General features: G+C 64.9%; 86 protein-coding genes and 5 pseudogenes (1 of these 91 running past the window's edge). 51 read left to right on the top strand and 40 right to left on the bottom strand.

The window, feature by feature from the left end:
* The 7 genes from fliE to HT136_RS19360 form a co-directional block, all read left to right on the top strand.
* Window positions 1-12 carry the end of a flagellar hook-basal body complex protein FliE gene (fliE, locus tag HT136_RS19390; RefSeq protein ID WP_214201480.1) on the top strand. It extends 318 nt beyond the left edge of the window, so only the last 12 of its 330 coding nucleotides appear in the window; its start codon lies beyond the left edge, outside the window; its stop codon occupies window positions 10-12.
* 33 nt (window positions 13-45) lie between these two features.
* Window positions 46-309: a flagellar biosynthetic protein FliQ gene (locus HT136_RS19385; protein WP_214201479.1), complete on the top strand. Its 264-nt coding sequence runs from the start codon at window positions 46-48 to the stop codon at window positions 307-309.
* Between the two features lie 5 nt (window positions 310-314).
* Window positions 315-1,085 carry a flagellar biosynthetic protein FliR gene (fliR, locus tag HT136_RS19380; RefSeq protein ID WP_343222248.1) on the top strand — a complete coding sequence of 257 codons (771 nt, stop codon included), beginning with the start codon at window positions 315-317 and terminating at the stop codon, window positions 1,083-1,085.
* 4 nt (window positions 1,086-1,089) lie between these two features.
* Window positions 1,090-2,160 carry a flagellar biosynthesis protein FlhB gene (gene flhB, locus HT136_RS19375; protein ID WP_214201478.1) on the top strand — a complete coding sequence of 357 codons (1,071 nt, stop codon included), beginning with the start codon at window positions 1,090-1,092 and terminating at the stop codon, window positions 2,158-2,160.
* A gap of 66 nt (window positions 2,161-2,226) precedes the next feature.
* Window positions 2,227-3,381, top strand: a complete 1,155-nt coding sequence (locus HT136_RS19370; protein ID WP_214201477.1) for a flagellar basal body P-ring protein FlgI — start codon at window positions 2,227-2,229, stop codon at window positions 3,379-3,381.
* 2 nt (window positions 3,382-3,383) lie between these two features.
* On the top strand, window positions 3,384-3,680 hold the full coding sequence (locus HT136_RS19365; protein ID WP_214201476.1) for a rod-binding protein: 297 nt from the start codon (window positions 3,384-3,386) through the stop codon (window positions 3,678-3,680).
* The gene (locus tag HT136_RS19360; protein WP_214201475.1) at window positions 3,673-4,095 is read left to right on the top strand and encodes a flagellar biosynthesis protein FlgN; all 423 of its coding nucleotides are present in this window, start codon (window positions 3,673-3,675) and stop codon (window positions 4,093-4,095) included. The genes HT136_RS19365 and HT136_RS19360 overlap by 8 nt, the downstream gene beginning before the upstream one ends.
* Window positions 4,096-4,218: 123 nt before the next feature.
* On the opposite strand, the gene HT136_RS19355 is transcribed toward HT136_RS19360, so the two are convergent.
* The 4 genes from HT136_RS19355 to HT136_RS19340 form a co-directional block, all read right to left on the bottom strand.
* A complete protein-coding gene (locus tag HT136_RS19355; protein WP_214201474.1) occupies window positions 4,219-5,523 on the bottom strand; it encodes a putative bifunctional diguanylate cyclase/phosphodiesterase in 1,305 nt (434 codons plus the stop codon).
* A 127-nt stretch (window positions 5,524-5,650) separates the two neighbouring features.
* Window positions 5,651-6,694 carry a helix-turn-helix domain-containing protein gene (locus HT136_RS19350; protein WP_246543925.1) on the bottom strand — a complete coding sequence of 348 codons (1,044 nt, stop codon included), beginning with the start codon at window positions 6,692-6,694 and terminating at the stop codon, window positions 5,651-5,653.
* Window positions 6,695-7,427: 733 nt separating this feature from the next.
* Window positions 7,428-7,802: a flagellar basal body rod protein FlgB gene (locus HT136_RS19345; RefSeq protein ID WP_343222246.1), complete on the bottom strand. Its 375-nt coding sequence runs from the start codon at window positions 7,800-7,802 to the stop codon at window positions 7,428-7,430.
* 85 nt (window positions 7,803-7,887) lie between these two features.
* Window positions 7,888-10,599: an NHL repeat-containing protein gene (locus tag HT136_RS19340; RefSeq protein ID WP_214201471.1), complete on the bottom strand. Its 2,712-nt coding sequence runs from the start codon at window positions 10,597-10,599 to the stop codon at window positions 7,888-7,890.
* A gap of 99 nt (window positions 10,600-10,698) precedes the next feature.
* Between HT136_RS19340 and fliG the strand changes: the two genes are divergently transcribed.
* The 8 genes from fliG to HT136_RS19300 all read left to right on the top strand — a co-directional run bounded on the left by fliG (window position 10,699) and on the right by HT136_RS19300 (window position 19,937).
* Window positions 10,699-11,733, top strand: coding sequence for a flagellar motor switch protein FliG (fliG, locus tag HT136_RS19335; protein WP_214201470.1), 1,035 nt, complete (start codon window positions 10,699-10,701; stop codon window positions 11,731-11,733).
* Between the two features lie 112 nt (window positions 11,734-11,845).
* Complete coding sequence (locus HT136_RS19330; protein WP_214201469.1) at window positions 11,846-12,508, top strand: FliH/SctL family protein; 663 nt, start codon at window positions 11,846-11,848, stop codon at window positions 12,506-12,508.
* Window positions 12,509-12,864: 356 nt separating this feature from the next.
* A complete protein-coding gene (fliF, locus tag HT136_RS19325) occupies window positions 12,865-14,427 on the top strand; it encodes a flagellar basal-body MS-ring/collar protein FliF (protein ID WP_214201516.1) in 1,563 nt (520 codons plus the stop codon).
* Window positions 14,428-14,486: 59 nt separating this feature from the next.
* On the top strand, window positions 14,487-14,849 hold the full coding sequence (gene fliN, locus HT136_RS19320) for a flagellar motor switch protein FliN (RefSeq protein WP_214201468.1): 363 nt from the start codon (window positions 14,487-14,489) through the stop codon (window positions 14,847-14,849).
* Window positions 14,846-15,310, top strand: a complete 465-nt coding sequence (locus tag HT136_RS26540; RefSeq protein WP_214201467.1) for a helix-turn-helix domain-containing protein — start codon at window positions 14,846-14,848, stop codon at window positions 15,308-15,310. The genes fliN and HT136_RS26540 overlap by 4 nt, the downstream gene beginning before the upstream one ends.
* Window positions 15,311-15,435: 125 nt before the next feature.
* The gene (gene flhA / locus HT136_RS19310; RefSeq protein ID WP_214201466.1) at window positions 15,436-17,529 is read left to right on the top strand and encodes a flagellar biosynthesis protein FlhA; all 2,094 of its coding nucleotides are present in this window, start codon (window positions 15,436-15,438) and stop codon (window positions 17,527-17,529) included.
* Between the two features lie 88 nt (window positions 17,530-17,617).
* Window positions 17,618-19,264 (top strand): flagellar hook-length control protein FliK, encoded by a 1,647-nt coding sequence (locus tag HT136_RS19305; protein WP_214201465.1) that lies wholly within the window; start codon window positions 17,618-17,620, stop codon window positions 19,262-19,264.
* A gap of 13 nt (window positions 19,265-19,277) precedes the next feature.
* The gene (locus HT136_RS19300) at window positions 19,278-19,937 is read left to right on the top strand and encodes a flagellar hook assembly protein FlgD (RefSeq protein ID WP_214201464.1); all 660 of its coding nucleotides are present in this window, start codon (window positions 19,278-19,280) and stop codon (window positions 19,935-19,937) included.
* A 132-nt stretch (window positions 19,938-20,069) separates the two neighbouring features.
* On the opposite strand, the gene HT136_RS19295 is transcribed toward HT136_RS19300, so the two are convergent.
* Entirely contained in the window at window positions 20,070-20,369 is a 300-nt protein-coding gene (locus HT136_RS19295) for a hypothetical protein (RefSeq protein WP_214201463.1), read from the bottom strand.
* A gap of 344 nt (window positions 20,370-20,713) precedes the next feature.
* Window positions 20,714-21,181 (bottom strand): YbaN family protein, encoded by a 468-nt coding sequence (locus HT136_RS19290; RefSeq protein ID WP_214201462.1) that lies wholly within the window; start codon window positions 21,179-21,181, stop codon window positions 20,714-20,716.
* 434 nt (window positions 21,182-21,615) lie between these two features.
* On the opposite strand from HT136_RS19290, the gene HT136_RS19285 reads away from it, so the two are divergent.
* From HT136_RS19285 to HT136_RS26635, 3 genes are read left to right on the top strand one after another with little or no spacing between them, the layout of a single operon-like run.
* Window positions 21,616-23,073: a Wadjet anti-phage system protein JetA family protein gene (locus tag HT136_RS19285; protein ID WP_214201461.1), complete on the top strand. Its 1,458-nt coding sequence runs from the start codon at window positions 21,616-21,618 to the stop codon at window positions 23,071-23,073.
* Complete coding sequence (locus tag HT136_RS19280) at window positions 23,070-23,801, top strand: DUF4194 domain-containing protein (RefSeq protein WP_214201460.1); 732 nt, start codon at window positions 23,070-23,072, stop codon at window positions 23,799-23,801. Before HT136_RS19285 ends, HT136_RS19280 begins: the two co-directional genes overlap by 4 nt.
* Window positions 23,798-27,208, top strand: a complete 3,411-nt coding sequence (locus tag HT136_RS26635; protein WP_214201459.1) for an SbcC/MukB-like Walker B domain-containing protein — start codon at window positions 23,798-23,800, stop codon at window positions 27,206-27,208. The genes HT136_RS19280 and HT136_RS26635 overlap by 4 nt, the downstream gene beginning before the upstream one ends.
* 130 nt (window positions 27,209-27,338) lie before the next feature.
* Here HT136_RS26635 and HT136_RS19270 read toward each other — a convergent pair whose 3' ends face one another.
* From HT136_RS19270 to HT136_RS19250, 5 genes are all read right to left on the bottom strand, one after another.
* Window positions 27,339-28,754 (bottom strand): L,D-transpeptidase family protein, encoded by a 1,416-nt coding sequence (locus HT136_RS19270; RefSeq protein ID WP_343222244.1) that lies wholly within the window; start codon window positions 28,752-28,754, stop codon window positions 27,339-27,341.
* A gap of 145 nt (window positions 28,755-28,899) precedes the next feature.
* Window positions 28,900-29,571: a murein L,D-transpeptidase catalytic domain family protein gene (locus HT136_RS19265; protein ID WP_214201458.1), complete on the bottom strand. Its 672-nt coding sequence runs from the start codon at window positions 29,569-29,571 to the stop codon at window positions 28,900-28,902.
* A gap of 302 nt (window positions 29,572-29,873) precedes the next feature.
* Window positions 29,874-31,280 (bottom strand): alpha,alpha-trehalose-phosphate synthase (UDP-forming), encoded by a 1,407-nt coding sequence (locus HT136_RS19260; RefSeq protein WP_214201457.1) that lies wholly within the window; start codon window positions 31,278-31,280, stop codon window positions 29,874-29,876.
* A gap of 121 nt (window positions 31,281-31,401) precedes the next feature.
* The gene (locus HT136_RS19255; protein ID WP_214201456.1) at window positions 31,402-33,531 is read right to left on the bottom strand and encodes a beta-galactosidase; all 2,130 of its coding nucleotides are present in this window, start codon (window positions 33,529-33,531) and stop codon (window positions 31,402-31,404) included.
* Window positions 33,532-33,587: 56 nt separating this feature from the next.
* On the bottom strand, window positions 33,588-34,637 hold the full coding sequence (locus HT136_RS19250) for a LacI family DNA-binding transcriptional regulator (RefSeq protein WP_214201455.1): 1,050 nt from the start codon (window positions 34,635-34,637) through the stop codon (window positions 33,588-33,590).
* Between the two features lie 217 nt (window positions 34,638-34,854).
* On the opposite strand from HT136_RS19250, the gene HT136_RS19245 reads away from it, so the two are divergent.
* On the top strand, window positions 34,855-37,098 hold the full coding sequence (locus HT136_RS19245; protein WP_246543923.1) for a TonB-dependent receptor: 2,244 nt from the start codon (window positions 34,855-34,857) through the stop codon (window positions 37,096-37,098).
* A 170-nt stretch (window positions 37,099-37,268) separates the two neighbouring features.
* The gene (locus tag HT136_RS19240; RefSeq protein ID WP_214201454.1) at window positions 37,269-39,485 is read left to right on the top strand and encodes a glycoside hydrolase family 3 C-terminal domain-containing protein; all 2,217 of its coding nucleotides are present in this window, start codon (window positions 37,269-37,271) and stop codon (window positions 39,483-39,485) included.
* Window positions 39,486-39,564: 79 nt separating this feature from the next.
* On the opposite strand, the gene hutU is transcribed toward HT136_RS19240, so the two are convergent.
* Genes hutU through hutI form a run of 4 tightly spaced genes read right to left on the bottom strand, consistent with a single transcriptional unit; the run spans window position 39,565 to window position 44,793 of the window.
* Complete coding sequence (gene hutU, locus HT136_RS19235) at window positions 39,565-41,232, bottom strand: urocanate hydratase (RefSeq protein ID WP_214201453.1); 1,668 nt, start codon at window positions 41,230-41,232, stop codon at window positions 39,565-39,567.
* A 17-nt stretch (window positions 41,233-41,249) separates the two neighbouring features.
* Window positions 41,250-42,056, bottom strand: a complete 807-nt coding sequence (gene hutG, locus HT136_RS19230) for an N-formylglutamate deformylase (protein WP_214201452.1) — start codon at window positions 42,054-42,056, stop codon at window positions 41,250-41,252.
* Window positions 42,053-43,582: a histidine ammonia-lyase gene (gene hutH, locus HT136_RS19225; protein WP_214201451.1), complete on the bottom strand. Its 1,530-nt coding sequence runs from the start codon at window positions 43,580-43,582 to the stop codon at window positions 42,053-42,055. The genes hutG and hutH overlap by 4 nt, the downstream gene beginning before the upstream one ends.
* Window positions 43,579-44,793 (bottom strand): imidazolonepropionase, encoded by a 1,215-nt coding sequence (gene hutI / locus HT136_RS19220; RefSeq protein ID WP_214201450.1) that lies wholly within the window; start codon window positions 44,791-44,793, stop codon window positions 43,579-43,581. Before hutI ends, hutH begins: the two co-directional genes overlap by 4 nt.
* Before the next feature lie 102 nt (window positions 44,794-44,895).
* Between hutI and HT136_RS19215 the strand changes: the two genes are divergently transcribed.
* From HT136_RS19215 to HT136_RS19205, 3 genes are all read left to right on the top strand, one after another.
* A complete protein-coding gene (locus HT136_RS19215; protein ID WP_214201449.1) occupies window positions 44,896-46,275 on the top strand; it encodes a formimidoylglutamate deiminase in 1,380 nt (459 codons plus the stop codon).
* Window positions 46,272-46,985: a histidine utilization transcriptional repressor HutC gene (gene hutC / locus HT136_RS19210; protein WP_214201448.1), complete on the top strand. Its 714-nt coding sequence runs from the start codon at window positions 46,272-46,274 to the stop codon at window positions 46,983-46,985. The genes HT136_RS19215 and hutC overlap by 4 nt, the downstream gene beginning before the upstream one ends.
* A 229-nt stretch (window positions 46,986-47,214) precedes the next feature.
* Window positions 47,215-49,425: a TonB-dependent siderophore receptor gene (locus HT136_RS19205; protein WP_214201447.1), complete on the top strand. Its 2,211-nt coding sequence runs from the start codon at window positions 47,215-47,217 to the stop codon at window positions 49,423-49,425.
* A 206-nt stretch (window positions 49,426-49,631) separates the two neighbouring features.
* Here HT136_RS19205 and HT136_RS19200 read toward each other — a convergent pair whose 3' ends face one another.
* A complete protein-coding gene (locus HT136_RS19200) occupies window positions 49,632-51,638 on the bottom strand; it encodes a tetratricopeptide repeat-containing sulfotransferase family protein (protein ID WP_214201446.1) in 2,007 nt (668 codons plus the stop codon).
* Window positions 51,639-51,726: 88 nt separating this feature from the next.
* Window positions 51,727-54,384, bottom strand: a complete 2,658-nt coding sequence (locus HT136_RS19195) for a TonB-dependent receptor (RefSeq protein ID WP_214201445.1) — start codon at window positions 54,382-54,384, stop codon at window positions 51,727-51,729.
* Window positions 54,385-54,768: 384 nt separating this feature from the next.
* Between HT136_RS19195 and HT136_RS19190 the strand changes: the two genes are divergently transcribed.
* On the top strand, window positions 54,769-56,322 hold the full coding sequence (locus HT136_RS19190; RefSeq protein ID WP_214201444.1) for a BCCT family transporter: 1,554 nt from the start codon (window positions 54,769-54,771) through the stop codon (window positions 56,320-56,322).
* A gap of 36 nt (window positions 56,323-56,358) precedes the next feature.
* Here HT136_RS19190 and HT136_RS19185 read toward each other — a convergent pair whose 3' ends face one another.
* The 4 genes from HT136_RS19185 to HT136_RS19170 form a co-directional block, all read right to left on the bottom strand.
* Window positions 56,359-57,876 (bottom strand): DUF4139 domain-containing protein, encoded by a 1,518-nt coding sequence (locus HT136_RS19185; protein ID WP_214201443.1) that lies wholly within the window; start codon window positions 57,874-57,876, stop codon window positions 56,359-56,361.
* Window positions 57,876-59,285, bottom strand: a complete 1,410-nt coding sequence (locus HT136_RS19180) for a DUF4139 domain-containing protein (RefSeq protein WP_214201442.1) — start codon at window positions 59,283-59,285, stop codon at window positions 57,876-57,878. The genes HT136_RS19185 and HT136_RS19180 overlap by 1 nt, the downstream gene beginning before the upstream one ends.
* Window positions 59,286-59,590: 305 nt before the next feature.
* Entirely contained in the window at window positions 59,591-59,983 is a 393-nt protein-coding gene (locus tag HT136_RS19175; protein ID WP_246543921.1) for a hypothetical protein, read from the bottom strand.
* Window positions 59,984-60,135: 152 nt separating this feature from the next.
* Window positions 60,136-61,083 carry an SDR family oxidoreductase gene (locus tag HT136_RS19170; protein ID WP_343222242.1) on the bottom strand — a complete coding sequence of 316 codons (948 nt, stop codon included), beginning with the start codon at window positions 61,081-61,083 and terminating at the stop codon, window positions 60,136-60,138.
* Window positions 61,084-61,131: 48 nt separating this feature from the next.
* Between HT136_RS19170 and HT136_RS19165 the strand changes: the two genes are divergently transcribed.
* The gene (locus tag HT136_RS19165) at window positions 61,132-61,965 is read left to right on the top strand and encodes a helix-turn-helix transcriptional regulator (RefSeq protein ID WP_214201440.1); all 834 of its coding nucleotides are present in this window, start codon (window positions 61,132-61,134) and stop codon (window positions 61,963-61,965) included.
* Between the two features lie 92 nt (window positions 61,966-62,057).
* On the opposite strand, the pseudogene HT136_RS19160 reads toward HT136_RS19165, so the two are convergent.
* Window positions 62,058-62,221 (bottom strand): annotated as a pseudogene (locus tag HT136_RS19160) (IS5/IS1182 family transposase); the annotation flags it as partial.
* 439 nt (window positions 62,222-62,660) lie between these two features.
* Here HT136_RS19160 and galA point away from each other — a divergent pair.
* The 11 genes and pseudogenes from galA (at window position 62,661) to HT136_RS19110 (ending at window position 80,509) form a co-directional block, all read left to right on the top strand.
* Window positions 62,661-65,096, top strand: coding sequence for a beta-galactosidase GalA (gene galA / locus HT136_RS19155; RefSeq protein ID WP_246543919.1), 2,436 nt, complete (start codon window positions 62,661-62,663; stop codon window positions 65,094-65,096).
* Between the two features lie 131 nt (window positions 65,097-65,227).
* A complete protein-coding gene (locus HT136_RS19150; RefSeq protein WP_214201438.1) occupies window positions 65,228-66,007 on the top strand; it encodes a FadR/GntR family transcriptional regulator in 780 nt (259 codons plus the stop codon).
* Between the two features lie 164 nt (window positions 66,008-66,171).
* Window positions 66,172-68,835: a TonB-dependent receptor gene (locus HT136_RS19145; protein WP_214201437.1), complete on the top strand. Its 2,664-nt coding sequence runs from the start codon at window positions 66,172-66,174 to the stop codon at window positions 68,833-68,835.
* Window positions 68,832-71,387 (top strand): glycosyl hydrolase 115 family protein, encoded by a 2,556-nt coding sequence (locus HT136_RS19140; RefSeq protein ID WP_214201436.1) that lies wholly within the window; start codon window positions 68,832-68,834, stop codon window positions 71,385-71,387. The genes HT136_RS19145 and HT136_RS19140 overlap by 4 nt, the downstream gene beginning before the upstream one ends.
* A 58-nt stretch (window positions 71,388-71,445) precedes the next feature.
* Window positions 71,446-72,657: a D-mannonate dehydratase ManD gene (gene manD / locus HT136_RS19135; protein ID WP_214201435.1), complete on the top strand. Its 1,212-nt coding sequence runs from the start codon at window positions 71,446-71,448 to the stop codon at window positions 72,655-72,657.
* Between the two features lie 49 nt (window positions 72,658-72,706).
* Window positions 72,707-72,856: pseudogene (locus tag HT136_RS19130) on the top strand (MFS transporter); the annotation flags it as partial.
* Between the two features lie 363 nt (window positions 72,857-73,219).
* Window positions 73,220-74,983: a methyl-accepting chemotaxis protein gene (locus HT136_RS19125; protein WP_214201434.1), complete on the top strand. Its 1,764-nt coding sequence runs from the start codon at window positions 73,220-73,222 to the stop codon at window positions 74,981-74,983.
* Window positions 74,984-75,002: 19 nt separating this feature from the next.
* Entirely contained in the window at window positions 75,003-76,157 is a 1,155-nt protein-coding gene (locus HT136_RS19120) for a carbohydrate porin (protein ID WP_214201433.1), read from the top strand.
* 319 nt (window positions 76,158-76,476) lie between these two features.
* Window positions 76,477-76,827 (top strand): annotated as a pseudogene (locus HT136_RS26730) (PAS domain-containing protein); the annotation flags it as partial.
* Between the two features lie 42 nt (window positions 76,828-76,869).
* Window positions 76,870-78,936: a methyl-accepting chemotaxis protein gene (locus HT136_RS19115; protein ID WP_343222241.1), complete on the top strand. Its 2,067-nt coding sequence runs from the start codon at window positions 76,870-76,872 to the stop codon at window positions 78,934-78,936.
* 97 nt (window positions 78,937-79,033) lie between these two features.
* Window positions 79,034-80,509, top strand: a complete 1,476-nt coding sequence (locus tag HT136_RS19110; RefSeq protein ID WP_214201431.1) for a chemotaxis protein CheW — start codon at window positions 79,034-79,036, stop codon at window positions 80,507-80,509.
* A 113-nt stretch (window positions 80,510-80,622) separates the two neighbouring features.
* Here HT136_RS19110 and HT136_RS26355 read toward each other — a convergent pair.
* Window positions 80,623-80,739, bottom strand: a pseudogene (locus tag HT136_RS26355) (IS110 family transposase); the annotation flags it as partial.
* 470 nt (window positions 80,740-81,209) lie between these two features.
* On the opposite strand from HT136_RS26355, the gene HT136_RS19105 reads away from it, so the two are divergent.
* Genes HT136_RS19105 through HT136_RS19090 form a run of 4 tightly spaced genes read left to right on the top strand, consistent with a single transcriptional unit; the run spans window position 81,210 to window position 85,435 of the window.
* Complete coding sequence (locus tag HT136_RS19105; protein ID WP_214201430.1) at window positions 81,210-82,784, top strand: hotdog family protein; 1,575 nt, start codon at window positions 81,210-81,212, stop codon at window positions 82,782-82,784.
* 34 nt (window positions 82,785-82,818) lie between these two features.
* Window positions 82,819-83,535 (top strand): EthD domain-containing protein, encoded by a 717-nt coding sequence (locus tag HT136_RS19100; protein WP_214201429.1) that lies wholly within the window; start codon window positions 82,819-82,821, stop codon window positions 83,533-83,535.
* Window positions 83,535-84,194, top strand: coding sequence for an EthD domain-containing protein (locus HT136_RS19095; RefSeq protein ID WP_214201428.1), 660 nt, complete (start codon window positions 83,535-83,537; stop codon window positions 84,192-84,194). The genes HT136_RS19100 and HT136_RS19095 overlap by 1 nt, the downstream gene beginning before the upstream one ends.
* Window positions 84,194-85,435: an MFS transporter gene (locus HT136_RS19090; RefSeq protein WP_214201427.1), complete on the top strand. Its 1,242-nt coding sequence runs from the start codon at window positions 84,194-84,196 to the stop codon at window positions 85,433-85,435. The genes HT136_RS19095 and HT136_RS19090 overlap by 1 nt, the downstream gene beginning before the upstream one ends.
* A 91-nt stretch (window positions 85,436-85,526) precedes the next feature.
* On the opposite strand, the gene HT136_RS19085 is transcribed toward HT136_RS19090, so the two are convergent.
* From HT136_RS19085 to HT136_RS19050, 8 genes are all read right to left on the bottom strand, one after another.
* A complete protein-coding gene (locus tag HT136_RS19085) occupies window positions 85,527-86,753 on the bottom strand; it encodes a multidrug effflux MFS transporter (RefSeq protein WP_214201426.1) in 1,227 nt (408 codons plus the stop codon).
* A gap of 14 nt (window positions 86,754-86,767) precedes the next feature.
* Complete coding sequence (locus tag HT136_RS19080) at window positions 86,768-88,531, bottom strand: right-handed parallel beta-helix repeat-containing protein (protein WP_214201425.1); 1,764 nt, start codon at window positions 88,529-88,531, stop codon at window positions 86,768-86,770.
* A 26-nt stretch (window positions 88,532-88,557) separates the two neighbouring features.
* Entirely contained in the window at window positions 88,558-89,448 is an 891-nt protein-coding gene (locus HT136_RS19075; protein ID WP_214201424.1) for an alpha/beta fold hydrolase, read from the bottom strand.
* A gap of 1 nt (window position 89,449) precedes the next feature.
* Entirely contained in the window at window positions 89,450-90,652 is a 1,203-nt protein-coding gene (gene pcaF / locus HT136_RS19070; protein WP_214201423.1) for a 3-oxoadipyl-CoA thiolase, read from the bottom strand.
* A complete protein-coding gene (locus tag HT136_RS19065) occupies window positions 90,649-91,308 on the bottom strand; it encodes a 3-oxoacid CoA-transferase subunit B (RefSeq protein WP_214201422.1) in 660 nt (219 codons plus the stop codon). The genes pcaF and HT136_RS19065 overlap by 4 nt, the downstream gene beginning before the upstream one ends.
* Entirely contained in the window at window positions 91,309-92,019 is a 711-nt protein-coding gene (locus tag HT136_RS19060) for a CoA transferase subunit A (protein WP_214201421.1), read from the bottom strand.
* A gap of 28 nt (window positions 92,020-92,047) precedes the next feature.
* The gene (locus HT136_RS19055; RefSeq protein ID WP_214201420.1) at window positions 92,048-93,154 is read right to left on the bottom strand and encodes an FAD-dependent monooxygenase; all 1,107 of its coding nucleotides are present in this window, start codon (window positions 93,152-93,154) and stop codon (window positions 92,048-92,050) included.
* An 87-nt stretch (window positions 93,155-93,241) separates the two neighbouring features.
* Window positions 93,242-94,528 (bottom strand): MFS transporter, encoded by a 1,287-nt coding sequence (locus tag HT136_RS19050; protein WP_214201419.1) that lies wholly within the window; start codon window positions 94,526-94,528, stop codon window positions 93,242-93,244.
* Window positions 94,529-94,683: 155 nt separating this feature from the next.
* On the opposite strand from HT136_RS19050, the gene HT136_RS19045 reads away from it, so the two are divergent.
* The gene (locus tag HT136_RS19045) at window positions 94,684-95,724 is read left to right on the top strand and encodes a VOC family protein (RefSeq protein WP_214201418.1); all 1,041 of its coding nucleotides are present in this window, start codon (window positions 94,684-94,686) and stop codon (window positions 95,722-95,724) included.
* An 87-nt stretch (window positions 95,725-95,811) separates the two neighbouring features.
* Here the strand turns inward: HT136_RS19045 and HT136_RS19040 are convergent, their stop codons facing one another.
* The 7 genes from HT136_RS19040 to HT136_RS19010 form a co-directional block, all read right to left on the bottom strand.
* Window positions 95,812-96,888: an amidohydrolase family protein gene (locus HT136_RS19040; protein ID WP_214201417.1), complete on the bottom strand. Its 1,077-nt coding sequence runs from the start codon at window positions 96,886-96,888 to the stop codon at window positions 95,812-95,814.
* Window positions 96,889-96,907: 19 nt separating this feature from the next.
* The gene (locus HT136_RS19035; RefSeq protein WP_214201416.1) at window positions 96,908-97,744 is read right to left on the bottom strand and encodes an acetoacetate decarboxylase family protein; all 837 of its coding nucleotides are present in this window, start codon (window positions 97,742-97,744) and stop codon (window positions 96,908-96,910) included.
* Between the two features lie 28 nt (window positions 97,745-97,772).
* On the bottom strand, window positions 97,773-98,339 hold the full coding sequence (locus HT136_RS19030; RefSeq protein ID WP_214201415.1) for a cupin domain-containing protein: 567 nt from the start codon (window positions 98,337-98,339) through the stop codon (window positions 97,773-97,775).
* Window positions 98,340-98,462: 123 nt separating this feature from the next.
* On the bottom strand, window positions 98,463-98,894 hold the full coding sequence (locus HT136_RS19025) for a VOC family protein (protein ID WP_214201414.1): 432 nt from the start codon (window positions 98,892-98,894) through the stop codon (window positions 98,463-98,465).
* Complete coding sequence (locus tag HT136_RS19020; protein ID WP_214201413.1) at window positions 98,891-99,778, bottom strand: amidohydrolase family protein; 888 nt, start codon at window positions 99,776-99,778, stop codon at window positions 98,891-98,893. Before HT136_RS19020 ends, HT136_RS19025 begins: the two co-directional genes overlap by 4 nt.
* A gap of 11 nt (window positions 99,779-99,789) precedes the next feature.
* A complete protein-coding gene (locus HT136_RS19015; RefSeq protein ID WP_214201412.1) occupies window positions 99,790-100,563 on the bottom strand; it encodes an SDR family NAD(P)-dependent oxidoreductase in 774 nt (257 codons plus the stop codon).
* A gap of 10 nt (window positions 100,564-100,573) precedes the next feature.
* Window positions 100,574-102,022: an NAD-dependent succinate-semialdehyde dehydrogenase gene (locus tag HT136_RS19010; protein WP_214201411.1), complete on the bottom strand. Its 1,449-nt coding sequence runs from the start codon at window positions 102,020-102,022 to the stop codon at window positions 100,574-100,576.
* A 208-nt stretch (window positions 102,023-102,230) separates the two neighbouring features.
* Here HT136_RS19010 and HT136_RS19005 point away from each other — a divergent pair, with 208 nt between their 5' ends.
* Together HT136_RS19005 and HT136_RS19000 are read left to right on the top strand one after the other, a co-directional pair.
* Window positions 102,231-103,181: a fumarylacetoacetate hydrolase family protein gene (locus HT136_RS19005; RefSeq protein WP_214201410.1), complete on the top strand. Its 951-nt coding sequence runs from the start codon at window positions 102,231-102,233 to the stop codon at window positions 103,179-103,181.
* Window positions 103,182-103,192: 11 nt separating this feature from the next.
* Entirely contained in the window at window positions 103,193-103,708 is a 516-nt protein-coding gene (locus tag HT136_RS19000; protein ID WP_214201409.1) for a DUF4286 family protein, read from the top strand.
* 16 nt (window positions 103,709-103,724) lie between these two features.
* Here HT136_RS19000 and HT136_RS18995 read toward each other — a convergent pair whose 3' ends face one another.
* Complete coding sequence (locus HT136_RS18995; protein WP_214201408.1) at window positions 103,725-104,411, bottom strand: TetR/AcrR family transcriptional regulator; 687 nt, start codon at window positions 104,409-104,411, stop codon at window positions 103,725-103,727.
* A gap of 110 nt (window positions 104,412-104,521) precedes the next feature.
* Between HT136_RS18995 and HT136_RS18990 the strand changes: the two genes are divergently transcribed.
* Entirely contained in the window at window positions 104,522-105,067 is a 546-nt protein-coding gene (locus HT136_RS18990) for a carboxymuconolactone decarboxylase family protein (protein ID WP_214201407.1), read from the top strand.
* Between the two features lie 303 nt (window positions 105,068-105,370).
* Here HT136_RS18990 and HT136_RS18985 read toward each other — a convergent pair whose 3' ends face one another.
* Complete coding sequence (locus tag HT136_RS18985) at window positions 105,371-105,796, bottom strand: c-type cytochrome (protein ID WP_214201406.1); 426 nt, start codon at window positions 105,794-105,796, stop codon at window positions 105,371-105,373.
* 158 nt (window positions 105,797-105,954) lie between these two features.
* Between HT136_RS18985 and HT136_RS18980 the strand changes: the two genes are divergently transcribed.
* From HT136_RS18980 to HT136_RS18950, 7 genes and pseudogenes are all read left to right on the top strand, one after another.
* Window positions 105,955-107,442 carry an FAD-binding oxidoreductase gene (locus HT136_RS18980; protein ID WP_214201405.1) on the top strand — a complete coding sequence of 496 codons (1,488 nt, stop codon included), beginning with the start codon at window positions 105,955-105,957 and terminating at the stop codon, window positions 107,440-107,442.
* Window positions 107,443-107,565: 123 nt separating this feature from the next.
* Entirely contained in the window at window positions 107,566-108,897 is a 1,332-nt protein-coding gene (gene hisD / locus HT136_RS18975) for a histidinol dehydrogenase (protein WP_214201404.1), read from the top strand.
* Window positions 108,898-109,059: 162 nt separating this feature from the next.
* On the top strand, window positions 109,060-109,824 hold the full coding sequence (locus HT136_RS18970) for an SDR family NAD(P)-dependent oxidoreductase (RefSeq protein WP_214201403.1): 765 nt from the start codon (window positions 109,060-109,062) through the stop codon (window positions 109,822-109,824).
* Between the two features lie 289 nt (window positions 109,825-110,113).
* On the top strand, window positions 110,114-112,393 hold the full coding sequence (locus tag HT136_RS18965) for a TonB-dependent receptor (protein WP_214201402.1): 2,280 nt from the start codon (window positions 110,114-110,116) through the stop codon (window positions 112,391-112,393).
* Between the two features lie 85 nt (window positions 112,394-112,478).
* Window positions 112,479-113,129, top strand: a complete 651-nt coding sequence (locus tag HT136_RS18960; RefSeq protein ID WP_214201401.1) for an EthD domain-containing protein — start codon at window positions 112,479-112,481, stop codon at window positions 113,127-113,129.
* 50 nt (window positions 113,130-113,179) lie between these two features.
* A complete protein-coding gene (locus tag HT136_RS18955; protein ID WP_214201400.1) occupies window positions 113,180-114,904 on the top strand; it encodes a hypothetical protein in 1,725 nt (574 codons plus the stop codon).
* A 4-nt stretch (window positions 114,905-114,908) separates the two neighbouring features.
* Window positions 114,909-115,151: pseudogene (locus HT136_RS18950) on the top strand (IS5/IS1182 family transposase); the annotation flags it as partial.
* Window positions 115,152-115,343: the final 192 nt, after the last annotated feature.

Genomic DNA, 115,343 nt, shown 5'->3' with positions numbered 1-115,343 from the left:
ATGCAGGTCTGAGGACGGGCGGGCCGGCTCGCGGGAGGTACAGCGATGGATCCACATGACGCCATTGAAATCGCCCGCGCCGCACTGGTGCTGGTGCTCACGATCGCGGGCCCGATGCTGGTTGCTGCGCTCATCGTGGGCGTGGCGATCGGCCTCCTGCAGGCCCTGACCCAGGTCCAGGAAATGACCCTGACTTTCGTGCCCAAGATCATCATCATCGGCGCGGTGCTGCTCGTCAGCCTGCCCATGATCGGCCATTCGCTGGCCACGTTCATGGACCGCATTGCCGACGCGATCATCGCGGGCTGACGCAAGTGGACAGCGCGCTCCTCCAGGCCCTGCCGATCGACGCCACGAGCTTTCTCTTGCTGTTCGTGCGGATCGGGGCGGTGCTCATGCTTCTTCCGGCCTTCTCGGACGAATCGGTGCCGCCCCAGATCCGCCTGCTGATGGCGCTCGGCTTTACCGCAGGCCTCTACGGCCTTCTTGAGCCGCGCGTTGCGGGGCTGGCGGGCGATGGTGCGAACCTGCCGATGCTGGTGATTTCCGAAATGCTGGTGGGCCTTGCGCTGGGCACGATCGTCAAGCTGTTGTTCAGCGCGATCGCGATCGCGGGTGCGCTGGCCACGCAGCAGGTCGGTCTGGCCTCGGCGCTGGTCTTCGATCCCTCGCTTGGTGGGCAGACGCCGCTGCTGGCACGCCTGCTGGGCATGGCCGCACTCCTTGTTTGCATGGGGCTGGGCGTGCACCACTTGTGGATCGCCTCGATCATCCATTCCTACGATGTGTTTCCGGTCGGCGGACTGCCGCCGGCGGGCGACTTCGCCGACCTAGCCGTTCACGTCACCGGTCAGGCCATGGGGCTCGGGCTCAGCCTGGCCGCGCCTTTGATCCTCTACGGCGCGCTGTTCAACATCGGCCTGGGGCTGGCCGCGCGCGTGGCGCCCTCGATCCAGGTCTTCTTCATCACCCAGCCGCTCAATCTCCTGCTGGGCCTCGCTGTGCTCGGCGCCTGCGTCGGCACGATCCTGACGACTTTCGCCGCGGCCATGGCCGATTTCATGAATTCGGGCTGGGGGAGCTAGCCTCATGGCGGATACCGATTCCGACCAGAAAACCGAGGAACCAACCGACAAGCGGCTCGAGGATGCGCGCAAGCGCGGCGACGTCGCCATGGCCGCCGAAGTCCGCCACGGCACGATGATGCTGGGCGTTCTGGTCGTCACCGGCTGGCTCGGCGCGAGCGCCTGTTCGGCGTTTCTCACGCTCTTCACCCGACTGTGGGGCGGGGCCGACGGCTACCCGATGACGACCGACACCGCGCAAGGCATGATTGCGGGCGTGATGCTGGCCTGGGCAATGGCCTTGTGGCCGGTGCTCGCGCTGCTCATGCTCTGTGCGATCGGGACCGGCCTGCTCCAGGGCCGCCCGACCCTCAGCTGGTCGCGCATTTCGCCGCGCTGGTCCAAGCTCAACCCGTTTGCCGGCCTGAAGCGTCTGTTCGGCATGCGCGCGCTGGTCGAGTTCGCCAAGACGCTCGCCAAGTTCAGCGCCATCGGCCTTGCCGTCTTTCTCGTGCTGCGCCCCCGGCTCTCCGGCCTAGACCAGATCGTCGGCTATACGCCGGCGGCGGTGGGCTCGGCGGCGGTCACACTGGCTTTCGAGGCGGTGCGCGCGGTGGTCTTCGTGGTCCTGACCCTGGTGATCTTCGATTTCGTCTACCAGCGCCGGGCCTTCATGAAGCGCATGCGCATGACGCTCCAGGAGATCAAGGACGAGTACAAGCAGAGCGAGGGCGATCCCAAGATCAAGGCGCGCATCCGCCAGATCCGCATGGAGCGTGCACGCCGGCGCATGATGGCGGCCGTGCCCACCGCCAGCGTCATCGTCACCAACCCGACGCACTACTCGGTCGCCCTGCGCTATGAACATGGCACGATGGCCGCCCCGGTGGTGGTCGCCAAGGGCGTCGACGCGATCGCCATGCGCATCCGCGAGATCGCGACCGAGGCCAATGTACCGATCGTCGAGAGCCCGCCGCTTGCGCGTGCACTCTACGCCAGCGTCGACATCGATCGGCCGATCCCGGTCGAGCACTACGCCGCCGTCGCCGAGATCATCGGCTACGTGATGCGGCTTTCGAAACGCCGCAAGACGTGACGGCAAAAAGGTGAGGGCGAGGGCCCTCCCGTGCCGCCTGCCCATCCTATAAGGACAGTAATGCAAATGGCTTTCAAACCCAGGTTTCCTGCCCGCCGTCCGAGCCGGGCGCTCGCCCTGGCGCTGGCGCTCGGGCCGGTGACGGGCGCGTTTTCGCCGTTCGCCTCGCCGGCCCTGGCGCAGGCGCAACCTCAGCCGCGCATCAAGGACATCGTCGATGTCGAGAACGTGCGCTCGAACCAGCTGGTCGGCTACGGTCTCGTCGTCGGTCTGCAGGGGACCGGCGACCGCGTACGTAACGTGCCCTTCACCGAAGAGACGTTGCAGTCGATGCTCGAGCGCATGGGGGTGAACATCCGCGGCACGCAGATGCGCACCCAGAACGTTGCCGCCGTCACCGTCACCGCGACGATGCCGCCGTTTGCGCGTGCGGGCTCGACGATGGACGTGCAGGTCTCGGCATTGGGCGATGCGACCAGCCTGCAGGGCGGCATCCTGCTCGTCTCCTCGCTACGCGCGCTGGACGGTGAGATCTACGCCGTTGCGCAAGGTCCCGTGGCGGTGTCGGGCTTCAAGGCGACCGGCGCGGCCGCCAGCCTCAGCCGGGGCGTGATGACAACGGCCCGGATAGCCGGGGGGGCCATCATTGAGCGCGAAGTGCCCTATGCGCTTGCCAGCGCAACGAGCCTCAAGCTCGCACTCAAGAACCCCGACTTCACCACCGCGAAGCGCGTGGCGACGACGATCAACCGGGAGGCGCCCGGTTCGGCCGTCGTGCTCGATCCGGCGACTGTCGAACTGACGCCCTCATCGGGCTCGGTGATCGACCTCGTCACCCGCATCGAGAACCTGACCGTCGCGGTCGACCAGCCCGCGCGCATCGTCATCAACGAGGCGGCCGGCACGGTCGTGATGGGCGCCGACGTGCGCGTGAGCCCGGTCGCGATCGCGCAAGGCGGCCTCACCATCAGCGTGACCGAGACCCCGGTAGCCTCGCAGCCCAATCCGCTCTCCAACGGACAGACCACGACGCTGCCGCGCACGCGCATCCAGGCCAACGACGGCAACGGCGCCTCGCTGGCGATGCTGACCCAGGGCACGTCCCTGCGTTCGCTGGTTTCCGGTCTCAACGCGCTCGGCGTCAGCCCGCGCGATCTCATCACCATCCTGCAGGCGCTGCAAAGCGCAGGTGCCCTGCAGGCCGAAATCACGGTGCAGTAACCATGGCCATTTCCCCGCTTGATTCGATGCCTGCTCGCCAGGTCGTGCCCTCCACCCAGAAGAGCCCCGCCGCAGTCGCGCAAGAGTTCGAAGGCGTCTTCGCCGGGCAGATCACCAAGATCCTCATGGAAACCGTCGAGCAGGACGACAGCTTCTCGGGCGGTCATGGCGAGGAGATGTTCAAGGGCATCCTCGCCGAGCAGATCGGCAACCAGATCGCCAAGGGCAGTGGCCTTGGCATCGCGCCGGCGGTTGAGGCGCAGATCATCCGGCTCCAGGGAGGTGCGGGCAATGCGTGACGAAGTAACGGCCCTGATGGAAGCGCTAGCCTCGGTCATGCGCAAGGAAACCGACGGTCTGCGCGAGCGCGAGCGGGTACGCGACCTGGCCTCTCTCGGCGCGGCCAAGGCGCGGCTGGTCGCCTCGCTCGATGCCGAGGTGACGCGGCGCGATCGGGTCAATCCCGATTGGGTGATGGAACTCGAGCAGGAGGAATGCGACGCGCTCTTCGAGCAGGTCGCGGACTTGCGCGACGCGGCCAAGGCCAACGCCGACGTGCTCCAGCGCCAGATGGAACTCTCGCGCGACATGATGGACGCGATCACACTGGAGGCGATGCGCCTCACGGGCGCGCGCGCCATCATCTACAGCGCGGGCGGCAGCATGGCTGGTCGCGAGCTTACGACGCCGATCTCGGTCAACACCGAGTATTGAGCCACCCGACAGGCACACAAAGAGAACGGCGCGGAAAGGGCAACTTTTCCGCGCCGTTCTCTTTGTGTTTTCGTGTGCGCTTGCTTGTCGCCCTGACGGCCGCGCCGAAGGCGCGGCCGGAGGTTAGCCATTGGATGAGAAATCAGGTGTTTCCAGCAGCTTGTCGCAAGGTTGGGGGTGGCCGAACAGGAAGCCTTGCGCATAGTCGCAGCCCATGTCGGTGAGGCAGCGCGCCTGGGCGGGCGTCTCGATGCCCTCGGCGATGATCGGCAGGTGCAGCCGGTGGCCCAGTTCGATCACCGAGGTCAGCAGCCTCTTCCCCATGTCGCTGTCGCAGGCCCGGGTGAGGGCGCGATCGATCTTGAGGCTGTCGGGAGGGAACTGGGCGAGGCGCTGCAGATTTGCATAGCCGCTGCCGAAGTCGTCGAGCGCGATCTTGATGCCGGCGCTGCGCAGGGCATCGATCGAGCGGCGCGTCGCTTCGGAGTCTTCAGTGCGCTTGTCCTCGGTCACCTCCAGCGTGATCATCCGAGAGGCGATCCCGCTGGCGTCGATCACGGCGAGGAGGCGCGCGACGATGGATTCGCCGTCGAGCTGGTGCGGGCTGAGATTCATGGCGACGTTCACGGGCCCTGGAAGCGACTGCATGTCGCGGCAGGACTGCTCGACCATTGTCAGCAGGAGTTCGTCCATCAGGCCCAGCTCTTCGGCGATGGGCAGGAACGTGTCTGGCAGCAGCAGTCCGTGTTCGGGGTGCTGCCAGCGTGCGAGGGCCTCGTAGCCGGTCACCGTGTTGTGTGCCAGAGAGACGATGGGCTGGTAGTAGGGGTGTACATCGCCATTGCGCAGGGCATCGGGCAACTCGCAGGCCAGAAGGTAGTCGAGACGCGGGGACTGGCTCGCGTCGATCGCGTGGTAGGCACTTTTGCCGCCTGCGCCCTTGCGCGCCTGCGAAAGGGCGATCGAGGCGAGGTCGAGGAACTGCTCGACGGTGCCATCGACGTCGCGGTGGCTGGCAAGGCCGATCGCGGCGCTCAGTCGGATCGCGTTGCCCTTCACCTTGATGGGGATGTCGACCGCAGCCAGGAGCGCCCCGGCAAGTTCTTCGGGCGTGCAGCTGTGCGCGCCGCTGTGAAGGAAGGCGAATTCGTCGCTGCCCAACTGGAACATCGGCACCGAGCCACAGACATGCGCAAGGCGCTTGGCGATCCGTGTGTGCAGAGCGCTTCCGGAGGCGTGACCATAGATGCGATTGATGCGCTTGAATTTGTGGAGGTCGAGCAGGAGAAGCGTCGTGCATCCTACTTTCGGCGAACCGTCACGCAGGCGCTCCAACGTCTTGCGCAGTTCGTCGAGCGCCGTGGGATAGCCTAGACGCGCGCGTTCGGCGTGCTCGCAACAGGACCTTGCCGATTGCTGAACGGGCATCGCGCTCCAAGTCGCCGGGGCTCTGTTTCGCGTGCGCATCGTTGAGACAACCGATTATTTAGATAGATCCTGTCTCGTATTATAGGAAGCTGGCCCTGCGGAGCGGGCAGATCTCCTCCCTTTTTACTCATTCGAAGATGGCGGCAACCACGCTGGCAACACGTTCGGGGTCGAGCTCGTCGATGACGACTTCGTAGTCGGGCAGTTGTCCAAATCCGATCGTGCGGCCCTGGCGGTCCACGGTGATCGAGACGGCGCGCAGCGATCCGTCCGCCTGCTCGATGATGCCGAGCCCTCCGGCGGCGGGAAAACGATCGGGATCGACGATCAGGGTCGCGCGTCCGGGCATTCCGGGGCCCAGAGTCGGGCGGCAGATGCGCAAACCGTAGGCGCGCGAACCGGCCGAGGTCGGGGCCTCGACGAAGGCTCCCGTCGGATGAAGGGCGATCAGTCCGTCGGGCAGCGGAGAGCCGAAGATGGGAACAAGGCGCGGCATGCCGCTACGCGGCGGCGGCGGTGCACCGGCGGTTTCGCCGTCAGACGCGGCGCCCGCAAGTTCTTGTGAAGGGGCGCTTTCCTCCAGCCCCTGGGCCGCTCCCACGGGCGTGAGCACCCGCGACAATTCGGTGCGCAGCGCTGCGACACGCTCGCGCGTTTTTTCGATGCGCAGCGCCGGAGTGGCGATCTGCGGGAGAATTGTGTCGAAAGTGCCCGTGGCAAAGGCATTGTCCGCGAACTGATAGGTTGCCGCATCGTCGTCCGTGCCCAGCAATTGGCGCACACCTTGGCGCACGTCCTCGTTCCAGCGCTCGAACGGCTTTTGCGCGTTCTCGATGCGCGAGAGGATGACGGGCGCAATGCCGTAGCGTTCCTCGATCGCTGCGATGGTGAGGTCGTGGTCGGCGGCACGGCGGGCGCGAACAGCTGCGGCGATCAGCACGGCCATGCGATCGGACTTGGGATTGACAGGTTCCGGACCCACGATGCGCGTGGCCCATTCGGCGATGTCGAAGCCGGGGGCATCGATGTCGACGAGCAGGTCCTGCGCATCGACGTCGAGGGCCTGGGCGATGTCTTTCAGTTCCTTGGTCCGCGCGAAGACTTCGCCGCGCTCGATCTTGGACAGGCGGATATAAGTCAGCTTGGGGAGACGTTCTGAAAGTTGCAGCAAGGAAGCCAGTCCTTGTGCCTTGCGCAATTCGCGAACATTGTTTGGAAAAACAAAGGATCGCCAGCTGTCTATATCTATCGTGGCCAACCGAAATCTCCGTAACATGCTGAAATGCCTTCAACTGGGCATTTCGGCGTCCTCCCGAATTCAAGAACTGATATAGTATGAATTATACCTATTTATCCTTGAATTTGTCAAACTAACTAAAGGATTGATCCTACTCAATATTAAATTGCGGAACCGGCATTCCAATGGGTGGCCGATCCCGGATTCGGCGTGCACATCGCAGATACCCGCGCCCGACCGCGTTCGTCGGACCCGGCATGGCATCGTTCCATGGGGCCTGCATATCTATATGTGTCGCAGCCATCTGAATTTACGCTGAAGCGTTGGGGAGTGTCGCGCTCCTTCAACGCCGGTATGAATTCCGTTGCGATTGGTCATAACCCGTTAACCAGCACTTGCAAGTATTTACTGGTGACTGACATATTTTTGAATAAAGGCTGGTAATGATGATGGAATCGCGAAGGCCGGGCGAACCCGGCCTCAAGAAAAGAATTATTGGATGATCGGTTCCCGGTCATTTGGAAATGCAAACGAATGTAATAATTCAAGAACAGGAGGGGGCGCGAGCAGTCCGCCACGAGGCGAGGCGCGCGCGCAATTTGGATCTGGTCGCCTCGGCCCTGGCCTGTTTTCCGCAAGGCCTTTCATGGCCCCGCAGATAAAGCTGTCAGCCCTGACCCAGGGCAACGCGCAGAAGGCTCATCTGCTTGCGGTAAAGATTGGTGACCGTGCTGTAATCGGTTTGAACCTGGCCGAGCGTGAGGAGCTGGTCTTCAAGCGTCACGTTATTACCGTCGGGCTTGGTCTCGCTGGTGTCGCTGTCGAGCACGATGCCCCCGCTGCCGTCCGTCGGTTGTGCTCCGAGCGCGACCATCGTCGAGGACAAGGTCACGCGCGGACGCGAGACCCGCGGCGTACCGTTGTCGCCGCCGTAGGCCGCGAGCAGCGCTGAAAAATCCTCCGGAGCGACCGTGCGCGCCTTGTAGCCGGCGGTTTCACCGTTTGCGATGTTCTCGGCGATGACCCGCTGATGCTGGGACATGCCCTTCATTGCCGCGGCCATGCTCTCGAAAAGGGGAGGGAGTGTAGACATGATCGGAATTCCGCAAAAAAGAAGGAGGGGGGCCTTAGCTTGTCAGCCGGTCGAGCGCGGCCTGGTAGCTGGCGAGCCTGGACTGCTGATAAGCCGAGCCGCTGCTGGTGATGAGCGAGGTTCCATCGACCTTCGCGGCCTTGTTGTCGTCCCAGTAGAGCGAGCGGTAGGCCGACTGGATCATCGACAGCGCCGACTTGATCGAGCTGAGCGCCTGCGAGGCGAGCGTCTCCGAGCTCAGCGAAAGCGACTGGGAGAGGGCCAGGCTGAAGGTTCCGCCCGGGGTCACCAGTGTCTCGTCGTCGTCCGAAACGGTCGACGTGATCAGCTTGCCGGCGCTGATGCCCAGTTTCGCCAGCGCATCCTTGCCGCTCGCGCCTGAACTCAGCTCGATCGTGCTGCCGGCGGCCGCGGTAATCTTGAGCGTGGTCTGGCCATCGACGAGCGAGGTCGAGACCGTGGCCGAGGTGCCGGTGATGCGGCGGATCTTGCGCGCCAGGCTCGACATCGTCTCGCCTTCCTCGATCGTGATCGTGCGCACCGAGCCGTCGTCGACGGTGATGCCGAACTCGTCCCCCACCCGCAGGCTCGTCTGCGAGACGAGCGAGCTCGAGGTCTGCTGGTTGATCGTACCCCGGCTGAGGCCGAGCGCGCCGAGCGCGGTGTCCCCGCCGCTGACGGCCGAGACCTGCACCGGCTCGAACGTCGAGGCGACAAGTCCGAACTGGGATACGGTACCCAGAGTGCCGGTGGCCGCGTCGATCTTGGCGACAAAGCCGTCGGTCGTGCCCGCACGCGTTCCCTCGAGCGTGCCGGTCGTGCGACCCCCGACGTAGAGCGATCCGTTGAGCCAGGCGACGCTGTCGGCCTGGTCGTCGTCGGTGGTGCCGATGTAGGTTGTCGTGGCCGAGGAGAAGTCGGCGGAGAGCACCGTTGCGAAGGCGTCGCGCCCACCAGTCAGCGCGTTGGCCTGAGTACCCGCGATGGCCTGGGTGGTGGCGCCGACGACGGCGATCTGCCCATCGTCGGATACCGCGATTGCGCGGGCGTCCGCGGTTCCAAGTGTGAAGGAGCCCAGTTCGTTGGAGATGTCCGAGCTGTCGAGTTGGCGCAGCGTCGATACGCCGCTCTCGCGCGTCAGGACGAGAATGTTGCCCGAACTGTCGACTTCGAGCGCGGTGATCGTGTCGATGCCGCCGCTGTCGATCGTGCGGCGCTGTTCGAGCGTGCCGGTTGCACTCAGCTTGGCGATGAAGGCGTCGCCCGTCGACGTGCGACCACCGACATAGATGCTTCCGTCGTCGCCCACGGTCACCGCCGTTGCGGTTTCGTCGCCAACCCGGCGGATCGCGGTGCTCGAAAGTTCGGCGCCGCTCGTGTCGAAGCGGGTCACCAGAATGTCGGTCTCGTCGTCGTCGCTGTTGCTGAACGCGCCGCTGACGGTGCCCGCCACGACGATCTCGCCGCTGTCGGTGAGGGTGATCGCTGCGCCTTCGGCCGAGCCGGCCGCGCCCAGGCTACGCTGCCAGACCACGTTGCCTTCGCTGTCGATCTTGGTGAGGTAGAGGTCTTCCTCGCCATCGGAGAGGCTCGAGCCCACATCGCCGGTGGTCGTGCCGACGATGTAGCTGAAGCCTTCGGCGTCGGTGACGATGGCGCTGGCTTCGGATTCGGCGGCGACCGAATAATCGGTGCCGTCGTCGGGATCGTAGTCCTCGTCGGCCTTGGCTTCGGCTTCTGCGCGTTCGGTGGCCATGGCATCGATGCCCGCGATCGAACCGAGGCGCTCCCAGTCGAGCGTGCCGTCGAGATTGGTAATGCGGTAGACTTCGGCGTCGCTGGTCGAGGACTTGCGCGTCTCGCCCGCCGCGACGATCAGTGCATCCTGGCTGCCGACCTGGTCGATGGCGACGCTTTCCACGCCCTTGGGATTGAAGACCAGCCCCCATTCGCCCTCGTCGTTGTATTCGACGGTGAAATTCGATTTCCAGTAGCTGACCGGATCGCCGTTCTCATCGACTACCGGATTGCCCGAGGCGTCGGTTTCCTGCGAGGCGCCGATCGCGGCGTTGAAGGCTTCTGCCACCGAATCGAGCGTCGGCGGCTGCGTCGTCTGCGAGAGGTCGACCGTGACGACTTCGGTGGTGGTGCCCTTGGTAAGCGTGAACTGGAACACTTCCGATCCGGTCAGCCCCTCGATCGCGGCGTCGCGTTTGACCGAAACACCCTGACCTTCGACCGAGCCGGTGACGTCGACGGCATCGATCGCAACCGTTTTCACGCTGCTCGTCGGCTTGCCGAAGTTGAGCGTGAGCATGTCGGTGTCGACCGAGCTCATGTAGTCCTGCAGGTCCTCGAGACCCTGGGCGAAGATTGCGGCGAGCTTGGCGCGCTCGGTTGCGGTCGTGCTCGAATCCGCGGCGCTCTCGGCAATTGTCTGGAGTTTGTCGAGCGTGTTGTAGATCGTGAAGGCGGCCTGCACGTCGGGCAGGTCCTCGAGGTCGCTCTCGGCGTCCGGATCGACCAGCGAGAGCAGCTTCTTGATCGCCGAGATCTGCGCGCTCATCGAGCTGGTGTCTTCGTCCTCCTTCCAGGGCGGTGTCGTCTCGGGAAGCGTGAAGGCTTCCTTCGCCTTGGTCACGGCGGCGCTTTCGCTCGAGCTCAGCGAGGAGGTCGCGCTCGTGTAGGCGCTCGTGCCACCCAGAATGGACAGGCCGATCAGGCCGTTGTTCAAATTAATTGTCATTTGTGCCTCGCGCTAAGCTTCGGGGTGGCGTTCATCCTATAAGATAGAAGAGAGCGGGCCGGGTCGGTTCTGCGCAGGCACTTTTTTGAGGACTGAGAGATGAGCACAGGTGGCGCGGTTGTCGAACCGCCTGAATTGAAGAAATTCACGGGAATGCAGCGTGCGGCAGCCATGATGCTGGCGCTCGGGCAGCAGCATGGCGCCCCGATCTGGGACCAGCTTACGAACGAGGAGATCAAGGAACTCTCGGCGGCCATCGCGCAGCTCGGCCGGGTTCCCACGGTCGTCATCGAATTCCTGATGGTCGAATTCACCAGCGCGGTCTCGAGTATGTCGGCGCTGCACGGCTCGTTCGAAAGCACCGAGCGCTTGCTCGAATCGCTGATGCCTTCCGACAAGGTCAAGGAGATCATGGAGGACATTCGCGGTCCCTCGGGCCGCACGATGTGGGACAAGCTCTCCAACGTCAGCGAGGCGGTGCTCGCGGGCTACCTCAAGAACGAATACCCGCAGACGATCGCGGTCATTCTCAACAAGTTGCGCCCCGACCATGCCGCGCGCGTGCTCTCGGAGCTGCCGCAGGAACTGGGCATCGACGTGATCATGCGCATGCTGCGCATGGAAACGGTGCAGAAGGACGTGCTCCAGCACGTCGAGCAGACCCTGAAGTCGGAGTTCATGACCAATTTCTCGCGCACGCAGCGGCGCGACACGCACGAGAGCATGGCCGAACTCTTCAACGCGCTCGACCGTACGACCGAGGAGGCGATGCTGGCCGCGCTCGACGAGAAGGCGCCGGAATCGGCCACTCGCATCCGCGCGCTGATGTTCACCTTCGAGGATCTCGCCAATCTCCTGCCCGCCGCGATCCAGACCCTGGTGCGCGCGAGCAACAAGCGCGACCTGGCGCTGGCGCTGAAGGGCGCGCCGGAAGAAACGCGCAAGGTCTTCTTCAAGGTCATGACCGAGCGTGCTGCCAAGCTCATGCGCGACGACATGTCGGCAATGGGGCCGGTGCGCGCGCGCGACTGCGAGGAAGCGCAGGGCACGCTGGTGCGCCTCGCCAAGACCCTTGCCGATCAGGGCGAGATCGTCCTGGTCGACCCCAAGAGCGACGATGCGATGATTTTCTGATGACGGGCACGACGGGACAATCGGTGCAGAGGACAGGCTGCGTGGTTGACAGGTGGTGCGCACGAGGACATCCCATGACCAAGTATAGGATAAGGCCATGATGGAGGCAGCCATGCCCATTCAGCCATTCGGATTTGACCGGGTGTTTCATTTCAGCCCGGCCGAGGAACCTGCACGCGTTCCCGACAAGGACGACGGGTTCGACCGTACCGGTGAACTCGAAGCCCGCCTCGCCCGTCTCGAGGAAGAGCACCGTAGCGAACTGACCCGGGTTCGCAGCGAAGCGTTCGAGGCCGGTCTCGACGAAGCCCGGCGCGAGCGCGATGCCGCCGTGCTGGCGTCGTCCGATGCGCTCAACGCCGCTCTCGACGACTTGCGCCGCGAGTTCTCGGGCGTATCGACCCAGATCGCCCAGGATGCCGCGACCGTCGCCTACGAGGCCGCGCGCATGCTGGCCGGCCACGCGACCGCGCTCGATCCGGGCAAGCCCGTGGCCGAAGCGCTGGAGCGCGCGCTTTCGCAAGTGGCGCGTGGGACCGGGCTGGTCCTCAAGGTAAACCCCGCCTTGCGCGAAGACCTGGAATCGCGCCTGCGCCAACGCCATCCGCACGAGCTGGAGGACCTCTCGATCGCGCTCGTCGATGATCCCAGCCTGGCTCTGGGGGATGCGCGGATCGACTGGACCGGAGGAGGTCTCGGGGTGGATGCGAAGGCGCGCCAGAAGGCCGTCCTCGCCGAGCTCGAGGGACTTCTCGGAAAAGGGCTCGAGGCCTAGCCGAGCCTTCGTGCCAAGAGTTGGTCCGAAAGCCCCGTACCGATCCCGGTGCGGGGCTTTTTCATGCACTGTCCGTTGTGCGTTTCAGGGCCCCGGCAGAGGCATTATTTGCCCGTCATATCGTGAGCGGCGCGGCAAAAGGCGCGCAATCATGCCGGTTTTGCCGCGCGCAGCGGCGCTCGAATACAGGATTGTACCTTCCGACGTGAAAGTTTTGCGAGGCGCGGCAAGAATTGCCTAGTGTCATCCTATAATGTCGGTGGCGGAGCTCTGAAGTCCCGCGGGTTTACCGAGAGGCAATCTTGATCGCGTTGCGAAAATTTCTAGAGCAGATCGGGCTGCGCCGGGCGCTGCTGATGGGTGGCATTGCCGTTGCCTTGCTGGCAGGGCTGGGCTGGCTGGCGTTCCGAACGCCCGAGCCGAGCATGGGCTACCTCTACACCGATCTCGACCCGACTGCGGCGCAGTCGATCACCGAGAAGCTCAGCGGGCAGGGGGTGCCCTTCCAGCTTTCGGCCGACGGCAGCGCGATCATGGCGCCCGTCGACCGGTTGGCAGAGCTGCGCATGTCGCTGGCCTCCGAACAGCTGGGCGGCAAGATCGGGTACGAAGTGCTCGACGAGGAAGAGCCGTTCGGGGTGTCCTCCTCGCGCGCGCGCCTCAACGAGACCCGCGCGGTCGAAGGCGAACTGGCCAAGTCGATCGAGAGCATCGACCGGATCAGCCGCGCGCGGGTCCACGTGGTGATGCCCGAACGCGCTCTGTTCGAGACCGAGCGCCGCAAGGCAAGCGCGGCAATCACGGTCAAGACGACGGGGCGCATCCCGGCCGAGACGGTCGATGCGATCCGCTACCTGGTCTCCTCCGCGGTGCCCGATCTCGCGCCCGAAGCCGTCTCGATCGTCGACCAGAACGGCGCTCTGCTGGCTCGCTCGGGCGACGAGGGGGCAGGTTCGATGGGCGACCTCGACGAACGCAAGGGCCAGATCGAGGACCGGCTGCGCGGCGAGATCGAGGCCATGATCGAGCCGATCGTGGGGCGCGGCAAGGTGCGCGCGCAAGTCGCCGCCGACCTCAATCGCGACCAGACGCGCAAGGAATCCGAAGTCTTCGATCCCGACACCCAGGTCATCGCGCACCAGGTGACGGTGGAATCGAACGACCAGAACGACGAGAATTCGGCCGCGGCGCAAGGCGTGACGGTGGGCGCACAGCTTCCCGACGCCCAGGGCAACGCCAACGGCAATGGCGGGGATCGCCGTCGCTCGGCGAAGAACGAGACCTCCGAAGACACTACCTACCAGAACAGCCGCACGACCACTGTTTCGGTCGGCTCGCCCGGCGAGATCAGCCGCCTGACCGTTGCGGTCATGGTCGACGGCGGAAAGAACGGCCTTCCGCAGGGCGAGATGCAGCGCCTGCAGCGCCTCGTCGAGAACGCGGTGGGCTTCAATGCCGAACGCGGGGACAGCGTGGTCGTCGAGAACATGGCCTTCACCGCGCCGACGGACTTCGACGATGCACAGGGCGGTCTGCCCTTCGGGATCACCCCCGAGCGCATCTTCGACATTCTCAAGATCCTGCTTGTCGGCGGCATCGTCCTCTTCGGCCTGCGCATGCTCAAGCCCAAGCTGTTCGATACGCCGGTGCTCGAAGGCATCGTCGAGGAGAACCCCGCGCTGCCGCTCGACGCCGAGACCATCGAACTGACCGGCCGCGCGGCCGACGGCGACGAGGAGGCCATGCGCGAACTCGAGGAGCGGCGAAGTGCCTCGGGAGAGCACAGGCTCGACCAGGACATCGCGATTGCCCAGGTCGACGGCCACATCAAGCTTTCCGCGCTGCGCCGCATCGGTGACGCCGTGGTGAAGAACCCCGCAGAATCGACCTCCGTGATCCGCCAGTGGATGAACGGCTAGGACGTCGCGGAATCAGACACGTCGCATAGAAACAAGTCGAAATGACCAAGGGTGTCGAAATGACAGAAGAAAAGAAGGAAGAGGTCTCGCGCCAGCTTGCGCCGGCCCAGTTCGCGGGCAGCGGTCCCGAGGACGAGAACGCGCGGACCTGGAATGCCAAGCCCGCGACCCCGCCCACGCCGAGTGATCTCGAGGCGGTCTACGACGTTCCGGTGAAGGTCCAGGCCGTGCTCGGCCGCTCGCGCATGGACATCGGCGAACTGCTGCGGCTGGCCCCGGGCGTGGTGGTCGAACTCGACCGCCGCGTGGGCGAGCCGGTCGACATCTTCGTCAACAACCGGCTGATTGCACGTGGCGAAGTGGTGCTGATCGACAATACCCTGGGCATCACCCTGACCGAGATCGTGAGACAGGACGGATGAGCGCGCTCCCGGACACGACCCCTTGCGCGTCGCTTGTCCTCTTGGGGGAATTGGGGGACGCGATGGGGGTCGCGGTGGAAATGGTGCGCGGACAGGAGGCGACGATCTCGATCGGGCGTCCCCAGTGCGAGACCTGCCGCTTCTTCCGGATCGACGCCAATGACCCGGTTTACGTCAACATGTCGGTGAACGTGCCCGATGTCGTGGCGCGGCTGCGCGGGGAAGGGCTGGCGGACGACGCGATGACCATTCCCGATTTCGAGCAGGCGGTTGCCGCGCTGGTCGGATCGCGGGTGACGGACGTCGAACGCGAGCTGATCCTCAAGACCCTCGACCATTGCGACGGCAACCGCACCAATGCGGCGACGATGCTGGGCATTTCGATCCGCACGATGCGCAACAAGTTGCGCGCCTTCGTGGCCGACGGCTCGTTCGATGCCTGCAAGTTGCTGCGCAACTGAGACGAACTTTGCATCGCGGACGGTGGCGGTGAAGGCACCGCCACCCCGCCGGGACAGGCGCGCGCGCAGGGCCGCCCGATCGCGTCCCACTCGCGCCGCGCCGCCCCCATCGGGATGACTTACTCATGACTGCCTATCTGAGCCAACTCGAACGGATCCTGGCGCGCATGGGCGCCGGCCGCGACCTCGCGCTGGCGCTGGCGGTCTGCGGCATCATCGCGATGCTCCTGCTGCCCATGCCGGGATGGCTGCTCGACATGGGGCTGGCACTCTCGATCACCGCCTCGGTGCTGATCCTGATGACCGCGCTGTTCATCGAGAAGCCGCTCCAGCTCTCCAGTTTTCCCACGATCCTGCTGATCGTGACGATGCTCCGCCTGGGCCTCAACCTGGCCTCGACGCGCCTGATCCTTGGCCACGGGCACGAGGGACAGAATGCCGCCGGCGGTGTCATCGGCGCCTTTGGCGAGATGCTGATGGGCGGCGAGACCGTCATCGGCCTCACCATCTTCATCATCCTCATCGTCATCAACTTCGTGGTCATTACCAAGGGTGCGGGTCGCATCGCCGAAGTGGCGGCGCGCTTCAGCCTCGATGCGATGCCCGGCAAGCAGATGGCGATCGATGCCGATCTGAACGCGGGCACCATTTCGGAGGCGCAGGCGCGCGAGCGCCGCGCCGAGATCGAGGCCGAAAGCGGCTTTTACGGCGCGATGGACGGTGCCTCGAAGTTCGTGAAGGGCGATGCCATCGCGGGCCTGATGATCACCGCGATCAACGTTATCGTGGGCCTCATCATCGGTGTCGTGATCCACGGCGTTCCCTTCGGCGAAGCCTTCCACACGTACACCATTCTGACCGTCGGCGACGGCCTCGTCAGCCAGATCCCGGCGCTGATCGTCTCGACCGCGGCGGGCCTGCTGGTTTCCAAGGGGGGTGTCACCGGCAAGACCGGAGCGGCGCTGGGCGAACAGCTGGGGCGTTATCCTAAGGCCTTCGGCATCGTCGCGGTGCTCATGGGCATCCTGGCGCTGGTGCCCGGCCTGCCCTTCGTGCCTTTTGCGCTGCTGGCGGGGCTGTGCGGAACGCTGGCCTGGAACATGACCCAGAAGGCCAAGGCGGAAACCGCGCGCGCGGCGATGGAAGAAGCGGCCGCGCAGCGCCGCGAGAACGCCGAGGTCGAGGAGCCGATCGCACGCACGCTGGCGATCGACGCCGTCCGCATCGAAATTGGCTACGGGCTTCTCCCGCTGATCAACGACGCCAGCGCCGAGCCACGCCTCGACCACCAGGTGCGCGCGCTGCGCAAGCAGATGGCGACCGATTATGGCTTCGTGTTGCCCTCGGTACGCATTCTCGACAACATGGCCCTGAAGCCCAACGAATACGTGGTCTTCGTCAAGGAAACCGAGATCGCGCGCGGCGACTTGCGCATCGGCAAGCTGCTGGTGATCAATGGCTCGGGCCAGGAAATCGGGCTGCGCGGCGAGCGCACGCAGGAGCCGGTGTTCAAGCTGCCCGCCGTGTGGATCGATCGCGACATGCGCGAGGAGGCGAACTTCCGCGGCTTCACCGTGGTCGACTGCGGCACGGTGGTGACGACCCATCTGACCGAGATCGTCAAGGACAACATCGCCGACCTGCTTTCGTACAGCGAGACGCAGAAGCTGCTGAACGAGGTGCACAAGGAAGCCGAGAAGCTGATTTCGGACATCATCCCGTCCAAGATCTCGATCTCGGGTGTGCAGCGCGTTCTCCAGAATCTCCTGTCCGAGAACGTCTCGATCCGCGACATCCCCACGATCCTCGAGGGCATCGCCGAGGCAACCGCGCTCAGCGGCAACATCATGCTGATCACCGAGCACGTGCGTGCGCGCCTCTCGCGCCAGATTTCGGCGCAGCAGACCCACGATGGCGCGATCCCGGTGGTCTCGCTCGGCGGGCAATGGGACGAGGCCTTCGCCGAGGCGATCGTCGGCCAGGGCGAGGAACGCCAGTTGGCGATGGCGCCCTCGCAGTTGCAGAGCTTCATCACCAGCGTGCGCGAGGCCTATGACCGGCTGGCGCAACAGGGTGAGATCCCGTGCCTGCTGACAAGCCCGGCGCAGCGTCCCTTCGTGCGCTCGATCATCGAGCGCGTGCGGCCGGCCACGGTCGTGCTCTCGCAGAACGAAATTCACCCGCGCGTGCGCCTGCGCACCCTGGGCACGATCAGCTGAACGTGATCGCGGGCCGGCTCGACCGGAAATTGCGGGCGCCCTCTATAATGAAACGTGGCCTCTCCAGGCTGGTACGAGGTATGCAAGAATGACCACATCGATGAGCGTCGTGGCGCTGGTGCCGACCGTGTCGACGGGCAAGGCCGCTGGGGCCTCGACGACCGCAAGCGGATCGCAGGGCGCTGCGACGACCAATACGGCAGGTGAGATTGCGGATGGCTTCGCCGGCCTCGTCGGCGCGCAAGGCAAATCCGACGCGGCGACTGGCGCATCCGAGAACGCGCAAGGATCTGCGCAGGCGGGAGCGCCCGCGCAGATCCTTGCGGCGGATACCAAGGCACTTGCGGCGCTCGAACAGGCCGCCGTGCGCGCCGGTCCCGCAGCCGACGCCGAGCCGACCGACGCGACCCCGGCCCCGCCCGAAGATGGCACCTCTGCGCTGCCGGTATCGCCGGAGCTGTCGGACGAAGCGCTCGCGACGAACCTCGCGCAGGATGGCGTGTCGCCGGTTCCGTTCGAGGGGCAGGCTGCGACGGGCGATGAAGCGCGCGCCGTGCCGGCGGGTGAAGATCTTGCGGAGGTTTCCGAGGCCGTCGTGTCCGAAGCGAAGATCCCGGCGGGCAACTCCGCGCAGCCGAACGTGAGCGCACAGGATGCGGCGACGATGCAGGTCGCCGTGACAGCGGTTCCGGGCGGCAAGGTCAAGTCGCCGGCTGGCGAAGGCGATGCCACCACGAAGGCCGATGATGGCGACGACACCAGCGCGGCCGGAGGGCTCCAGCAGCTCGCTTCGTTGCCGGGGGACGTGCCGCTTGCGGCGCCGGACACGATGCCGAGCGCAGTCCCGGTTCCGGCGATGGTCGCCGTCGCGGTGCAGGACGTGGGCCAGTCCGGAGCGCTCGACGGTGCAGGCGAGGCAACCACTTCCGGCAATGGCGCGGCATCGAGCCGTGCCTCGCGCGCCGAAGCCAAGGTACTTTCGGCGGACACCGGTGCCACGGGCAAGCTGGCCGTGGCCGACCAGGACCTGCACACGGTGCAGGCGACGACGCACGAAGGCACGTCTTCGGCTGACGAGGGCAAGCCCTTCGAGCGTAGTCTCGCGTCGATCGGCACCGGCAGCACGAGCGCGAACACCGTTGCTGAAGCCGGTGCGCCGCGCGCCGATGCCAACGCGCCCACCGGCGCGTGGTTGAGCCAGACAATGGCACCGATCGGCACGCGCCCCTCGGCCTTGCCCTATGCCGCCAACGCGCAGTCGAGCACCACGTCCTCGGCTGACGTGCAGGTGCGCGAGGGGCAGTTCGGAACGGACATGGGCGTCGAAATCGCGCGCGCGCTGGGGGCGGGCAGCGACGACTTGCTGATCAAGCTCGATCCGCGTCATCTGGGGCGCATCGACGTGCGCCTCTCGTTCGACCATGCCGGGGTGCTGCGCGCGACGATGTCGGCCGACAGCACCGGTGCGGCCGACATGTTGCGGCGTGAGAGCGGCGATCTCGTGCGCTCGCTGGCGGATGCGGGAATTCGCGCGGACGGGCAGTCGCTGCGCTTCGATACACGCGCAGGGGGGCAGTCGGGGCAGGGCGCGGGCCAGGGATGGTCCGGGTCGCAAGGCTCGTCCGACCAGCGTGGAAGTGGCGGCCAGGGTCAGTCCCAGGGCCGCTTTGCGGGACGCGACGAACCCGTCTACCGGTCGCTGGGTGCCAGCGGCCATGTCGACCTAATAGCATAAGGCAGACCTTGTCATGACCACGGTTTCAAGCACGACTTCCTCGACCAGCAGCACGACGTCGGCTGCGTCGACCAGCCTCCTGGCGGACTACGACCTGTTCCTGCAGCTGCTCACCACCCAGATGACCAACCAGGACCCCCTCGATCCGATGGATACCTCGGACTACACCCAGCAGCTGGTCCAGTATTCTCAGGTGGAGCAGTCGATCCAGCAGAACGGCACGCTCGAGGATATTCTCACCACGCTTTCGGGCCAGCAGATGTCGCAAGCCTCGAACTACATCGGCCAGGTCGCGCGTTTCAACTCGCCGGTGGCCGGGCTTGCCGACGACCCGGCGCACTGGACCTACTACGTCGATGGCACGGCCGCTTCGCTGACCGCCACGATCACGGACGCCTCGGGCAACACGGTGCGCACGCTCGATCTCGACACAGACAGCGAGGGCTCGCTCGAGTGGGATGGGTTGCAGGACGATGGTACTTACGCCGAAGCCGGGGCCTACACCCTGACGCTCAACGCCCTCGACGTGAACGGTGAGACGCTCGACACGACGATCAACTCGATGGCGACAGTCTCCGATGTGGTGACGGATGGCACCGACATCATGCTGGGCGTTAACGGTATCCGCATGTCTGCATCCGGCCTGATTGCGCTCAGCGCCGCCACCGAATGACAAACACCTAGCTAAATACCCTGATGCAGTCGGGACCAAGAGGGACCGGCCGCACCAGGCGGAAACAGAAAAAGACCGGGCAACCCCTATGCCCGGTCTTTTTCGTTTCTTTATGGCGCTCGCACGTTGTCCTCAGGACGCGTGGAGGGCATTCATCACCGAGGAGGGAATGCCCGCTGCAAGTGAGCGCATCGCCGGCGCGAGATCGTCGAGCGACGCGTCGAGCCGGGAACATCCTGGAAAGGGTTGGGAGAGAGCCAGGATCATCAGGCAATCGTCGATCGACGGGTCCTCGCGGGGCCCGATCAGGTCTTCGAGATCTTCGTCGCTAAGTGTCGGATCTTCCAGGCAGACGCGCGCGGCGGACTGCCAGAGAAGCCTGGGCTGCTCAACCTTGAGCCTTAGCGAAAACTTGAATTCTTCATGCCCCATTGGTTTTTCTACTTGTTCGCTGCGATCCGAAAAAGCAATCCGCTGCTCAGCTTGCGTTAAGCAACGGGTTCTCAGGAATCCGGCAGGAGACTTCTATCTGGTTCCTTGCCGGAAGGCCCGTTGCCTGCATGCTCATGAAGTTAAAACGTTGCAACTAAGGAATAACACGTACTCTTCGCAAATGCGGCATTCTTCTACGTAACAAAGGCATTTTATTGGTTAATTTGAGGTTGCCTGTTGCGGGTTTTGCAATTAATTTCATAATGTGGGATTAACCAGAGCTCGGACTGCGAGCCGGGGCCTTGTCGTTTACCTTAGTCATTTCCCTTCGAGACAGTCGTGGCTTACTCGTCGGTGCTCTCTGGCCGTGTCACGACCCAGGCTGCCGCGCAGAGCAGGCCAAGGCCGATCGGGGCGGATAGAGCCAGGCTGGGGTGGGCGTGAACCACGAAGATGGCGAAGCCCGCGGACATGCCCAGGACGGCCATGCGCTTGCCCGTGCGCGGTACCGCCCGGTTCCGACGCCAGGCCTTGAGGCCGGGGCCGATCCGCGGGTGGCTGAGCAACCAGTTCTCCAACCGGGGGGAGGACCGTGCGAAGCAGGGCAGCGCCAGGATAAGGAAATCGAAGGTGGGCACGAGCGGGAGGAACAGGCCCAGGATGCCAAGGCCCACCAGCGCCAGGCCTGCTCCCAGCCAGAGTGAACGCGCCAGGGGACTCGTCGCGAGCCTGTTCGGCGCCTTGGCGGTGCTGTTCGCGCCGTCTGCTGCCCGGCGCGCGTCCGGCGCGTCGTGTTCAGTCGAACCCGGCATGGGCAGGCACCTCGCAATGGGACAGGTCCCGGGATATGTCAGGGCGAAAGACAGGGGTGCGATCGCGGGCGGCCCGCAGCGGCGTCCTGTTGGCTTGGCATGTGTTCAAGGCGCAGAAATCCTGCATGAGGGATGGCGCAGCCCGCGCGCGCTGTCCGGGGTAGAGGCCACGTCGCGCACTCTTCATTCCATAGTAGCAACTAATAATCAATCGCAATAAGGTCTTGCCCAGCCTAGGCCGAAAGTCCTTGGGGCAGGGCGGGGCAAGCGGATCCTTCGAACGGCCGCGCGATCGCGGCAGGACGTGCGGGTTTCGTGCACGCGGGTGTTCACAATCGCCTATGTGCGGTTGCCGGGGCCGGGCTGGCCCCGTATGGCACGCCCCCTTCACGCCGCTCCGCATTTCCGTGCGCGGAGTCGAACATGGGACTTCGATGCAGACTGCGAGCAATGGAAAACGGGAGCCGGGGCCGCGCGATGCGCTGTTCGGGCATTTGCCTCCCAGTCTCTTTGCCGTGCTCGCTTCGCCCGCGCGGCGCGATTACGCGCGGCTCATTCTGTGGGTCTACCGCGCCTTCTTCGGCGAGCACTACACCAATCCGGTGCGCAAGGATGACCTTGTCGCCTTCATCGCGACGCAGATCGACCGGCTCTCCGACATCGTCGACGACTTCGCCTCGGACGCCGCCAACGCCGACGCCAGCCAGAACCCGCTCAATGTCTATCTGAAGCTGCGGCAGGCTGGCTGGCTGGTGGAGCACACCCGTGGCTACGTCGAGATGGTCGATCTCGACGCTTCGGTCTCGATGCTGCTCGAGACGCTGAGCGCCATCGAGGAGGGCGAGGCGGTCCACTTCGGCGGCACCATCGCCGCGCTCGAGAGCGTGATCGAGCGGTTGGGCGAGAACCCGCTCGACAAGGCTTCCTCGCTTGCCGACGCGGCACTTCGCGCGCGGCGCTTCCAGCAGCACCTCTCGGCGATCATCGGCAACTTGCGCGCGCACGAGCAGCGCATCGTCTCCGACCCGCAGCCGACCACCATCCTTGCGCGCTTCTTCGATTTCGTCGAGGACGTGCTGATCGCCGACTATCGGGTGATCAAGACGACCAACAACCCCTTCCGCCACCGCAACCGGATCATCCAGATGATCTCGGATTACGAGCACGATGCGCGCATCGTCGGCGCCTTCGCGCAAGGCTATGTGGCGCAGGGTTTGGCCAGCAGCCTCGATATGGCGGTCTCGAAAGTGCGCCAGCATCTCGGGCAGGTGAAGCGCATCTTCGATGCTGCCGAGGACCGTCTCGACGATATCGACGCCTTCCGCAGCCGCCTCGAGCAGCGCATCGCGCGTACCGTCAGCTACATGAACGAGGTCGACGGCTCGACGCTCCTTCGCATCACCCACCTGCTGCGCGACACTGCCGCGCTCCCGCTCGAGTGGGATGCCCCGGTCGAGGTGGCGAGCGAGCTGGCCGACCCCGTGCGCGCCTGGGGGCCGGAAAGCCTCGCGACGCCGGCCCTGCGGCGCGTGGTTGCGCCGCCAAGCCCGGTGCGCACCTCGCAGATTGATCCTGCGCTCGTCGCCTACGACCAGACGCAGAAGCTCTACCTCCTGAAGCTGGCGGTCACCCCGCAGAAGATCGCCGACTATATCGAGGCGAACCTGGGCGCGCGCGAGCGGCTCGATGCCGATGCGTTTCGCATCGAAAGCCCCGAGCAGGCGCTCTTGCTGCAGGGCGCGCGCCAGCTCGACATGTACGCGAGCAAGGAGCTTTCGCGCCGCTTCAGGGTCGTCCACGAGCCCGGGCGCGTCGTCGAGACCGACTGGTCCGCCTTCACCGCCTTTCGCATTGAACGTCTTTCATCCGATCCCGCGAGCACTAAGTCATGACCGGCCCCACTCTCTACGACCTCGAAGAGCTGCTCGAGCACCCGCGCAACCAGGACCTGTCCAAGGAGATGATGGTGCGCGCGGCCGACCGGTTGCTCCACCAGCAGTGCCTCTTCCGCGACGATCACAACGCGACCGGGACTTACGACCTGGTGCTGCGCCACAAGGCCTATTTTGCGGGTCTTTTCGACGCGCTCGGGCGTGAACTGGTGATCCGTCCGGAAGAGATGATGATCGAGCTGCGCCCGAACGAGAGCCTCTCGCGCACCATGCTCTCGCTCGACGAGACGATCCTTTTGCTGGCCCTGCGCGCCGCGTTCGAGAACGGCGTGCTGACGATGAGCCAGGAGGAATTCGGCCACGTCGAGACGACCTCGATGGAAGTCATGGAGCGCTATGACCAGTGGGTGGCGCGTCCGCGCCCGGCCTGGCCGCGCGTGCGCAAGATCCTCGACAGTTTCCGCCGCCGCCGTTTCATCGACCTGGGCGACGACATCCCGCTCGACAATGGCGTCAGCATTACCATCCGCCCCGCGATCCGTAGCGTGACCGGAGAAGCCTGGCAGACGCGCATCGAGGACTGGATCGCAGCGACCAAGGCACGCCAGGCCGCCGAGGAAGGCGCCGATCCACTGGCGTCGCCGTCGACCACGCAAGCGGTCCCCGAAGAGGCCGCCCCCGAAGAGACCACCGCCGAAGGCAGCCCCAGCGAGGAGACCGCGTCGTGATCACGCTCAGCCGCATCAACCTCATCAACTGGTATACCTTCGAGCGCCTTTCGTTCGATCTGCGCGGCTCGACTTCGCTGATCGGCCCCAATGGCGCGGGCAAGTCCTCGATCCTCGATGCGATCCAGGTCGTGCTCACCGGCAACAACAAGAACTACTTCCAGCTCAATGCGAGCGCCAACGTCACCGCCGGGCAGACCCGCAAGGTGGGCGAAAACCGCTCGGTCTTCGACTATTGCCTGGGCCGCGTGGCGGGCGAGACGCTGCGCAGCAATTGCCTGAGCTACGTCAGCCTCGTGTTCGAGCGCGAGCACGACGGCATGTGCTGGACGGTCGGCATCGGCATGAGCGCGGTCGAGGGCGAGCAGGGCGAGGACGTGCTGGGCGCTTTCATCGCGCCCGGCCAGTCGTTGCGTGACACCGACTTCATCGAGGAGTCGGACGGGGCCTCCTATGTGCGCCCCTATGGCGAACTCATGGCACGCCTGCGCAAGCAGGAGGGCTTCGAGAACTTCGGTCATCGCCCGACCCATTTCACCCGCCGCGTGCTCAGCGTGCTGGGCGGCAAGGGGCATCACGCGGACCCGGAAAAGTTCCTCAAGACGTTGCGCAATGGCCTGCGCATCCGCGAGATGAAGTCGGCCACCGAATTCGTGCGCGAATTCCTGCTCGATCCCGCCGGGCTCGACGTCGAGGGGCTGCGCAAGTCGGTCTCGACCTGGCGCGGCCTGATCAAGAAGATCGAAGACCTCGAAGTCCAGAAGGACCAAGTCACCGAGGCGATCGGCGCCTATCGCGAGCTGGATGAGAAGCTCGGCGAGGAAACCCGCATGCGCTGGATCGCAAGCAAGGCCGAGCGCGACCGGCTGGAAGAGCACTTGCGCGTGGTCACCGGCCAGCACGAGACGCGCCTTTCCGACCAGGAACTCGCCGACCGCCGCGTCGCGCGTACCCGCGAGGCGATCGCTTCGGTGGGCGAGGAAATCCGCGAAATATCGCGCGCGCTCGAGAACGACACACGCGAGCAGGCGATCCGCGAGTTCCGCGATCTCAACTTGCCCATCGCGCAGCGCGCCTTCGACGAGGCGGACAAGGACTACCAGTCCTATTTCGCCGCGATCGGTGCGGTCGCGGGCCTGTCCGACCGGCTCGTCCAGACACACGCGGGCGATGAATACCGGCTTGCGCGCGAGGCGCTCGAGGCGCTCAACGCGCGCGTGACCGACGGCACGGCGCTTGCCGCGCGCGACATCGACCAGATCGTCGCCCGGCTGCTGCGCCCGCTCGAACGCTACCTTGGCGCCGCGCAGGACGCGCGCGAGGCGCAGCTTGCCGGCATGGCCAGCCTGCGCCAGCAGCTGCGTGAGAACCGCGAGCAGCTCCAGGGCGTCGCGCGCGGCGGGGCGATGATCGAGGGGCCGACCGCGCGGCTGATGGAGTACCTCGCGGCCAACGGCATCGCCGCCAAGCCGGTGTGCGAGCTTGTCGAGGTGACCGACGAGCGCTGGGTCGAGGCGGCCGAGACGCTGCTCGGCGCCGCGCGCGACGCGCTCGTCGTCGACCCCCGTCAGGCGCAGGACGCGATCGCGCTGCTGCGCAAGCAGCGCCGCGATTTTCCCGGCACGCAGATCGTCAACACCACCAAGACCGGCGAGCAGTCGCAGACCCCGACCACCGGCAGCCTTGCCGACGTGATCGAGACCGACGACGTCCACGCGCGCGCCTTCATCAACCGGCGCCTCAACACCGTGCGCCGGGTCGAGACCGAACAGGAACTGCTGCGCCACGATCGTGCGGTGACGCCAGACTGCCTGTTTTCTTCGGGCGGCTCGATCGAGAACCGCCGCCCGGCCAAGGTGCATCGCCTTGGCAAGGAGGCCAACGCCAAGAACTTGCCGATGCTCGAACAGCTGGTGGCCGGGCAGGAGCGTTCGCTCGAACTGGCGCAGGCCAAGGCAGGCAGCCTCAAGGACCTCGTCGCCGACATCCAGCGCTTCCTGGAAGTCGCCGCCGGACGCAATCTCGAGGAGCTCGAACGCGTTCGCCAGGGCAAGGCCGAGGGCATCGCGCAGATCCGCGACAACATCCGCACGCTCGAGGGCGAGCGGCCGGTCGAGATCCGCGAGCGCCTTGTCGCGCTCAAGGCTGACCTTGCCGGTTACGAGGAAGAGCTGGAGGCCGACGAGAAGGCGCAGCGTGTCGCCGGGCACCACGTCGGCAGTGCGGGCGAGAAGCTGGCGGTCGCGCGCGAGGAATTCGCCCGCGCCGAGGCCTCGTTCGCCGAGCGCGATGGTCTTGACGAAGCGGCGCGCGAGGATGCCCTGCGCGACTTCGCCTACCTTGCCGAGGAACACCGCAAGGTGCTGCCCTCGCTGCGCAACGCGGCGCAAGACAACGCCGCAAGGGCGCGCGCGCGTGTCAATCAGCTTCTGGGGCAGGCGCCGCAGAAGGCCTATGCCTATGCGCACGACGCCGGGATCGCGGGCCAGTTCGACAAGGAAGCGACACCCCAGGTGCAGCTCGCCTGGCTGGAAGGCCAGCTTGCCTCGATCGTCACCAATACGCTGGGTGACTACCGCGAGCAGGCCGAGGAAGCGCGCAGCTCGATCGAGACCTCGCTCAAGACCGACATGCTGGTGAAGTTGCACGACCGCATCGAAGGCGCCAAGCGGCAGATCCGCAACCTCAACCGCAGCCTGCAACTGCGCCCGTTCCATGGCGAGCTCTACCGCTTCGAGGTCAAGCCCGATCGCTTCTTCGCCGAGATCGTCGAGATCGCGCGGCTCGTCCAGCTCAACAGTATCGACGTCAGTACGCTGTTCGACGAGGGCCAGGAAAACCTCGAGCCCAGCATCATGAAGGGCGTCGAGCGCATCAAGCGCATGATCGACGAGGGCGAGAACGTCGAACAGATCAGCGACTATCGCAATTACCTGACCTTCGAACTGCAGACCACGACGCTCGACGGCGAGCGGGTGACCTCGGACTACGCCAAGCGCCAGGGCAGCGGGTCGGGCGGCGAGAAGCAGGTGCCCTTCTACATTGCCATGGCCTGCGCGATGGCCAACGTGTGCCACGGTTCGGAAGACAATCGCGAGCGCATGGGGTTGGGCATCATCTTGTTCGACGAAGCCTTCAACGCGCTCGACGGGGGCAACGTCAACAGCTGCCTGGCGCTGCTGCGCGAGTTCAATCTGCAGGTCTTCGCCTGCGCCCCGATCGAGAAGCTGGGCGTGTTCATGGAGCAGATGGACACCGTGCTTTCGGTGCGCCGTGTGGGCACGACGACGATGCTTTACGCCGACTATCTCAAGGACGAGGGACGAAAGAAGTTCCGCGAGGCGAACCCCGCCAACGAACCCTTCGACTTGTTCAAGCAGCGCTTCGAGCAGGAGGGGGCGGCCTAGAGCGGTTTACGATCAGATTGCATCCGATCGACCGCTCTAGCTTGTTGTTCTAGCGCATTTTCTGAACCGTCAGGTGATTCCACCTGACTGGAAAATGCTCTAGCGGCTCCCTTCTGCTTTTCGCCCGTCCTCAGGGGCCGATGTCGTCGGACTTGGACTTGAGCACGTGCCCCGGGCGCTTGGCGAAACCGAGCTTGACTGCGACGCGTTCGTCCCAGTCGTAGGGATCGGCGCGGATCACCGGATTTCCCGCGTCATCGAAGAGCACGGTCTGGTAGAGCAGGCGCACGGGAATCTGCTTGGGCAGCTTGACGAAGCTCTCCTTGCCCGTGGCGCGGGCCTTGTGCCATTCGGCCTCGACACCTTCGTTCTGCGCGATCAGCTGCGCGAAGCCCAGTGCATCGTCGACGCGCACGCAGCCGTGGCTGCGCTGGCGCTGGACTTCGTCGAACAGCGCCTTGGCCGGGGTGTCGTGCAGATAGATCGCGTGGGTGTTCTGCATGTCGAACTTGACCAGGCCGAGCGAATTCTTCGGGCCCGACTGCTGGACGATCCAGCCATCCTTCCAGGCCATGTTGTGCGCCTGGAGATAGCCCGAACCCTTGCCGGCGAATTCCTTTTCCTGGATCGAGCGGGGTACGGTCCAGGTCGGGTTGGCGACGAGACGGAAGATCGGGGAGCCGAGCTGCGGCGTCTCGCGACCCGGTTCGCCGACCACCACCTTGCGGGTGTCGACCTGCTTGCCATCGCGCCAGTAGGCGAGGCGGCCCGCAGCGGTGTTGACGTCGATGCGGGTGGCGGGGGGATTGCGTTCGAGCCAGCGCAGACGCTCCATGGCCACCGCGAGGGCGCGCAGCCGGTCGGCAACGGAAAGGTTGAGGATTTCCAGCGCGTCCTTGCCGATCACCCCATCGGGCTTGATGCCGTAGTCGGTCTGCATGCGCTTGACCGCTGCGGCCATCGCGGGTGTGTAGCGATTGCCGGAAGCCGGCTCGCCCGCAAGATAATCGGAGGCGATCAGTTGGCGCGCGATGGCGGGAACGCGTGCGTCGTCGTCGCCCGGTCGGATCGCCTCGTCGGTCACCGGGATGCCGGGGGAGGGTGCGGCCTTCTGCTTTTCAAGCTCGAGATAGGCCTTGGAAAGGAGCTGGTAGGGGCCCTCCTGCGGGGCGAGGCTGGCCAGCCAGTCGTCCAGTTTGTCCTCTGCGAGCGCCTTGGCGAGCCCGGCCCTGAGGTCGGCCTGGGGGCGCGGGATCGTGTAGACCTCGAAGAGCTTGGTGGGGTCGCTGGCGCCCTGGGCGAGCGCGGCGGCAAAGCGTAGCGCTTCTTGCGTCAGCTGGGCTGATCCTTCGGTGGTATCGGGATCGCCCGCAGCCTTGAAGGCGATGTGGTCGAGGCCGTGTGCGGCACGTTGGGCGATGGCTTCGTTCAACGCGCGCGCGGAGGAGGAATTCCAATGGGGCTCGCGGGCGACGGCCTGGTTCTGGCCGTCCGAGCCGCAGGCGGCCAGGGCGCAGGCCAGGCTGGCCGTCGAGGCAAGTTTCACCGCATTTCGCATGGCATGTCGCACGAAGGTCTCTCCCGAATGAACGGGATGGAAACGAGCGAAACCCCCGAAATGTTTCGAGACAATCGTTGATTGCCCGGTGTCGGTCACCGGCATCGATGGTCGGCGCACACCGGCACGAGGGTCAGGCCCTGTCGGCGTAGATCATCCGTCCTTCGCCGAGGAAGGCGAAGGCTTCGGACAGGCAGTTTTCGCCCACCGCAAAGCAGCCCTGGCTGCGCCCGAGCATGCCATGCGAGCGCAGCATGTCCTCGTTCGCGTACCAGGCGCTGTGCAGTACGATCGCGCGTTCGAGGGCGTTGTCGTTGGTCGGGTCGAGCCCGAGCAGGCGTTGCGAGCGGCCATGCTTGCCGACATAGTAGTCCGCCGTGACATAAGCCCCCCGGCTCGAGGCGTTCGATCCCGAAACGTTGGAAAAGCGTTCGAGGAAGCCGGTGTGCGCCGGGTCCGAGCCTGATCCGTGGGCGACGAGCATCTGCTTGGCCGTCCCGGCTTCGAGGTCGAGCAGGTGCAAGCGCTGCTTCGAAGAGGAGACGGTGAAGTCGATCAGCGCGATCCGGTCGCGATGCGCGATCTTGCGACCATGCCTATCGAGCGCGGATCGTGCCTTGTCGAGCAGATGCGGATTGACGGCGAATTGCGGGAATTCGGGCTTCGGCGTGGCAGGAACGGCCTTTGCGGCCGGACGCGGGGTAGGAGCACGCGAGGCAGGCGGTGCCTGCGGACCCACGGGATCGAGCAACGAGGAGCGCCGGGTGAGGACACCCAAGGCTCCCACGGCTCCTGTAATCAGCATTGCACGACGATCGATTTTCGAAGACCACTCCACCATGCCCACAATTATGGCGTGAGATCAGCTTCATTTGAAGGTCTAAATTGTAAAAAAATTCAAAGTTGGTTCAAAAATGAACATATCTCGATGACTTGCGCTTATTCTTGAAAAGTTTGTTCAAAAGTGGACATTGGAATATTGTTTCAATGAGGCGCGCTGGTGTTCAAAACATATTTTACGTGCGCGCTCACTTTATTCCAAGATGTCTTGCGAAGGGCTTGATGTGCCTTCGCGCCATCGTGCACGCGGCATGCGCCCGGCGAGGATCACGACGCGGGGAGTGGCGTTTCGCCCTCGGGTCTAAGCTCGAAAGTCGTGACGCTCGACTTGAGGACCTTGAGGAAGCTCTCCGCCCAAAGCATGGCCGCGGTTCGCTTCACGGCCTCGAGGGAGCTTTCGTGGCGGCGGCGGCGTTCCTCGAGCGGCATGCGGAATGCCGCGTCGATCGCGCCCGCCATTTCTTCGATGTCGTAGGGATTGACGAGGAGTGCCTGCGTCATGTCCTCGGCGGCTCCTGCGAAGCGTGAGAGAATGAGCACACCGGGGTCATCCGGGTCCTGCGCCGCGACATATTCCTTGGCGACCAGGTTCATCCCGTCGGCCAGCGAGGTCACGAGGCAGGCGCGCGCCTTGCGGAACAGCCGCGCGAGTTTGGGGCGCTCGACCGAACGGTTGATGAAGCGGATCGGGGTCCAGTCAAGCTCGGCAAACTGGCCGTTGATCTTGCCGGTGAGGCCTTGGAGTTCTTCGGTTATATCGTCGTAGGCTTCCACGCCCTGGCGCGTGGGCGGGGCGATCTGGACGAGGCAGGGGCGAACGTCGGAGCGCGTGTTGTCCCGGCGGGTCTCGAGGTAGCGGCCGAAGGCCCGAAAGCGGTTGGGCAGACCCTTGCTGTAGTCGAGCCGGTCGACCCCGATCGCGAAAAGATCGGGACTCGCACCACCGAACGGGTCGGGCACCTCGCGCTCGGCCTCCTCGCGAAAGGTGGCGGGGTCGATGCCGATCGGGAACGAGCGCACTTGCGCGACGTGTTCGCCGAACTTGATCGAGCCGTCGGTCATGAATTCGGCGCGCGGATCGTCGCGGAACATTTCGAGGCAGCGCGCGACGTCGCCGCGCGTCTGCAGGCCCACGAGGTTGTAGTGCGCGAGGTCCTCGGCGAAGTGCTCGGGCTGCGGCATGATCGAGAGATCGGCGAGCACCGGGAAGGGGATGTGGAGAAAGAAGCCGATGCGATTGGCCAGCCCCAGCCGGCGCAGTTCGCGCGCAAGCGGGATGAAGTGGTAGTCCTGCACCCAGATCAGGTCGCTGGGGGTGACCTCGCGTGCGATCATCGCCGCGAGCCGCCGGTTCACCGCCTCGTAGCCCTCGCGGTACCCCGGGGCGAGCCGCACGAGGTCGGGGCGGCGATGGCACAATGGCCAGAGCACCGAATTGGCGAAGCCGAGGTAGTAGTTTTCCATGTCCGCGTCGGTGAGGCGGAAGGCGAGCCGGCGGTAGGGGGTCTCGCCGATCGCTTCGAACTGGCCCTGGTCGTCGCCGGGTTCGGGGTGCGAACCGATCCAGCAGCCTCCCGAGGCGGCCAGCGCGTCGTGGAGCGAGACCACGAGCCCGCCGGAAGGGGTATCTCCCATCGGCAGGCGGTTCGATACGACGACTAGACGCTCACGCATTGCTTTTTGCCTGCCTGCTTCCTGGGTGACGGCGATATGAGACAAATGCACAAGACAGGGCTGGCGTTCCGGGGGCTGCGCACCTGCAGCGAATATTGCCGCAAGTGCGTAGCCGGGGGGATCAATTCTCCTCGAGAATGGCCACTCCCCACGGTTCGAGACGGAGCGATCCACTGGCCGCGAGCGCCTTTCCGGTCAGGAGGTCGCGGGATGCCGGCAACTGCGGCTCGGCGACCCGGGGCTGCGCCGAATAGTTCAGCAGGTAGTGAACGCGCTTGCCGCTTGCCGGAACGCCCGAGCGCTCGATGAGCGGCCAGTGCAGGGGACTGGCCGCGAGACCCGCGTGCGTGGCGGCTTGGGCGAGGATCTTTTCGGCGAGTTCGGGCGAAGGAAGGAACCCAAGGTAGGTCACGTCGCCGCGCCCGTATGCGTTCCGGGTCAGCGCCGGGGTACCGGTCCAGGCGGGACCGGTGTAGCGTGCGAGCACCGAAGCGGTCGTGGGCTGGAGCAGTTCCATCCAGCCGGTGACCTTGTTCGCCTCCCCCAGCGCGTAGGGATCGCCCTCGAGCGCGGTATCGGTGGGGATCGTGAACTGGCTGTAGGTGACGCCCGCCGCCGCCGCGATCCCGCCCGGCTGGCTTTCGGCGCGCACGCGGGTGTCCTCGTTCGAGAAGCCGCTCTTGAAGGTGTAGAGCAGGTGCCCGCCAGCCTTGGCATAGGCGTTCAGTCGGGCCAATTGCGCATCGCTCGCCGCGTAGAGCGCGGGCACCACGATCAGCTTGTAGCGCGAGAGGTCGGTGTCGAGGTCGGGCGAGATCAGGTCGGCCTCGATGTTCTGGCGGTAGAGCGCGTCGTAGAGGGTGCGCACGACGTCGTTGTAACGCGGTTTGCCGCCCGAGACGAAGGCGAAGGAATCCATCGCGGTGAGCGCCTCGTTGCTGACGTAGATGGCGACCTCGTTGGTCTTCTTGAGGTTGACGAGGCGCGGCCCAAGGCGCTGGAGATCATGCCCGACCGTGGCGGCTTCGGCGAGCACGGGGTTGGGAGCGTAGTCCTGCGAGAGCAGGCCCTTCCAGTACGTCTCGAACCCCGCGCTGGTGCTCGCCCAGTGCCAGTAGGCGAGCATGTTCGCGCCGCTGGCGAGGTGGCTGTAGGCTTGCAGGCGCAACTGCCCGGGCCAGGGCGTCCAGTTCGGGAAGCCCTGCGCCTGCGTTTCCATGACGAGGTAGTTCCGCCCGCCCTTGATCGAACGGGCGAGGTCGCCGCCAAAGGCGATCTCGGCTCCGGTCAACTGGGCCTGGCTCGGGTGGTAGATGTCGATGCCCGCGACGTCGAGGCTGCGCGCGGCCCGCCAGTGGTCGACCTCGGGCTGGACGCCATAGGAATAGCCTTGCCAGTCGAGATCGAAATTCTGCGTAAGCCATTGGTCGGGGCGGGCGTGGGCGCGCACGAGGGCGGCCTGCCAGGCGAGGTAATCGGTGACGAGCCCGCGCTGGAAGCGGGCAAAGGCGTTGCCAAGGCTCGCGTTGATCGTGCCGGTGACGTCGGGAAAGTCGTCCCAGCGGTTGATGCGATTGCTCCAGTAGTCGAGGCCGAAGGCGCGGTTCATCGCCTCGGTCGTCCCGAAGCGCTGGCGCATCCGGGCCTGGAAGGCGGCCTGCACGTCCGGCCCGGCGACGCCGTAGGCCTTGGTCTCGTTGTCCAGCTGGTAGCCGATCACCGCCGGATCGTCGCGCACGTGGTCGATCAGCGCCACGATCACGCGCTGCGCGGCCTCGCGAAAGGCGGGGTTGGTAATGTTCATGTTCTGGCGCGGGCCGTACTTGGCCTGGCCGTCCTTGCGGGTGACGAGCACGTCGGGGTGGGCCTTGGCGAGCCAGGTCGGGATCGCGTACGTCGGGGTGCCGATAATCACCTTGATGCCGTTGCGGTTCATCGCGGCGAGCGTGCGATCGATGCTGGTGAAGTCGAACCGGCCCGGTTCGGGTTCGAGCGTGCTCCAGGTGCTCTCGGCGATCCGGACCACGGTGATCCCTGCCTCCTTCATCATCCGTGCGTCCTCCTCGGCGCGCGGGGATGGCGTGTACTCGTCGTAGTAGGCGGCACCGAAGAGGATCGTGTCGGGCAGGACGGGGTGATCCGGCGTCGGCTGGGCATTCGCCGCGCCGGAGACCATGAGTCCTGCGGTCAGCAGGCCCAGCACGCCGGAGACACAGGAGGCGGATTTCAGGAAGGGGGAGGGCTTTGCCATGTGCGGAGCCTTTGCGCGGGTCGTGGTGGGTTCGGGCAAGCCCGGGGCGGACAGCTTCAGGCGATCGTTCGGACCGTTCCGCGTTCGATGAAGCGATGCTCGAAATGGCGGTTCGCGAACGTTCCGTGGTGGCCGCCAAGCGCGCGCGAGATCAGCATCTGCGCGGCGGCATGGCCCATTTCCTCGAGCGGTTGGCGCACGGTGGTGAGACTGGGCCAGACCGATTTGGCCACCCAACTGTCGTCAAAGCCGATTACCGAGACGTCGTGTGGCACTTTCAACCCCAGGCGCATCGCGGCCGTCATGACGCCTGCGGCGCCGTCGTCGTTGGAGGCGAAGACGGCGGTGGCGGGACGCCGCGCCGAGAGCAGTTCCTCGCCCGCACGCAGGCCGCCTTCGAACGTGTAGTCGCCGTCGGCCTCGATGATGCTGACATCGGGTGAATGGCTGCGCAGGCGTTCGACGAAGGCATCGCGGCGGATCCGCGAACTGGGGTGCGACCACAGTCCGCGAACGAGTCCGAAGCGGCGGTGGCCGCGTTCCCAGAAATAGTCCGCCACTTGCCGTACCGCGTCGCGGTCGTCGACGGTGACACGGGCGGAGCGCTCCGTGTCCTGTCCGGGCGCGATCCGAACATAAGGCAGGCCCTTGCGCTCCAGACTGTCGAGCAGTTCGGGCACATCGGAAGTCGGGGGCGTCAGGATCATGCCGTCGAGCCGGCTGGAGTGCAGGATCTGCTCGATCCGTTCGGCCTGGTGACCGGGCCCTTCCGCGGCATAGATGTTGTCGAACTGGAGCGTGTAGCGATGCTGGCGGCACGCCTCGTAGGCGCCCGCCACCAGGCGCATAGTGTAGTGTGGGCTGGGGTTGTCGAGCAGGACGCCGAGCATGAAATGGCGCTGGCCGGCGAGCGAGCGGGCCGCGGTATCGGGGACATAGCGCAGTTCGTGGATCGCCGCCTGGACCTTGTCCAGAAGCTTTTGCGAGACATGCGGTTCGGCGTTGATCACGCGGGACACGGATTTGAGCGAGACGCCAGCCGCCCGCGCCACGTCCTGCATCGTGGCACGCGGTTGCGTGGTCTGGCCGTTCTCCCGATCGCTCATGCTCTACCGTCTTGAAGTGACCAGATTATCTGGTCTTTTTCGTATCGTGGCCGTGGAGCCGGTGCTTTTCTAGGTGTAGTTTGCGGTGCAACGCAAGAACTCAAGCATAGTACTAAGGTACTAGATTGACAACGCTGTCTTGACAGCGCTGTCAATCCCGACCATTTCTGGGCTCAACCGCTTCGCCAAAGAAGCGGAGATAACAGGAGAGGGTCCGATGAGGGCATGTTTGCTGGCTGGCGTTGCCTGCCTCACGATTTGCATGGCGCAATCCGTCCAGGCGCAGGAAGCCGGGGCCGAACCCCAGGCGCAGGACGTCGCGAACGGCGACATCATCGTCACGGCCAACCGCGTGGCCACCGTCCTTTCGAAGACCCCGGTGACGATGTCGGCGATCAGCGCCGACACGCTGCGTGACGTCGGCATCACCGACGCGCGCTCGCTCGGCCAGATGGTCCCCAACGTCGCGCTCAACGAGAACGGCGATGCCATGCGCATCTCGATCCGTGGCGTGACGAGCACCGACACCACCGAGAAGGGCGATCCCTCGGCCGCATTCCTCAAGGACGGGGTTTACATCGCGCGTCCTGCCGACATGTTGGGCAGCTTCTACGATCTCGAGCGCGTCGAAGTCCTGCGCGGGCCGCAGGGCACGCTCTACGGGCGCAATACGACCGCGGGCGTCATCAACGTCCTTTCCGCCCGGCCCAAGGACGACTTCGAGGCGAAGTTCGATGGTGGTTACGGCAATTTCAACACGGTCGACGCGACCGGGGTGATCAACACTCCGTTGACCGAGAGCCTCGCCCTGCGCGCGGCGGTGAACTACCACCAGCAGGACCCCTACTACAAGATCGACGGCGATCCGGCCTACGACAACGATCCTTATGCCAGAACTTTGTCGGGGCGTCTTTCGCTGGGCGGTACGATCGGCTCGAAGCTCGATTTCGTCATCGTCGCGGACTATTCGCGGACCAAGGGGTCGGGGGTGAACGGCAACGGGGTCACGCTCGATCGCTTCTTCCCCGACGCGCTCGTGCCGACCGTCGACCCGCAGTACGTGCGTCTTTCCGCCGACGAGCAGCGCACTCTGACCGTGGCGCCCGAATACCGCAATGCGCGCGACAACAAGACCTACGGGGTCATGGGCGAGTTCACTTATGACTTCGGCCCCTTGCAGCTGACCTATCTCGGTTCCTACCGCGAGTCCAAGCGCCAGGACGTGCGCAACCTGCTGCTCTTTGGCGTGCTCAACAATCCGGCGCAGTTCTCCGGGCACTTCGCGCAGTCCTCGCACGAGCTGCGCATGGCCTTCGGCACCGGAAATCCGCTCCATGGGCAGGCGGGCCTCTACTACTTCCGCGAGACCAGTGGTCTCGAGTTCGGCCTGGGTAGCCCGCTGTCGAGCATGGTCGTTCCCGGGGCGACCAATTTCGCCTTTCCGCAGGACCCGACCAAGTCGGTTTCGAAGGCGGCCTTCGGCCAGTTGACTTACGACATCACGCCCGACCTGCACCTTACCGGAGGGCTGCGCTACACGCAGGATGCCAAGTCACGCAACGGGGCGACCGTGGTCGATTTCGCCGATACCGACACCAGCATCTGTGGTGAGCTGCGCTGCGTGCTCAACGAAAACATCGCCTCGCGCACGTTCAAGAAGACCACCTGGAAGATCGGCGTCGACTACGATGCGCCGGGTCTCGGGCTTATCTACGGTTCGGTGTCGACCGGCTACAAGGCGGGTGGCTTCAACGACGGCTGCGTGACCGGCTCGGGTGTCGGCTGCGCGCTGACCGAGGACGCGCTTTACTTCAATCCGGAAATGCTGACGGCCTACGAGGCGGGCTTCAAGTTCCGTTTCGGTTCGGCTTTCCGCCTGACTGGTGCCGTCTTCCACTACGATTACAGTGACATGCAGGTCAGCCAGGTGGTCACCGTGCCCGTTCCCGCAACGCTGATCCGCAATGCGGCCAGTTCCAAGGTCGACGGTGTGGAACTGGAATCGACGATCCAGCCCGGCATGGACGACCGGGTCGACCTGACCTTCGCCTACACCAACGCGCGCTATGCCGACTTCACGCCGGATGCGACCAACTATCCCGACTTCAGCTGGTCGGGCAAGGCACTCGATCACTCGCCCAAGTACACCGCGACCGTGGCTTATACCCACACGTTCCCGCTGGCGAGCGGCGCCCAGATCGACGTGGGCGGACGCATGCAGTTCAGTTCGGAGTACTTCATGGCCGACCTCAACAATCTCTCGCAGTTTCGCCAGCCCTCGTTCCACAAGAGCGACCTGACGGCGACCTACAAGGCACCCGAGGATCGCTATTACATCCAGGCCTACGTGAAGAACCTCGAAAACGAGATCACGTTGGCCGGGGCATCCTCGGGCCTGGCCGCGACGGCCTGGATCGAGGCGCCCCGTACTTACGGCCTGCGAGCCGGCATGACGTTCTAAGAGCCTCGGGTCGCACCATAGCTCTCCCCCTCGTCCCGCTCTCTCCACCATCCGACGAGGGGCGCCGGGCGCGGTTCCTCCCCGCGCCCGGCATGTTTGTTCCCCGGTCATGCCGGTCCCCGCACGTTGGCACCCTTGCGCCACGCGCTGAAATTCCAAGGAACTTCCCGATGACGCGAAGCGATCTCATTTTCGGAGCGGCCGGTCTGGCCCTGGCCGCGGTGCTAGCCCCGGCCCATGTCGCGGCGCAATCCGCGACGTCCTCCCCCGCCAGCCCCGAAGCGCGCGCGCAAGCGACGCTCGAGCGCATGCAACCCGAGGAAAAGACAGTGCTCACGCACGGGCCGCTGGCCATGCCACTGATGGGGCCACTGGAACTGCCGGCGGACGCGGTGGTCGGTGCGGGCTACATCGCGGGGATCGCGCGGCTCGGCGTCCCGTCCTTGCGCGAGACCGATGCCAGCCTGGGGGTTTCCTGGGTGATGGGTGCGCGCGGCGACGGCGCCACGGCCTTGCCCTCGGGCCTTGCGATGGCGTCTTCGTGGAATCCGGGCCTGCTGGGCGAGGGCGGAGCGATGATCGGCTCGGAAGCGCGCGCCAAGGGCTTCAACGTGCTGCTGGCGGGCGGCACCAATCTCATGCGCGATCCGCGCAATGGGCGCACCTTCGAGTATTTCTCGGAAGACCCGCTGCTTTCGGGCGTGCTCGTGGGCAATGCCATCGCGGGCATTCAGTCCAACCACATCATCTCGACGATCAAGCATTTCGCGCTCAATGGCCAGGAGACCGGGCGCAAGTTCGCCGACGTCCGCATCTCCGATGCCGCCGCGCGCGAGAGCGACCTGCTGGCCTTCCAGATCGGCCTCGAGATCGGCAATCCGGGCGCGGTCATGTGCGCCTACAACCGTGTGCTCGGCCACCAGGCCTGTTCGAGCGATTACCTGCTCAACACCGTGCTCAAGCGCGACTGGGGCTACAAGGGCTTCGTCATGTCGGACTGGGGCGCGGTGCCGGGGCTCGACGCGGCGCTGAACGGCCTCGACCAGCAATCGGGCGAGCAGCTCGACCCGGCGGTCTTTTTCGCCGACAAGCTGGCGGCGGCGGCCAAGGCCGATCCGCGCTATGCCCGGCGGCTCGACGACATGAACCGGCGCATCCTCTGGGCGATCTACGCCAATGGCCTCGATGCGCATTCCGCGACGCCGGGACAGCCGATCGATTTTGCCGCGAATGGGGCTGTCGCGCTCGAGACCGCGAAGCAGGGCATCGTGCTCTTGCGCAATGAAGGCGATGTCTTGCCGCTGGCGCGCTCGGCCAAAAGTATCGCCGTGATCGGCGGGTACGCGGACACAGGTGTTCTCTCGGGCGCGGGTTCCAGCCAGGTGCAGGGCGAAGGCGGCCCGGCGGCATCGATCCCGATGGGTGGGGAGGGGCCCTTCGCCGCCTTCATCACCCAGCAGTTCCAGCGGTCGGTTCCGCTGAAGGCGATCCGGGAAATGGCTCCCGAGGCACGGGTGCGCTACGCCAATGGACGCTACATTTCGGATGCGGTGAACCTCGCGCGCGAGGCCGAAATCGTGATCGTCTTCGCCACCAAGTGGGCGACGGAAGGGGCCGACCAACCCGACCTGACCCTGCCCGAGGGGCAGGACGCGCTGATCGCTGCGGTCAGCGCGGCCAACCCGCGCACGATCGTCGTCCTTGAGACGGGCAATCCCGTGATCATGCCATGGCTGGACAAGACCGCCGCCGTGCTCGAGGCCTGGTATCCGGGCGCGCGCGGGGCCGATGCGATCGCCTCGGTCCTGTTCGGCGAGACCAACCCTTCGGGACACCTTCCGATCACGTTCCCGGCGAGCGAGGCCGATCTGCCCCGTCCCAAGGTCGACGGCTTTGCCACGCTCGACCCCAACTTCGCGGGCGATCCACCGACGCCCGATACACGGCTGAGCGTCAATTACGACATCGAGGGTTCGGACCTGGGCTATCGCTGGAACGCGCGCGAGGGAAAGAAGGCGTTGTTCCCGTTCGGCTACGGGTTGAGCTATAGCCGCTTCGCCGCGGGCGGGCTTGCCAGCGATGGCGCAACCGCGCGATTTCATGTCACGAACACCGGCGCGCGCGCCGGGGCCGACGTGGCGCAGGTCTATCTGGTAAGTCGCAATGGCAAGGCGCGCCAGCGGCTGGTCGGTTTCGCCCGGGTGGAGTTGGCCCCGGGGGAAAGCCGCGAGGTCTCCGTCACGATCGATCCGCGGCTTCTGGCCGACTGGAACGGCAAGGGCTGGACGATCGCGCGCGGAACCTATGCCTTCGCGCTGGGCGAGGATGCCGAGCATCTGGGCGAGCCGGTCACGGTCGCGCTCTCAGCGCGCAGTTGGAAGGACTGATCGCCCGGTGTGCTAGCCAACGCGCGCGGGGAAACGCCTTAGGCTCCAACCCCGCGCCATGCAGGCCGCAGGGCCCCGCTCACCCGGTTATGCCGGGCAGGTCGAGGCCTTTCTCGCGCGCGCAGTCGAGTGCGATCGCGTAGCCCGCATCGGCGTGGCGCATGACGCCGGTCGCCGGGTCGTTCCAGAGCACTCGCTCAAGACGCTTGGCGGCGGCCTCGGTGCCGTCGGCGACGATCACCATGCCCGCGTGCTGCGAGAAGCCCATGCCCACACCTCCGCCGTGGTGGAGCGAGACCCAGGTCGCGCCGCTCGCCGTGTTGAGCAGGGCATTGAGGAGCGGCCAGTCGGAGACGGCGTCCGAACCGTCCTTCATGGCCTCTGTCTCGCGGTTGGGCGAGGCGACCGAGCCCGAATCGAGGTGGTCGCGCCCGATCACGACCGGGGCCTTGAGTTCACCTTTCGCGACCATCTCGTTGAAGGCGAGGCCGAGCCGGTGGCGGTCGCCCAGGCCCACCCAGCAAATGCGCGCGGGCAGGCCCTGGAACTGGATCTTCTCGCGCGCCATGTCGAGCCAGGTGTGCAGGTGCGTGTCGTCGGGCAGCAGCTCCTTCACCTTGGCATCGGTCTTGTAGATGTCCTCGGGATCGCCCGAAAGCGCGGCCCAGCGGAAGGGCCCGACGCCCCGGCAGAACAGCGGGCGGATATAGGCGGGCACGAAGCCGGGGAAGGCAAAGGCGTCCGCGACCCCTTCCTCGAAGGCCATCTGGCGGACGTTGTTGCCGTAGTCGGTGGTGGGCACGCCGTCGGCCTGGAAGGCGAGCATGGCCTTGACGTGGGTCGCCATCGAGGCGCGCGCCGCCCGGGCAACGGCGGCGGGATCGCTCTCGCGCTTTTCCATCCATTCGGCCACGCTCCATCCGGCGGGGAGGTAGCCGTTGAACGGATCGTGCGCCGAAGTCTGGTCGGTCAGGAGGTCAGGGCGGATGCCGCGCGCGTAGAGTTCGGGCAGGATCTCGGCGGCGTTGCCGAGCAGGCCGACCGAGACCGGCTTCTTCGCGGCATTGGCCTCCTCGATGATCGCCATGGCCTCCTCGATGGTGGTCGCCGAACGGTCGAGGTAGCCGGTGCGCAGGCGAAACTCGATGCGGCTTGGCTGGCATTCGATGGCCAGGCACGAGGCGCCTGCCATGACGGCCGCGAGCGGCTGCGCGCCGCCCATGCCGCCAAGCCCCGCCGTCAGCAGCCACTTGCCCGCAAGATCGCCGCCGTGGTGCTGGCGGCCCATCTCGACGAAAGTCTCGTAAGTGCCCTGAACGATCCCTTGCGCGCCGATGTAGATCCACGAGCCCGCGGTCATCTGGCCGTACATGGCAAGACCCTTCTTATCGAGCTCGTTGAAATGCTCCCAGTTGGCCCAGTTGGGCACGAGGTTCGAATTGGCGATGAGCACGCGCGGCGCATCGGCGTGGGTGCGGAACACGCCGACCGGCTTGCCCGACTGGACCAGCAGGGTCTCGTCCTCGTTCAGGCGCTTGAGGGTCTCGACGATTTTATCGTAGCTTTCCCAGTCGCGCGCGGCGCGCCCGATGCCGCCATAGACGACCAGCTCTTCGGGGCGCTCGGCGACGTCGGGGTGGAGGTTGTTCATCAGCATGCGCATCGGCGCTTCGGTGAGCCAGGATTTCGCGGTGAGCGTCGTGCCGGTCGCGGGCTTGATCACGCGGGCGTTGTCGAGACGGGTCATGGGCATTTTCCTTCAGGTCAGGAACGGGCGAAGGCGAGGCAGGCTTCGAGCACGTCGTGCAGGATCGGGGTGAGGGTGGCGGCGCGTGGGGGCGAGATGGGGGCGGGCCAGTTGGTTTCGTCGGGCGCTTCGGGCTCGTTGAGGTAGGCGCGCATGGCGAGTTCCATCTGCACCGCGTGGAAGCCTTCGGCGGGCCGTCCGTAATGGCGCGTGGTCCAGCCCCCCTTGAAGCGGCCGTTGACGACGTGCGGCAGGCCCGAGGCGGCACAGAGCGTAGCGATTTCGGCTTCGAGCGCGGGGTCGCAGGTCGCGCCGCCGTTGGTGCCCAGGTTGAAGACGGGCAGTTCACCGTCGAACAGGCGCGGGATCGCGCTGCGGATCGAATGCGCGTCGTAGAGCACGACTTTGCCGTGCGCGTCGCGAAGGCGCGTGCGTTCGTCTCCCAGGGCGGAATGGTAGGGATCGAACCAGAGCGTGCGGCGCCGCGCAATTTCGGCCTCGTCCGGCGCGGCATGGGCGTAGAGCCGTTGACCGTCGAAAGTGGTCGTCGGGCACAGTTCGGTCGTTGCCTGCCCCGGATAGAGCGAGGCACCCGAAGGGTCGCGGTTGACGTCGATCACGCTGCGCGAAATGCGCGTGCGCACCGTCGTGGCGCCGAGATCGCGGGCAAAGGCATAAAGTTCATCCACCCACCAGTCGGCATCGCGCCGCGCAAGCCAGGGCGAGACGAACGCGCCTTCCGCGTCTGCGAGCTCGGTGCCGGTGTGCGGAAAGGCGACGAGGAGCGGCGCCTCCCCGCGATGGATGTCCAGCCAATCGGTCATGAGACCTCGGGCAGCAACGTGTCGGCGACGGCCGCGAGCGCGCCCGAGCGGATCAGCGCGTTGGCGGCCTCCATGTCGGGGTGGAAGTGGCGGTCGTCGGCCAGCGCGGGAACCTGGGTGCGCAGCAGCGTGCGCGCGGCCTCGAGCGCGCCCGAGGAGGCGAGCGGTGCGTGGAACTCCATCCCCTGCACGGCGGCGAGAAGCTCGATGCCGAGCACGGCGGTCGCGTTCTCGGCCATCTCCATCAGGCGCCGCGCGCCGTGTGCGGCCATCGAGACGTGGTCCTCCTGGTTGGCCGAAGTCGGGATCGAATCGACACTGGCGGGGAACGCACGCTGCTTGTTCTCCGAGACCAGCGCGGCCGCCGTCACCTGGGGGATCATGAAACCCGAATTGAGCCCGGGCCGCGGGGTGAGGAAGGCGGGCAGGCCCGAAAGCGCGGGGTCGATCAGCATGGCGAGGCGCCGCTCGGCAATCGAGCCGATCTCGCACACGGCCATGGCGATCATGTCGGCGGCGAAGGCGACGGGTTCGGCGTGGAAGTTGCCGCCCGAAAGGGCTTCGTCGGCTTCCGGGAAGATCAGCGGGTTGTCCGAGACGCCGTTGGCCTCGATCTCGAGCGTCGTCGCGGCCTGGCGCAGCACGTCGAGCGCGGCGCCCATGACCTGGGGCTGGCAGCGTAGGCAATAGGGGTCCTGCACGCGTGCATCGTTTTCGACGTGGCTGGCGCGGATCGCCGAGCCGGCCATCAGCGCGCGCAGCGCGTCGGCCACCTCGATCTGGCCGCGATGGCGGCGCAGCGCGTGGATGCGCGGATCGAAGGGGGTGTCCGAGCCCTTCGCGGCCTCGGTCGAAAGCGCGCCGGTGATAAGCGCGGAGCGGAACAGCAATTCGGTCTCGAACAGTCCGGCCAGCGCGTTGGCGGTCGAGAACTGCGTGCCATTGAGAAGCGCAAGGCCTTCCTTGGGGCCGAGTTCGAGCGGGGCAAGTCCGGCGCGTTCGAGCGCCTCGATGGCGGGAAGGCGCGCGTCTCCCACGAAGATTTCGCCCACGCCGATCATCGTTGCGGCCATGTGCGAGAGCGGGGCCAGATCGCCGCTCGCGCCGACCGAGCCCTGGCACGGCACCACCGGGGTCAGCCCTTTGGCCAGCATCGCCTCGAGCAGGGCGAGCGTTTCGCGGCGCACGCCCGAGGCCCCTTGCGCGAGGCTGGCGAGCTTGAGCGCCATCATCAGGCGGATCACGGGAACCGGCGAGGGCGCCCCGGTGCCTGCCGCGTGGCTGAGCACGATGTTGCGCTGGAGCACGGCGAGGTCCTCGTCCGCGATGCGCACGCTGGCAAGCTTACCAAAGCCGGTGTTGATGCCGTAGACGGGCTCGCCCTTGGCAAGGATGCGCGCAATCGCCGCCGCGCTCGCCGCGACCTTGGGCGCGCAGGACGGGTCGAGGCTGAGCGCGGCGCCGCGGTAGATCGCGCGCCAATCGGCCAGGCTTACCGCGCCGGGGATCAGCAGGACTTGGGTCATTTTCCACTCCAGATGCGCGCATGGAGGGGATTGAACCCCATGCGGTAGACAAGGTCGGCCGGGCGCTCGATGTCCCAGATGGCAAGGTCGCAGGCCTTGCCCACTTCGAGCGTGCCCAGTTCGTGGGCCAGGCCCAGCGCGCGCGCGGCGTTGCGCGTGACGCCAGCCAGGCATTCGGGCACGGTCAGGCGAAACAGCGTCGCGCCCATGTTCAGGGTGAGGAGCAGCGAGGTCAGCGGCGAGGTGCCCGGGTTGCAGTCGGTCGCAAGCGCGATCGGCACGCCGCCCGCGCGCAAGGCTGCGACCGGGGGCAGTCTGGTCTCGCGGCAGAAATAGAAGGCGCCGGGCAAGAGGGTTGCGACGGTGCCGCTCTGCGCCATCGCGGCAATGCCGTCTTCGTCGAGGTGCTCGAGGTGATCGGCCGAAAGCGCGCCGTAGCTCGCCGCGAGCCGGGCGCCGTGAAGATTGGAAAGCTGCTCGGCGTGAAGCTTGACCGGCAGGCCCAGCGCGCGCGCCGCATCGAACACGCGCCGCGTCTGTTCGGGCGAAAAGCCGATGCCCTCGCAAAAGGCATCGACCGCGTCGGCGAGCCCTTCCTCGGCCACGCGCGGCAGCATTCGGGTGCACACGAGGTCGATGTAGCCGTCCGGATTGCCGGCGAATTCGGGCGGCAGGGCGTGGGCGCCGAGGAAGGTCGTCACCACGCGGATCGGGCGAAGCGTGCCGAGTTTCCGGGCGGCGCGCAGCAGCGACAGCTCGCTCTCGACGTCGAGCCCGTAGCCCGATTTGATCTCGATCGTGGTGACGCCCTCGGCCAGCAAGGCGTCGAGACGGGGCAGGGCGCTGGCGACGAGTTCGTCCTCACCCGCCGCGCGGGTGGCCTGCATGGTCGAGACAATGCCGCCCCCGGCGCGCGCGATCTCTTCGTAGCTTGCCCCTTCGAGACGCATCTCGAATTCGTGCGAACGGTTGCCGCCGAAGACGAGGTGCGTGTGGCAATCGACCAACCCGGGCGTGATCCAGCGCCCTGCGCAGTCGATCGTGCGCTGTGCGGCGAAGGCGGGCGCCCCGGTCGCAGGGCCGACGTGGATGATGCGGCCTGCGCGTGCGGCGATCACACCGTTCGCAATCGTGCCCAGGGCATCGCCGGTCCCGCGTGGCTCGGCCATCGTGGCGAGCCGGGCGTTGGTCCAGAGTGTGTCGATCTCCATCGGTCGAATCCCGTCGTGTCGTTGTCCGCGTCCTTGGCCTCTCGCTGATTGCAGTGTTCGTTATTAATGTATAGACAAAATTTGCAAACAAGGAGATCTGCGATGGGCGAAGCGGTGGCAAGGCCCTGTCCCGGACTGTTTTTCGACGAGGCGCTGCTGCCGACCGGTTGGGCGCGCAACGTACGTGTGACCGTGCGCGAAGGCCGCGTGGAGACGCTCGAGTCGGATGCAGCGATGGAGGCGGACGACGAGCGCCACGCCTGCGCGTTGCCGGGCATGCCCAACCTGCACAGCCATGCCTTCCAGCGGGGCATGGCAGGTCTCGCCGAATGGCGCGGCGAGAGCGCGGACAGTTTCTGGACCTGGCGCGAGACCATGTACCGCTTCGTGCGCGCGCTTGGTCCGCAGGACCTCCATGCGATCACCGCAATGGCCTGCGTCGAAATGCTCGAGACCGGTTTCACCCGACTGGGCGAGTTTCACTATCTGCACCATGCCCCCGATGGCTCGGCCTATGCGGACCGGGCCGAGATGGCCGCCGCCATCGCCGCTGCTGCGAGCGAGACCGGCATCGCGCTCACCTTGCTTCCGGTCTTCTACGCGCATTCCGGCTTCGGCGGCCTGCCGCCGGGCGATGGGCAGCGGCGCTTCCTGCATGATCTTGACGGCTTCGTGCGGCTGCTCGATGCGAGCCGGGGGGCGCTTGCGCCCTTGCCCGATGCGGTGCTGGGCCTTGCGCCGCACTCGCTGCGCGCGGTGGCGCCCGAGGAATTGCGTGCGCTGGAAGCGCTCGCGGGTGAGGGGCCGGTGCATATCCACATCGCCGAGCAGCTGCGCGAGGTGGAGGACTGCCTCGCCTGGTCGGGCGCGCGCCCGGTCGAATGGTTGCTGGCGAACGCCAAGGTCGATGCGCGCTGGTGCCTGGTCCATGCCACGCACATGACGCCTGACGAAACGCAGGGCCTTGCCCGCTCGGGCGCGGTGGCGGGGTTGTGCCCGATCACCGAGGCGAACCTGGGCGATGGGCTGTTTCCGGCCGCGCGGTTCCTCGAGGCGGGAGGGCATTTCGGGATCGGGAGCGATTCCAACGTGCGGATCGATGCCAGCGAGGAACTTCGCCTGCTCGAATACGGGCAGCGTCTGGCCGGGCGGGCGCGCAACGTATTGGTGCGCACGCCCGGTGCGTCGAGCGGCGCGGCGCTGTACCAAGGGGCGCTCGCGGGTGGCGCGCGCGCGCTCGGCGCGCCGGCTGGGATCGCCCCTGGCCACAGCGCGGATATCGTCACGCTCGACACCGGGCATCCCTCGATGGTGGGACGCTGCGGCGATGCGCGTCTCGATGCCCTTGTCTTCGCGGCGGGGCGCGAGGGCGTCGATTGCGTATGGCGGCGCGGAGAAAAGCTGGTAACCAGCGGAAAACACCACAATCGGGCCGCTTTTCAGGCGCGTTACACCGCCACTCTCGAAAGACTTCTCGCGTGAAGATACCGCTGCAGGAACGCATCCGTTCCGATTTCGAGGGGCGCATCCTCTCGGGCGAACTGGCGCCGGGCGCGCGCCTTCCCATCGAGCAGGAGCTGATGGTTGCCTACGGCTGTTCGCGTATGACGGTGAACAAGGCGCTTAGCGCGCTGGCGCAGGCGGGCCTGATCGACCGGCGCAAGCGCGCGGGCACGTTCGTCGCGCGTCCCAAGGTCCATTCGATGGTGCTCGACGTGCCCGACCTTGCCGCGCAAGTGCGCGGACGTGGGCAGAGCTACCGTTATGTCCTGCTGCGCCGCGCGCGCCGCCGCCCCGATCCCGAACGTCCCGCCGAAGGCGCGCTTGCCGGCGGCGGGGATCTCGTCGAAGTCGACGGTCTGCACGAGGCCGATGGTGTGCCGCTCGCGATCGAGCGGCGGCTCGTCAGCGCCGATGCCGTCCCCGCATATGCCGAGGCGGACTTCCTGCACGAGTCGCCGGGTAGCTGGCTGCTCCAGCACGTTCCCTGGACTGAGGCGGAGAACCGGATCAGCGCGGTGGGGGCGAGCGTTTCGGAAGCCGATCACCTCAAAGTCGTGCCGGGGACGCCATGCCTGTGCGTGGAGCGGCGAACCTGGCGCGGGGCGGAAGGCATCACCAACGTACGCCTGCTCTTCGTCGGCGAAGCCTACGACCTGATCGCGCGCTTCGGACCTTCGCAACCGGGCTGAGGTGCAGGCCTTTTCCGGGCAGCAACCCTCGCGCCCCGGCATTTGCCTGACACCTCCTGCATCGGTGCATTGTCAAGCCCACGCATTCGCGTTTCCGGCCGCCTTCCACCCGGTGATGCGTGGATGGCGAGGTTCCGCTTCCACGAATGCGGGCTCCTTCGCAAAAAAGTTGCGATTGATTATCATTAGGAGTAGTGCGCCGCCAGTTCTTTCCAGGAAGGCGTCTGAAATGTTTGTGAAAATCTCTACGCGGGGCTCACTCTTGCTGGGCGTGGCGGGCCTCGTGATGGGCTCGGGTGCGCTCTCGGCCAAGGCGACGGCAGCGGATGCCGAGAGCGCCGACGCCACGGTCGATTCCGCGACCGGAAGCGCACGACGCGACGAGATCGTGGTCACCGGCGACCGCGCGATCAACCTCGCCAGCGCGGGGACCAAGTCCGACCTGCCGCTGTCCGAGACGCCGCAATCGGTCACCGAGATCGATTCGAAGATGCTGGCCGATCTCGCCATCCAGAACCTCAACCAGGCGATGCGCTTCGTTGCCGGCGTCACGCCGGAAACGCGCGGTTCCTCCGCCGAAGTCTACGACCAGTTCAAGCTGCGCGGCTTCGACGTGCCGACCTTCCTCGACGGCCTCAAGCTCTTCACCAGCCCGACCGGCTACGCCTCGCCGCAAGTCGACGTTTCGCGCATCGACCGCATCGAGGTCGTCAAGGGCGCGGCCTCGGCGCTCTACGGCGCGTCGAGCCCGGGCGGCTTCGTCAACGAGCAGAGCAAGCTGCCGATCGATCGCGATTTCTACGGCGCGGTCTCGGCCAGCTATGGCAGCTACGACCAGTACCGCGTGGATGGCGACGTCGGCGGCAAGCTCGGCCAGGGCGTGCTCTGGCGGCTTTACGGCAGCGCCAATGGTGCGGACACCCAGCAGGACTTCGGCAAGCGCGAACGCCAGACTCTCTCGGGGGCAGTTACGCTGGGGGCAGGCAGCTCGACCGACTTAACCATTCTGGCGGCCTATTCGCACGACCCCTATAACGGCAACTACGGCGCTTTCCCGCTGGTGGGCACGCTGATCGACAACACCGGGGCGGACGGCGACCTGCCGACCTCGTTCTACGGCGGCGAGCCCAACGACTATTTCAGTCGCGAGCAGATGGGCGTGACCTACATGTTCAACCACGACTTCGGTGGCGGCTGGAAGTTCCATTCGGCCGGGCGCTACCAGTACGTGAAGAGCGACCTGGGTATCGTCTATACCTCCGGGCCGCAGGCCGATTCGGAAAGCGATCCCACGCTCTACGGCCGTTCGTCCTATGCCACACACGAACAGCTCAACAGCTGGGTGATCGACAACCGCCTGACCGGCGAAGTGCGCACCGGTCCGCTTGTTCATGAGCTGATGTTCGGTGTCGACCGTCAGGTCGGGCATTCGCGCGAGCTTTACGCCTTCGGGGGCGCCACTTCGATCGACGCCTACGATCCTGTCTATGGCACGATGGCGACGCCTGCGAGCCCCTACGACGTGATCAACTACAGCCTCGATGGCTATGTCGATCCTACGCTGACCGTCGCGCGCCAGCGCCAGCAGGGCATCTACGCGCAGGACCAGATCTCGCTGGGCGATCTTCGCGTACTGCTGAGCGGACGTCACGACTGGGCCCGCGCCGAAGTCGACGGCCAGGTCACCAAGGATACCAAGTTCACCTGGCGCGCGGCCGCGCTCTACAAGACGAGCCTGGGCCTCTCGCCCTACGCCAGCTACTCGACCTCGTTCGACCCGCAGGCTGCAGAACTCGAAGATGGCTCGCTGGCCACGCCTTCGCTTGGCAAGCAGTACGAATTCGGCGCTAAGTACCTGATCCCGGGCACCGACATCCTGGTTTCGGGCGCCTATTTCCACATCGAGCAGACCAACCTCCTGGTCTACGCGCCGGTGACGTATGCCGCGACGCAAGTGGGCAAGGTGCGCTCGAAGGGCTTCGAGCTCGAAGCCGGTGGTTCGCTGCCCTACGGCTTCGACTTCCGCGTCGCCTTCAGCACGCAGGACGTGAAGGACGTCGAAGATTCCGATCCGGATCTCGTCGGCCGCGGGATTGCGGTCGTGGGCAAGGGCGGCACCAGCGTGAACCTCAACTGGGCGCCGCGCAGCGGCCCGGCCGAGGGCCTCACCATCGGCGGTGCCATGCGCCACGTCGACAGCACCTATGCCGGTCTGGCCACCGACGGGACCGCCTACAGCACGCCCAGCTACACCGTGTTCGACGCGCTGCTGCGCTACAATCTCGCCAAGCTGGGCACTGGCTTCGAAGGCGCGAGCGTGAGCCTCAACGCCAGCAACCTGTTCGACAAGAAGTACCTGACGAGCTGCTATGCCGCCTATAGCTGGTGCTGGTACGGCAACCGCCGGACGGTGCAGGGGACGCTCAGCTTCACCTGGTAAGCGTATGGTTTCAGCGCTTCGGGCCGGTACGGGGAGACCCGTTGCCGGCCCGATGTGTCTGAGGCCTTCCGCCGGTAATGACCGTCGCGGGCTGCTTGCTGACGGAAAATCCCCTTTTCTCATTGCGCACAATCTCAAGGCCACCGACTTTGGTGGTTTGGATGCAGAGTGTGGCTACGCTTTACCCAGGGGTGGCCATAAGGACTTTAGTCTGGGGCGACATCTGCCAGTTGACGTCGAAGAGGCTCCAGGTGGTCGGCATAGGGTTTCCAGGCATCGACACCGGCCTTGTTGATCGGGCGGCGCACTTGTTCGGAGCTGGCCGTGCGCACGGCTCGATCGGTCTGGTGGAACGCCAGGCAGGCGGGATCGAAGGGGAGGCCCAGGTAGTCGAGCATGCGGCGCACCTGACCTTCCAGATCGGCCAGCACGTCCTCGTGCTGCACGCTTAGAATCGCGCCGGGAAGGACCGCCTGCCAGTGATCCATGAGCCTCACGTAGTCGGCGTAGTACTGCCCGATTTCGGCGAGGCCATAAGTGAACTCCTGCCCTTCGGCGAAGAGCTGCTTGAAGCCCGACCAGCAGCAATCGAGCGGCGCGCGGCGCGCATCGATGATCTTCGCGTTGGGCAGGATCAGGTGGATCAGGCCGATGTGACGGAAGTTGTTGGGCATCTTGTCGATGAAGAAGGGCGCGCCCTGGCGGTGGATGCGCGTGCTCTCGATATAGCCCCGCCCCATCGCCTCGAGCTGCTCGGGGGCGAGGTCGTGGAGTACCTCGGGATAGCGCGAGGTGCCCGCATGGCGGCCGCGCAGGCGGTGGGCAAGCGCGAGGATGTCGGGCAGTTCCAGCGTACCGTCGACCATCGGATGCGAGGCGAGGATCTGTTCAAGCAGCGTCGAGCCCGCGCGCGGCAGGCCGACGATGAAGATCGGGTCGGGGGCGGGGCAGCCGTGACCTGCGTTGCGCGCGAAGAGGTCGGGCGTGGCGCTGGCGGCCTGTGCGGCAAGCTCGGCGCTCATGCGGTCGGCATCGTAGCGGGTCTGACGGCGTTTGAGCTCGTTGCCACGTTCGTAATGCGCGAAGGCCTCGGCGAATTCGCCCGCGTCCTCGCAGGCCTTGGCCAGCGCGAATTCGAGGTGGACGCGGTCCATGAAGCCAAGGTCGCTGCGCTGCAGCTGGGCGCGCATGGCGTCGCGTTCCCCGGCCGCGAAACGCAGCGTCTTGAGATTGGCGAGCGCGTACCAGGCATCGCCGTGATCGGGCTTTTCCGCGATCGCCGCGCGGTAGCTGGCGACCGCGGCGTCCTGCGCGCCGGTGGTCTTGAGCGCGTGGCCCTTGCTGGTGAGCGTCGCGGGATCGCCGGGCACGCGTTCGAGCACTTCGTCGAACAGCGCGAAGGCGCGGGCATAGTCGCCGGTCTGCATCGCCTCGATCGCGAGGTGCGAGGCGAAAAGCGGATTGGCGGGGTCGCGGGCGTAGAGATGCTCGGCCTGGCCGAGGGCCTGCGCGAACTTCTGCCGCTTGCGCAGGACCTGGATGTAGTCGAGCCGCAACTGGACGTTATCCGGCGCGAAGCCGACCGCGCTTTCAAGCAGGAATTCGGCGTCGTCGAGAATGCCCAGGCGCGCGCCGATCTCTGCGAGGAGGCGCATGCCTTCCACATCGCGCGGATGGGCGCGCAGGTAATGGCGGCAGAAGTCCTCGGCGCGCAGCAGGCGGCCTTCGTGAAGGTGGTTCATCACCGCGACGAGTTCGCGCGGCAGGGCGGCGATGCGGCGACCTTGCGCGTGGGCGGCCTCGGCTTCGGCGGGGCGGCCTTGCGCGGCGAGGAGATCGCCCTGCGCGCGCCAGCTGGCCTCGAGCGCCGGATTGTAGCGCACGGCGCGCGCATAGGCGGCGATAGCGGCATCGTCCCTGCCTTGGGAGCGGGCCAGATGGCCGTGCTCCTGCCAGGCGCGCCCGTACTCGGGGCTGACGGCGAGCAGGCGTTCGAGAAAGCCGTTCGCATCCTCGAACCGCGCGAGGTAACGGCAGGCGACGGCGGCGAGATAGAGCGCATCGGCACTGTCGGGCGTGCCTTCCAGCGCCGTGCGGGCCTCGGCCAGCCCATCCTCGAAGCGGCCGGCCTGGAGGGCCTTCTGGCCTTGCGCGAGGTGGGCTGCAAGGCGGGCGGCGGGATCTTCGCCGGGCAAGGTGCGTGCATCGCTCATGACGGGTTCTCCTTGCGCACGGCGAAGCGGCAGGCAAGGGCCCAGCCCCTGCCTGCCGCCATGACCTGCCGCGCTGGCGCGATGGGCCTCAGTAGTGCCAGCCCATCCGCACGCCCACGGTGAGCGGGCGGTTGATGACCACGCGGGCGCGGTCGAAGTAGAAGTTGCCGGAAACCTGCGCGCGCTTGTCGGTCAGGTTCTCGCCGTAGATCTCGACGTTCCAGTTGTCCTTCTCGATCCCCGCCGCGAGGCTGACCGTGGTGTAACCTTCAAGGCGCAGCCGGTTGATCGTGACGATGTCGGTGTACTTGTGCGCCGAATGCGTCACCTGCGGCATCACGTGGGCGACGATGCCATCGGCAAGATCCCACTCGTAGCGCGCCCGAAGGTTACCCTGGAACGGGGGCGCGTAGGCGAGCGAGGAGCCCTTCTTCACCGTGTCGGTGGGGGTAAGGACCTTGGTCACCTTGGAATCGAGGAACGAGAACGCGCCTGCCAGCGTGAGACCCGGCACCGCGTAGGGCGCGAAGGTGAAGTCGCCTTCGATGCCGTAGCTGCGCGCATCGGCCGCGTTGTCCGAGAAGGTCAGGTTGGTGATGCTCGGATCGAAGATCGTGGTCTGCAGGTTCTGGATGTCGAGGTAGAAGGCGCTCGCGTTGAAGCGCAGCTGGCGCTCGAACAGCTCGGTCTTCCAGCCGATCTCGTAGTTCTTCACCGTGTCCGACTGGAGCGCGAAGGGCACCGTGTAGCCCGACGAGCTGGTCGCGCCGCCCGGGCGGTTGAGCAGACCCGGACGGAAGCCCTCGGAGTAAGTGGCGTAGAACATGACCCCGTCGGCCGGGGTCAGCGAGACCGTACCCTTGAAGATCACGCCCTTGTCACGTGCCTTGTCGGGCGCAGACAGCGCGTTGAACACTTGCGTTGCTTGCGCCTCGGTGAGTCCGGCACCCATGATGTCCTCGACCGACTGGCCCTTGGTGAAGGTCGTGCCCAGCGCATCGCCGCAGGTGCCCACGAACGTATATTCGCCATCGCCGTCGTAGAGGTCGCTGAGGTTGGTTCCAAACGCGTTCACGTCGGTGCCGCCCGCGTTGCAGAACGAGCTGTTGGCGGTGCCGGTGAGGTCCACCGAGACATCGTAATAGCGCATGCCGAAGCTGGCCGAGAGCAGGTCGGGCACGACGTCGTAGTCGACCTGGCCGAAGAGACCGAACTGCTCGTCGGTGCGCTTCACGTCGTTGCGGAAGATGCCGCCCGCAGGCATGGCCTCGTCGGTGCTCGACCAGGCGCCGGGGAAGTTGCCATTGGCCGGGAAGCCGGTCTGGCCCCACAGGTCGACGTACTGGCTGCCCGGGTACATGAAGTCGCCCCGTTCCTTGAGCACCGTCTTCGACCAGAACGCGCCGCCCGTGGCGCGCAGGCGGTTCTCGCTCGGCGTCGAGAGGCGCAGCTCCTGGGTGATCTCCTTGGTGCGGCTATGCGTGCGCACGTAGAGGTTGGGCGCCTGGCAGGTGCCCGAGGGCGCGGCCGAACCGGGGTAGGACACCGAGCCGTCGCAGATGTAGTAGGGCAGGTACTGGCCGACATAGAGGTAGTCGGTGTAGTCCACCGTCTGGTCGGTCACGCGGTCGGTGTAGGCGCCGTTGTAGACCACATCGAGCATGCCCAGGCGCCCTTCGACGGTCCAGGCGGTGTTCGAGAAGTCGTCCTCGAGCCGGTCGGGCGAGTAGCGCTGGATCGAGGGATCCTCGAGGCCCAGCTCCGGGTCGGCGTAGAACACGCCGTCGGAATCGACGTTCTGGCGGGTGTGCGAGAGGTTGATCGTCCAGTCCGGGGTCACTTCCCACAGCGCGCTCAGGCGGAAGCCCTTGTAGGTCGTGCCGTTGAAATCGTCCTGTACCAGGGCCTGGTTGTCGGCGGCCATGAAGTTGACGCCCGACAGGTCCTGCCCGGCCTGGAAGCCCGCGCGGTCGGCGCTGACGACGGTGCCGTTCTGGCGCACCGTGCCCGCCGAACGGAAGCGCGCGCTGTCCTGCGCGGTGACCGAGCCGTGCACGTTGTCGATGTAGCCGCCCTGGTCGTCAACGTAGACCACGGCGCGCAGGCCGAAGTTCGAGCTGACCGGCAGGTTGATCATGAACTCGCCGTTGTAGCTGGGATCACCCTTCTTGGTGAACGCCGCACCCGCCTTGGCCGAGGCGTCGAAGCCCGAAAGGTCGGGCTTGTTGGTGATCATGCGCACTACGCCCGCTTGCGAGCTGGCGCCGAACAGCGTGCCCTGCGGACCCGAGAGGACCTCGATGCGCTGGAGGTCGGCGGCGTAGACGTCGAGATTGCGACCCGGCTGTGCCAGCGGCTGCTCGTCGAGGTACATCGAGACGTTGGGGGCAAGGCCCGAGACGCCCGCAACCGTGAGGTTGGGCGTCGTCGAGGCAAGGCCGCGGATGTAGATCGTGTTCTGGCCCGGGCCGCCGCCGCCAGCGGTGACGTTGGGCAGCTGTTTCAAATAGTCGTCGAAGGTGTTGACGTTGAGCCGGTCGAGCTCGCGCGAGTCCAGCGCGTTGACTGAGACGGGCACGTCCTGGAGGTTCTCGGTGCGCCGGGTGGCGGTGACGACGATCTCGCTGACGCCGCCCTGGCGCTGGGTTTGGGTTTGCGGTTGGGCCGGTGCCTGCTGGGCCATGGCCGGCGAGACAATAGCGATTGCCAGCGCGCCGATCGACGCGCCGCTGCAATGCTTGAGCATGTGAAATCCCCTGTATCGTTCACAGTTCATGCGACACGCGCGCGCCGCGACGAAAGGGCACGCGCAGACGGCGCCCCGAAAACGCATCGAGACGCCATGATATCGTGGGCCAAGATTGAATTGATGTAGCGCCCAGATGTCAGCACATACCGATGTGAAGCGTTATGGCAACCGGGCAGAGCAGATTATTGCCTTGGAATTTTGAAACGTTGCATAATCACAACACGCACTATATGCGTAAAAGTTCTCAAAAATGCACATTGCATATCTCATTACAATGCGGCTCACTACAGACTTTTACTTATTTTTTACTTTGCACTTGTATTTCAATGCTCAAAGAAAAGGGAAGTAAACTTAGGGTCGAAAACTTGGAGTTCTTCTCGGGTGGCAAGTCAACCGGACAACGCAGCAAGTCCCATCTCCGATTTCAAGCCGACCGTGTTCTTTGGTGCCATTGCCGCGATCGGTGCGCTTATTGCCTTTGCCCTGTTTGACACGGATGTTGCGGCCGAACGTTTCCAGGCAATTCAGGATTGGGCCACGCACACCTTCGGATGGCTGTTGGTGGGCACGGTCAACGTGCTCCTGATCGCTTGTGCCTATTTCGCGTTCACGCGGCTTGGCAACGTGCGGCTGGGCGGGCGTGACGCCAAGCCGGCCTATGGCGCGCTCAGCTGGTTCGCGATGTTGTTCAGCGCGGGCATGGGCATCGGGCTGCTGTTCTACGGCGTGGCCGAGCCGGTCATGCATTTTTCCAACCCGCCCATCTCCGCCTTTTCCAACCCGGGTGCGACGCTGCCTCAAGGCCTGGCCCGCAACGCGCAGCACGCCATGGGCCTGACGTTCCTGCATTGGGGCCTGCACGCCTGGGCGGTCTACGCGATCATCGGCCTGGGACTTGGCTACATCTCATATAACAAGGGCCTGACGCTTAGCATCGGTGCGTTCCTGCGGGCCGCCTTTCCACGCATTCCGACTGTTCTGGTGGATGCCATCGACGTGCTGGCGATCACCGCGACGGTCTGCGGCGTGGCCGCCTCGCTGGGATTCGGTGCCTCCCAGATCAACGCCGGGCTCACGCTGCTTGCGGGCGTGCCCGACAGCGGGATGGTCAAGGCGATCATCATCGTCGTCGTCACCGGGCTCGCCACGCTTTCGGTAGCGCTTGGCCTCGATGTCGGGATCAAGCGCCTGTCGGAGGGCAACATGGTGCTTGCCCTCGCGCTGGCGCTGTTCGTCTTCGTGACCGGCCCGACGGTTTACCTGCTCGACAGCTTCATCCAGAACATCGGCTACTACGTGCAGCGCTTCGTCTACTTCTCAACCTGGACTGAAAGCTACACCAAGGAAGACTGGCAGAGCGCCTGGACGCTGTTCTACTATGCCTGGTGGATCAGCTGGTCGCCCTTCGTGGGCATCTTCATCGCGCGCATTTCCTATGGGCGCACGGTGCGCGAATTCATTGCAGGGACACTGCTGGTGCCCAGCCTTTTCACCTTTGCCTGGATGACGATCTTCGGGGACAGCGCGCTACACATCGAGCTGTTCGGCGCGGGCGGGCTGTCACAGGCGGTCAACGCCTCGATGCCCGATGCGCTGTTCGCCTTCCTGCACCATTTCCCGTTCAGCACGATCGCCTCGGGCCTGGCGATCCTGATCGTGGCGACGTTCTTCGTGACCTCGGCCGATTCCGGGGCGCTGGTCACCGCGATGATCGCCTCGGGCGGGCACCAGGAGGCGCGCTTTGTGCCTCGCGTGACTTGGGCCATCGCTATCGGCATCTTGGCCGGCGCACTGCTCTATGCCGGTGGGCTAGGGGCGTTGCAGACGGCAGCCATCGTCACCGGCTTGCCGTTCGCGCTCGTTTTGCTGGCGATTTGCCTGGGGTTGACCCGGATGCTCAAGGCAGAGGCCGAGCAGCAGGCGCATGCGTCATGACCCTCAAGCGGTGTCTTGGATTAGGGGCGTCATAGCTTAGTAGCCGTAGCGAAGTTGGGCTTCTTCCCCGGCAGCAAGCGATCGTGACCAGGTGGCGATCCCGTCCGTCTGCGGCAAATTCTCATCCTGCGAGATGATCTTCTGTCCGGGCGAGCCGATCGGGATTTCCACGAGGACCGGGAAGGGGTTGGCGTTGGTGATGCTTAGTAGCATTTCCCTTTGCGATACGACCTTCTGCGTTGCCAGGACTTGCGTACTCGTGCCGGCGGAAAGGCGAAAGGTTTCGCCTTCGGCCCGATCCGTCAGCGTGCCAAGACCCAGAAGCTGACGGCTCTCTTTTTGCTGCGCGTAAAGTGCCGTCGTGCCTTGGGGCAGGGCAAGGCCAAGCCCTGCGGCACGTTCATTGCGCAGGGCCAGCACGATCGCGGTCGGCGCGCCGTCCAGCCTCTGCCCGGCAAAGACAGCTCGGCGATAGCGGCGTTCGAACGGGATGTTTTCCCGCGCCAGTAGCGCGACTTGCTTCTGCGCGTGCGGCGCGACGCTGACGCGCTCGGGCACGCGGTAGAGTTTCAGGTCGCCCAGATCCTCTGGCGGAGGAGGGGGAGGGGGCGCGGGTGGTGCGGGCGCTGCCATGGCGAGTGGCGGCGGTGCCCCTCTAAGCCGGTGTTGAGCGGTGACGATGATCTCCTCTTGCGGCGCAGTGTGCGATGGCAGGTCGGAGGTCGTCGTCCCAAGCGGGAAACACGAAAGGCGCAGGCGTGCGATCGAAGCCTGCAACTGCGGGGTGGCAACGCGGTTGAGGCGTCCTGCGACGGCGTTCACTTCGGCTTCGGTGAACGCCTGCCCATTGCCGTTCGCCAGCGTCAGCCACGCGAACAAGTCCAGGCTACGACCATCGGGAGCCTGCGTCGCGACATAGCTCGCACGCCAATCGAAACCGGAGGCGAGGTAACTTAGCCGCACCGTGACCGTGCGGGCGGAGGGGCTGTCGGTCGTCACGCTCAGTACCGGCTTGCTCGACAAACCCGTTGGAATGCCGCCGTATACCAGCTTTTCGGGCAGGCCGGAGCATCGCAGCGCCTCTATTGCGCTGGCGGTGCGCAGGACGACGCCTTGTTGCGGGCCGGCGACGATCGTTGCTTCCTCGCTGGTGACGCGGCCGGTCGCCTTGTCCGTACGGGTGATCGTTACCTCCCGGCCGAGTGTCCCGTCGACGAGCGAGGCAGGCGAGAGCAGGCGCGCATCGCGGTTCTTCTCGATCGTGCCGCCGGGTAGTCCCTCGATCACCGCGCTGACGGGTACGATGCCCTCGGCGACGCCCTCGAAGCGAAGTTCCACGCGGCCGCGTGGCAGGCGGACCTTGCGGGTTTCGGTGATCATCGCGAAGCCGCGGGGGTTCGCGCGGTCGATCTCGCCCCGGGCATAGGGTGCGCGATAGACAGTCAGTGCCACGCGCGCGGGACCGGCCGAGACGACGATCCGGCCATCCAGCGCTGTGCCAGCGGATGGCAAGGCCGCGGCCGCGAGGATGACGGCGAGATGGAGCCGGGCCATCAGTAGCGGGTGTCGAACGTCGCGGTGACCACGGCCTCTCCGTTCGCCGGAACCGGCACCTCCCAGACGGCGGTGCCGGCGTCGCGGCGCTCGCTCTTGCGGCTTTCCTCGGTGACCCGCGTATCGCTCCAGTCGAGTCCGCCCTGCACCAGTTCCACCGTCACGCCGCGCGAACGTGCATTGGTGAGGCGATAGCGCATCTGGGTGCGCCAGCGATTGGGGTTGATCCGGGTTCGCGTCACCACGACGGGTTGTACCTTCACGTCGAAAGCGTCGCCCGTCGGCAAAGCGATGGTGGAGCCTTGCGGCGTGTGGCCGATGGCGTTCTCTCCGGTGAATTGCGGTTGTCCGCTGGCGTCGCGCACGTAGACGCGCACGGTTCCCGCGGGAAGGGCATCGCCGAGGCCGCCCGCGCCCGAGTTGGCGAAGGTCAACACGCTTTGCGCACTGCGCGCCTCATTCGCGCTGGCGAGCCAGCCGTTCTCGAAGCGATAACCCGAACTGGCGGACACGCCTTTCACGTCCAGGAAGCTGACCTGTTTGGTCTGCTTGTCCGCAATCGTTGTACGTTGTGCCAGCGGGTAGAGATAGAAGTCGCCCAGTTGCTCGCGCGAGGCGCTTTCGGTGCCGGGGCTGGTGCGTGTCATGCGGCGCGGCTGCGGCGCGTACATGGGCGCATCGCCGGAGCTTCCGACGTCCCCTGCGACCAGCAGGGTTTTCGCGTTGGAAAAGGTGGTGCCACTGGTGTTCTGTAGCGTTACCCAGCCTTGCACGTCGATCTTGCCGGACTTGTCATCGAACAGCGCGACATAGTCCGCGTTCCAGCGCAGACCACCCGTGAGGTACGTCAGCGTCGCCGGCCGCGATCCCGAGCGCGTGCTGGCCAGAGTTACCGAGAGAGTCGGGCGCGCGCGCAGGGATTGCGGTACCTCGTCGAATATGGCGCGAACCGGAAGGCCATCGTCGCGCAACACTTCGATCCGACCGTCGATATTCAGGACGACGCCGCCGTTCACCGCCAGCACGCGGGCGCGTTCGCGCGTCTCGGCGCCGGTGGCGGGATTTGTGCGGATCAGCGTGATCGTCTCTCCGATTGCCTTTTCCATCAGACTGGAAGGGGAGAGCAGGTCATAATCGAAGTTCTGTTCCACGATCGCCGCATCGGCGATGGTGAGCGAAACCGTCGCGGGGCGGATCTGGGCGCTGACGTCCGGAAAGTCCTGACGTACGCGTCCATTGCCGAGGGTCAGCGTGCGAATGTCCTGCACCAGCGCCACGTCGCCATTGTAGATCGAAATGGATAAGTCGCCCTGCGCGTTCTCCTTTGCGGGCAACGGCGCGTCTTGCGCCGCCAGCGGGATGGACGCACAAGCCAGCAGCGCTGCCCAGCCAAAGTACCTCTTACGCATCGACTTACCCCTTCGACCTCGCCTGTCGGTGCGGCATAGTGTCGAAGCCAGGTTGAAAAGACCAGTACGCGAACAGGATTTCAGAACAAATTCAACGAAGCAAATAGTCAGCCTTTGGCAATTGCCCGGCTGGGGTTGACCTCGGGCCTGGGCTTGACTGTCACATGGGTAAGATCAAGGCATCGCACCTCGCGTTCAGGATTGCGCCTTGGCCATCGCCGCCGTTCGTTGCGCAAGCGTCAGTCTCCGAACCGGTCCCTGCGCAACCCGAATTGCTGTCGCCGGTGCGGTGGCCGCGGCCTTGCCTATCGGTTATCTAACGACTGGTCGTTCTTGAACTCGACCCTCAGCGCAAGGAACGGCTTGGTTCCGCGGTTCAGTATCGCGTGAAGCCCCTCCGGTTCCACCCGCACGGCCTGGGCGATATTGAGCGCAGGCGCATCGACGCGCCTGGTCTCGACCGGGATGCCGTCAATGAGCTTGTATTCAATATAGGTGATTGGCTGGGGTTGCTCGAAATACATGAGGCTCGGCCATTGGTGATCGTGTACGGGTTCCGTCGCGCCGGCGGCCACCTCTACCCGCAGTACCCGGATCCTCTCATCTTCCAGCAGGATGTGATGGCTGCCGGGTGCAGCGGCCACCGCATCGTAGTTCCTGGCCTGTGCGCTGGCCGGGATCGCCGCGGCAATAATCATTACCATAGGAAGACAGTGTCGCATGACAATTCCTATCCGGAAGGTTCGCCGCTCGCATCAGGACGCACGAATGCAAGCATAACTGCGAACTGGGTGCCGGACCACAAAGAGATGTCTGCGGCCCGGTTCCCATGAAGAAAAGTGCAGCGCTGTCAGAGGGGATTGGCCGCGTAGTTCATCGCCTTGAGATCGGTCAGCAAATCGGGGCCGGTCGGCACCCATCCGGTAATTTCGCGGGTTCTGGCACTGGAGGCGGGCATGTCTTCACTTGCGAGCATGGCAAGCCATCCGAAGTAGTCTTGCATTTCGTGACGGCTGAGCGAAACCAGCGGCAGATCCAACCCATCGGCGAGGACTTGCGCGATGGCTCGGGCTGGAACCCCTTCTTCGGCAACCGCATGATAGCGCGCACCTGGTTCCGACCGGGTGATCGCAAGCGCGTAGAGGCGAGCGACGTCGCCGACATGGGCAGCCGGCCAGCGGTTGGCGCCTTCACCGACGAAGGCGACTTTCCCCTGCGTTCGCGCAATGGCGATCCAGCTCGTGATGAGGCCTTGTCGGCTCGTGTCGTGTACTTGGGGCAAGCGCATGACGGACACGTTGATCCCTTGCTCCAGCAACACCTGTCCGGCCTGTTCCGAGGCAATGCGGGGGTTCGGATGGTTGAAGTTGACGACGCTTTCGAGGCCAATGCCACCTTCGTCCGGAATTCCGATACCCGTTCCCGAGGTAATCAGGAGGGGACGGGAACTGCCTTTCAAAACTTCTCCGAAAGCGCTGATCACCTTGCGATCCTTCTCGCAATTTTCCACGAAACGGGAGAAGTCATGGTCGAAGGCGGTGTGGATGATGGCGTCCGCTTCTTCCGCGCCCGAACGCATGCTCGCGAGGTCTTCCAGTGATCCGCGATGGACACGCACGCCAGCCTCGGCAAGAGCCCTTGCCCCATCCTCGGATCGCGCGAGGCCGAGCACTTCGTGGCCGGCGGCAAGAAGTTCAGGCAGGATGCGTGAGCCAATGAAACCGGTCGCGCCGGTCAGGAATATCCGCATGATATATCTCCAAATGCGTTTGGAACGGGATATCATCGATTCAATCATCCTGTTAAAGTAGTGTCTTTATCAGGGTATAATGATCAACAGGCAGTCATGAATTCACCCAAGGACAACGCGCTCGGCATGTTCCTGCGCGATCGGCGCATGCGTCTCGACCCGGCGAGCTTCGGCTATCCCACGAGCCGCCGGCGGACTCCGGGTCTGCGCCGTGAGGAAGTCGCCCAGCGCGCCAATATCAGCGCCACGTGGTACACCTGGCTCGAACAGGGGCGCGGGGGAGCCCCGTCGGCGGATGTGGTCGAACGCATCGCCGCTGGCATGATGATGACCGAACCCGAGCGCGAGCACCTCTATTTTCTGGCGCTGGGGCATTCCCCCGAGGCGCGCTACAATCCCTTCGAGGCGATCACGCCGCGCCTTCAGCGTGTTCTTGATGCCATGCCGGTCAGCCCTGCGATCATCCGCACCGCAACCTGGGATGTCGTCGCCTGGAACCGCGCCGCGGCTACGATCATGACCGATTATGGAGCGCTTCCTCGAAAGGACCGCAACATCCTGCGACTGTTGTTTTCCAGTGCCCGCATCCAGGCGGCGCAGGAGGACTGGCTGGGTATCGCCCGCTTCGTGGTCGGGTCCTTCCGGGCCGACGCTGCACGAGCGGGAGCGGGGCAGGAAATCCGGCAGCTCGTCGAAGAACTCTGTGCGATGAGCCCCCTGTTCGCAGCTCTCTGGAGCGACAACGAAGTGGTTGGCAACGGTTCCGGGGTGAAGCGACTTCATCATCCGGATCTCGGCAAGCTCGAACTGGAATTCTCGACATTCGCCGTAGAAGGACGACAGGACCTGGTGATGATGATCTACAGCCCTGCCAATGATGACGTCGAGCAACGCATGCGAGACTTCCTGGAAGTTGGCGCGACGTTCTGATTTTGGGGTCGCAGGGGTCTTGCTGCGCAAAATCGGTCGCAGAGCAGCCTTTGGCCTTTATGTCCATCGCTTCCGCCGTGCCCTTCCAAGCCGCCAACCCGGCTTCCGGTCACTTCGGAAGCCGGGATCTCCAACGATCCGGCGTCTACACCCAGGCGAACTCTGCGCCACTGTCGCCGTTTGGAGGGACCATGCTTGCGCCTGCACCTCCCACCGCCTTGATGCCCGTGCTGTCGATCAGCAGGTGCAACGGCCCGGAACCGGGCTGGCAGCAGAGCAGACTGGGGTCCGCGCTTGCCGGTCGGATGGCCGCGGTAAAAGGCTTTGCGAATTGACCAATAGCGAAGTGGCGTACGCTCCATTGAACTCTCCGGCCCCCGTCGGTTCTGGTCCTTGCGTCGAAGGTTGGCTGTTTCTGCCTTTGCACGGCTTTGGTCGAACCCAATCCGAGCGCGAGAATTTCCGAACGATCTCTGGACAATGCAGGCCAATTCATGCTGATGTGTCGGACCAATTTGAATTGGAGGGGGAGGGGAAACATGCGGCGCAAGGACGACCGTTCGTGTCGTGCTCGGGGATCGGTGGAATCCGCTGGCGCATTACTGCCAATGGATCGGCGATCTGCGGTGCAAGCCGCCCTGGCGCTTTCGACGGCCGCAACTCTATCGTTTCCGGTGCATGCATCTGGAGCGGGCTTGACCGATAGCCGTTCGCCAAGGCGCGTTGAGCGTCTCGCGGGGGGCTGGCAATTCCATCTTGGGCACGCCACCGACATGACGCGCGACTTCGGCTTCGGGCGCAACCAGCGCACTTTCGCCAAGGCTGGCGCGCAGACTGCCGACGCCGCGATGCCCGACTTCGATGCCGATGGCTGGTCCGAAGTGCGCGTGCCGCACGACTGGGCGGTGAACCTGCCCTACGCTCCGCCGCGCGAGCCTGTTCCCGAGGCCGAGGCGGATGCGGTCGCGGCGCATGGCTTCAAGGCGATCGGCCGTGCCTATCCCGAGAACAGCGTGGGTTGGTACCGCCGTGCGCTGCCCGTCTCGGCCGCCGACAAGGGGCGCGCGGTCTGGCTCGAGTTCGACGGGGTCTTTCGCGACTGTATCGTGTTCGTGAACGGCTATGTCGTGGGAGGCAGCGCCAGCGGTTACGCGCCCTTCCGTGTCGATATCGCCGACTTCCTCGACTACGAGGGGGGACCCAACCTGCTGGCGCTGCGCGTCGATGCGACGTTGGGGGAAGGGTGGTTCTATGAGGGGGCGGGCATCTACCGCCATGTCGACCTCGTCAGCGCGGACCCGGTCCACATCCCGCAATGGGGTGTGTGCGTGCGCGCCACGCCCGATGCAGAAGGGGCGGGGGTCACGGTGTCGGTTGCCCTCGCCAATGCGGCGGGCACGCCGGTGCGCGCGCGGCTGGAGCAGCGCATCGAGGGGCCGGATGGCGCCACGGTGCTGACGCTCCCGCCCGCCGAGATCGACCTCGGCGCTCGGGGCGAAGGGGAATGGAGCGGGACGGCGCGCCTTGCCGCGCCGCGGCTGTGGTCGCCCGAAACGCCCGAACTTTACACGCTGGTCAGCGAGCTCGTCGTGGACGGAGCGCGTGTCGACCGTGTCGCGACGCGCTTTGGTGTGCGCGCGATTGCCTTCGACGCGGCGCGCGGCTTTCTTCTCAACGGCACGCCGCGCAAGCTGCTGGGCGTGTGCAACCACCAGGACCACGCCGGGGTGGGAACCGCCATTCCCGACGGACTCCACGCCTGGCGGATCGAAGTCATGCGCGAAATGGGCGTCAACGCCTGGCGCATGGCGCACAATCCCGCCGCGCAATCCCTGCTCGACTTATGCGACGAGACCGGGGTGATGATGATCCCCGAGGCGCGGCTCAATTCGACCAGTCCCGAGGCGATGGGCGAACTGGAACGGATGATCCTTTCCAGCCGCAACCATCCCAGCGTGATCCTCTGGTCGCTCGGCAACGAAGAGCCCCAGCAGGCGAGCGAGCGTGGCCGCCGCATCACCGCGGCGATGGCCGCTCGCGCCAGGGAGCTCGATCCGACCCGGCTTACCACCCAGGCCTTCGACAGGGGCTGGGGCGAGGGCGCCAGCCTCGCGGTCGACGTCGTCGGCTTCAACTACCGCACCGATCAGATCGCGGCCTTCCACGCCGCGCATCCTGATGTCCCGGTGATCGGGTCGGAGACCGGATCGACCGTCGCGACGCGCGGCGCCTATGCCAACGATCCTGCCGGGCACATCGTGCAGGCTTATGACACCGAACATCCCTGGTGGGCCTCGACCGCGCAGGAATGGTGGACGATCGCGGCGGACAGTCCCAACATCGCGGGCGGTTTCATCTGGACCGGGTTCGATTACCGCGGCGAGCCCACGCCCTATCCGTCCTGGCCCAGCGTCTCGAGCTACTTCGGCGTCGCTGATCTATGCGGCTTTCCCAAGGACGACTATTACTACTACCGCGCCTGGTGGCGGCCCGACCAACCGTTGGTCCACCTCCTGCCGCACTGGACCTGGCCGCAAAAGGCCGGGGCTGGCGGCAAGGGCGAGCCGGTCGAGGTCTGGGTCCACGCGAACGTCGAGGAGGTGGAGCTCGTTCTCAACGGGCGCAGCCTCGGACGCAAGGCGATGCCGCGCAACCGCCATCTCGTCTGGAAGGTGCCCTACGTTCCCGGAATCCTGGAGGCGCACGGATATACCGGCGGGCGCCGCATCGCCGGCGACGTGCGGCGCACGGCGGGTGCCCCGGCGGCGCTGCGCCTTGCCAGCGAGGTTCCCGGGCCGCTAGCGCCGCGCCTGCGGGCGGGCGCGCACGACCTGGCCGTGCTCAGGGTCGAGGTCGTCGATGCGCAAGGGACACCGGTGCCCGATGCCGACAGCCACATCACTTTCGATCTGACCGGCCCGATCCGTCTGCTGGGCGTGGGCAACGGTGATCCCACCAGCCACGAGCCCGACCAGGTGCCCGAGCGCCGTGTCTTTCATGCCCTGGCCCAGGCGATCGTCGAGGCGACGGGCAAGGCGGGGCGGGCCAGCGTCGTGGCCCGTTCGGCGGGTCTCGAACCGGCGCAGGTCGAAATCTTCGTGCATGACGCCGGCGCGGCAGGCGGCAGCTGACGCTCCCCTCCGCATTCGCGGTTCACGCGGCAAGCGCGGCTATCGCAGGTGGTGTTCTGGCGCGGTTCGCAGTAGCGTGAAAGCCGTCTGTCAAATCGGAGAATTTCTACATGGCCAAAAGGGTGAGTTCCTTGCCTGAGGCGGATCGGGCAAGGGAAGCCTCGGGGCTTGGGGGCAAGTCGGAGAAGCTCTACCGCAAGGTCATCGATGCCGTGCAGCAGGGTATAGACGCAGGGGCCTACCCGGTGGGGACGCGTTTGCCTTCCGAGCGCGAGATCGCCGAGGAGAACTCGGTCAGCCGCACGACGGTGCGCGAGGCCATGGTCGCGCTCGAGATGCTGGGCGTGGTCGAGATGCGCAAGGGTTCGGGCATCTATGTCGTCGACGGGATGCCGATTCGCGCAAGTGCTTCCGAGCTCGACGTCGGGGCCTTCGAGCTGATCGAGGCGCGGCGGCTTCTCGAGGGCGAGATCGCGGGTCTTGCTGCGCATTTTGCCAGTGACGCCCAGCTCGAACGCCTCGCGGAACTGCTTGAGGCGATGGAGGATCCCGACGAAATCAAGGGCGAGCAGGCAGACCGCGAATTCCATCAGGTGATCGCCGAGGCGAGCGGCAACGGCGCGCTCGAAGCGGTGGTGCGCGACCTGTGGGACATGCGCGAGAGGGCGCCACTGGCGCGCTCGATCCTGCACCGTGCGCGCGGGCTCGGGCTGGGCGCACGGGTCGACGAGCACCGGGCGATCCTGGAGGCTCTGCGCGCGCGCGACGCTCTCGCCGCGCGCCAGGCGATGCGTGCGCATCTCGAACGGGTCATCGACCACCTGCTTGCGATGACCGAGAACGACGACATCGCTGCCGCGAAGTCGCGCAGCGCCGCATTGCGCAAACGGGCCGCAATCCACTTCGGTTGAAGAAATCCAGATCGGCCCCTGAGTGTCGTTGGCAAGGTCTGCGTGGATTGATCTGGCAGGCCAAAATGGAAGAAGGCTTGCAAATATCGTAAAATTGGTCTGTCAGACTTGACGGGCCAACTTACATTTCCGTAATGTCCCCCGAGATAAGAACGGGAGGATGAATGATGGGCTATTCCACACTCGGCGGCCTTTTGTCCGGCGTGGCGCTGCTTGCCGTCGCGGCGCCGGCGGTTGCGCAGGAAAGCGGGGCTGACGCAGCGGGGCAGGCGTCCGGTGCAGCGGCGGGGCCTGCGGGTCCGTCGGAAGTCACCGCCCCCGAGATCATCGTGACCGGCATGCGCGCCAGCCTCAACAGCGCGGCGGATCGCAAACGCAATTCGGGCGCCATCGTCGATTCGATCGTGGCCGAGGACATCGGAAAGTTGCCCGACAACAACGTGGCGGAATCGCTCCAGCGCATCACCGGCGTCCAGATCACGCGCAGCCAGGGCCAGGGGCGCGGCATTGCCATTCGCGGCCTCAGCCAGGTCCAGACCCTGCTTGACGGGCGCGACATCTTCACCGCCGGATCGCGCACGCTGACGGTGTCGGACATCCCGGCCGAACTGGTGGCCGGGATCGACGTCTACAAGACCAGCCAGGCCGATCAGATCGAGGGTGGGCTGGGCGGCACCGTCGACTTGCGCCTGCGCCGTCCGTTCGATTTCGACGGGTTCGAACTCAGCGGCAGCGTCAAGGGCGAGTACACCGACAAGCTCGAAAAGGTGAAGCCTTACGCCTCGCTGCTCGTCAGCGACCGCTGGACCACCGGCATCGGCGACATCGGATTGCTGCTCGGCGGTTCCTATCAGGAATTCGGCTACCGCATCGATCGCAACGCGGTCGGCACCTACAGTGACCGCTATGATCTCTACGACCGCGATGGTGACGGGGTATTCCCGGATGACCCCGACGACGACATCGTCGCGCCCACCGATGTGGGACAGCGCTATACCTACGGCAACCGCAAGCAAGCCGGCCTCAATGGATCGTTGCAGTGGGCACCGAGCCCCGATCTCGAATTCCATCTCGACGGACTTTATACCCGCTACGATTCCAAGGAGGACAACCAGCTCGTCTACGCGTTGACCGGAACTGCGGGCCTGCGCGCCTCGCCGGCGGTCGCGGTCGGGCCCTTCGAGTTCGCCGAGGACGGTCTGACCGTCGCCAAGGGGCAATGGACCAACGCGCGTTTCCGTACCAGCACCTATGTCCAGGACAACCTCACCGAGACCTACCAGTTCGCGCTGGGCGGCAAGTGGACCCGCGACGCGGTCGAGGTCACGGGCGACATCAGCTACAACAGCAGCCGCGCGACGAGTTATTACGACGAATTCGGCATTCGCGGCCTGACCGACACCTACGACCTCGATCTGACGGGCTTCCTGCCGCGTATCTCGGTCACCGGGATCGATCCCACCAATATCAATGATTTCGAGCTCGACCGACTTTCCTACAATTTCTCCCGGACCAAGGGTTCGCAGTGGGCCCAACGCCTCGACGCGCGCTTCGAAATCGGCGACACCGGGCTCACCGCGATCAAGATCGGTTTCCGCCATGCCTCGCGCGATGTCGATTACTACGCGCTCTCGGACAATTACACTTATGCCTCGGGTGTCTCGGCCGCGGACTATGCCGACACGCAAGTCCTGACCCGCGACGACCTGTTCCCCGGTTACGGGCTCTCGATCCGGCAGTGGCTGACGAGCGACGCCGATCTCGTGCGCAACTACACGGCCATCCGCGAGCGTCTTGGCTACAGCACCGAACTGCCCGCGCTTGTCCCGACCGACACTTACAGCTTCACCGAGAAGACTACGGCAGGCTACATCAAGGGCGAATTCGCCTTCGATCTGTTCGCGATCCCGATCGACGGCAACCTGGGCATGCGGGTGGTGACGACCAAGGATGTCGGGCATAGCGCGGTCGGCCTTGCCGATGGCGGTTATGCGCCTGTCGTCCAGGACAATTCCTACACCGACGCCTTGCCCAGCATCAACGTGCGGGCCAAGCTGAAAGACAACGTATTCCTGCGCTTCGCGGCGTCGAAGTCGCTGACACGTCCGGCCTTCTCCTCGCTCAATCCGGCCTTGCGGCTCGAATACAACTACCTGACCGGTTCGGCGGGCAACGCCGAGCTCGACCCGCTGCGCGCCAAGCAGCTCGACGTCTCGCTCGAATGGTACATGCCGCATGGTGGGCTGCTCTACGGGGCAGGCTTCTACAAGTGGGTGGATGGGTTCATCCAGAACGTGGTCCAGAACGAGCTCCACGACGGCCAGACCTTCCTGGTCTCGCGCCCGCAGAACGGCAACAGCGGCAAGATCAAGGGCATCGAGCTGGGCTACCAGCAGTTCTTCGACTTCCTGCCCGCGCCCTTCGATGGGCTGGGATTGCAGGCCAACTTCACTTACGTTTCCAGCGCGGCGCCGACGGCGGTGGTCGGGCAGACGGTGCCGCTCGAAAACCTGTCCAAGTACAGCTACAATCTCGTGGGCATCTACGAGAAGGGCGGGTTCAGTGCGCGCCTTGCCTACAACTGGCGTAGCTCCTTCGTGGAATCGACGAATGGCGGCGGTTCGGGAGGGCTTCCGCTTTATGCCAACGCGCAGCCCCAGCTCGACGCTTCGCTGTCCTATGACCTGACCGACCGCATCGCGATCACGTTCGATGCGCAGAACCTGACCGCACCCGAACGTCGCGAATACTACGGCGTGACCTACCGACCCAAGGCGCTGCTGGTCCAGGACCGGCGGTTCCAGTTCGGGGCCCGCTTCAAGCTATGATCGTTCCTCGCACACTTATTGCCCTTGCCGCGTTCGCCCTGCTGATCATGCCGGGCGTGACCGGCAGGGCGCGGGCCGCCGAACCGGCGCCCTTCACACTGGCTTTCACTCCCGGTACCCCCGGCTTCGCGCTCGTGCGCGGCGGAATTCCGGCACGGCTCGTGGCCGATCCCAAGGATGCGGCGGTCGTCTGGCATGCCCTCGATGCCTTTGCGGGGGATCTTGCCGCGGTGGGCGGCACCCGGCCCGAGCTCGTACGCAGCGCGGACGCGCCCAGCGGCTCCGGCGCGCGGGTGGTCGTGGGAACGCTGGGCCATAGCGCGCCGGTCGATGCCCTCGTCCGTGCGGGCGCGATCGACGTTTCACGGCTGCGCGGTGCCTGGGAAAGCTTTATCATCGCCGTCGTGCCTGCCGACAAGGCGAGGGGCGCTGCGACGCTGCTCGTCGTGGGCAGTGACCGGCGCGGAACCGCCTATGGCCTGTTCGAACTGAGCGAGGCGATGGGCGTTTCGCCCTGGACCTGGTGGGCCGACGTGGTGCCAGCGCACCACGACAGCGTGACCGTGCCCGCGGGCACGCGGCGCTTCGGCCCGCCCTCGGTCAAGTACCGGGGCCTGTTCATCAACGACGAGGACTGGGGCCTCTTTCCCTGGGCGGCAAAGACTTTCGATCCCGCGCGCGGCAACATCGGACCGCGAACTTACGAGAAGGTCTTCCAGCTCCTGCTGCGGCTCAAGGCGAATACGCTGTGGCCCGCGATGCACAAGGTCAGTGCGCCCTTCAATTCCGACCCCGAAAACGCGAGGCTGGCCGACAGCTACGGCATCGTGATGGGTTCCTCCCACGCCGAGCCGATGCTGCGCAACAACGTGGGCGAATGGACGGGCGCCAGCGCCGACTTCAACTACGCGACCAACCCCAAGGGCGTCTCGGCCTATTGGGAGGAGCGGGTGCGCAGCAACGCGGGGTATGAGAACTTGTGGACGCTGGGAATGCGCGGCATCCACGATAGCGGCATGGTCGGCGCCGACACGCTGGCCGAGCGCGTTCACCTGCTCGATACCGTGATCGCTGACCAGCGCGCGATGCTTGCGCGCGACGTGCCCGAAGAACGCCGCGCGCAAGTCTTCATGCCCTACAAGGAAGTGCTCGACATCTACCGCGGCGGCCTTTCGGTGCCCGACGAGGTCACGATCCTGTGGCCGGACGACAATTTCGGCTACATCCGCCAGTTCGCCGACGCGCGCGAACGCGCCCGCAGCGGCGGGGCAGGGGTCTATTACCACTTGTCCTACCTCGGCGCGCCGATGTCCTATCTCTGGCTCTACACCACGCCGCCCGCACTCGTGCAGGAAGAGATGACCCGCGCCTGGGACAAGGGCGCACGCTCGGTGTGGATCGCCAATGCGGGTGACATCAAGCCTGCGGAGATCGGCCTCGACCTGTTCTTCGAGATGGGTTGGGACATTGATCGCTGGCGCGGCCGCAGCCAGGCCGACTTTCTTGCCGATTGGGCGGGGCGCACCTTCGGTGCCGAGCATGGCGCACAGGTGGGCTCGGTGCTGGATCGGCATTTCCGCCTCAATTTCGAGCGGCGGCCCGAGCACCTGCAGTGGTGGCTGCCGGGCGAGCGTCCGACGCGCAAGAACACGCCCGGTCTCGAAGTGGCAGGGCGCTATGCGCTGACCTCGCGCGCGGTCGATGACAGGCTGGCCCGCTTTGCGCAGCTAACCTTCGATGCGCAAGTCGCCGCGAAGGCGATGCGGCCCGAGCAGGCCGACAGCTTCTTCGAACTCGTGGGCTATCCGGTGCAGGCCGCTGCGGCGGCGAACCGGCGCTTCTTCGGCGCCGAACGCTATGCCGCCTTCATCGATACCGATCCGGCGCTGGCCCGCGCGGCGGGCGCCGCGGCGCGCAGCGCCGATGCCGAGATTACTGCGCTGACCCGCCGCTACAACGAAGACATTGCCCAGGGTAAGTGGCGCCATATCCTGGCGGTTGAGCCGGCGGACGACCAATGGCGCGACTACCGGCTCGAACCTGCCTCGGTTCCGGTCGCGGGTCTCGTTGCCGAAAAGGATGGGCTGGCACCGCTCGGCGCTGCGGGACGCAATTCCGCGACCCTCGATATCGAGCCCGAGACGGGCATGGCTCCGGCCAAGGGCTGGCGGCGGGTAGAGGGCCTTGGCCACGGCGAAGGATCGCTCGTCGCCCGGGCAGCCGGCGCGACGCTGGCGCTCGATGTCACCGTGCCGCAGGGGCCTGCGCGCCCGCTTGCGCTCGGCCTGTTGCCGCTCTTTCCCGATGATCGGGCCGACGACACGTTGCGCCTTTCGGTGCGGATCGACGACGGTGCCCCCCAGGCGCTGGAGCTTGCGCATCCCGCAGGAAGCGCGGCCTGGACGCAAGGGGTGCTCGACAACCGACTCTGGCTGGCGGTGCCCGGTACCCTATCGCCCGGCCACCATCGCATCGCGATCACGGCAACGGGCACCGGCATCGCGCTCGACACACTCCGCCTGCAGGCCACGCCTGTTCCTCACACCCATTGATGCAATTTCGAGGCGGCCGGGATCGAACGGTCGCCCCATACAAGGAAGACACACCGCAATGCCCAGGATAACCGATGCGAAGGTGATCGTGACTTGCCCGGGACGCAACTTCGTGACGCTCAAGATCACGTGCGAGGATGGCACGACGGGCCTTGGCGATGCCACCTTGAACGGCCGGGAATTGGCGGTCGTGAGCTATCTGGCCGATCATGTCGTACCCTGTCTGATCGGTCGCGACGCGCACCGGATCGAGGACATCTGGCAGTACTTCTACCGTGGGGCCTACTGGCGGCGCGGCCCTGTCACCATGACCGCGATCGCGGCGGTCGACATGGCGCTGTGGGACATCAAGGGCAAGCTGGCGGGCTTGCCGGTCTACCAGTTGCTGGGCGGGGCGAGCCGCGAGGGCGTGATGGTCTATGGTCACGCCAACGGGACCACCATCGAGGACACCGTCCGCGTGGCGCTCGAATACAAGGAACAAGGCTACAAGGCGATCCGCCTGCAGTGCGGTGTGCCGGGCATGGCCTCGACTTATGGCGTTTCCAAGGACAAGTACTTCTACGAGCCTGCGGACGCCGACCTGCCGAGCGAGAACGTCTGGAACACCGCGCGCTACATGCGCGTGGTGCCCGAACTCTTCGCCGCCGCGCGCGAGGCGCTGGGGTGGGACATCCATCTCCTGCACGATATCCACCACCGGCTGACGCCGATCGAGGCAGGGCGCCTTGGCCGTGATCTCGAACCCTACCGGCCGTTCTGGCTCGAGGACGCGACGCCCGCGGAGAACCAGGACGCCTTCCGCCTGATCCGCGAACACACCACCGCGCCGCTGGCGGTGGGCGAGATCTTCAACTCGATCTGGGACTGCAAGCACCTGATCGAGAACCAGTTGATCGACTACATCCGCGCCACGGTGGTGCACGCGGGCGGGATAACCCACTTGCGCCGCATCGCCGCGCTGGCCGATCTCTACCAGGTGCGCACCGGTTGCCACGGGGCGACCGACCTCACGCCCGTCGCGATGGCCGCCGCGCTGCACTTCGACCTTTCGGTGCCCAACTTCGGCATCCAGGAATACATGCGCCACACCCTTGAGACCGACGCCGTGTTCCCGCACGCCTACACCTTCGCGCAGGGCATGATGCACCCGGGTGAGGCGCCGGGACTGGGCATCGCGCTCGACGAGGAACTGGCCGCGCAATACCCCTATAGCCGGGCGTTCCTGCCCGTGAACCGTCTCGAAGACGGCACGATGTACAATTGGTGAGGCGATAACCGGAGCCGCCGTCGTACCCGCCGCGGCGGAGAAGGACACGCTGCCCGCGCGCCCGGCGCAGGCAAGCTTGCCCAGACCCTCGGGGCGGTTTCGCGGGGTGGTCTGCGGCCTGCTCTTCGCCGCGGTCGTGCTCAGCGATATCGAGCGTCTCGTGCTGCCCACGCTCAAGCTCGAATTGCAGGTGCGCTACGCGGGCGCGATCCTCGAGAACCTGGGCAATTAAGGCCCGATCTTCGCGGTGCCCTCGTGCGCCTACCTCGTCGCGCTCCACGGCATCCTGCCCCGTACCAGAGCGCCGTGGCCCAAGACCCGCAGGTCTGACCCTTACTCGGGCTGCCCCCTCGCGATATCTTCGCGCAAGGAGCGCATTTGCTTGCCGGGGGTGCAGCCCTTGCACAGGTCAATTCTGACCAAAGCTGATGGAATGTCTCGGGATAACCCCGATCCCGCGTCTTAGCCAGCCTTCAAGTGCTTCAATCTTATAGGATGTCTCAGACGCAGAGCGGCTCTTGCTGTTCGGGCGTTTCAATTTCCTGTTGCGAAAGCCATCCATGTGAAGCGCCATGCCTCAAGCATTTCGTCGCGTACCAAGCGCGGCTTCGGACTGTTGCTGGCGGCAACGCTCCTGTGGGGGATCGCGAGTGGACTGGTCGGAGCTTACCAACGCTCTGCCCTGGCCCGGGTCGATGCGGCCGTGACGGTGTTGCGCAACCACATGGAAGCGGACATGCTGCACGACACCATCCGCGGTGATGTCCTGGGCGCTCTCGCTTCCGCCGCCGGCGCTGTCGAGGGAGACCAATTCAGCCAGAATTTCGCCGATGATGCCAAGTCCTTCCGGGCGCACATCGCGCGGACCCTTCAATATTCCGACAGCCCGCTCGTGCAGCAGGCCGCCAGGACCGTCGAGGCCGACGTGGCGGCCTATCTCGAGTCCGGCCAGCAGTTGATCGGCGCCGTCGATGCGCGCAGGCCCACGTCCCCGGCGCAGTACAAGACTTTCATCGAGCGCTTCGAAACACTCGAAGGCGGAATGTCGAACATATCCGACAAGGTCGAAGAGAACGTTGAAGCAACACGCAACGCGGCGGATTTCGCCAACCTCATCGGCCTCGTCGTCACCTTCGTGTGCGGTGGCCTTATCCTCGCCGTGAGCATCCTGGTCTGGCGCGAGACAAAGGCCCACATCATTTCGCCGATACTCGCGATCCGTGGCGCCCTCGACGCCTTGGGGCGTAACGAACTGGAGGTCCATGTCCCTCTGGCGGACAAGGATGATGAGATGGGCGATCTGGCGCGTGCGGCGGAGACCCTGCGCGATTGCCTGAACGCCGCGCAAGTGGCGCGCGAGGATCAGGAGCAAACGATCATCACGTCGTTCGGCTCGGCGCTTCGCCGCCTGGCGGACGGCGACCTGTCAGGCCGCATCGAGCACGAAATGGGCGGCGGCTTCGCCAGCTTGCGCCGCGATTACAACACCGCGATGGATGCGCTTTCGCAAACGCTCAAGATGGTCCTTCAAGCCAACGGCGCGACGATCGGCACGGCCAGCGAGATCAGCGCCTCGGTCGACGATCTGTCGCAGCGCAACGAGCGCCAGTCGAGCCAGCTCCAGGATATGGCCAGCGCCATCTCGGGTGTGACACGGGGCGTGGGTGATGCGGCCGGATCGGTCAACGAAGCCCAGGAAGAGATGCTCGCCATCAATTCTGCAGTGACCGAGGGTGGAACCGTCATCCAGTCCGCGGTCGAAGCCATGGACCGTATCGAGGAATCCTCGAACCGGATCGTCTCGATCATCACCACCATCGACGGGATTTCCTTCCAGACCAATCTTCTGGCCCTCAATGCCGGTGTCGAGGCGGCTCGCGCCGGCGAGGCGGGCAAGGGCTTTGCGGTCGTCGCAACCGAAGTGCGCGCGCTGGCGCAGCGTTCGGCCGAAGCGGCGAATGAGATCAAGCACCTCATCACGCTTTCAGGAGACGAAATTCGCCATGGGGTGGGGCTTGTGCGCGAGGCCGGAGCCGCGCTGGTCGCGATTGTCGAGCGCATGGAGCGCATATCCACGACCATGCGCGAAATCAGCAATGGGGCGCAGGAACAGGCGCGAGCGCTGAGCGGCATCGATACAAGCGCCAAGGAACTGGAGAAGATCACCCAGGCCAACGCCGCCCTGGCCGAGGAAGTCTCCGCCGCGACGCGTCAAGTCTATGCCGCGACACAGGACGTCTCGCAAAAGCTGGAAGCTTTCGACTTTGGCGCCGGAAATGCCGGTCCGGCCTCGCGTTCGGGCTTTGGCCCGCGTCTGGCCGCGTGATAGCTGGCGGGCAGGCACCATGCGGGCGGCCCTGATCCTGGTACTGGCGGGCTTTCTGGCACCGCTCCAGGTCCAGGCGGCACCCGGCCTCGACTTCGGTTTTGCCGAGACGATCGACGTCGTGTCCATCCTGTCGGGCCCGGGCGACCGTCGCCTGCGCGTCCTTGAAAACACCGACGTCATATTGGATGCGGACCTCGAGACCCTGGCGGGGTGGGCATCGACACGGTCCCACATCTATGTCCTGAGCAACCACGGGGCCCGCCCGAACGAAATCGTGGGAAGCCTTGAGGGGTTCAACAACATCGAGGTCGCACGAAGCGGCGTCCGGCTCTTCGAGGCCTGGATCGAGCGAGACCTGGGCAAGGGGTCGCTCCTGGTCGGGCTCTTCGATCTCAACAGCGAATTCTACGTGACCGAATCGGCCGGCACGCTCCTGTCCCCACCCTTCGGCATCGGCTCGGAATTGGCCGGGTCCGGGGTGAATGGCCCCTCGATCTTTCCATCGAGTTCGCTGGCCCTGCGAGGCCAGGTTGCGATCGGTGACCGGGGGCAGTACTTGCGCGCCGCCCTGGTCGATGCCGACGCGGCCAGCTGGGGCGATCCGCATGGCGTCGATTTCAGCTTCCACGAAGGGTTGCTTGGGGTTGCCGAGGCCGGGCTGGACAAGGACGGCCTCAAGCTCGCGCTGGGAGGATGGGCTTACACCAAGGCGCACGATCATCTCTGGGCGACCCAACCCGACGGCAATCGCCTGGCGCAGAAGACTTGGGGTGTTTATGCCCTTCTCGATGCGCGGCTGACATCGCGCGAGGCCGACCAAAGCCTCTCCGCATTCGTTCGCGGCGGATGGATCGAGGGGCAGGCGACGCCTTTCGAGGCGAGCGCGCAGGCCGGAGTGCTGCTCGCTCCCATGTTGGCGCAGAGGCCGGCCAGTGCCCTCTCGATCGGAGTGCATGCGGCTTGGACGAACCAGGCTCAGCGCGCCCTCGTATCGGCAGAGGGACGCTTGCCAGCCAGGTTCGAGCGTGGCGTGGAGATCACCTTTACGGACGAACTCCTACCCGGTCTGACCATCCAACCTGATTTCCAGATCATCCAGAATTCGGGTGGCCAATCCGATTCCCCGCTTGTTGTCCTTGGCATGTTGAGAATTGCTTTCGCAATTGAATGATTGCGCAGGATGCCCTTCTGGCCGTCTTGAAGGGGTGGGATGGACATGGAATCCGTTCCGCGATCCAGCGCTGAAAGCGGACGCCGAACGCGTGAGATGCGTCAGTTTTAGCCAAGACAGACCGCTGGAGCCAAGGGCTTTCCCAGTTGGCGAGGACGCAGCTTCGCACGGTCATTTCGATGGTCGCGGGTTGGCGTTTCGGCAATCTGCATCTGTGAAAATAGAACAAGCCTCGTGGAAGTGCTTAGTCCGGGTTTTTCATTACCTTGGATGCGGTTCGATATACGCGACCTAACCCTTCTGTGCGCAGGTCCAATCAATGACAGACCAAGCTTTCAACAATGATCTTTCCGAGATCGCCACCAGTGCCGCGCTGCTTGAACATCGCTTCTTTGCCATCAACCATGCTTTCGCGATTTGCCAGTTCAGCCCCGAGGGCGAACTGATTCACGCCAACTCGCGCTATTGTGACTACCGCGGCACCGAGGAAGCTCAACTGGTCGGCCGCTCGTTTGCCGATCTCTACGCAGCGCAAGGAATTTCGCTGGAGCAACTGGATGAGGATTGGAATGCTCTCCTCAATCGGGATGAGACGGCATTCATTCGCCAGTTCGTCCAGCCTGATGGCTCCATCATCTGGCTCGAGGAGACTTACGTTCCCACGCGCGACGAGAAGCGCCAGCTCATTTCGGTTCTGGCATATGCCAAGGACGTGACCAAGGTGCAGCGCGATCAAGCGTATGCCGCGTCGATCTCGGCCGCAATGGGGCGTGGCTATGCGATCGTCGAATTCGATCTCTCTGGCCGGATCTTGACGGCTAACGAGAATTTCCTGAGCTGCATGCAGTACTCGCTCGACGAGATCGTCGGACGCCATCACAGCATTTTCTGCGATGAAGCTTATACCACCAGTCCGGCCTATCGTCAGTTCTGGGAAAAGTTGGGCCGAGGCGAATTCGACCAGGGCGAATACCGTCGACATCGCAAGGACGGCAGCGACATCTGGCTGGAGGCCAGCTACAATCCCATTCTCGATCAGGAAGGCGTTCCAACCCGGATCATGAAACTGGCGGTCGATGTCACGCAACGGCGTGTTGCCGCGGAAGAAGCGCGTGGGCATGCCAATGCCATCGACCGATCCCAGGCTGTCATTGAATTCGATCTGACCGGACGGATTCTGAAAGCGAACGCGAACTTCCTCGATATCTTCGGTTACGAAAGCTCGGCGATCGTCGGCCAGAAGCATACGATCTTGTGTGATGAAAATTATGTGGCCTCGGAAGAATACGCGGAACTCTGGCGCAGACTGCGCGCCGGCGAATTCGTCAGCGGGCAGTTCAAGCGCCTTGCCAAGGGTGGTCGGGAAGTCTGGATAACGGCCACCTACAACCCGATCCTCGACTACGAGGGGCGCCCGGTCAAGATCGTCAAGTTCGCACAGGACGTGTCGGTGCAAAGCCTCAAGGCGATCGAGATGGAGGGGCGCGCACGCGCCATCGACCGTGCGCAAGCGGTCGTCGAATTCGATCTTCAGGGCAACGTCCTGAACGCCAACCGCAATTTCCTCAACTTGATGGGCTACACTCTTGAGGAAGTGCGCGGTCGCCATCATCGCATCTTCTGCGACCCGGCCACCCAGGGCAGCGATGATTACGCGCAATTCTGGGAAAGGCTGGCGCGGGGGGACTGCGACAGCGGTGAATACCGCCGGATCAACGCCGCGGGGGACGATGTCTGGATCAGTGCGAGCTACAACCCGGTGCTCGATCTGAATGGCAATCCCTACAAGGTCATCAAATACGCGCTCGATATCACCGACAAGAAGCGGCAGGCCAACGACCACAGTTCGCGCATCGAGGCGATCCAACGCTCGCAGGCGGTGATCGAATTCGATCTCGATGGCAAAGTCCTTACCGCGAACGAGAATTTCCTGCGGATCACCGGATACAGCCTTCGTGAAATCCAGGGGCAGCACCATTCGATGTTCTGCCCGCCCGACTATATCCGGAGCCAGGAATACCGGGATTTCTGGCTGGTCCTCAACAAGGGCGAAATCCATAGCGGACGCTTTCACCGGATCGGCAAGTACGACCGCGACATCCATATTCAGGCGACCTACAACCCGGTCCTCAATCTGCGCGGCGAACCGGAACGCATCATCAAGTATGCGCACGACATTACCCAACAGGTCATGCTGCAGCAGGAGATCATCGCACGCGCCTCCGATCTGGAAGCGCTAGTAGGTCGCCTGACCCGGTCGATCGAGTCCATCAATTCGTCCACCTCGGCCGCGGACTCACTGGCCGAGAAGACACGCCAGGATGCCTCGGTGGGAAGCAATGCCCTCGAGCGTGCCATCGAAGCGATCGACCTGATCCAGAAATCGTCCTCCGGCATCGCCGAGATCGTCAAGGTCATCGCGGAGATTTCGGGGCAGACCAATCTGCTGGCCTTCAATGCGGAAATCGAGGCCGCCCGCGCGGGCGAGCACGGGGTGGGGTTCTCGGTCGTCGCGGGCGAAGTGCGCCGGCTTGCCGAGCGGTCGAGTACAGCCGCGCGCGACATCAGCCGCCTGATCGAGGAATCGCTGGGATGCATCTCCAAGGGGAGCGAACGTTCGCAGGAAGCCCGCGTGACCTTCGTGGATATCGAAGGGTCGGTCCACAGCACGGGTGAAGCCATCGCGGCCATCTCGGACTCGGCGAAACTGCAATGCGAGGTTTCCGGCGAAGTTGTCGAACTGATCCGCAAGCTTTCCAACGCAACGGCGCAGGCCTGAGGGCGTCGCGGCGATGCGGTACGTGGCGCGATACGGGAGGTACGGCGAAGTCGAGGCCCCAGCCGAGGGCTTCCCGCCAGACTTGGCGTCCACTGGTGTGTCGAAGCCTTCGGCGACACCTGAGCCTGGCCTGGAAACCGCATTTTCGCCCGATGTCCAACCGGGACTGTATGGCATCGTGCGTGCGGGCGAACTCTTCGCTGCCTTTGCGATCGGCAATATCCGTGAAGTCGTCCCCTTTCCCGGACACCTGATCGCCTGGCCGCGCACACGGCCTGAATTGCTCGGCGCATTCAGTTTGCGTGGTGCGGTCATTCCGGTGCTGGATCTGCGCTCTCTGCTGCAAGTGGGCGCTGATGGGCTCGAGGCCGACGACGACAACGAGGAGGAGTGCGTCGTCCTCGTGCTCCAGCATCAGGACGATACGTTCAGCGTTAGGATTACGGAAATTTGTGGCGTTGCCGATCTTGGTGAGGATGCCTTGACCGCGCTTCGCCGCGACGGGACGGGTAAGGCGCATGTCGCTCCGGCTGCCTTCGTGCACAAGGACAGCAGTGGCCTGGTCGTCGATGTCGCCGCTCTGGCCGGCTTGTCCGGACTGCCCAGGGCCCGCTCGCGCGTGCAGGCCCTCACGAGCCAACGCGAGCGCGGAACACCGCGATTGCTCGCTTCGGTCGGGGGACATCTTTTCGCGTTCGCAGCCGCATCGATCGATGCAACAATGCCCCATTCCAATCTCTCCCCTTGCCCGATTGCCGATCCCCTATGGATCGGAATGCTGGCCTACAACGGACGGAAAGTTCCCGTGATCGATACGCTCGGTTTGTTTGGGCTGGGGGAAGTGGTCCGGACGGCGCAGGCCGCCTGCCTCGTCCTGCGCATGGCAGATGGAGAGCTGGTGGCGCTGCAAATCGACAGTGCCCAGGACATGCTGTCTATGAGCGACACCGACATTCGCCCACTTGAAGTGGCGGAGCTGGAATGCCTGCGGTTCTTTCAAGGGATTTACGAGTTCGGGGACAAGCTGGCGCTGGTGGTCGAGCCCAAGAGCCTTCAGGAATGCCCGGAACTGGCGCAACTGGCGTGCCTGGAGGAAGCAGGTATCGAACAGGCAGGGGCCGGTTCGATGGCAGGTTCCACCAACCTGGGAGAGCATGGAGGCGCCGAGTGCCGCGCCCGGCCGTTTCTGCTTGTCCGGCTCGGAGGCGGGCGCTTTGCAGTCCCACTCGAACACGTCGTGGAAATCTTGCCAGTCAGTACGTCCCGTATCGCCTGTCCGGGGGCACGCGCGGGTCAGTCGCTTATCGTTCATCGTGGCAAGACGATTGCGCTGCATTCGCTTGGACGCGCGCTGGGCCAGGAAAGGGATGATGCGGGTCCTGGGCCAGTGATCGTCGTGCGGCTGACCGACAGCCAGATCGGTTTTGAAGTGGATGCCTTGGTTTCGGTGGAACGCGTCCCGCTACAGACCCTGAACGCAAAAGAAGGCGCACCATCGATGGGGCTATTGACGCATACGTTGGCGTTACGGGATGGAACTTGCTCTGTTTTGGATATCGCCAGGATTATCTGAATGAACCCTATATTTGGGTGAGTGGCCAGGCACGTAAGGATGCCCCCTGTCGTGCAAGTGTTGTGAAAGTGGCGCCGGCGTGTGATCGGATGCGGTCATGTATCAGGCTTGTTGCGCGCCCAGAAATGGGCGGTGCCACAAGCCTCCATCGCCACAATGCAACGCGACTGCTGGGGCAGAAAGGGGTGCAACTGACCACGGCTAAGCTTCTTGCGGAGGAGCGCGCGCCCGTTCGGAAACATCACATGTGCTCATTCGATGCCGTGGGGAGGGGGCATCCACTCCATCACTTCTCAGTGGCAATCAACAGTCGCTAGCGAATTTCGGTTCGGACCACGGCGTGAAAGCAATTCGATTCGGGCGACTGTGCAAGGGCTTGTCTGACCGGTCTGAGGGTATGCCCGAAAAACTATGCGCAAACCCCATGGCGATGTTCAGCGCGGCAAGGGTGGTGGTGAAGTTACTGTCTGGATTATTTTTTCTGTAGCTTGAGGACCTTCCAGAGGGGGCTCGGGATGGCCATGCGGGGCCGATTTCAACGGTCGGAATCAGTCCCTTTACACGCCGCAACCACTCCTTTATTCCTCGATAAGAGAAATAAATTCGACTTTGGGAGAGAGCTATGACGAACCCTGCGAAATCAGGTTTGAAATCGGCAAGTGCGTTTACAAGTTGCCATATCCGAAGGCTGGGGGTCGGCATGGCGATTGGCGTTGCCGCCCTTCTCGTGCAGCCGTGTGCTCCGGCGGCGGCACGTGCCGCGGCGGTCGCCGCCGCAAACGAAGCTGCCAGTCCGTTCGAGACGCTCTACCCCGGGGTCTACACCGAGAAGGAGAAGGCGGGGCTGGCCAAATACTGGGCCGAAGTGGCCGCGATCAACGCGCGCGGTCCGGTTGATGTGGCGGCGCTCGTTTCGGGTAAGCTGACGGGGCGGCCTGGGATCAATTCGATCGTCGTCGCGGATCCGGCCTGGGTCGCCTACGACAATGCCAAGTACGACCCGGACAACAAGGTCTACAATGACGCGGACTATGCGCGCAGCCTTGGCTACAAGGACATGCTCGCCTTCCCGACGTTCGCGGCAAACGACGATGCGATCATTCAACCCTATCCGTCCGGCGGGACCGACACCCTGCTGGCGGCCGATCTCAACCACGAGATCACCAGCTATCGCCCGATCTATCCCGGCGACACGCTTTATCTCGTCATCAACCACCGCGAGATAAAGGACCTGACGCCGCAGGGCGGGTCGATCTACCGCTATCTTGCCTTCACCAGTTCGGGCAGCATCTACAACCAGCACGGCGAGAAGGTGCAGGATGTCATCTTCCGCAACTTCCGTGGATTGCGCATCTACAAGCCGGGCCTGGCGCCCGAACATCCAACTTTCAAGGATATCTGGGACAGCCCCGACTGGCGTCAGCGCAAGCCGCATGTCTACACCGACGCCGACTGGGAGACGATCAAGGGGCTCTGGCGCGGGGAACATCGCCAGGGTGCAGCGCCCCTCTACTGGGAGGACGTCAAGATCGGTGATCGTCCGACTTGGACCGCCGACGGTCCGGTGGAGAAAAGCGTGGCTCCCGTCGCGCCATGGGGCATGGGCTCGGGGGGAAGTCGAACGATACGCCACGAACTCCTGGGCGATGTGAAGCCCGCTCCGCAAATCGTACGAGAAACCAATACCGGCATCTATGTAACGCATCGTCGCGATATCCAGATCCCGCCCGTCCCGGCCCTGCCACAAGGACTCGTCCCCCAGCCCGACGCGCCCAAGACCGAGGATGCGGTGATCAACACCGCCGACATCCATGAGGAAGGCGACAACCGTTCGATCCTGATCAATTACATGGGGCGCGAATATGCGATCCGCCACATCAACAATTGGATGGGCGACCATGGCTGGATCCGCAATATTCGCTGGGGCATCCTCAATCCCAAGGCGTTCGCGCTCAATGGCAAGACGATCCCGGGACATCCCGACGCACGCCGCTTCCTGAGCCATGTGCCGGGCATGGAAGGGCGCTTTGTCAGCACGCACGGCATGACCGAGGACCTCGCGATCGTGAAGTCCTACGTTTATGACAAGTACGTGCTGAACGGTCAGTATGTCGTCGATCTGGCGTGGTGGATCGAAAATCTCGATGGCGACATCTGGGAAGCGGGCGGGGCGACCGTCGCGCTGCCCTCGCGCCTGGATGGCAAGGCCGATCCTGTCGCCGATGCGGTGCGCGGGCTCGACAGCGAGCCGCCGGTACCTGCCGCGGCCTCCTGAACCTTCCTTTTGCGTCTACGATCGGACCCACGACATGCTCAAGATCTTCGAACTCTATGTAACCCGTAACCCTGCGGACGAGGCGGCGCTTGGTGCGCTTGCCGAGGCGGCAGGCGCCTTTGCGCAATCCTGCCCGCACGTGGCCGGATTCACCTTGCAGTCTGCCAATCCCGTTCCGGCGCGCAAGGACATCGTCCAGTTGGCTGTTCCGGCCGAAGTCGATGCCTTCGCCGAGTTCTGGGTCGCGGATGAGGCGGCGTGGCACGCAGCTCTTGGGACCGAAGCCGGCAAGGCCTGGCGCGCCGTGCGCACCGCAACCATTGCATGTGCCAATACGCTTCTCGTGCAGGAGCATGCGCTCATCCCCGTTCCCGACCCGCGCCCGGGGTGCCGCAACAACGCCTTTCTCACCCGCAATCCGGCGCTGAGTGAGGAAGGATTCATGAACGAGTGGGTCGGCGAACACGGCGCGATGTGCCACGCGATCCCCTACTTGCGCGGCTTCGTGCCGTGCAAGGTGCTCACGCGTCTGCCCGAATTGGACGTCACGCCGATGGAGTGTGCCGACATCGAAGGCATCGCGCAGGCCTACTTCGATAGCCCCGAAGAGGAACTGCAGATGATCGGCACGCCCGAGGCGAAAGAGTGGTTCGCCCATGGCGCCATTACCTTCGGCCTGATCAAGGCGTTCGGCGCACGCGAACTGTCGGTGGCCATTCCCGCAACGCTTCCGGCCGGGGAGTGCGGCTGATGTTCAAGAGCTTCGGAATGCAGATCGCCCGCGAGGGGCTGAGCCATGACGGTTACGTGGACTACTGGCTCAACGTGCACGCGCCGATGTCACAAGGGGTCCACGACCTCATGGGCTATGTTTCCAACGAGGTTGTCCGCGCGGGTAACCGGCTTGCGATCGCCCGCGAGGATATGTCCTTCGGCGCGCAACTCGACGGGATCGCGCAACTGCATTTCGCCACCGAGGATGGCTTGCGCCGCATGGCCGAGCGTCCCGAAGTGATGAAATGGTTCGAGGATGGTCCGAACTTCGTGGGCATGCGGACCGGCTTTATCGCCGAAGAACACGTACTCGCGGTACCCCGTCGCGAGGGAAACCCGTTCAAGGCGATCGGCTTCTTGGCCTGCGAGACTTCGCCCGAAGTCGCCTTGCGCCGGATCGTACCTGAGGACGGTCTCGTACTTTCGCGATTGGGGGAGCCAACCGGCTCGACCAACCTGCCGGGCCTCGAGGTTCCGGCCATGGACTACGCGCTCGAGGTGTGGGGCCGCGATGCCGAGCAGGCGGAGGCGGTTCTGGCCGCGCTCGTTGCCAGGCTCGAAGGCAAGGTGCGCCTGGTGGCTGCGGTCGTCGTGCACGAACGCGTCATTCTCCTGCCCAAGGACCATCAGGCCTGATGCGCGAAGTGGCATCGGCGTCGCGCATGCGCGAATTCACCCGACAATCGGTGATTGTCACACTCGCCTGTGCGGCGGGTATGTCGGTCGGGCCGACGCCCATGGTTTCGGCGGTTGCCGGAATGTTCATGAAGCCCGTTGCCGAAACGTTCGATCTCAGTCGCACGATGATTTCGGCGGTCATGCTGATGTCTCCGCTGGCGGTCGCCGTCTTTGCCCCGACCGGCGGACGCCTGCTCGATCGTTTCGGCGTGCGGCGCGTTCTGCTGCCCGTCGTCGTGCTGTTTGCCCTGGCCAATGCCGCGATGGCCCTGGTGACCCAGGTCTGGCACTATCTGGCACTCTCCCTGGTGATATCGGCGTGCATCTCGGTGCATTGCTATTCTTCCTATACCAAGGTGCTCGCGCTGTGGTTCTCGCGTCATCGCGGGGTCGTGACGGGGGCGACCATCGCCTGTGGTTCGGCGTTGGGTGCAGCGATAATCCCCAAGCTCGTCCAGCCCTGGATTGAAAGTTACGGCTGGCAGCACGCCTACCTCGGCATTGCCGCACTGGTTGCGTTCTGGGGACTTCCGATCCTTGTCCTGTTCCTGCGCGAGCCACGCGCGGACGAGCGGGCCGGGCCGGTCGAGGCCGAACATGCGGGCGAGGTCCCGGGAGCGACGCCCGCGCAGGCGATCCGGGACCGCGTGTTCTGGATGCTGGGCGCGGCCATGTTCCTCGCCCCCTTCACCATCATCGGCACGGTCGCGCATCTCTTCCCGATGCTGACCGAGCGGGGCATGGCCGGCGCGGATGCGGCAACGGTGCTGTCAATGATCTACATCGGCGGGATGGTTGGGCAATTGAGTTCAGGACTGCTCCTCGACCGGACGACGAGCCCGCGTATCGTGCTGGTCTATTTCGGTGGCGCGGCGCTGGGCGTGTGGTTGCTGCACCTTTCGGGCAGCGCGGCGCTGGCGCGGCCGGGCGCTCTGTTGCTGGGGTTGGGGCAGGGGGCGGAAATGAGCATCCTTGCCTATCTTGCCTCGCGTTACTTCGGTCTCAGGCACTACGGCGCTATCTATGGCCGGCTATACGGCTTTGCCAATTTCGGGATCGCTTGCGGGATCCTTTCGATGGGCGCGGTGCACGATCTGACCGGGACCTATGCGGCGATGGGCAAGGTCTTTGCGGTGACGATCCTTCTCGTCATGGGACTGTTCGCGACGCTGCCTGCCTATCGCTTTACCCGCGACTAGATCATCGTGAGATAACCTGGCCCTTCAAGCGCGCGCCAAAATCGGTTCCAGAGCGGTTGATCTGATGTCGTCAGATCAACCGCTTTGTGGATCAACGGGCGGAACCGATGCGGGATTGGCTACGGGTGTAACGCCACCAGGCGAAGGCCGTGCCGAGGGGAAGGATCGCCACCACAAGAGCCATGGTGAACGCATCACCCAGCCACACGGTGGCACTGGCGGCGCTGCCGACCAAACCGCCTGCGAACTGGATCGCGCCGAGTAGGGCGGCCGCGCTGCCGGTCCCGGCCGAACAGGCGTTCATCGCACTTGCTGCGCAGTTCGGCAGGATGAAGCCCAACTGCGCCATGACCAGGACAATCAACCCGCAGGCCAGGGCCGGTCCGGTCTGTATTCCAGGTACCAGCAGGGCTGCGGTCAGGCACAAGGCCGGCAAGACGCCTCCCGCGATCGCCGCCGGGGTCCGGTGCGCAAGCCAGCGTCGGTTGATCTGTCCGCCCGCCGCCATGGCCAATAGCGCGGCGGTGAACAGCGCGGTGAATTCGACGCGGCCGAAGCCGAAGTGCACCATGAATGCAACCGGCGAGCCGGTCAGGAAGGCGAAGAACGTGCCCGAAGCCGCCGCAGTGGCCAGGGCAGCCCAGACGAACCGGGCATTGCTCAGTAGCCGAATATAGTTCGCGAGGGTTGCTCCCGGATGCAGCGTGACGGTGCGCCGGGAGGCGGGCAGGGTTTCCTCGATCCCTACGGCCACGGCAAGAAAGGCTGCCAGGCCAAGCCCGACCAGCATGACGAAGATAGCCTGCCAGTCGGCGAACCACAGGATCACGGCGCCGATGGCTGGAGCGATCAGCGGCATGGCCACGTTGATCATCGAGAGCGTCGAGAAGGATCGGGCGACATCGTGCGCATCGAGCCGGTCCCGGATCATCGCGCGGCCCAGGATGATGCCCGAGCATCCCCCCAGTGCCTGGCCTAGCCGCATAGCCAGGAATCCGGTCAGGTCGAGCGGGAGCAGGCACCCGGCGCTGGCCAGCGTATAGATGGCGATACCGGCCAGAAGCGGGCGTTTGCGGCCGAAGCGATCACTTAGGGGGCCATAAAGCAGTTGGCCTCCTGCCAGCCCCGCCACGAAGACCGTGAGGCTGGAGGCGACTTCGGTGCGGCTCGTGCCCAAGTCGTGCGCCATCTCCGGGAAGGCGGAAAGGTAGGTGTCGGTCGCGAGCGGTCCGAACGCGGCCAGCAGCATGAGTACGCCAAAGAACGAGACCGGCAGTTCCCTGCCGGTCTCGATCGTGTCTGCGCGAGTATCTGCCATGGAGCGCAGCCTGCTCAGGCTGGCGCGACGACAATGGCGCCAACGTAGGACCCGGGTTTCGCCGGATTCATCTGCGCCCCGTCAACGGAGATCGTTACTGGCGTACCATCCTTTCCGACCAGCTTTGCGCCGGGCAGAATGGTGAGCTTGTCGAGGTAGGAAGGGGCGGTAACGATCCAGGTGCTTCCCAGGTCGAGCGTGAGGTAGGTGCCAAAGGTGCCCTTGCGGGGACCGAAGGCGTTCGCGACATCGCCGATGAGGCGGAAATTCGCCTCGTTCGGCTTTGCCCCTGTACGCGGGGACTGCTCGGCGTTCGACACCCGACCTTCCAGTGTTGCGTTCTCCAGCGTCAGGAACAGGTTGCCCTGACTGGTGCGTGAATTGACCACGTCGCCAGTGAGCTCGGTGTTGCGCAGCGACACTTCGAGATCGGGATCGGCGGGCGTCTTGTTGCCATAGGCGTAGCCCGCGCGCGGCACGCCGGGCTGGCGATCGTTGTCGTCGATCATGGCCTGGATCAGGATGCCGTTCGCAGGAATGATGCGGGCATCGTCGATCACGATCTTGCCGCCGGTGCCTTTGGCCTGGATCCCCGTCGAGGCCGTGTTCATCACCGTCTTGCCATCGATCAGCAAGGTCCCGGCGCGCGGATAGGTGAACATCATCACGCCAAAGCGCTTGCTGTCGACGGTGGTGCCATCGGTGATGTGGGCCGAACCATTGGCCGCCATGATCAGGGCCATGTCGGCAACGTCGAAATGGCTGTTGCGTACGGTGGTAATCGAATCGCCGATGGAGAACACGCCGTAGCCGCTGTCGCTCGTTTCGATCAGGCAGTCCTCGACGAGCATGCGCACGTGCTTTGGCGCATCGATCGAAAGCGCGCCCCAGCCTTCCGAGCGGATGGTCGAGCGCTTGTAGTAGACTTCACCCGAATCGACGATGACGGTCGCGCGCACATTGCCCGAGAGACCGAGCTGCCAGGGAACCTTCTTCATCTTCCCGAGCGCGAAGTCGAAGACGTAGTCGTCGGGCAGGGTGCCGTTGCGCACGGTGATACGGCTGTCGAAAACCTTGAGCTTGCCCTGCTTGTTGACGAAGATCGCGGGGCGGATCGCGCCCCAGCTGTCGAGCTGGGCATCGTGCAGGGTCAAGGTGGCGTCGTCGGTGACGGTGATGCCGGCGCCGAAGCCCGAGAAGTCGTTCCCACCATTGCCGATCAGGGTGATCCGTGGCGCGTTGAGCGTGTAGTTCGAATGCCCGCCGACCCAGACGCCGTTGAAATTTTCGCCTTCGGACCGGATTACCAGATCGTTGGCGCTGGTGTCGCCCACTTTTCCGCCGAGCACGGCTGCGGCAACCGACTTGTCGGCGATGTAGTGGTCGTCGTCGATGACGACGGCGGCCCGGAACATCTCGGGGGGGAGGTCCATGAAGCGGAACGGCATTTGCGGCGTGACGGTCAGCACCACGGCTCCTGTGTAGGTGCCCGGTGCGAGATTGCGCTCGACGCCATCGACCGTCAGGGTGAGCGACTTGCCTTCGGGCGCGGAGAGTTTGGCGCCCGGGGCGATGGTCAGGCTGGAGAGGTGCGTGGTCCTGGCCAGAGTGCGATCGGCCTGAACGGACAGGGTTTCGTGTGTGGCCTTGGCCAGTGCGGGCTGGGTCAGTGCAGGCTGGGCCAGTGCGGACTGGGCCATTGGCACCATGGCCAGTCCGGCGGCCGAGAGGAGCAAGGTCCTCAGGCCGGGGCGGCGGACCTTGGTCGGGTTGGTCATCTTTGCGTATCCTCTCTCGATTATGTTCATGCGTTCGTGGTGCGGGCCAGGAAGTCCAGCACAATGGCGTTGAAGGCGTCCGGATCCTCCCAGTAGGCCGAATGCCCGGCGCGCGGGATGGTGGCGAACCGTGCGCCGGGCGCCATCTCGGCGACACGGCGCATCAGTGCTGGCGGCGCGAACAGATCCGCCTCGCCCGCAATCCAGAGTGCGGGCACCGCGAGCGCGGCGAGGTCTGATGGCGTGATCTGTGGTTTGGGGGGCGGGCCGAGCGGCCCGGCGGAGGGGCGCGAGAACTCTTCCAGCTCCCGCCAGGCCTGCGTGCCTTGAGGATTGGCCGCGCGGAATTCGGGGCCAAGTTCGCGGATATGCGCGGGCAACTCATCAAAGCCCTTGGGCATGAGCGCGCGCGAAGCCGCGTTGAGCGCGGGATCGTCGATGTTGCTGGCGCTGCACGCGAGCGTGAGACTGAGCAGTTCCTGAGGGCGCGAGATGGCGTAACCCAGGGCGATGCCAGCGCCGGCCGCGGTTCCGACGAGATGGAAAGGCACGAGCGCGAGCGCTCGGGTCAACTGGTGCAGGTCATTCTGGGCGAGAGCGGCGTCCGGCGCGGCGGGGCTCGATCCGCGATGGCCGCGCCGCGACCAGGCAATCGCGCGGTAGCCCGCACTCGAAAGCGCGCGCAACTGGGCGTCGAAGACATGGGCGCTGCCCGTCACGGGGTGCGCGAGCAGTACGGCGGGGCCGCCGCCATCGGCTTCGCGCAGATAGATCGAGCCGTCCGGCAGCGCGACGGTGCGTTCGCGAATGGCGGCGACGGTGGTAACCTGGGAAAGGGCCAGCAGCGGCGCGGGGCGTAGTGTCGCCAGGGCCGCACTGGCGAGCAGGGAACGTCGCGTGAAGGGAAGCCGGGGCATCTCAATAGGTCCGTTCGAGGGCAAGTGAAAGACCCTGGCCAACGCCGACACACATGGTGACAAGTGCACGCTGGCCGCCGCGCGTGTACAAGGCGTTGATGGCGGTTTGTACCAGACGTGCGCCTGACATCCCCAGCGGATGTCCCAGCGCTATCGCTCCACCGTGGGCGTTGACGCGTGGATCGAACGGGTCGACCCCAAGGCCGCGCATCGAGGCGATCACTTGCGCGGCAAAGGCCTCGTTGATCTCGATGACGCTGTAGTCCGCCATGGTCAGGCCAAGACGTGCGTTGAGCCGCTGGGTCGCCGCAATCGGTCCGATACCCATGACATCGGGCTCGACCCCGGCGCTCGCCATGCCGAGCAGACGGGCCCGGGGCCTGAGGTGGTGGCGCACAATGGCGGCTTCGGACGCGATGATCATCGCGATCGCGCCGTCGTTCACGCCGCTGGCATTGCCCGCCGTCACTGTACCGTCGGCGCGCACGATCGGCTTGAGACGTGAAAGAGCCAGGGCATCGGTTTCGGGGCGCGGGTGTTCGTCGTGCGCCAGCGTCACGCTCCGCTTCCGGCCCGTGACCTCGACGGGCATGATCTCGCGGGCGTGGAAATTTTCGTCTCTCGCCTTGGCGTAGCGCTGTTGGCTGGCAAGGGCATAGGCGTCCTGCTCTTCGCGGCTCACGCGATGTCGGGTGGCGACTTCCTCGGCGGTCTGGGGCATCGAGGCGGTGCCATGGGCCGCATGCATTGCCGGATTGACGAAGCGCCAGCCGATCGTGGTGTCCTCGACCTTCTGATCGCGCGCGAAGGGGCTGCTGGCCTTGCCCATGACGAGGGGCGCGCGGCTCATCGACTCGACGCCGCCGGCCACGATCATTTCGGCTTCGCCGCAGCGGATCGCGCGCATTGCCTGGCCTACCGCTTCGGCTCCGCTGGCGCAGAGCCGGTTGACGGTCACGCCAGGGACCGAGCTGGGCAGTCCAGCCAGCAGCGCAGCCATGCGCGCGACATTGCGGTTGTCCTCGCCGGCCTGGTTGGCGCAGCCGAGGATGACCTCGTCGATGGCGGCGGGGTCGATGGCGGACAGCTTCACCAGTTCGCGGATCGGCAAGGCGGCGAGGTCGTCGGCACGGATCGCGGACAAGGTCCCGCCATAACGTCCGATCGGAGTGCGCACGGCCTCGCAGACAAAGGCCTCGTTCATGCGGCCGTGCCCTTCATCGCGGAGGCGTCGAAGGGCACGGCGGTCTTCGCCTTCACGTCGTCGAGCGTCACCTCGGGGGCGAGTTCGACGAGCGTGAGGCCGCCGTGCGTGCGGTCGACGGCGAAGACGCACAGGTCGGTGACGATCATGTCGACCACGCCCTTTCCGGTGAGCGGCAGGGTGCACGCGGGCAGGATCTTGGGTTCGCCCGCCTTGTTGCAATGTTCCATCACGACGACGATCTTCTTCACGCCCGCGACGAGGTCCATCGCGCCGCCCATGCCCTTGACCATCTTGCCCGGGATCATCCAGTTCGCGAGATCGCCGTCCTGGCTGACCTCCATCGCGCCCAGCACAGCCATATCGATGTGGCCGCCCCGGATCATCGCGAAGCTGTCGGCGCTGGAAAAGAAGCTCGAGGTCGGCAGCGTGGTGACGGTCTGCTTGCCAGCGTTGATGAGGTCGGGGTCTTCCTCCCCGTCATAGGGGAACGGGCCGATGCCGAGCAGGCCGTTCTCGCTTTGCAGCGTCACCTTCATGCCCTCGGGCACGTAGTTGGCGACGAGCGTCGGGATGCCGATGCCCAGGTTCACGTAGAAGCCGTCCTTCAGCTCGCGTGCTGCGCGCGCGGCCATCTGGTTGCGGTTCCAGGGCATTTACGCGGCCTCCCTTTCGCGCACGGTCTTCTTCTCGATGCGCTTTTCGTTGATGGTCGAGAGCACGACGCGGTCGACGTAGATGCCAGGCGTATGGATGCAATCGGGATCGAAGGTGCCCTCGGGCACGATCTCCTCCACCTCGACGACGGTGATCCGGCCTGCGGTCGCCATGTTCGGGTTGAAGTTGCGCGCGGTCTTGCGGAACATGAGGTTGCCCTCCGGGTCCGCGCGCCAGGCCTTGATGATCGCGAGGTCGGCGCGCAGCCAGGTCTCGCGCACGTAGTCCTCGCCCTCGAAGCTCTCGACCGGCTTGCCCTCGGCGACGACCGTGCCCACGCCCGTCTTTGTGTAGAAGGCCGGGATGCCTGCGCCGCCGGCGCGGATGCGCTCGGCCAGCGTGCCTTGCGGGTTCAGTTCCAGTTCGAGCTCGCCGGAAAGGTACTGGCTTTCAAAGAGCTTGTTCTCCCCTACATAGGAGGAGATCATCTTCTTTACCTGCCGGCTCTCTAGTAGCATCCACAGCCCGAACCCATCCGCGCCCGCGTTGTTCGAGACGACGGTCAAGCTCTTCACACCGGCCTTGCGGATCTCCGGGATCAGGCTCTCCGGGTTGCCCGAAAGGCCGAAGCCCCCCGACATGATCGTCATCCCGTCAAACAGCACGCCCTCGAGGGCCGCCGCCGGGCTGTCGTAGATCTTGGATGTCATGGCTTGCCGATCCTCCTCGCGCTGCCGGTTAATTCCAGTCGCGGACGATGGTCTGGACGGCCTCGAAGGCCTTGCGATACTCATCCATCGAGCCATGGCGGCGTTCGATGTCGCCGATCGCCACCGAGCCTTCGACGACGGCCTTGCACTTGTCGTAGCGCGCGGCGGTGAAGCGTTCGAGAAGCTCGGATACCGGCAAATTGGCACGGTAAAGACCGGCCAGACACAGCGCGTCCTCGAAGGCAAGCCCGGCTCCATAGGCTGCGTGGGGGGTCGTTGCATGCGCGGAATCGCCGATCAGGACGAAGCGCCCCTTATGCCAGGGGGCGGGCACGACATGGACCTTGAGCGGGCGGTAGTTGACCTGGTTCTGCGGCCCCAGATCGTTTCGAATCTCGGCCATGAGGCCTCCGAAGCCGGACAGGAGGCCTTTCAGGCGCTCGAGCCACTGGCTCTCTTCGATCCATTCGTCCTCGTCCTTGTTCTCGAGCAGGAACATGTACATCTGGTCCTGCGAGACTGGGTTTACGCCGACCTTGTATTCGCCGATGAAGGTGCTCGCACCCTGGATGTCGGCGGGACGATCAACCACTGCGCGCCAGCACCCCTGGCCGGTGAACTGCGATGCCGGCGCGTCCGGAAATAGCTGGTGGCGCATGGGCGACCAGAAGCCATCGGCGCACAGCACCATGTCGCCCTGCAGGGTCTCGCCGTTGGCAAGCTCAACCACGCCAGCCTCGGCGTCGACCACCCGGCTGGCGGCGACGCCCTTGCGCACCGTAATGCCCAGCGCTTCGATGCGTTCGAGCAGGAGATCGTGCAGCACCGGGCGCATGATCGCGCCGCCGTTGGGCACGTCGGGGCCGAAGATGCGCTCGCTGCTCGAGGTGAATTGCAGGTTGCCCTCCGCATCGAAAAGCTGGCGCACGTCGTGGGTGAAGCCGCGACGTTCGACTTCGTCGAGCACGCCCAGTTCGCGCAAGGCGCGCATCGATGCGCCGTTGAGGCTGAGCCCCGCGCCGAGCGCGCCCCAGTTGCTGTCCGCCTCGATCAGGGTGACGCGGGCGCCGGCTTCGCCGAGCGCGATGGCCGAAGACATGCCGGCAAGGCCTCCGCCGACGATCAGGATGTTCATTACGATGTCTCTCCCGAGAAGGTTTCATAATTCCTGAATATGGGAATTAGAGTCAAGAAGGGGCTGTACGTATCTCCGGTCATGGATTTACCGGCGCGCAGGCGCGTAGCGGAAGGGGCCGAGGACCAGGATGCAGATCAGCGAAATCGACATGGTGCCCAGGAACACCGTGCCCATCGGAGCATAACTGCCCCAGGTGTCGCGCACGAAGCCCATCAGCACGATGCCCAGACCAATGCCGAGGTTGGAGGCACCCATCGTGAGCCCATAGAGCGTGCCAAAGGACTTAAGGCCGAAGTAGCGCGAGATGAGGTAGGCGTTGAGGCCCACTTCGCAGCCCAGGCCAAGCCCCATCAACGGGGCGCCGAGCGTTAGCGCAGTGGTGTTGTTGACGTGATGGAGGACGTAGAGGCCAACGATTGCGCACAGGAAATAGGGAAGGACGACCTTGGGCGTGTTGAGCCGGTCGACGATCAGGCCGGCCGAGAATTCGCCGGCGACCACACCCATGAACACGAAGGACATCACGGTGGTCGCGGCCGAGACGTCGACACCGCGGTCGGTCAGCATCGGGACAGCCTGCTGGATCGTTCCGAGAAGGGACATCGAGGCAAAGGCGATCGCCGTGAAGATCAGGTAGAGTTCGCGGGTGCGGATGGCCTCGCGAAAAGTAAGACCGATAGTCTGGCGGTCCTGTGGCGTATCATCTTCGAAGGGAACCGCGGCCGGGCTGGCGTTGGTGTCGGGCTCACCAGGTTCGAAGTGCGGTGTGGTCGAGGAGTTGGCGCGCGCGTCCGGCGTGCGAACGAGCAGGAATACGGCAGGAAAGCCGATGCAAAGGATGATCGCGGCGATCAGCCAGTACCCGCCGCGATAGCCACCCCAGCCGATCGCCCATTGCGAGACTTGCGGCATGATCGTCTGACCGAGTCCGGCCCCGAAGGCCACGCACAGGCCCAGCACCAATCCGCGGTTTCGATCGAACCATGTCGAGACGACCTTGGCATAGCCCACCGCGTTGCAGGCCGTGATGACAAAGGCGAGCAGGATCTGCAGAACATAGAAGTGCCAGAGCTGCGTCATCGTGCCCATCAGGAAGTAGATCGCCGCGAAGCCGACAAGCGCGGGCAGGATCACCGCGCGTACGCCGAAGCGGTCCATCAGGCGGCCGGTGAAGGGAATAACCAGTGCCACCAGCCAGACCGATACCGCAAGCGCGCCCGAGACCGCCGTCCGGCTGGCACCCAGGACGCCGGGGAGGACATTCAGGAAATTGGAGTTGGTCGCCGCCACCATTGCGTTCGGTCCAGTCAGGAAGGCAAGCCATACCCCCAGAACGACAAACGCGGAGCGGCTGGTGAATTCCTTTTGCATGTCTTCTCCCGTGGGCCGCCTCGGCTGGGTCGCGCGGTCCGCTATCTTGGTCTTTGCGCGGTTCGTGTTTGACAGCGCCATTTATTTCCCCGTAGAGGGAATTAAGCGCGGTGTAAAGCCGTAGGCGGAAAATTGATCAGGAGAGTGAGGCCGTCATGCCCATCATCGGAATTTGCGAAGTAATCTACGGCGTCGAGGACATGGAAACCTGCACGCGTTTCTGGACAGACTACGGGCTGGTCCCTTTGACGCAGGAGGGCGTGGCACGCTCTTTCGGCGTTGCGAGCGGATCGCGGATCACGATCCTTCCCAAGGAGGATCCCGCGTTGCCTCCTGCCAATTTCGAAGGTCCGGGCGTGCGTCGCACCGTGTTCGGGGTCGACACTCTCGACGCGCTCGAGGGCTACGCACAACGCCTGGCCAGTGTAACCGAGGTCGAGCGGGTCGGGAATTCGCTCTACTTCCTCGATTGCGATGGAAACCCCATAGGCCTGCGCGTGTGGGACAAGCGCCCCGTCATGTGCCGGCCCGATCCGGTCAACGCACCCGATGCGATCGTGCGCCTGAACCAGCATCGCAAGTGGCGCGTGCGCGCCGAGCCCAGGACGATCAACCATATCGTGTACTGGTCGGACGACTACGTGCGCAGTTACGAGTGGTATCGTGACCATCTCGACTTTCGCATGAGCGACCATTCCAAGGCGAACGGGATCTTCGCGCGGGCAAGCGGAACCTATGAGCACCACACCCTGTTCTGGGTGACCACCGGCCATCCCGGTCGAGAAGGGACCAAAGGGTACGCGCATATCGCGTTCGGTGTGGAGGACATCGACGAGATCATGGTCGGGGCGAACTACATGATGGATCAGGGCTGGTCGAACCAGCGTCCTTTCGCGGCCGCTCTCAACCGCCACCGCATTTCGTCCGCTCTCTATTATTACTTTCCCTGTCCATGCGGCGGCGACGCGGAATACCACGCGGACACCGACTACGTCGACGATGGCTGGGTCCCGCGCGTGTGGGAAATTATGTTCGGGGCTGCCATGTGGGGTTCCTCCTCGCCGGGCTTCTTTGGCGCGAAGGGGATCAGCTGGGATGTCCAGCTCGACTATGGCGAAGCCTCGATCGAGGCCTGGCGCGGACCCGTGTCGCAATGGCCGACCGGACCGTCCGAAGGACATGCCGTCACGAAATAGCCGGAAGGCGAAAAGAGCCCGGCGTTGCGTGAGGCAACGCCGGGCCGTCAGGCTCGGAGAGAGCGGGGAAGGCGTTTCAAAGGGGCGTCAAAGGCCAAGCAGCGTCGCGAGATTTTCGCCCAATATCGCGCGCTTGTCGTCCATCGACAGGCCCCGGGCCTCCATCAGCAGTCCGTGGATGTCGTAGTGGCCCATGTCGAACGGGTAGTCGGTGCCGACCACGACCCGGCTTGCCCCGACCTGGCGGACGAGGGCTTCCAGGACCTGGGGCTGGAAGACCAAGCTGTCGAACCACATGCGTTTCAGATAGTCGCTGGGCCGATGCCGGCAGGTACAGGCATCGGGGCGCTCTTCCCAGGCGTGGTCGGCCCGTCCGATATAGGTTGGCAGGTATCCTCCGCCGTGGGCCGCGACGACCTTGAGCCCTTCGTGCCGGTCGAGCACGCCGCCAAAGATCAGGTGCGAGATGGCTACCGCGTGTTCGATACCCTGGCCGACATGGTTCGAGAGATAGCCGGGGGCGAGCCGTGCGCCCATCGGGCAGCCCAGCGGGTGCAGGAAGAGCACCGCACCCTTCTCGTCCGCGCGCTTCCAGAACGGTTCGAACGTGCGATCGGACAAGTCACGGTGTCCCACCATCGAGGAAATTTCGATGCCCTTGAGGCCGAGTTCGTCGATGGCGTGGTCGAGCTGGCGCACCGCCAGTTCGGGGTGCTGAAGCGACACCGTGCCAAGGCCGACCAGTCGCTGCGGATGCGCCGCGCAGCATTCGGCCACGTGGGTGTTGAGCCGGTCGACGATCGAGGCACTCAGTTCCGGATCGGCCCAATAGTGGTACTGGTTGGGCGAAGGGCTGAGCACCTGCATGTCGACACCCATCGCATCCATCGCGCGAAGTCGAACTTCGAGGTCGGTCAGATGGGGCAGGCAGTTCGGGATCATGGCCTGTGCGTTGTAGTCGCACGAGGCCTGACCCATCGCTTCGACGCGCTGTTCGGGCGTGTCCGGTCGGTCGGGATGACCGGACACCTCCTGTTCTATGCTTGGCACCATTACGTGCGCATGGACGTCGATCGTGCGTTGCGGTTGGCCGTCTGCGGCGAGAATTCGGGGTGAAGGCAGGTGCGAGGGGATCTGCCCGGGACCGGGGCCACCATAGACCATCTGAAACTCCCCTTTCGTGTCAGTCGATGCGGTGCGTGGTGTCGCCGCTGGCACCACCGGTCATGGCGACCAGCCAGCCGCCGCACATTTCAAGCATGGGCAGATCAGCGAAGCCATTGATCACGTTGTACTGGGTCGGCTGTTCCTCGAAGCTGGGACGCTGCCATTCCACGCTGCCGGAACCGGTCCTGTACATGACTGTCTCGCCGCCCGACCAAGCGGGAGGCGTCAGCGTGGCGTAGGCGGCGTCGGCCGCATCGCCCCACTTCTCGCCAAGACGGGGCGTGGCGGGGATGTATTTGTAGGACAGCAGCCCCTTGTGTTCGGGATTGGGCTTGGCGGGCTCTGCATCGACCAAGTCCTCGACGGCGATCTTGAGGAAATCGTGCCCGCGCCAGCTCATCGAGGTGTGATTGCGGCCCTGGAAATCCTTGATCGGATGAATGTCGCAGAACAGCTTGTTGTGGCCCAGTTCCTCGCGTCCGGTCAGGATCGGGTCGGCCAGGTCCTCCCAGCGGACCATGAGGAAGGTGCCGTGGACCGGTCCGTCCTTCGACTGGTACACGCAGGGAAACTTTACGTCGCCCATCGCATAGCCGCCGCCTGCAAGCCAGGAGAAGCCGGTCATGTAGGTCAGCTCGACCGTCAGGACAGGATCGCCCCAGACGCTGAAACCTTCCGGCAGGAGCGCCTCGAGACTGGCCTTGTCGGTCAGGTAGCGGGCCCCGATGGCGGTGCGATAGGGCACGAGCGAAAAGTCCTCGTCGATGCCCTCGGGCCACCAGCGGGGGCAGGGCATCGGCCCGAAGAACACGGGCATGCGGTAGAATTTGCCGCTCTCGCGAATGAAAGCCATGTGGAAATCCCTTGAATTGTGCGCAGGCTCAGCCTTGCGCCGGTGTGTCGTTGAAAACGGCGCCTGTGCGCAGTTCGAGATGCTGGGGAAGGGTGGCGCGCAATTCGGGCGCGAATTCTCCCGAGACGAGGATGAAGGCCATCCGGCACACCTGGTCCGAGCGGTTCTCCCACGCATGGTCGGTGCCGCGCTGGATGACCACGGTGCCGGGCGTTAGGTGCACCTCGCTATCGTCGAGGATCATCCAGATTTCGCCCTCGAGCACGATCCCGTAGTCAACGGACTGGGTCCGGTGCATCATCTTGTGACGGCCATCGGCGCGCTCGGGGAGCTTGTCGATATGGCCCGGGAAAAAGTCGTTGATGCGGATCTTGGTGCCCCCGGCAGCCGGCGGCGTGACCAAAGGTCCATCGGTTGGCTCGGGTTCGCGCGCGGTGATCGGGGCCGGTACGCTCGGCGTATTCCAGATCTCGATGAAATCCACTCCGGTGCCGCGATCGCGGATGTTGGGCGGAGTGCCGTCTTCCAGCACGATCGACTTGCCGTTCGGATCGTGGCCGGTCACGACGCGGCGAGCAGGTCGCCTGTCAGTCATGGTTCTCCCTTTCGTGTTTCTTCGCCGGTTGGCGGCGCTACATCTTGTCTTGCTAGATCAATTTATTCCCTAATCGGGGAATAAAGTCCAGCCCTCTTGCGGGGCGAACGTCCGTCGTATCCGTCACAAGGTGCTGAAGGTCAGCTCGGGCCTGGAATTCTGCACGAATTCGATCAGGTTGCCCGCCTGGTCGCGAATGAAGATATTGGCTCCGAACGGAAATTCCTTCACCCACACGATATCCGCGCCGCGCGCGGCCAGTTCGGCGGCGAAGTCGCGCGCGTTCTCGATGGCAAAGCTGGGATGCTTGTTGCCCCAGGTGTGGATGTCTTCGTTGGGGATCGAGCGTTGTTCGGATGGCGCCTTGGCGTGCGGAGATTCGAACAGCTCGACATGGCACGAGCCATTACCCATCACGGCGACTTCGGCCGGGATCGAGGCGATTTCGTAGCGGCGCAGCAGGGTGAACGAAAGCGTCCTTTCCCACCACGCGATGGCGGCATCGAGCGAAGGAACGGAAATGCCGTAGTGATGATGCCAGAAGGTGAGGCTCATGGAACGCGTCCCTCGAAGTAGAGGCGGGCCGGGTTGTCGACCAGGATCGCATGGCGGGCCGTCTCGTCGGGCACCGCGCGCGGCAGGAGGTCGGCCACATGGCCGTCGTCCGGCATGAAACGCACGTTGGGATGGGGCCAGTCCGTGCCCCAGAGCGTGCGTTCGGGGGCGGCGCGGGCGAGCGCGGCCATGAAGGGCACGGCATCGGACAGGCGTTCTTGCGCATCGACCATCCGGTCTGCGCCGGAGATCTTCACCCAGACGTTGTCCTGTGCAACGAGGTCGAGCAGGAGGCGGAAGGCAGGCTGTTCGAGGCCGTCCGCCACTGGCACGCGCGCCATGTGGTCGATGACCAAGGGGCAGCCAAGCTCGGAAATCCATTCGCCATTCGCCAGCAGGGCCGCCGCGTCGAGGTGGAACAGAAGGTGCCAGCCAAGCGGAACCACCCGGTCGATCGTGCGCCGCACATCGTCGGGTGTAGGAAGCGAGCCCAGGTGTCCAACCAGATTGAAGCGCGCCCCGCGCATGCCCGCCTCGTCGAGGCGCGCCAGTTCCGCGTGGTCCGTGCGATGATCGACCAGGCCAGCAGCGCGGTAGCGGCCTTCGCCGCGCTCGAGGGCATCGCAAATGGCGCGATGATCGCGCCCCCAGACGGCGGGTTGGACGAAAACCGCGCGAGACAGCCCGAACCAGGCCATGAGCTGCTCGTAACGCTCGAGAGGAAGCTCGGCCGGTTCGTAGGTTCGCGCCGGTTGGTAGGGGAACCGCCCGGCCGGACCGAAGAAATGGCAATGCGCGTCGCACGCGCCGACAGGGAACGTGAAACCAGGCGGGCTCGGTCGCTCCAGCGGGGGAGGTTGCACGGCCAGGGGCCGGCCAGGCATGGCGTCGACCATCAGGAGGCCATGGCTCCGCCGTCGATGTTGAAATTCGCGCCGGTGACCCATTCGGCTTCATCCGAACACAAGTAGACCGCGCACCAACCGATGTCCTCGGGCTTGCCCAGTCGCTTGATCGAAAAGCGCGAGAGGATACGCTCCTTCTGTGCGCCTTCGGCCGCGCCTGCCGCGCGGGTCGCGTCGGTGACGACAAGGCCGGGCGAGATCGAATTGACGCGAATGCCGTCGGGGCCACCTTCGATCGCCATTTGGCGGGTCATCGCCATGACCGCTCCCTTGCCCGCACAGTGCGCGATCATGCCGAGCCCGGTGCTTCCGCGCTGGGCATTTACCGAGGCGAAGTTGACGATACCGCCTCCGCCGCTCGCCACCATGTGCGGCCAGGCCGCCTTGCTGACGAGAAAGACGATATCGACTTCGCCTACCATCGTGGGCGTCCACTCGGTTTCGTAGTCCATCGCTGCGGTAGAGGCCATGTGCGGCTGGATCGCGGCGGCGTTGACGAGCGCATCGATCCTTCCATGGCGGCTCATGGCCTGCGCCACGTAACGCTCGACATCCGCCGGACTGGTGAGATCGATCGGGTGGATCGATTCGATAGCCAGTCCCTTGCCTTGCGCTTCGGCGATGAAGCCTTCGGCGTTGGCCGGATTGATGTCGCAGCCCACCACGATCGCACCTTCCTGAGCGAAGAGGCGCGCGCAACCTTGCCCAATGCCCGATCCGATCCCGGTGACGAGCGCGACCTTGCCTTCCAGACGACCTGCCATGTCCGATGCCTCAGATGCCGGAGGTGGTGATGAAGCGGGTCTGCAGGTAGGCCTCGATGGCTTCGGAACCACCTTCGAAACCGTAGCCTGAATCCTTGATGCCGCCAAAAGGCGTCTCGGGCATGCCCAGGCCGAAGTGGTTGACCGAGAGCATACCGGTCTCGACGTCCCTAGCCAGGTTGGCGGCGGTCAGCGAGGAGTTCGTGAAGGCGAACGCAGCCAGCCCGTATGGCAAGCGATTGGCTTCGGCAACGGCGTCTTCGTAGCTCTCGAACGGATTGACGACGACCACCGGACCAAACGGTTCCTCGTGCATGATATCAGCCTCCAGCGGCACGTTTGCGAGCACGGTTGGTTCGTAGAACCAGCCGCGGTTGCCGATCCGCTTGCCTCCGGTAACGAGCTTTGCCCCCTTCGCGACGGCGTCGGCGACAAGCCGGTCCATGGCCTCGATCCGGCGACCGTTGGCAAGAGGGCCGACTTGCGTTTCGCTTTCGTGTCCTGGGCCGACCTTAAGCGCTTCTGCGGCTTTGGCAAACGCCTGCGTGAAGGTTTCGAACGCGCTGTCCTCGACCAGCAGGCGGGTGGGGCTGATGCAGCTCTGCCCGGTGGCGCGGAACTTGTTGCCAACGAGGGCATTGGCGGCCGTCACCGGGTCGGCGTCGGCGAAGACTAGGACCGGAGCATGCCCGCCCAGTTCCATCGTCACGACCTTCATGTGCTTTCCTGCCAGCGCGGCAAGGTGCTTGCCGACCCCGGTCGAGCCCGTGAACGAGATCTTGCGCACGAGCGGATGGGGCACGAGGAACTCGGAAATCTCGGATGGCACGCCAAAGACGAGATTGAGCACACCGGCATCGACGCCGGCATCGTGAAAGGCCCGGACCAGTTCGGCGCAGGACGCCGGGGTTTCCTCCGGCCCCTTGACGACGATGCCGCAGCCGGCAGCGAGCGCACCGGCCACCTTGCGCACGATCTGGTTGACGGGGAAGTTCCAGGGGCTGAAGGCGGCGACGACGCCGATCGGCTCCTTGATCACCATCTGCCGTACCCCGGGCATGCGCGGTTCGATGAGGCGACCATAGATGCGCTGGGTTTCGCCGGCCAGCCAGTCGATCGCCTCGGCGCCGCGCTCGACTTCACCGAGCGCCTCGGGCAGCGTCTTGCCCATTTCCAAGACCATCATCTCGCCGATGGCGCGTGCCCGTTCGCGAAGCAGGGCCGAAGCCTTCATGAAGATGCGCGCGCGTTCGAGTGGTGGGCGCGCGGACCAGGTCTTCATGCCGCGATGGGCAGCCGCGACCGCCGTTTCGAGATCGGCGATCTCCGCTTTCGCGACCGTGCCGATAACGGCTTCGTCGGCCGGGTTAGTGACGTCGATCGTGGCGCCCGCAGCACCATCGGTCCAGATGCCGTCGACAAGCAGCTTCACGTCGGGGAAGGGGGTGGCAAAGGTCATCTCGGTCTCCCGGTTTGTTCTTGTTGAGACGTTGTGTCGTGCTGGTCGGAAGCCAGCCATTTCGAGCCGAGCAATATTCCCTGATTGGGGAATAGTCAACGCCTTGCAGCCGCAAATTGCGCGAGCCGGGGCGGTGGCTTGACCGGTCCAAACTATTCCCTTATCGGGGAATAAATGGCCCGCAAAGTACGCCACTGGGAGAGTCTTCATGAAACTGTGCCTGTTCAAATCGTCCGGTGATGCGACTGCGCGTCTCGGTCTCATGGCCGCGGACGGCGTCATCGATGCCTCGAGCCTTGCCGCAGGCCCTGACGGGCAGGCTGTGATGTGTTCCGTGATCGACCGGTTCGACGCCTTGCGGCCCGAGCTCGAGGCGCTCATCGCGCAAGGCGGCGCATTGGATCATGCTGAGGTAACCCTGATGGCGCCGCTGCCTCGGCCGGGCAAGATCGTGAACTGCCTTGCGAACTACTGGGAGCACGCCCAGCGCGAGGCGCGGCCGCTCAACATGTTTCTCAAGAGCCCCGATGCGGTGATCGGCCCTGGCGAAACAGTGGTGCTGCCCAACTTCACCGAGCCTTACGCCTTCATGCACGAGGCGGAGCTTGCGCTTGTGTTCAAGGGGCCGGTCAAGGAGGTACGCGAGGAGAACTGGCGCGACGCCATTTTCGGCTACACGTGCTTCATGGACATCACGGCGCGCGAGAGCGGGCGGCGGACCTGGCGCAACAACAGCTGGATGGGCAAGAGCTTCGACACTTTCGCGCCGATGGGCCCCTGCATCGTGACGGCAGACGAGATCCCCGACCCGAACGAACTTTGGGTGCAGTTCTGGAACGATGGTCAGCTGCGGCATAACTACATGACCGACGATATGGAGCACCGCGTGCCCGAAATCGTGTGGTGGCTGACCCAGTTCATGACGATGAACACCGGCGACGTGGTCGCCTGCGGAACCAACCATGAAGGGCTCGGCTTCGTGCAGGATGGTGAGACGCTGCGCATGAAGATCCACGGGATCGGCGAATTCGAGGTCGGCGTGCGCGATCCCCTCGGGCGCGAGTGGGAGCGCGGTGTCTACATGGGCGAGGGGTCGACCAACCACGAGGCGGTCCGGCGCCATCGTCCAGACGCCACGCTGAACCCGACGAGCAATTGAGGGCGCAGGTCGTGCAGTTTCGACAGTGGGCCGGGGCGCCTGGCAAGGGACTTGGCGTAGACGGAACCGAGAGCGCCGTGCTGGTGGCGCTCGATCCGCAGGGCGAGGCCGGTCAGGTCGTCTTCGATGGGGAATTCCGGGACGGTGCGCAGGCTGGCACGGCACACTACGAAGGGCGACTGGTGCAGGATACGGGGAGCTTCGAGGGCGCGGCCGGCGTGATCATGTTGGTGGCTTTCGACGTGCCGGTCGAAATGCGCGAAGAAGTCGACCGCTGGTATGAGGAAGAGCACGTTCCGCTGCTGATGCGCGCGCCCGGCTGGCTGCGTGCGCGGCGCTACGAGGTCACCGCTATGGGGCCGGGCACGCGCCGCTTCACCAGCCTTGCCTTTCATCAGTTGGCGGACGTCTCCGTACTCGAATCCAGGGAACGCGCCTTCGCCCGTTCGACCGAATGGCGCGCGCGGCTGGAGCGGGGCGGGACCTGGTTCGGCCAGGCCGGGCGCTGGGTCTATGCCTGCCGGTGAAGCGGATGTCCCGGGTTCAGGGGCGCAGTCCCTGAATGATGAGGTCGAAGATGAAATTCTTGTAGTTTTCCCGGAAATCCGTGCTGATGCGCGTGGTGCGCCTGGGCAGGTTGAGCAGCGCATGCGCGGTCGTCTGGAATTCGGCGAGACCGATGATCGAGGTGAACAGCAGCGCGGGATCGATCCGGCGAAAGGCCCCCTGGGCCACGCCGTCCTCGATGATCGCAGCATAGCCTTCGATGCCGCCCGCGGTCATGCGCTCCATCAGGGCCTTGGCTTCCGGGTCGTCAGATTCAAGGATCTCCTCGACGATCAGGCGCTGGTAATAGGGGTATTCGGCGATCAGATCGACCAGCGCCCCGATGCGGACCTTGAGCCGGGCTTCGGGATCGGTGCCGGCGCGCTTGGTCAGCAACTGGACCTTGTGCGCGTAGCGCGCATTGAACAGTTTTGCAGCTTCGATCAGCAGCAGATGGACGTTCTTGAAGTAGTAGCGGATCAACGAGGGGTCGACGCCCGAGGCCCGCGCCACTTCGGCGCGGGTCATCTTGCGCGGCGGCATTTTCTTGAGAAGTTCGCAGGTCGCCTCGATCAACGCCTCGCGTCCCACCGTCGCCGAATCGACCGAAGGTCGGCCGATGGTGCGAGGCGCGTCCTCGCTGCGGATGCGTTCGATTGTGGATTTCGTCGGTGTTTTCGCCAAGGTCTGCTTCCTGCAGGAGATGCCGGGTGGATGCCGCGTCAACGGGTCTACCTTGCACTTAAGGTATCATAATCGGGATGAGAATGCCCACTAAAGGGAATTATGCATCGATGGAACGATATCCCCTTCTTGATCGCAAGGATTGGTCGGCCGAGCAGGAAATCGCGGCGCAGGCGCTGATCGCAACCCCACGTGGGGAAGTGCGCGGACCGTTCATCCCGCTGCTCTACAGTGCCTCGCTGCTTGATCACGTGCAGAAGCTGGGGGAGTACCTTCGCTACGATAGCCTGCTCGAACCCCGGCTGCGCGAGGTGGCGATCCTGGTGACCGCAGTCGCATGGTCGCAGGGCTACGAGTGGCAGGCCCATGCCCGTCACGCCTCGGCGGCCGGTGTCCTGCCTGAAACCGTCGACGCGATCGCGCAAGGGCGTGACCATCCCGGGACACCGCAGGACGAGCGGGAGATTATCGCCTTCTGCCGCGAATTGCATGCCGACCAGCATGTCGGTGATGCCCGGCACGAGGCAATCGTACGGCGTCACGGACGCGCAGGCGCCGTCGAACTGACCGGGATCTGCGGCTATTACACCTTGCTCGCGATGGTCCTCAACGTGGCCGAGATCGGCGATCCGGAGGCGATCGCCAACCTGCGCTGAACGTGCGGTGCGGGCACAGTGCGCGACGAAACCCGGCTTGCGGCGAGGCGTGGCTGTACGAGAAGGCCCGGGCATGGACTGGAGGATGAGAGGCCGCGAAGCCTGCTCGTCCTCACCCATGTCGCGCGAGATCCAGCCGCCATTATGGCGGATGCCGTCGTTCTGTCGCGCCTCGCCAGACTCTCGGTGAGAGTCTCGAGGCCACGATCCAACGGTACTCCAGACGGGCGCGGCCCATTGGGTTGCCCTGTGTCCGGCTGAGAGACCGGGAGTGGCGAAGCGTGCAGGGGGAGGCGGGGGGCGTCAGCCGGGACCGGACGCTTGCGCCGGCGCCAGGCGCAGGATCAGACGTTCGAAGTTGGCCGCGTCTTCCTTTGTGACCGTAGGCTGGGGTGGCATCGGCATCGTGCCCCAGCGACCGCTTATTCCCTTCTGGATATGCTCCACCAGCGCTGCACGGGCTTGCGCGTCCGCTCCTTCGTAAACAGCTGCGACATCGGCAAAGGCAGGGCCAAGGCGCTTGTAGTCGATCGCGTGGCAGTTGTCGCAGGCATGGTCCGCCATGAGGGTCTTCAACTGAGGTGAAGGTGGCTGGTACTTTACCTCGGTTCGTGTGATCTCGGGTGTCGAATCGACCTGCCCTCCCGCTCCGGCGGAAGGTTTTTGCGTGCACGCCACGCTTGCCAGAATGGCCCAGAGCCCGCAGCCGACCAGGATTCCTCGCGCCATAACCTCTTCCCCAATGTTCATTGCGTCCGGGCCGAAGATTGCCTCTTGCCAAGCCCGGTGTCTTCGATTTATTCCCTACTAAAGGAAATAAACGGATGCTGGCAAGAGCGATTGCGAAAAGGCAATGCGCTGGCAACCGGTGGGAAGAGGAAGCAGACTTGGCCATTCATGATCGCCGCGAAGCCGTCAAACTCCTTGCCGGAAGTGCCGTGGCCTTGTCCACCGGCATGGCTGGAGGGTGCCGTTCGTCCGCGTCGCCTGCGAACGCGGAGCAGAAAGCGGACTTTGCGAAAGCTCTCACCGGGAAGGCGGTGTGGAAGGGGGATGCGGATTACGAAATCGCGCGTGCAGCGGCCGCTTACAAAGTCAATTTGCCCGAGCGGTATCCGGCTCTGATCGTCCTGGCCGAATCGGAGCGCGACGTGGTGGGGGCGGTGCGCTTCGCCCGGGAACACGGCCACAAGGTCACGGTTCGATCGGGTGGGCACAGTTGGTCGTCCGCGCATATTCGTGATGATGTGGTCATGATCGACATGTCGCGCCTCCAGACCGTCGAGATCGATGCCGAAGCCCGGACCTTGTGGACCAATCCCGGTGTGCTCGGTTCGGAAATCAACATGCAACTCGAACCCCACGGGCTCCTGGTGCCGACCGCGCATCATCCGTCTCCGGGCATCGGCGGCTTCTGCATGAACGGCGGGTTCGGTTGGAACAGCCGGGTGTGGGGCAACGGCTGCCACCATGTGCTGGCGATTGACGTCGTCACGCCTGATGGGGATCTCATTCGCGCCGATGCCGATCAGAACAGCGACTACTGGTGGGCCGCGCGTGGCGGCGGCGCCGGGTTCTTCGGCGTGATCACGCGCATGCAGTTGCAGTGCCGCAAGGTGCCGCTCTTCATGAAGGTAAGCGCCTACGGTTTTGGCGCCGAGGCATACGAGGACCTCATTCGCTGGGCGCGCGGCAACGTGGAAAACACGCCGCGCAACATGGAAATGGTCATCACGTCGACCTCGCATGACCGCATTACGGGGGAACGCATTCCGGTGCGATTCACGCTCGCTGCGCTTGCGATGGGTGACGATGAAGCGCAGGTCGACGCCGCGCTCGACAGCTTGCGCACGATGCCGCGGATCGAAGAGGCGACGTTTGCCGTCGAAAAGAAGCCGACCACGCTCGAGGAGCGCTACGCATCGGGCTACGATGCCGATCCGGCCGGTTTTCGCTACGCTGCGGATAATATCTATACCGAGGCTTCGGCGGATGATCTGGTCGAGCGGCTACGACCGGTCTTCCTGGAGCAGCCCAGCCCGCGCACCCACACGTTCTGGTTGACCTGGGGGCCGACCCGTCCCTTGCCCGAGGATGCCGCCTTCTCGATGCAGGGCGATGTCTATGTCGCGACCTACACCTTGTGGGAGGATCCGGCTGAGGACGAACGGCTTTCGATCTGGCCTGCGCAGCAGATGCGCGCGCTGTCCGATATCGCAATCGGTGGGCAGATGAACGACGAGAACATGCTGCAACATCGTCAGAAGTACCTTTCCGAGGAGGCCTATGCCCGCTTCGAGAAGTTGCGCCTGAAACACGATCCCGAGGGAATTTTCGCCGGTTGGCTCGGTTCGCCTATGCCGGCCGCGGGGTAGCAGCCTGGAGGCGAATGCGGCGGGCATGCTTGCGGAACGACCTTGGTATATTCATAATTCCTTAATTAGAGAATTAAGTCTGTCAGATGACGGATGACACCCAGAGGATGGAGAAACAGAGATATGGCGCAGTGGCTGAAGCGTGGCGCGACGGCGCAGGCGAAGGCGGACGCGGATCGCAAGGTTCGGGATATCGTGGAGTCGGCGCTTGCGGACATCGAGGCGCGCGGGGACGCGGCGGTGCGCGAGATGTCGATCAACTTCGACAAATGGGACCGAGATGACTACCGGCTCTCGCAGTCCGAAATCGACGCCTGCGTCGACAGCCTGACCCCGCAGGAGCGCAAGGACATCGAGTTCGCGCAGGCGCAGGTGCGCAACTTCGCGCAAATCCAGCGCGCGAGCATGCAGGACGTCGAGGTCGAGACGCTTCCGGGTGTCGTGCTGGGGCACAAGAATATCCCGCTGGGTTCGGCCGGGTGCTACGTGCCGGGTGGCAAGTACCCGCTGCTGGCCGGCGCGCACATGTCGGTGATCACGGCCAAGGTGGCGGGCGTGAAGCGCGTCGTCACCTGCGCGCCGCCGTTCCAGGGGCAGCCCGCGCGCGCGATCGTTGCCGCGCAGGCGCTTGCCGGAGCCGACGCGATCTACGCGCTGGGCGGCATCCAGGCGGTGGGCGCCATGGCCATCGGCACCGCCTCGATCAAACCGGTCGACATTCTCGTGGGCCCGGGCAACGCCTTCGTCGCCGAAGCCAAGCGCCAGCTTTTCGGGCGCGTGGGCATCGACCTCTTCGCCGGCCCCACCGAGACGCTGGTGATCTGCGACGAGATCGGCTGCGATCCCGAGATCGCCGCGACCGACATCCTGGGCCAGGTCGAGCACGGGCCCGACAGTCCCGGCGTGCTGCTCACCAACTCGGAAAAGTTCGCCCGCGAGACGATGGCCGAGATCGAGCGCCTGCTGCAGATCCTGCCCACCGCCGACCACGCGCGCAAGGCGTGGGAAACCTTCGGCGAGGTGATCGTGGCCGACAGCTACGAGGAGATGGTCTCGATCGCCGACGAGATTGCCTCGGAACATGTCCAGGTGATGACCGCCGATCCCACCTACTTCCTCGACAACATGACCAACTACGGCGCGCTGTTCCTGGGCAGCCGCACCAACGTGGCCTACGGCGACAAGGTGATCGGCACCAACCACACGCTGCCCACCAAGAAGGCGGCGCGCTACACCGGCGGTCTGTGGGTCGGTAAGTTCCTCAAGACCTGCACCTACCAGCGGGTGGAGACCGACGAGGCTTCGGCGCTGATCGGCGAGTACTGCTCGCGGCTGTGTGCGCTGGAGGGCTTTGCGGGCCATGGCGAGCAGGCCAATATCCGGGTGCGCCGTTTCGGCAAGCGCAACGTGCCCTACGCCGGACAGGCCGAGCCGACGAGTGAGACCGCGGCCTGAACAGGCCGCGCCATCCCGCCTGACAGGCCTTGCGATGCCGGCTGATTGCCACGGGCATAAGCCGCCGGATCTTCCCGTGGACGAACTGTCCTAATCCACCATCGGGCCGTTCGGCCACGGGAAGCCTTTCGCATCGTCCGAACCAGATACGAGGATTTTCGCATGACCCTGCCAAGCACCCCGAGTTTTCGTCTCGACGGGACACGTGCGCTGGTGACAGGAGCCGGGCGCGGCATCGGGCTTGCCGCAGCCGCCGCGCTGGCGCAAGCGGGCGCGCATGTCACGCTGGTTGCGCGCACCTCGTCCGAGATCGAGGCGGGGGCTGCCAAGATCGTCGCGGCGGGCCACAGCGCGGATGCGGCCACGCTCGATGTGTCCGACCTTTGCGCTGTCGAAGCATTCTTTGCCGCGCGCGACGCCTTCCACGTCCTGCTTAACAACGCCGGGACCAACCGGCCCAAGCCGATGTGGGAGGCGAGCGAGGCCGATTACGACGCGGTCATGGACCTCAACGTCAAGTCCGCGTTCTTCGTGGCGCAGGCCTGCGTCAAGCGGATGCTGGAGACGCAAACGCCAGGCTCGCTGATCCACATGAGCTCGCAGATGGGCCATGTGGGCGGGCCCAACCGCGCGCTCTACTGCGCCAGCAAGTGGGCGCTGGAGGGCATGAACAAGGCCTTCGCGCTCGACCTCGCGCGCCATCGGATCCGCTCGAACACGATCGCGCCCACCTTCATCGAGACGCCGCTGACCAAACCCTTCTTCGAGGACCCGGATTTCAAGGCCAGCGTGCTCGAGAAGATCAAGATTGGACGCATCGGAACGCCCGAGGACCTCATGGGCGCCGTCCTCTTTCTCGCCTCCGACGCCTCCGCAATGATGACCGGCACAAGCCTCGTCGTCGATGGCGGTTGGACCGCGGAATGATCGATCGCGACAAAATCCGGCGCGCGGGTCATGTATTCCTTGAATGGGGAAATTATTTTGCTATGAGCCGTCTTATACGAATGTGGCAGGTCAACTGCTGAACTACGTGGGAAAGGAACTGCGCGAACCGTTGTTTGCGCCGAAGGGGCGTTTGTCCGCCCGGGGACTGGAATTCGATTTTTCGATAACAACGTATCGAGACAAGCGACTATTCAACGTCTCGTACTGCTATTAATTCCTCGCTTAGAGAAAAAATGATGCCTCAGGCATCGTGACAGGGAGAAGATGTATGAACCGCAAGGCAGTACTTCTGGGCTTTTCGTCGCTGGCGGCCATGGTGCCGGCCGTGGCGTCGGCGCAGAGCGCACCCGAGGACGCGCAGCAAGGCGATTCCCGGCGTGCGATGAATGAGATCATCGTCACCGCGCAGAAAACCGCAACCACACTGCAGGACACCCCGGTCTCGATCGTCGCCATGAGCGGAGACAGCCTGAACGAACAGGGCAAGTCCGAGCTTCGCGACGTGCTCGACCAGGTGGCTGGCGTCAATTTTTCGTCGGCCGCCTATGGCACGACGAACATCAACATGCGCGGCGTTGAAGGCATTACCGCAGCGCAAGGCAAGACCGATCCTGCCGTCGCCGTCTACTTTGACGGCTCGGTCCAGCCCGCCTTGTTGGGTGACCCCGGAACCGGCGCGTTCTACGATATCCAGCGCGTCGAAGTGCTGCGTGGACCGCAAGGGACGCTCTACGGCCGCGGCGCGGCGGCGGGCGTGCTCAATGTCGTGACCAACAATCCCGAGCCGGTGCTGGGGGGCGGGGCCACGCTCGAAGCCGGCAACTACAGCCTGGTGCGCGGCTCGGCCTTCGTCAACGTGCCCATGACCGATACGCTCGCCGTGCGCGTGGCGGGCCAGCGTCTCTATCGCGAAGGCTTTTACACCTCGGGCGGCAACGCGGCGGACGTGCTTTCGGTGCGTGGCAAGCTGCAGTACGATTCCGGCGCGGGTCTGCGCATCCTGGTCGGTGGCCAGTTCACCAATGTCGCAGGGCCGCTGTCGATCGGGGGCAGCGGCACCGGGGTCAAGGCCTGGGCGCTCGGCGATGCGCCTGACAACCCCTACGACGATCTTACCAAGGACGGGGGCGTCACGGGACAGGTTCCGGGTTCGACCCAGGACGATGATTTCTACAAGGTCTGGGGTGAAATCGAAGCCGACCTGGGCTTCGGCACGCTGACCGTCATTCCCGCCTACAACAAGGTTTCGCGCGACCGCGTCCTTGCCAAGTACTCCAGCGCCCTGGGCGCGTACAACTACGCCTACTACGACAATACGATCTACGGCGATTCCAAGTCGTTCGAAGCGCGCCTGGCGTCCAACGGCGGCGGCATGATCGACTGGCTGGCAGGCTTCTACTACGATACCGCGGACAGCGACTACTTGCTGGGTGAATTCAGCCGCACGATCAGTCAGGGGCAAAGCTCGATCGCCGGTTTCGCCAGTGTCACCGGGCACATCACCGACGCCTTCTCGCTGACCGGCGGCCTGCGCTACACCGAGGACAAGAAGGACTTCGTGACCACCCGCCTTGCCAGCGGTGCCGTGACCGAGGGCGAGGACAAGTGGACGCATGTCGACTGGCGCATCCAGGCGCAGTACGACATCTCGCCCGACAACATGGTCTATGCCTCGGTGGCCACGGGCTACCGTCCAGGTGGTATCGATACCGCGGGTAGCGAATATCTGACCGACCTCGATGGCAACACCTTCCCGAACCCCTCGCTGTTCTCGAAGGCGGAATATCTCACCAACTTCGAGATCGGCACGAAGAACCAGATCGGCAACACGCTTACGCTGAACCTGTCGGCCTATTTCACGACCTTCAAGAATCGCCAGTACAACTACTTCACGACAACGGCTGATCCCGATGCGCCGTGTCCGAACGGGGCAGCCCCGCAGCTCTTCGGCGACGACGTGGTGTGCAGCCAGCTGACCAACGCGAAGAAGGTCGAAATCTACGGCCTCGAGGGCGAACTGGCGTGGCAGCCGACCGACTACGACCACTTGCAGCTTTCGTTCGCCTACCTGTCCTCGAAGGGGGCCGCCGACGAGGAAGTCGCCCTGTCCATTCCTCCGGGATCCACCGTCCCCGATGGCGCGGACGTCGAGGGATCGAACATCGTCTACCAGACGAATGGGAAGACCTTGCCGCAGGCGCCGAAGCTTCAGGTAAACGCCAGCTACAAGCACGGCTTCCAGGTGTTCGGCGGCGTCCTGTCGCTGGGCGGTGGCGTGCGCTATTCGACAAAGTACTACATGAACGGGTTCAATTACCTCAGCGATGCGGTGAACTCCGACGGCGTGCGGGTCGGCGATCTCTACATCCAGCCCAGCTACACCCAGTTCGACCTCAACGCCGACTTCAAGCCTGACGACGGCCCATGGTGGATTTCGGCGTACATGCGCAATGTGTCCAAGGAAATCGTCAAGTCGAACACCGACGGGAGCAACACGCAAGTCGAGCCCCCGCGCACCTATGGCGTGACGTTTGGCTTCAAGTTCTAGGGGCACGGCAGCGCGAATGGCTGGCGAAAGGGCTCCGGGTCCTTTCGCCACCCGGCTCGAACCCGATGGAAGCAGGAAGACCCCCGTGTATCGCTCCTTCGCCTTCCACCAGGCCCGCGCGGACCTCGGCCACGCGGGCTATCTGGCCTACTGGCGTACCCGTCATGCCCCGATGGCGCGGCGTGTCCACGGGCTCGGCGGATATGCCATCAACGAGATCGTCGAGCCCTTCGCTCTTGCCCCGTACTTGGCGGCAAAGCGTGCGGCATGGCCGGCGCTCGACGGGATCGCGGTGCTGCGCGTGTCGGCGCGCGACGGGCTCGAGACGATGGCCCGGGATCAACCTGCAGTGCGCGCATGGTATGCCGATGGCCCCAATTTCATCGGTCATCGCACGGCGCGAACAGGGCGTGAGATCATCTTCCAGCCGCCCGCAGAACGCCGCGCCGCGCGTCCGCCACTAAAGGGAATGATCTTTTGCGATCTCGTGCGTGATGAGGTGGCGCAATCCCTGGCCATGCGGACGGGGCTTGCCGGAGAGGGCCTCGTCGTGACGGCCATTGAAGGTGGTGCGGGACCCTCGAGCCTGGATTTGCCCGATTTTTCGCACGTCGTGGAAATCTGGGGCTCCTCGCTGCGCGCGGTATGCCAGCGTTTGGCAGGATTTGCCGCCGCGATCGCACCAGCGGGTCGGACCGACGCGGCGATGTGTCTTCGCGAAACGGTGATCGCGTGATCCGCTCGCGGCCGGAACATTTTCGATTTCTATACCTGAGGTGGATTGTGATGAACTGCAAACCTTGTCTCGCGACGGCCCTGATCCTGGCACTTGCCGCGCCCGTGGCTCAGGCCGAAGTTGCACCGGCGCACATTACCGGGACCGCGCATTTCACCGATCTCACGATCGGAGCCGCGGCCTTGCCCCAGCCGCCCGAAGGCAAGCAGCTTACCCTGAGCGTCGACGGTGTCGAACTCCCGCTGCAGCCCGGGCGCTACGCGGGCGACGTCGCGCTGAGCGTCACCGACGACATCCCGGTCCAGTACCTCGATCTGCCCGTCCATCACTTTCGCAGCGCGCTCTATGTCGAGAACGGCGCGCCGGTCTGGTCGAAGTCGATCAAGGCCGTGCTCGGGCGGGGGACGGCCGAGGCTGGCAAGGCGAGCAAGCTCGACATCCGCTCGCATGGTCCGAACTTCAACGGCGTGATCGTGGCGGGCGAGGGGGCCTATGTGCTCGATCGGCCGGTAATCGACATGGTCGGCAATGGCGGCAACGACTTTGCCGGCTATGGCGCCGCGATCATGGCGACCGACAAGGCCGAACTCACGTTGGAGCGCCCCATCATTCGGACGCGCGGAGCGATACGCACGGCGCTGTTCGTGGGGGGAGAGGCCACCGTTCGCGTCAACAACGCGGAGATCGAGACCTACGACGGAACCCTGCCCGAAGGCTACCGTTTCACGGTGGACCTTGGCCGGATGATGGAAGTGCCCTGGATGTTGGGGGTGAGCGGGAATGTCCGTGCCAGCAACCTGGTCGGCAACGGGACCTTGATAATCACCAATTCGCACATTCGCTCGCAAGGCTGGGGCGGGCTTTCGACCGACATTCCGCGCAAGGTGCGCATGGTCGTGAAGGATAGCCTGATCGAGCTGATCGAGGCTGGCTATGGCACCTACTCGATCGGCGATTCGCACAACGTCTTCGAGCATTCGATCATTCGCTCGCCTGAAGTTGGCGGGATCATCGGTGCGCAGGGAATGCTCACGTTCACCGATGGCACGCGGGTCGACGCCGGGACCTACGGCGTGATGATGCATTCCGGGCTGGGCGGAGGTTCGCTGGTCATCGCGGATGGTAGCGAACTGCATGCGGGGCGTGCGGCGATCGAGGTGAAGGGCGTTGGGACGACCATCAAGGTCGAGGATGCGCGCGTCTCCAGCCGCGAGGGCATTATCCTGCAAGCTATGGAAAACGACGATCCGGTGATGGCGGCGCTGATGCGCGGCGAGTTGCCCGAGGGGATGACGACGTTCCCGCCGGGGCTCGGGCCGGATGCCGCGGCCGAAAAGGAGAAGGGGCCGAGACCTTCGCCCAATGTCAGCGCCTCTTTCCGCGGGACCCGGCTTGCCGGTGACATCTGGAATGCCCGCTTCGCGCACGGTGGCATGATTCTGGATTTCGAGGACGCGACCATCGCCGGGCGCATCTCTACGTCTCGTGCCAGCCCCGTTTCGGGCGTTGCTCCGGATGCGAAGACCTACCGCGAGGTCGGTCATGTCGCGAATGTCGCGGTGCCGGCCGGTGGCAAGCCCGATGCCCTGGTCCTGCATCTTGGCAAGGGTTCGCAATGGACCGTGACCGGCACGAGCTATCTCACCGAGCTGTCCCTCGACCCGCAAGCGAAGATTTCGGCGGCAAAGGGGCGGCTCGTGATGCGCATCGACGGCAAGCCCAAGGCGATCACGCCGGGGGTCTATCGCGGCGAAATAGTCCTCGATCTGGACTGAGCCGGGCATTGCGGCTCGCAATGAAATCGTTCGTTCAAGCCGGCGCTTCGGCAAGGCGATCTGGAAGCGATGGAGCGGCTATCGCCGGCGCAGCCTGGTCGAAACCAAAATGCATGGCTTCAAGCTGCTGGGCGAACGCATCATGGAACGATACTTCCATCGCCAGGTCGCCGAAATGCAAATCCGCGCTGCCATCCTAAACCGCTTCACCGCGCTTGGAAGGCCTCACACGCAGCGGGGCTCGTAACCCAATGCCCCCAAAGGCCGACTGCTGCCCTGTGACTGATTTGCGCGACAAAGCCGACTTGAACCGGCTTTGTTGCGCAAATGCCCAAGGGATTCCGTTCGTGAATCCAGTGGGTTAATGATAGGCGATGAGCAAACCGCCCCGCGCACGCTACCGCACGACGAACTGGAAGTCCTACAACGCAGCGCTGGC

Origin of the sequence: Novosphingobium profundi (assembly GCF_018491765.1) — a bacterium.
Taxonomy (GTDB): Bacteria; Pseudomonadota; Alphaproteobacteria; order Sphingomonadales; family Sphingomonadaceae; genus Novosphingobium; species Novosphingobium profundi.
This window is presented reverse-complemented; position numbering and strand designations above follow the sequence as displayed.

What these genes read in the sequence shown, in the direction of transcription:
- manD (WP_214201435.1), top strand. Translation starts at nt 71,446, where the DNA reads ATGCCCAGGATAACCGATGCGAAGGTGATCGTGACTTGCCCGGGACGC.
- HT136_RS19200 (WP_214201446.1), bottom strand. Translation starts at nt 51,638, where the DNA reads ATGAGCGATGCACGCACCTTGCCCGGCGAAGATCCCGCCGCCCGCCTT.
- fliG (WP_214201470.1), top strand. Translation starts at nt 10,699, where the DNA reads ATGAGCACAGGTGGCGCGGTTGTCGAACCGCCTGAATTGAAGAAATTC.
- HT136_RS19300 (WP_214201464.1), top strand. Translation starts at nt 19,278, where the DNA reads ATGACCACGGTTTCAAGCACGACTTCCTCGACCAGCAGCACGACGTCG.
- HT136_RS26540 (WP_214201467.1), top strand. Translation starts at nt 14,846, where the DNA reads ATGAGCGCGCTCCCGGACACGACCCCTTGCGCGTCGCTTGTCCTCTTG.
- HT136_RS18955 (WP_214201400.1), top strand. Translation starts at nt 113,180, where the DNA reads ATGAACTGCAAACCTTGTCTCGCGACGGCCCTGATCCTGGCACTTGCC.
- HT136_RS19120 (WP_214201433.1), top strand. Translation starts at nt 75,003, where the DNA reads ATGCGGGCGGCCCTGATCCTGGTACTGGCGGGCTTTCTGGCACCGCTC.
- HT136_RS19305 (WP_214201465.1), top strand. Translation starts at nt 17,618, where the DNA reads ATGACCACATCGATGAGCGTCGTGGCGCTGGTGCCGACCGTGTCGACG.
- HT136_RS19295 (WP_214201463.1), bottom strand. Translation starts at nt 20,369, where the DNA reads ATGGGGCATGAAGAATTCAAGTTTTCGCTAAGGCTCAAGGTTGAGCAG.
- HT136_RS19145 (WP_214201437.1), top strand. Translation starts at nt 66,172, where the DNA reads ATGATGGGCTATTCCACACTCGGCGGCCTTTTGTCCGGCGTGGCGCTG.
- HT136_RS19060 (WP_214201421.1), bottom strand. Translation starts at nt 92,019, where the DNA reads ATGACATCCAAGATCTACGACAGCCCGGCGGCGGCCCTCGAGGGCGTG.
- HT136_RS18990 (WP_214201407.1), top strand. Translation starts at nt 104,522, where the DNA reads ATGGAACGATATCCCCTTCTTGATCGCAAGGATTGGTCGGCCGAGCAG.
- HT136_RS19080 (WP_214201425.1), bottom strand. Translation starts at nt 88,531, where the DNA reads ATGACCAACCCGACCAAGGTCCGCCGCCCCGGCCTGAGGACCTTGCTC.
- HT136_RS19265 (WP_214201458.1), bottom strand. Translation starts at nt 29,571, where the DNA reads ATGCTGATTACAGGAGCCGTGGGAGCCTTGGGTGTCCTCACCCGGCGC.
- hutG (WP_214201452.1), bottom strand. Translation starts at nt 42,056, where the DNA reads ATGACCGATTGGCTGGACATCCATCGCGGGGAGGCGCCGCTCCTCGTC.
- HT136_RS19280 (WP_214201460.1), top strand. Translation starts at nt 23,070, where the DNA reads ATGACCGGCCCCACTCTCTACGACCTCGAAGAGCTGCTCGAGCACCCG.
- HT136_RS19255 (WP_214201456.1), bottom strand. Translation starts at nt 33,531, where the DNA reads ATGGCAAAGCCCTCCCCCTTCCTGAAATCCGCCTCCTGTGTCTCCGGC.
- HT136_RS19215 (WP_214201449.1), top strand. Translation starts at nt 44,896, where the DNA reads ATGGGCGAAGCGGTGGCAAGGCCCTGTCCCGGACTGTTTTTCGACGAG.
- HT136_RS19035 (WP_214201416.1), bottom strand. Translation starts at nt 97,744, where the DNA reads ATGGCTTTCATTCGCGAGAGCGGCAAATTCTACCGCATGCCCGTGTTC.
- HT136_RS19195 (WP_214201445.1), bottom strand. Translation starts at nt 54,384, where the DNA reads ATGCTCAAGCATTGCAGCGGCGCGTCGATCGGCGCGCTGGCAATCGCT.
- HT136_RS19065 (WP_214201422.1), bottom strand. Translation starts at nt 91,308, where the DNA reads ATGCCCTGGAACCGCAACCAGATGGCCGCGCGCGCAGCACGCGAGCTG.
- hisD (WP_214201404.1), top strand. Translation starts at nt 107,566, where the DNA reads ATGGCGCAGTGGCTGAAGCGTGGCGCGACGGCGCAGGCGAAGGCGGAC.
- HT136_RS19030 (WP_214201415.1), bottom strand. Translation starts at nt 98,339, where the DNA reads ATGACTGACAGGCGACCTGCTCGCCGCGTCGTGACCGGCCACGATCCG.
- HT136_RS19355 (WP_214201474.1), bottom strand. Translation starts at nt 5,523, where the DNA reads ATGCCCGTTCAGCAATCGGCAAGGTCCTGTTGCGAGCACGCCGAACGC.
- fliN (WP_214201468.1), top strand. Translation starts at nt 14,487, where the DNA reads ATGACAGAAGAAAAGAAGGAAGAGGTCTCGCGCCAGCTTGCGCCGGCC.
- HT136_RS18965 (WP_214201402.1), top strand. Translation starts at nt 110,114, where the DNA reads ATGAACCGCAAGGCAGTACTTCTGGGCTTTTCGTCGCTGGCGGCCATG.
- HT136_RS19285 (WP_214201461.1), top strand. Translation starts at nt 21,616, where the DNA reads ATGCAGACTGCGAGCAATGGAAAACGGGAGCCGGGGCCGCGCGATGCG.
- HT136_RS19055 (WP_214201420.1), bottom strand. Translation starts at nt 93,154, where the DNA reads ATGAACATCCTGATCGTCGGCGGAGGCCTTGCCGGCATGTCTTCGGCC.
- HT136_RS19290 (WP_214201462.1), bottom strand. Translation starts at nt 21,181, where the DNA reads ATGCCGGGTTCGACTGAACACGACGCGCCGGACGCGCGCCGGGCAGCA.
- hutH (WP_214201451.1), bottom strand. Translation starts at nt 43,582, where the DNA reads ATGACCCAAGTCCTGCTGATCCCCGGCGCGGTAAGCCTGGCCGATTGG.
- HT136_RS19370 (WP_214201477.1), top strand. Translation starts at nt 2,227, where the DNA reads ATGGCTTTCAAACCCAGGTTTCCTGCCCGCCGTCCGAGCCGGGCGCTC.
- HT136_RS19050 (WP_214201419.1), bottom strand. Translation starts at nt 94,528, where the DNA reads ATGCAAAAGGAATTCACCAGCCGCTCCGCGTTTGTCGTTCTGGGGGTA.
- hutU (WP_214201453.1), bottom strand. Translation starts at nt 41,232, where the DNA reads ATGACCCGTCTCGACAACGCCCGCGTGATCAAGCCCGCGACCGGCACG.
- HT136_RS19330 (WP_214201469.1), top strand. Translation starts at nt 11,846, where the DNA reads ATGCCCATTCAGCCATTCGGATTTGACCGGGTGTTTCATTTCAGCCCG.
- hutI (WP_214201450.1), bottom strand. Translation starts at nt 44,793, where the DNA reads ATGGAGATCGACACACTCTGGACCAACGCCCGGCTCGCCACGATGGCC.
- HT136_RS19245 (WP_246543923.1), top strand. Translation starts at nt 34,855, where the DNA reads ATGAGGGCATGTTTGCTGGCTGGCGTTGCCTGCCTCACGATTTGCATG.
- HT136_RS19075 (WP_214201424.1), bottom strand. Translation starts at nt 89,448, where the DNA reads ATGCCCCGGCTTCCCTTCACGCGACGTTCCCTGCTCGCCAGTGCGGCC.
- HT136_RS19360 (WP_214201475.1), top strand. Translation starts at nt 3,673, where the DNA reads ATGCGTGACGAAGTAACGGCCCTGATGGAAGCGCTAGCCTCGGTCATG.
- HT136_RS18970 (WP_214201403.1), top strand. Translation starts at nt 109,060, where the DNA reads ATGACCCTGCCAAGCACCCCGAGTTTTCGTCTCGACGGGACACGTGCG.
- flhA (WP_214201466.1), top strand. Translation starts at nt 15,436, where the DNA reads ATGACTGCCTATCTGAGCCAACTCGAACGGATCCTGGCGCGCATGGGC.
- HT136_RS19240 (WP_214201454.1), top strand. Translation starts at nt 37,269, where the DNA reads ATGACGCGAAGCGATCTCATTTTCGGAGCGGCCGGTCTGGCCCTGGCC.
- HT136_RS19040 (WP_214201417.1), bottom strand. Translation starts at nt 96,888, where the DNA reads ATGGTCTATGGTGGCCCCGGTCCCGGGCAGATCCCCTCGCACCTGCCT.
- HT136_RS19090 (WP_214201427.1), top strand. Translation starts at nt 84,194, where the DNA reads ATGCGCGAAGTGGCATCGGCGTCGCGCATGCGCGAATTCACCCGACAA.
- HT136_RS19005 (WP_214201410.1), top strand. Translation starts at nt 102,231, where the DNA reads ATGAAACTGTGCCTGTTCAAATCGTCCGGTGATGCGACTGCGCGTCTC.
- HT136_RS19345 (WP_343222246.1), bottom strand. Translation starts at nt 7,802, where the DNA reads ATGTCCCAGCATCAGCGGGTCATCGCCGAGAACATCGCAAACGGTGAA.
- HT136_RS19105 (WP_214201430.1), top strand. Translation starts at nt 81,210, where the DNA reads ATGGCGATTGGCGTTGCCGCCCTTCTCGTGCAGCCGTGTGCTCCGGCG.
- HT136_RS19085 (WP_214201426.1), bottom strand. Translation starts at nt 86,753, where the DNA reads ATGGCAGATACTCGCGCAGACACGATCGAGACCGGCAGGGAACTGCCG.
- HT136_RS19095 (WP_214201428.1), top strand. Translation starts at nt 83,535, where the DNA reads ATGTTCAAGAGCTTCGGAATGCAGATCGCCCGCGAGGGGCTGAGCCAT.
- HT136_RS19185 (WP_214201443.1), bottom strand. Translation starts at nt 57,876, where the DNA reads ATGGCCCGGCTCCATCTCGCCGTCATCCTCGCGGCCGCGGCCTTGCCA.
- HT136_RS19385 (WP_214201479.1), top strand. Translation starts at nt 46, where the DNA reads ATGGATCCACATGACGCCATTGAAATCGCCCGCGCCGCACTGGTGCTG.
- HT136_RS19010 (WP_214201411.1), bottom strand. Translation starts at nt 102,022, where the DNA reads ATGACCTTTGCCACCCCCTTCCCCGACGTGAAGCTGCTTGTCGACGGC.
- HT136_RS19015 (WP_214201412.1), bottom strand. Translation starts at nt 100,563, where the DNA reads ATGGCAGGTCGTCTGGAAGGCAAGGTCGCGCTCGTCACCGGGATCGGA.
- pcaF (WP_214201423.1), bottom strand. Translation starts at nt 90,652, where the DNA reads ATGAACGAGGCCTTTGTCTGCGAGGCCGTGCGCACTCCGATCGGACGT.
- HT136_RS19165 (WP_214201440.1), top strand. Translation starts at nt 61,132, where the DNA reads ATGAATTCACCCAAGGACAACGCGCTCGGCATGTTCCTGCGCGATCGG.
- HT136_RS19180 (WP_214201442.1), bottom strand. Translation starts at nt 59,285, where the DNA reads ATGCGTAAGAGGTACTTTGGCTGGGCAGCGCTGCTGGCTTGTGCGTCC.
- HT136_RS19205 (WP_214201447.1), top strand. Translation starts at nt 47,215, where the DNA reads ATGTTTGTGAAAATCTCTACGCGGGGCTCACTCTTGCTGGGCGTGGCG.
- HT136_RS19260 (WP_214201457.1), bottom strand. Translation starts at nt 31,280, where the DNA reads ATGCGTGAGCGTCTAGTCGTCGTATCGAACCGCCTGCCGATGGGAGAT.
- HT136_RS19020 (WP_214201413.1), bottom strand. Translation starts at nt 99,778, where the DNA reads ATGCCTGGCCGGCCCCTGGCCGTGCAACCTCCCCCGCTGGAGCGACCG.
- HT136_RS19340 (WP_214201471.1), bottom strand. Translation starts at nt 10,599, where the DNA reads ATGACAATTAATTTGAACAACGGCCTGATCGGCCTGTCCATTCTGGGT.
- HT136_RS19100 (WP_214201429.1), top strand. Translation starts at nt 82,819, where the DNA reads ATGCTCAAGATCTTCGAACTCTATGTAACCCGTAACCCTGCGGACGAG.
- HT136_RS19025 (WP_214201414.1), bottom strand. Translation starts at nt 98,894, where the DNA reads ATGAGCCTCACCTTCTGGCATCATCACTACGGCATTTCCGTTCCTTCG.
- HT136_RS19045 (WP_214201418.1), top strand. Translation starts at nt 94,684, where the DNA reads ATGCCCATCATCGGAATTTGCGAAGTAATCTACGGCGTCGAGGACATG.
- HT136_RS19140 (WP_214201436.1), top strand. Translation starts at nt 68,832, where the DNA reads ATGATCGTTCCTCGCACACTTATTGCCCTTGCCGCGTTCGCCCTGCTG.
- HT136_RS19365 (WP_214201476.1), top strand. Translation starts at nt 3,384, where the DNA reads ATGGCCATTTCCCCGCTTGATTCGATGCCTGCTCGCCAGGTCGTGCCC.
- HT136_RS19170 (WP_343222242.1), bottom strand. Translation starts at nt 61,083, where the DNA reads ATGATTGAATCGATGATATCCCGTTCCAAACGCATTTGGAGATATATC.
- flhB (WP_214201478.1), top strand. Translation starts at nt 1,090, where the DNA reads ATGGCGGATACCGATTCCGACCAGAAAACCGAGGAACCAACCGACAAG.
- HT136_RS19250 (WP_214201455.1), bottom strand. Translation starts at nt 34,637, where the DNA reads ATGAGCGATCGGGAGAACGGCCAGACCACGCAACCGCGTGCCACGATG.
- fliF (WP_214201516.1), top strand. Translation starts at nt 12,865, where the DNA reads ATGGGTGGCATTGCCGTTGCCTTGCTGGCAGGGCTGGGCTGGCTGGCG.
- HT136_RS19175 (WP_246543921.1), bottom strand. Translation starts at nt 59,983, where the DNA reads ATGATTATTGCCGCGGCGATCCCGGCCAGCGCACAGGCCAGGAACTAC.
- HT136_RS18985 (WP_214201406.1), bottom strand. Translation starts at nt 105,796, where the DNA reads ATGGCGCGAGGAATCCTGGTCGGCTGCGGGCTCTGGGCCATTCTGGCA.